A 115343-nucleotide genomic window follows, 5' to 3' on the forward strand; every position below is an offset into this window, starting at 1 on the left:
CTTGCCTTCAAGCGATAGTAAGTGGCGCGAGGGATTCCGATCCAGGCGCAAGCTTGTTGCACACTCACTTCTCCTCGAATCGACTCAATCCACTCTATTACAATCTTTGACGATGCCCCCTCTCCATCTCGTTGTACTTTTTTAGCAGCTCTAGTTGTTGTTTCAAAAACCGGTTCTCCGCCTTAACCTTCCCTAATTCCGAGGTATGTTCGGGTCCTTTGCCATAGCTGTATTGTTTACCTACTGGCTGCTCTAAACGGTTCTGCTCGCCATTGCGATACCATCTCATCCAAGTTTCCGCTTGTGTCTTATTTCGGATATTTAATTGCTCCATAATTTCCTTCACCGGTGTACCAGACATTTTCATTTCAATTGCCTTCATTTTAACTTCTAGGGGGATAACTAACTCTTGTTCCCAATGAAAAAAAACACCTCCAAGGTTGTCTCCATATCTTACGACATGGGCGAATTTTCTTGAAGGTGTTTTTATTTGTCCCACACTATGGGGTCAGTCCCGTCAATGGATTCACTCTGCTTTTTGCGATTCGATGGCCCAGGGCTGGCGCTCGGTCCGCACCGTCTGCCCAGATTGGACCGCCTGCTCCATCATCAAGGACAGGTATTGGTCCTGGGCCGCCTCCGCCAAGCTGTAGAACGAAGGGCCTCCATGTACGTATTGCCCCATCTTCTCCAAGCTGGTGGCGATGGCGATCTCTTCGTCCGTCAGCCGTCCCGGCCGGAACGGGTTCACGTACACCCATTCGGAGCCGGCCAGCACACCTTCGTGGTAATACCCCAAGAGGCTGCCGTTCTGGCCGGCATCCACCCGCCGCAGCTGCAGCTCCACCGGGGTGCGGAAATCGCGAAGGTAGCGAAGCTCCGTCCCGTCGATTTCCCCCCGGACGCCGCGCACCAGCACGCGATGACGCCGGATCGGTGAGAAATATTGATCGTAGGTGAAATCGAACAATGCCGTCCGCTCACCGAACCTAAGCAGCGCAATCGTCTGAGACGAAGTGACGATCTGCTCCACCTCCGGCCAGCCTCCGCGGCCGGGGCCTTGAACGAGCGGGGAGGAAATCTGCTCCCCGCGGATTTCCGCCTCCTCGAATCCCACTCCGAGCAGTTGCCGAATCAGGCTGATGCCGTGATAGCCGTGTCCCGCCGATACCTGCACGTGCGACACCTCGCCCAAGAGACCCGACCGCGCGACGGCAAGGCGGGCCGCATGCATCGGCTGGAACAGGAACTGCTCGGCCACTTGAATTTTCGCCGTAGATCCAACGGTTTCATAGAGTTGGTACAGCCCGGACAGATCGACCGCCGGCGGCGTCTCCGTCAGCACGGGTATGCCCGCTGCAGCGAGCCGAACCAAGTACTCCGGCGTAACCGTCCGAGGCAACGACAACACCACAAAGTCGAAATCCCGCTGCTTCAGGAAGGTCTCCCAATTTGTTGTCACCGGAACGCCCCATACCCGGTTCACTTCCCGGCCTTTTGCCTCGTCCCGCATATAGATGTTGCTCACCTCAAAACGCTCCGGCAGCGCGCGGGCAATCCGCAAATAAAATTCAGCCCGCCAACCGCCGCCAACCATTCCGATCCGCAGCTTGCCTCGATTGTCCATCGTCTCTTTGCTTCCTCCTCAAGTCTGCCAACCCATGCGTCAGACCCGGATCACACACGGATACATCCCCGCCGGAACCCATCGTTAGAAGGGCAACACGACGGCGATAATCAGCGCGAGGATACGCGCCATATTGGTCAGCAGGAAATTTTTCACCGATAAGCCAAACGTAAATTGCTTGGTAGGCTGCGCAGTAAACGTTCGGATATTTTTGGACACTGGCACCACGGTGAGGAGAACCAGCAGCAGTATCAATGGATGAACCCCCAGGATCGCCAGTACAATCACATCCACGTAGGCCGCATAATAGAGCAGTTTAAACAACAGCAGCGCCGGACCTTTTCCAATGTAAATCGGTAAGGTGTAGCGTTTGTTGTCGATATCCTCTTCCATATCGCAAATATTGTTGGCCAGCATGATGTTGGCAATGCCAAGAATCGCCGGTATGGAGATGAGGAAGACCAGCAGCGTCTCCAGCAAATGAACTTGGAGAATCACCGTGCCGCCCTGCAGCGAAAGTGAAGCCAATTGGTCGCCCGCATGGATGTAAGCCGACACAAATATAATAACAAATCCCATGAACAGTCCGGAAAAAATTTCGCCCAGCGGCATCCGGGAGATCGGTATCGGCCCAAAGGAATATAAAATGCCAACCGCAAACGACAACGCGCCCAGCAACAGCAGCAGCCACCCGGTCTGAAGGAACAGCAGCACTCCTGCGGTCACTGCGATCGTGAACAGCAAAATAATCAGTGCCAGCACCGCGGTTGGATTCATGCCGTACTTGACGATGGCATTATGTTTTTCATAGCCATAGCCGTGCTTGCGCTTCGCTTTTTTATAATCCATATAGTTGTTGATCGCCGTCGTGGTCATGTCGAAGCTGAGCAAGGAAATCAGCATGAGCACAAAATGCCAAGGCTCAAACACATGGAACCGGTAAACAGCATAGACCGTGCCAAACAAAAGCGGAATCATGCTTGCGGCCTTCGTCTGGATTTCCACCAGCTTGAGAAATTTGGTGATCGCCATTCTCCATCATCCTCTTTTTATCTAGTTAAAAAGAAGATATCTTACTTTTGAAATAATGGCTGTTGAATATGTCCTTGACAAATGGATTTGAGCGAAATTTCACAAACTGATGTATTCGATTCGTTTGCCATGACCTGAAGGCTTAAGCTAAAATGCAAGTAAGTTGTACCATTACTGTAGAAGAGGGGTTCGCGTATTGTCCATGTTCTCCACAGAAGACCTGATTGGATCTTTGATTTTTCTACTTATCCTCGCTGTGATCGCCGTATTGAATTTGCGTAAAATGAGTTCCGGGGCTTACGATCTCAAGGCGCTGCGCAAACGCGGTCTGGTGTGGACGGAAGTGGCGGTCGCCTTGTTTCTGCTGCAGCTCTTGCTGCGTAAGGGAGACAACCGCTTTCTAGTGGTCCTTGGCATGGTGGTGTTGTTTGCTGCCAGTCAATGGCTCGGAGCGATCTATTTGGAACGGAAAGAAAACCGAGGGGAGAAGAAATAAATCAGCTGGGCAGCGGCAAACCGGAATCAGCGGTCATCCGGATCGTGTCGCCGCCCCGCTTGACATCATACATCGTTGCATCGGCGAGCCGAAGCATATCCTCCAAGCTTGCGTTCCCATCCGGTGACAGACTGATGCCAATGCTGGCCGAGATACTGATCCGTCTTCCCCGATACACATAACCTTCAGCCAGGCTGGATCGAATGCGGTCCAGCACTTTTAATACCCCGTCCTCCTGCAGGCCTACCAGCAAAATCACGAATTCATCCCCGCCCAAACGGCAAACCGTATCCTCCGCCCGGACTAGGGTGACCAGCCGGCCTGCGATATGCTTCAACAGTTCATCCCCGGCTTCATGGCCGTAGGTGTCGTTCACTTCCTTGAAATTGTCCAGATCCAGGAACATCAGGGCGACGGGCTCTCCTTGCCCTTGCGTTTCTGCGTACTTGGCATAAAATTTTGCCCGATTGGCTAGTCCCGTCAGCTCGTCATGATAGGCCAGGAATTGAATTTTTTCCTCTAGCTGCTTCCGTTCCGTGATATCAATAACGACCCCTTCCAGCCTTACGAGATGCCCATGGTTGTTGAAATACGGCCGTGCCCGGTTCTGGAACCATCTGATTTCACCGTCGGGCCGAACGATGCGGCATTCCTTCGTGGAGTTCGTTTTTCGAAGGATGAGTTCATGCTGGATCTCGAGGAATAGCTTCAAGTCCGCAGGGTAGATGATCTCCTGCACTTGCCTCCCCTTCAGGCTCTCTTTCGAATATCCCGTAATTTGCTCGAACCCGGAGGAAACCTCCAATTCCATTTTACTGAGGTCATAAGCCCAGACCCCAACGGATGCGTTTTCAAGGATATCATTCAAAGGCAACTTGTCGCTTTCAGTTCGAGGTGACAGCATCTTCGTCGTCAGTACATAGATCAAGCAAAACGATAAGATAAACAGACCGTATACCACAAAAAATACAGCATCGCCGCGTTCCAGCTTCCCGCTCAACAGCGCCCCCCGGTATGCCAGCGCTAAATACAGCATCGACAGAAGATGAAGTGCGCCTGCCACCGCGACCGCAAGATAATGATGATACATCAAGCTGAGGAGCGGCAGCAGCCCCAGGAATATATAATTCGTCACGGACAAATCCGTGAATACCATTACATTGAGGTAAATGAATAGCATCACTAGCGTTAAGATCATCGTAAGCCGCGGCCAGCGGCGTCTTACCACAAATCCGGCCAGCACCAAGAGCAGAGAAGCGCCCAAGATCGGTTGTGCCACTTCGAAATGCCGATGAACCAGCATTTGCAGCACACTGGCAACAATAAACAAGCCGACAAGCAATTTCAGCATCCAGATGTTTTTGATATGAATTTGGTGGGCGTTCATCCGTTCTCCCCCCTTAAAGTGAGGCTCATGATAAAATGAATGTATTGGGTACAAAGAACTACGTCTAAGGAAATATTATACTACAACTGCAAAATTGTGCTACACGATTTTATCAGCAACACCCAAATAAAAAAAAACCGGAGCGATATCCTCCGGCTTGAATCTCATACCTTCATGCAGATGTCACGGCACATATTGCTGTACGATCCGGACGACCTTGCCTTCTTTCAGCGTGAGGTGATATGGGAATAGGCTGAGATCCAGCAGATCCGTCTGTTGGAACAACTCCCTAAATTTCTTTAAGGTTACGGTTTCATCTGCCTTGATTTCGATATCCTCCGGCTTACCGGTACGGTCATAAATCTGCAGTATAACTTCAGCTTCCGGGGAAACCGGATAACTCACCGATTCCTCTGCGTCATTGACGATATAATAGCCGTCCGGTGGTCCGTCAATGCCAGCCTCCGGTTCGCGTTCTGCGAAGATCGCCGCCGCCTCATCCCCCTGATACCACAAGATCGGGTCCACCGTGAGAACTCCTCCGTCAGAATCAAGGCTCACGGCGTTCAAGTATACCGTAACCGTCTCGGGTAACTGCAGCTCCGCCATCCCAACAGTCGACGACTTGGCTCCTGTTCCCGTTCCCGCTCCGGCAAGAAACCCGAAGGACGACGGCGCATGGGCATCCAGCCCGGGTAACATCACAATGAGCGCCAGGGGAAGCAGCGCTGTAAACCAATTTTTCATGTCAGGTCCGCCTTTCTCATGTCTGCACATCCAGCGATTTACCGCCTCAGGATTTCCATTGTATGGCTTACAGGTTCATTATATGACGGCCTGCCGAAAAAAGGGTCTCACCCCGGTTAAAACAAGTAACAAAATCTTCTTCAATTTCCTAGTGCGCCGGAAAAAAAGCCAGTTGAATCACGAAGATCACGCCAAACACATAAAGCAACGGGTGAACGTCCCGCCCTTTGCCGCTGACCAGCTTCATCACCGGATACGTGATGAACCCAACAGCGATCCCGGTGGCGATGCTGGCGGTGAGCGGCATCATCAACAGGATCGCGAAGGCCGGAAACGCCTCATCGAACGATTTCCACTGAATCCGGGCCAATCCTTCCATCATAAAGCAGCCCACAATAATCAAGGCAGGTGCGGTGATGGCCGGAAGACCGGAGATCGCCCCCACCAGCGGCGAGATGAACATCGACAGCAGGAACAGTACAGCGACGACGAGTGATGTCAGGCCGGTGCGACCGCCCGCCGCCACGCCGGTCGTCGATTCGATGTAGGTGGTGGTGGGGCTCGTACCGAACATCGAACCGATGGTGGTCGCCGTCGCATCTGCGAGCAATGCGGCCTTGGCCCGAGGAAGCTCGCCGTTCTTCATAGCGCCGGTTTGTTCCGTAACGCCAATCAGCGTGCCGGTCGTATCGAACAGCGTAACGAGCAGAAATGCGAATACGGTCGTGTACAGCCCTTGGCTAAAGACGCCGGACAAATCCAGGTCGAAGAAGACCGGCGCAGGCGGCACAGACACGAAGCCGTCCAATTTCAGTTGACCGGTAAAATAGCCCACCACCGCGGTCAGTGCCATGCCGATAAACAGCGCGCCGGGAACGCGGCGGGCCATCAGCACCAGTGTGACAAAGACGCCAAACAAGGTCAGCAACGTCACCGAGCGGTGCAAATCGCCAAATGTCACGAGGTTGTCGGGATTCGCCACGACGATGCCAGACATTTTGAGCCCTAAGAAGGCGATGAATAACCCGATCCCCGCAGTAATGCCGAACTTCAGCGAATCAGGAATCGCGCGGATCAGCGCTTCCCGCAGCCGGGTTAAGCTTAGCAGCAGAAACAGCACCCCGGCAAAAAACACCGTGCCCAGCACGGTCTGATAAGACAATCCGGTGCTGGCAACCACGCTCGTGAAGTAGGCGTTCAACCCCATGCCGGGAGCGATGGCGATCGGATGCCCGGCGAACAGCGCCATAAACAGCGTGCCGACAACCGCCGCAATCACGGTAGCCATAAACACCTGATCAAACGGAACTCCAGCCGCGCTTAGCACAGCGGGGTTGACGACCAGGATGTAGGCCATCGCCAGAAAGGTAGTTAGCCCGGCGAACAGCTCGGTGCGAATGGTCGTTCCATGTTCTTTTAATTTAAAAAACCGGTCCATAATCAATGGATGCCCCTTCCTTCTGAATATTCATGTTGTCAGTATAGCCAATCATTCCCTATGCCATCATCCCTGTTCCTTGCCGGATGTTCAATCGAAATCTTCAAGTTTTCCAGAATGTTCACATCTAGTCAACGTGAAAAAAACCGGTCCGATGGAAACTTCCCACCGAACCGGTCTGTGTCCGTCTCAAGCATAGACGGCCTTTGATTTCCTTTACAATTAACGCGATTCCGGGTTAACCTCCGGCTTAAACTCCGGATGGCTGCCTGCAGCAACCTGCGTTTCCTCCGGCGCATAAGTGCGGCGCAGGAACAAGCCGATCACCAACGCCACCACGCCAACGTACATCGAAATGGTAAACGCTTGGTGCATACCGGACACCAGTGCGTTCCCCAGCTCGGCTGGATCCTGCGGATTGGCCGAAGCTTTCAAGTAACGTTCTTGGCCATGCGAGAAGATGCTGATGAACAGCGCGGTGCCGATCGCGCCCGACACCTGCTGCAGTGTGTTCATGATCGCGGTGCCATGCGGATACAAGTTACGAGGCAGCTGGTTCAGCCCCGTCGTTTGCCCTGGCATCATCACCAAGGAAATTCCGATCAGCAGCGTAATATGCAACGCGATGACCTCTCCGGTCGAGCTGTCCGTCGACAAGCCGCGCATGAACCACAAGGTGGCGATCACGATGATAAGCCCCGGCGCGATCAACGCGCGCGGACCAAATTTATCGAACAACCGTCCCGCCACCGGTGACATCAGACCGTTGATTACCCCGCCGGGAAGCAAGACGAGACCAGCGGCGAACGGTGCCAGCAGCAGCGCGCCTTGCAGATACATCGGCAAGATAATCAGCGTCGAGAACAAGGTCATCATCATGACCATGAGCAACGCGGCCGACAAGGCGAACATCGGGTACTTGAAGACGCGGACGTCCAGAGTTGGCTCAGCGACTCGCAGCTGCCGCCAAACGAACAAGACTAAAGCGATAAATCCGGCAACCAGGCAGGTATAGACAACAGGACTTGACCACCCTTCACCTTCGCCCGCGTGGCTAAACCCGTATACGATACCGCCAAAACCAATCGTTGACAGCAGAATGGACAGCAGATCCACCCGCGGTCTCGTTAATACCGACACGTTCCGCAAATACAGCGCTCCGTAGACAATGGACAATACCGCGAGCGGAATCACCAGATAGAACAGCCAGCGCCAATCCAGCACATCCAGGATTAAGCCGGACAGCGTAGGACCAATAGCCGGACCAAACATAATGACCAGACCGATCGTGCCCATGGCCGCCCCTCTTTTTTCCGAAGGATAGATCGTTAGAATGGTGTTCATCATGACCGGAAGCAGCAGCCCTGTTCCGATCGCCTGAATAATCCGACCCAGCAGCAGCACGCCAAACGAAGGAGCAATCCCGCAGACAACCGTTCCGACCAGAAACAGAATCATCGCCGACAGGAACATCTGCCGCGTCGTAAACCATTGAATCAACAGCGCCGTAATCGGCACCAGAATCCCAATCACTAACATATAAGAAGTAGAAAGCCATTGTATCGTCGAAGGCCCCACGCGCAGTTCTTGCATCAAATCCGTGTAGGCCACATTCAGCAACGTTTCATTTAATATGGACACAAAGGCCCCGATGACCAGGGCGATCGTAATCGGCAGACGCCTGATCCCTTCCACACCGGCGCCATGAGCCGATGACATCGATGATGTATTCATTTGTAGGGTTACCTCCATCTTCTCCTATTTTGGGACTTTACGCCTCTCTCTAGGTTAATCTATATAAACAAGGCAAAGCGTGCCTTGGGGTTCACGACGGGGAAGTTGTGTAGACCATTCTATATATTAAAATTTAAGGAAAGAGGCGCTGATCTCACTTCCTTCTGCCGCAAGGGCTCCTGAGCAACGGGGCTCAGGAAGGAAAAAGCCGCGGAACCAGACGAGCTGCTGTGTGCAGCGGCTGGCTGCTCTTCTGCGTTAAGCACATGATGATCGAACCTTCGACGATCCCATTGATCAGCACGGCTAAATCCGCCGATTCTTCCGCACTGTAGCCGGAAGCGATAAATTTCTTCTCCAGTTCAGCGATCCAAGCGTTATACACGTCACAGCAAGCCTGACGAATATTCTCGTTGCTGCGGGCGGTCTCATGGGCAACGATGCCAATCGGCACCCCCAGCGTTGCATCCTCGCGATCATAGTTGTCGGCAATCAGAAGCAGCAACGCTTGCACAGCCCCAACTGCATCTTCGGTAGAGTCCAGTACAGCGCGCAAGCTCTCCAAAGTGACGTTCTTGGTATACACAACAGCTTCACACGCGAGTTGCTCTTTCCCTTCGGGGAAATGGTAATACAACGATCCCTTGGGCGCACCGCTCATTTGAGTGATCTGGTTCAGCCCCGTCGCGTTATAGCCTTGACACTGCAGCAGCTTGGCCGTTGTTTCGATCAGCAACTGACGGGTCGGATTCTGATTGGGCATGCATACCGGTACCTTTCCGCGTAAGATTAGACCGATTGGTCTACATGATGATAAACGATGTCCAAGGACTATGTCAACACTTTTTAGGCCCGGTATGCCCCCATTTTATAGGCGAAGGTACATCTCATGAAGGCTGATTTTATCGCGAACAAAGCCATGCCGATCCAAAAATCCTTCCAGCAGTGCATTATCCGGCAAGGAAGCGGTGAACTTCACGAAGCCTAACTCCTCGCGGGCAGCGACCAACATCCGGGTGGCCAAGCCTTGACCCCGGTGCTGATGGCTGACAATCAGCATATTGATCTTACCGGTCGGACTGATCGAGAGCCCTCCGGCCCATTCACCGTCCACCCGGACGCCGTAATAGACGTTAGACGGAGTTCGTTGCTGATACTCCAAGTCGTTTTGCCAGTTGATATGAAAATATCTCCAAGGCCCCACCAGATTGGCAAAGGTCTCGAACTCGATTCGCTCCACCGGCGCTCCCGCGGAAGCCCCCTGCGGGGCCTCCAGTCGGGATGCATCGGGAAGGGTGAAGTACGAGACGTCGTATACACGGCGGTATCCTCTTTTTAAATAGAAAGCGATCGCCCGGTCGTTCCCGGCAATGACCTCCAGGAACAACTGCTTGCAACCGGCATGCAGCGCCTCCTCCCGGTGCAGATCCATCAGGCCGGCACTTACGCCTTTGCCGCGATATTCCGGGCTGACGGCCAGTGCGCCGCAGCGCATTGTCCGGACGGACTCATAGACCTTGCTGCCGCCTAAGACAACCCCCACGGGTTCATCGCCGTCGAGAGCTACGAAGGAGTGCTCACGCGCATTGCCTTCCGGACCAAAGAATCGATCCGCAAATTCCGCTTCGGTCAAATTAAATTGGATGATATAATCGGCAAAACCGCGTTGAAACGCCTGATATATCGTGCTCATGTCCAGGTCCGTGCCTCGCTCATATCGAATCATCGTCTCGTTCTCCTCCCTCGTATGGCTTTTTACCAGGCGTACGCTTTTGGCGCTTCACCACCCGGACCCGGGAAAATTTCGTCAATAGCTTTGAGCGTATCCTCACTCAGCTCGACTTCGACAACCCGCAGCGTTTCCTCGAATTGCTCCAGCGTCCGCGGCCCGATAATCGGCGCCGTCACCGCCGGATGCGCCAGCGTCCAGGCGAGGGCCACCGTGGCTTCGGATTCGCCCAGCTCTTTGCACAGGTTGCTAAACCGCTCCAGCTGCGGGCGCAGCTTCTCGAGCCGTTCGGTCTGCTTCGCCGTACGCGAGCCCGGCTGCGGATTCAGATTCCCGCCGAGAATCCCGCCGTCCAACGGACTCCACGGGATCACGCCGATCCCCAGCTCCTCGGCTGCAGGCAGAACCTCCAGCTCGGGCAGTCGGCACAGCAGGCTGTACTTATGCTGCTCGGAGACAAGGCCCAGCGCCCCGTGAGCTTTCGCCTCATATTGCGCCTTCACAAGATCCCGCCCAGCGAAGTTACTGGCACCAACGTAACCGATTTTGCCTTGTTTTTGTGCGATATCAAAAGCATTCCATAACTCATCCCAAGAAACGTTCCGGTCGACATGATGCATCTGGTACAGTTCGATATGGTCCGTGCCGAGCCGACGCAACGAATCGTCCAGATGGCGGCGGATTTTGTAGGCCGATAAGCCGGATTGGCCTTCATTGGGATCCGACGCAGGATCGCTCATCGCTCCGTACACCTTCGTCGCCAGCACAACCTTCTCTCTGCGGCCGCCGCCCTGCGCGAACCAACGGCCGATGATCTCCTCGGTCCAGCCGCGATGCGACGTTCCACCGTAGACATTCGCCGTATCGAAGAAATTAACGCCGGCATCAATGGCAGCGTCCATGATTTTAAACGCTTCCTTCTCGTCCGTCGTTGGCCCAAAATTCATCGTTCCCAGGCACAAACGGCTGACCTTCAATCCGGTTCTTCCCAAACTGACGTACTTCATGTCAACAACCTCCTTGAGCGTTTTTTTGGAAGTAATTTGCCATGATGAAATAGTCCAAACCCATTATATACCAGATGGGAGACCCGGGGAAGGCAAGCCGATCCCAGCTAAAGGGGATGGTCGGCTCCCCCTTTGAATCCTTCAAACCCGTCATCTGCCGCGTACATGGGAATAGCCCCCGTCTCCCCTATTGAGGTGCAGCCGAGGGCTTTATTTTATTGGCCCGAATTCTCACTTGTACTGCCGGATGGCGGCGCCGGGACGGGAAGGAGCCCCTCCGGTTCTGCGCCCGGTTCAGATTCAACATAGTGCTTGAGCAACGCCAACTTGTTCTCCCAGAACCGCTCGAAAAACGCCAGCCAGCGCTTCAGCTCCAACAGCGGGTCGGCCTCCAGGCGGTAGCGCGTCTCCCGGCCGACCTTGCGCTCGCGCACAAGGCCAGCCTCTGCCAAGATACGCAAGTGCTTGGATACCGCAGTTCGGCTGATAGGGAACTGGCTGCTGATATCCTTTAGCGCCAGCTCTTGCCCGCTCAGCAACTGCAGCAGTTCTCGGCGCGTCGGGTCGGAAATCGCCTGGAACACATCATGTTTTACAGAAGCGGCCTCTGCCATGACTTACTCCTGTACATATTTAGCCAACGCAGCGACGATACCCGTCCAGCCCTGATCCATACGGCCGCGAACCAGCTCGTGCGCCTCGCCGAACTCAGTCACTTGGTCGGCAGTCCAACCGCCGTGAATCAACGTAAATTCCGTTTGCTCCCCTTTTTCCTCCAACTCAAAGGTCACCGTCCAATCCTTGCCCCAAGTGAACGACAGCCGGTGCGGCGGCTCCAATTCCATCACCTTGCACGGGGAATCTCCAAACGGGCCGGCATGCAGGACAAACTCATAGCCTAATACCGGCTGAAAACTATTCGGCATAAACCAAGCGGCAATCCCCTCCGACGTAGCTACAGCCTCCCATACCCGCGAGATCGGTGCATTGAGCAGCATCGTATGCCGAATATCCGGCAGCTTACCCGTATTGTTCTGTTCCATCATCTATTCTCCTTTATAATCTTGATTGATTAGCTAACATGAAACCAAATGGTTTCCTAATAAAATCGATTATATGACACCATTTGGTTTCATGTCAATCAAAAGAGATCCACCCCAATCCACGAATGCTAGCGAGGATCAATTTAGCGAGAACTCATGAACAAATTTTATTATTCCGATGATAGACATGAATTGGACTACTACGGTAACGTCGACAAAACGAATCTTCCCGATCCCCTTTTGTTTGAGCTTCGCTTCAAACTGGCGGGCGAGAAGATCAATTGAACTTCGCATTTCATTCCCATGACCCGCTATCCTTGCACAAAAAAGATCCGCATCCCCTGCCAAAAGCAGCGATGCGGATCTTCTTCGGATCTAAGCTCCCCCTATAGTTTACGGCGGATCTTAAACAATCGGGCAGACGGCGCGGAAGGCAGAGTCACTGTCAGCTGACCTGCGGCGGCATCCCAGTTCCATGCGCAATCCAAGTCCTGCGGATAGGCACAGCGGATGTCCAGCCCCTCCCCTTGCAGCGACGGAAGCGGCAAGGATTGTGAGGAGGTTTCCCCGCGCGTACGCCATACAGCCAGATATACCATATCGCTGCCCGGCCGGCGCAAGCCAAGGCTGATCCAGTCGTCCTGCTGCTTGGGCAGCCCCAGCGGCCAGAACGGCAATGCCTCCGGAATGTCTGCGCGAATCGTCTTGTAATAGTCCAGCGCCTGCTTCACCAGCTCCCGGCGTCGCGGGCTTAGCTCCGCCAAATGACCGCTCTGATGCACACGCAGCAGCAGCGCATTCACCATATTGAAGACGACCTCTTCATCATCGCCTTCCCGCAGCGGATACGACCAGATAGCGGATTGCTCCGGCGTCAGCGCGGACGGGGATGAAGCGGCAATCGCCGCATAGTTCACGTAATTTTCCTGATCACTGGTCGACTGGATGCTGTGGCGGCTTAACATCGCATAATCCATCCGCATCCCGCCGCTGGAACAGTTCTCGATAACGAGCTCCGGATAGCGTTCAAAAATCCGATCGAGCCAAGCCAAGTATGCTCGGTTATGCTGCAGCAATCCATCGCCGAAGCTGTCCGCCGCCGTTTCCGTCCCGATCCCGGCGTTGATGTTATAGTCCATCTTGATATAGCCGACACCATAGTCCTCCACCAATCGGCGAATGACCTCATCGGCGTGGGCCACCACCTTCGGGTTGCGATAGTCGAGCTGGTAGCGACTGCGGTCCATCACCCGTTTGCCGTGCCGCATGAAGAACCAGCTGTCGTCCGTGTCTGCCAGCTTCGGACTGTTGATGCCCATGACCTCCAGCTCCAGCCATAGTCCCGGCACCATCCCTTTGGTGCGGATATAATCCAATACGTACTTGATCCCTTCCGGGAACCGTTCCGAAGACGGCAGCCATTCCCCCACGCCGTCCCACCACTCACCCGAAGCGTACCAGCCGGCATCGATGCAGAAGTATTCGCAGCCCGCTTCAGCCGCGGCATCAATCAACGGCAGCAGCTTGGTTGTCGTAGGTGAACCCCAAAGACAATTCATATAATCGTTAAAAATAATCCGCAGTTCCCGGTTATCCGCATTCGGTCGGCGAATCCGGCGACGGTAAGCGGTCAGCTGGCCGATCGCTTCCTCGAAGCCTCCCTTCGCCGCGCCAACAGCCACCGGGACGCTGATAAACCGCTCACCCGGTTGAAGCGATTTCCACCAATGGTTATCGTGTTCAGTTGGTCCGCTGAGGAGCAAGGTCAGTTGGTCCACCTGATCGAAGATCTCCCAATGCCAAGAGCCGTTATGTTCGATTTGCCAGAACAAGACGCTCTCCGCCTCGCGGTTCTCCAGAACCGCCATCGGGATATGCTCGGCCGCCGACCAGGAGCCGGTATTGCTGCAGGAGATCCGCTTGGAGCTGCGATCCGTCAAATGAGATAAGCCGAGCTCAGGTAATCGGTATGTGCGCCACTGCAGCTCGCTTTGCCATCCGGTATGGGGGATGGACAGCCGCATTTTCTCGTCCCGATCCTGGCGGCCCTCCTTATCCAACCCGGTCAATGCAAAAGAGGAAACATACTCAATCCCCACCGCTTCCGGCCCGGCATTGTACAGTTCTGCCCAAGCCCGCACCGTCTGTACTCCATCATAGAATTGGATATGCTGCACCGCCTGCAGCCCGGTCTTCGGGTCGCGCAGCGCGATCTCCAGCTTTCTCCCGAACTCGTTGCGCCCGTTGGTATGACCGTTATAAACCATCCGCAGTCCCGGGTACGATGCCCGGTGGGTTCGTCCGTGATATTCGGCCCGATCCTCCCCGGTCAACTGCAGCTCCATCAGGCGAAAGCCAGGTTTCTGCGCTTCCCGGATCACCCCTTCATGCAGCGCATTTGCCCCAAAATGCAGCAGCCGCACATCCTGCTCGTCAGTGACTTCCAATACGAGATGCAAGCCGTTCTCCCGAAGCACGATTCGATTCATCACCCTCGCACACTCCTTTACCTGTCCTGAGTAAAAACAAAACCCAGCACCGATAGAATGGTGCCGGGTTCATTTAGTAATTGCACGAACAACCGAGATTCCCGTTGATTACTCAGCCGAACCCAGTTGTACCCATGCTTGCTCGATATCGGTCACAGCTTGATCTTTGGTTTTGCTGCCGCCGATGTAAGCTTGCATGATTTCGCCGAATTTTTGATGGAACGTATCCAGGGAGTAGTTGACCGCCAGGTCACCCGATGGTTCGGATTTCAGGATTTCGTTCATTTGTTTCGGCATATCCAGTTCTGGGAGCGGAGCATCCTTGATTGGAGGAATGACCTTCGCGATCGTGGAGAACCAGTTCTTGCCGTAGTCGGAAGTATACAACCAGTTAAAGAATTCGATCGTTTCGTCAACGACCGCAGAGTCTTTGTTGATACGCAGAGCTTGGTCCGCACCTGTGATAATCATCGATTGATCGGCTTTGTCACTAACCGGATAGCCGGCAATGCCGATTTGAATGTCTGGGTTAATTTTCTTAATCGCTTCTTCGTCCCATGCACCTTTACCGGTCATAATTGCCGCTTTACCGGATGCAAAGTCACTTACTTCTGCGTTGCTGTCGCGTTCCAGCGGTTTGTCGGTGCCATGTTTTACCGTGGTATCGATGAAGTTAAAGAAGTTGTCGTACAGCGCCGGATAATCCTTGATTTTCGCATCCCCGGCAATAAAGCTCTTCACCAGATCCTGCGATGTTACACCGGCATCTTGAGCTGCAGCGTTCACGAAATGTTGGAAGATGTGTTTCCATACCCACCATTCTTTGTACGCATTCGCAAATGGCGTAATGCCTTTCGCTTCCAGTTTAGCGATGGCATCCTCCAGCTCCGCCGTCGTTTTCGGGAAGTTCTCGATTCCTGCTTCGTCGAACAGTTCCTTGTTGTAGATTAAGGAGAACAGGTTCCCTTTCACCGGCAAGCCCAGCACTTTACCGTCAGAGGAAGTCATATTCGCACGAACTGCATCCGTCATGGCCGCAGCCAGCGGTTGATCCGTCAAATCCGCACTGTATTCAGCAAAAGTGTCGATATCTCCGCCCGCGGTCGTTTGGAATACATCCGGCGTGCTTCCTGCTGCAATTCTGGATTTCAATACCGTGTTGTAGTCCGCCTGCATGATTTCCAGGTTAATCGTCACGTTTGGCTTCACTTTCTTATATTCCTCAATGTAGGCGTTAAATGCGTCGGTGTATTCCGGAGAAGCCGTGAACATATTGATGGTTACGGGTTTGGAATCATCCGTCGCTGCGCCGTTACCACTGCCTGCGTTGCTTGCCCCGTTATTCGCCGCGTTATTGTTGCCGCCGCAAGCGGATAACAGGCCCATAATCAACACCAGGCTGAATGATAAGGCCAGAATCTTTTTCTTCATTAGCTTTGCCCCCCACTTTCATTTTGGTGAATATTTACTATGCTCCCTATTTTAAAGAAGGAAGTCAAGTGATGAAATGTAGATATGTGGTGAATTAAGGGTAAAAAAGTGAAGCCTTGCCGTCAGTTCACTTTTTGCCCCTTTCCTCCTGTTGCTGGCGGTATTCGGATGGTGACAGCGAATAGTAATTCCGGAACGCCTTGCTGAAATAGTTTTTGTCCTTATACCCCAACATTTCCGAGATCTCCTGGATTTTGAGCGACGAATCATCCAGCAGCTCTCTGGCCTTATCCATACGGATCTTCTGCACATATTCATGGATGCCGCAGCCATATTGTTGCTTAAACAGCTTCATTAAATACTCGCGGCTCAAAAAATATCTCTCCGTGAACATGGAAATTTTGATGTCCTCAAAATAGTGATGGTCGATATATTCCTTGATGACCTCAACGCTGAACGGGCGGCCTGCGGCCATCGAGCGGCAGACTTGCTCGTGATAATATTCTGTTAAATGAAGCAGGATGGCCTCGAACTGATCAAACGAAGTGATATCCGTGCTGATTCCAATCTTATGCAGTGACCGATCTCCGCCGGAGGAAGGAAGCTTGTCCGCCGGAACGCCCAGCTCGGAAACCGTATCATTCATGAGCACGACGATTTCCCGCATCAACCGATCAGCCGCGCCGATGCTGAAGGATCCAGCGGCTTTGATGCTCTTGGTAAACTCGACCACCACCGATTTGGCATGGTTAAGATTGCCTGCCTCTAACGCCCCCCGCAAGATCGGCATTCGACTGGAGAAGGAGAACGTCTCCTTGCTCGCTGCCTTATCCACCTCTCCAATGACCGCGTTCCCTTTAAGCTTCAGCAGGTCGATGCTCTGAATGCCTGCAACCGCCTCATCATACGATTCAGCTAAGTGTAACACATCCTCGCAATATCGTCCGATTCCTCCGACAGTCAGCATTCCAAACAGATCACCTATCGTCGATACAATTTTTCGCATCAATTCCCCTGCACGAAACGCGATCTCTTGCGGGTAGCCCCCCTTCACCGTATAGATGGCGATCACTTCCCGCTCTTGCTTCGGATTGGCAAAGCTGAAGCACTGCAGATTGTTCACCACAACCTCATTAATCACATTCGCCACAGCGAAATGGAGCAGCTCCCGGTCGCGATGAAACCGGCTCTCCTGGACAGCTTCCATGTTCAAGATCCGCAGGACGAGCGCGCCATATCGATGATCCGGTTCATCCGCCCCAATTAACGAGAGGAATGCCTGGCTGCTCTGCTTCTTAAAGCTCCGTTCAATAATGGAAAAATAGATCTTCTCCTTTAATTTCGGGAGCGACATATTAAATGCAATGTTTCGTGTGATCGATTCCTTCTGACGCTCGCGTTTGGCATTTAACACATCTACCGCCTTGCGCAGCGCCTGGTTCAAATCCTGACGATTGACCGGCTTCAGCAAATAATCGACCACTTTCGCATGAATCGCCTGACGCGTATATTCAAAGTCGTCATATCCGCTGATCACAATGGTCAGCAGCTCGGGATACTTCTCCTCGACAATCCGCAGGAATTCGACCCCGTTTAACTCCGGCATTTTCATATCTACCATAACGATGTCCGGCTTGTACTGCTCGAGCATGGCAAGCCCCATTTTGCCGTCCGTCGCTTCCCGGATTTCATCCACCTCAAGCTCTTGCCAATTTCCTAGAATCCGAATCGCCTCGCGAAGCGGCTCCTCATCGTCGATAATCAATACATTATACATAACTGCTGCCCCCTCGCGGTATGATCATACACATATCCGTCCCGTGCTCATCGCTCTGGATCTTGAGCTCTGCTTCTTCCCCATAGAGAAGCTTCAAGCGGGTATACAGATTTTTGAGTCCGATGTTCTCGCCTTCCTGCTCCTCCCACTCTTGGCGGAAGGACGTCTGGATTTGCTCCATTCGTTCCGGAGAAATGCCCGGACCGTTGTCGCTGACAGAGATCACCGCATGCTTATCCCTCAGCTCGGCCCGAATCCGAATCGAGATGCCGCTCGACATTTTCTCAAGCCCGTGCTTAATGGAGTTTTCAACCAAAGATTGAATAGACAGCTTGGGAATTTGCAGCTCCTTGAGGGCTTCCTCCCACTCGACCGTTACCTGCAGCCGGCTGCCAAACCGAGCCTTCTGCAACGCGAGATAACGTTCAATATGCTTCAGCTCCTCCCTAGCGTACACGATGTCTTTTCCACTAATACAATATCTTAGCGTCAACGCCAAGGCATCCACCATATCGGCTACTTCGTCGTCCCCGCTCTTGAGCGCTTTGGTCGAAATCGCCTGCAGCGCATTATACAGGAAATGCGGGTTAATCTCCGCCTCCAGCGCTTTGAGGATCGCATTCTTCTCCACCAGCTTCATCTTGTAGCGCTCGTTAATCAAATCGTTCGTCCGCCGCACCATCCGGTTGAAATGCCGGGATAAATAAGCGATCTCATCCTGACCCTTCACAGGGATTTCCGCATCAAAGGTCCCTTCGCTGAAGCGGCGCATCTGGAGAGACAAATCCTTCAGCGGACTCGTAATTTTGTTGGAAAACAGAGTCACCAGAATGAGCGAAATCAACAAGAATATTGTGCCGATGAGATATCCAATATTCCGCGTGGCTCGGGCAGCCGCATACAGGTTGCTGTACGGAATCGGTTTGACCAGCTTCCAGCCCCCGTTCGCTTCAATGTTGTAAATAATCAAATATTTGTGGCCAGACTCACTGGTCCAGGTGATCGGCTTCATGGAATCTCCCTCTTCAAGCCGGGCAAGCCAGGGTGCATCCTCAACCTTCTCCAAAAAAGCAGGATCATCCACATGAAACGGAACATTATTCGGATCTAGATACAGCAGGTGCTCTCCGTTTTCGAACGGGACATCCTTCAAAATTTGATCTTTCACCGTGGGCTTCATATAAAAAGAGACAATCGCCTTCGGCTCTCGGGTGACTAAGGACCGCAGCACGCGGTGATACCCCATAAAGTCCGGTTCTACATCCATGTCGTAGCCCGACTTCGCCCCTGGCACGATAAACGATTGATAGGCTTCGTTAAAACGGCTCTCCATCGCCCGCTTATACCACGCCTGATTGGGGATATCCTCCTGATAGCTCACCCGAACCGAGACGTTATAAGCTTCGCGCGTAATAGAGTAGTATTTGCGTTGATCGATCAAATAGAGATAAATGCTCTCCAAGTCATTCCGCGAGTAAAACAGCTCTCGCAGATAGTCCTCCAAGTACATTTTTGACGCGTAATCCGATTCTTCGTTCATAATCGCCTGCAGAATGTCCTCATAGTGAATCTGCGGCAGCGACATTTGTTCCACACCGGCGAGGTAATCTTCCAGCTTCTGATTAATCAGCTTCAGGTTGTTGGTGGTGCTGGCCATACTATGCTCTACGGATTCTTGTTCAAGCATCTCATAAGAGATAACGGTTAGTAGGCCAACTACTAGAATAATGATCGTCGTAAACAACAAAATAAGCTTATTGACCAGCCTACGCGAGATCCGGTCAGTAAGCGTTGTCATGATGCTTCGGATGCGGTTGAACATAGCTCCTCATTTCTAGTACCTCGGGCGAAAAAGCGAGTTCACCTTTTTACCCTTAACTGTTTTCTTAAATCCATTTTGACGGCATAACCGCTGTTTTATAATCATTATAGTCGAAAAAGCCCAAGTGTATAGGGGAGACGGTCACACCGCTGTTTATACCAATACGTCACGAAAAAGAGGTGCCATTATGTTCAAACTAGGGAGAAAACGGGGCGAGAAATTAGAGTTTGGCGTATTTACATTGCCGATTCTGATAGCTATCATCGCGGTCTTCTATTATCCGTTTGTCATGACAATCCGTTATTCCCTGACCAAGTGGAACGGGATATCCAAGCATCCGAAATTTATCGGACTGGACAATTTCAAACAAATTTTCATGGGTGACGCGAACTTCTCGCAGGCCGCCTGGTTTACGATTAAATACGCGATTCTTTATATCGTAATCATCAACGTGCTGGCGATTTTGCTGGCGTTGGTGCTGGATATGAAGCTGAAGACGACGAACTGGCTGAGAGCCGCTTTCTTTATTCCGTACATTCTCAGCTTGGTCATTGTCGGCTTTATCTGGAAGTTCATCTTTATGCAAGGCTTTGAGTCCCTTGGCGACAGCACCGGATGGGGCATATTTGATCTAAGCTGGCTGGGTGAACCTGGACTTGCCTTTGTTTCGATCCTGTTTGTCTCCATTTGGCAATCGATTGGTTTTTACATGGTGATTTACATTGCAGGTTTGCAATCGGTTCCAGATGACCTGAAGGAAGCAGCCACGGTGGACGGCGCAGGCCCAGTCCGCAGATTCTTTAACGTAACGCTGCCGTTGCTTGCTCCATCGATTACGATCTCCGTCTTTATGGCGTTGACCAACTCGATTAAAGTATTTGACGTCATCCTGTCCTTGACCGGCGGCGGCCCTGGCGGCACGACGTACAGTGTGGCGTACGACATTTACCGTGACACATTCCAGAACAACCTGTACGGCTATGGTACCGCGAAAGCGCTAATTCTGTTCGTCGCCGTGCTGATTATTACAGCGATTCAGCTAACGATCTTCAAACGCAGGGAGGTTGAGGCGTAATGAAAAAGAATACGGCAGGCCGCATCGTCCTGGAAATCGTGATGGTGCTACTCTCGATCCTGTTCCTGTATCCGTTGTTCCTGACGATCATCAACTCGCTGAAGAGCTTCTCCGAGGTCATGACCGATGTCATCGCCTTGCCGAAGAAACTCGCCTTCGAAAACTACAGCTATGTATGGGAGTTCATCAACTACCCGCGGCTGTTCCTGAATAATGCGGTCGTCACCATCCTCGGCTTGGCCGGGATCATATTAATCTCGTCCATCGCTGCGTACAAGCTGGCCCGTACGAAATCCAAAGCCAGCTCGATCATTTACTTTATCTGTATCATGCCGATGCTGATTCCGTTCCAATCGATCATGTTGACGGTGCTGCAAATGGCGAAGAACCTCCATCTCTCGGACAGCACGTGGGGACTTGGCATTCTGTACTGGGGCTTCGGCGCTCCGCTCGCCCTGTTCATCTACCACGGCTTCGTGAAGGGGATTCCGAAGGAAATCGATGAAAGCGCCACGATCGACGGTGCCTCCGGCTTCCGATTGTTCTTCAGCGTGATCTTCCCTCTGCTGAAATCGGTCACGACCACGATCATCATCATCGACGTGATGTGGATTTGGAACGACTTCCTGCTCCCATTGCTGATGGTCAACGGCTCGCCGGCAACCAAAACGCTGACGCTGGCCGCATACACCTTCGTTGGGCAATACACCTCCGACTGGCAATATGCAATGACCGCTATGGTCATGGCGGTGCTGCCTTCGATCATCGTCTTTATCTTCTTGCAAAAATACATCGTCAAAGGCGTTGTCGCCGGCGCGGTGAAAGGGTAATTATAAAACAGCCCCTGATCCTATGGATCGGGGGCTGTTTGCATGTTTAGACCATAACTGAAAAAGTGTCATGACATTTCCAGGTAACGTGCGTAGCTCCGGCTAACGCTTGCCACAGCGCTTATTAGGGCCAAAAACGGGGGATTTTATTTCTAACGCTTGCCAGCGAGCTTATTTGCGCCAAAAGGCCCCGTTTCGCGGGCCAAACCGGCAAATAAGCTCTCTCATAAGCGTTAGATTCTCATCACCCCCGTTTTTGGCCCAATAGCGTTTCTGGTAAGCGTTAGACCGCTGATTCGCTGTTGCTTTAGCTGTCTCGGCTGTCGTTACTGTTTGTTGCTGTTGTTGCCACTGCCACTGTCACTATCACTGCCACAGTCATTCCGGTTACTATTCCTGCAGTTCTTAAGTTGTTGTTCCGCATGTGACTCTAATGCCGCTAATTTAGTTACTCCGCGAGTTCCCTATTCTCAACGATTGACGTTGCCGTCGCGCAAGTTACTTTTAATGTTTATAGTTACTCCTAACTGCTTCAAATCCCACCGAGCAACGCGCACAGTTTCGGCTAACGCTTGCCACAGCGCTTATTGGGGCCAAAAACGGGGGATTTTATTTCTAACGCTTGCCAGCGAGCTTATTTGCGCCAAAAGGCCCTGTTTCGAGGCCCAAAGCGGCAAATAAGCTCTCTCATAAGCGTTAGATTCTCATCACCCCCGTTTTTGGCCCAATAGCGTTGCTGGCAAGCGTTAGACCGCTGATTCGCCATTGCGCCCTAGCTGCGCTAGGAGATGTCTTCGCCTTCGTCTTCATCCTCAAACAACGTGCGAAGGACACTGTTCCGGTTTTCGAGGAAGCGGCGCGTAATTTGGTAGTGATCCGTATCCTCGTAACGTATCTGCTCCAGCTGATCGCCATCAAAACTTAAGATGTCCGCGTCCGGATACCCCATCAGAATCGGTGAATGCGTGGCGATAATGAACTGGGCGCGATCCGATAAGTCATGGATAATCCGCATCAAGGACAACTGCCGGGCTGGAGACAGGGCCGCCTCCGGTTCGTCCAGCAGATAAATGCCCCGGCTGCCAAATCGATGCTTGAACAAGCTGAGGAACGACTCGCCATGCGATTGGCTGTGCAAGGACACCCCGCCGTAAGCCCGGGTTGCTGCAACATCATCGATATGCGAGGCAAACGAATAAAACGACTCCGCCCGCAAAAAGAAGCCATTCGTGACCTTCGGGTTCCAGGAGAGACGAAGGTAGTCTCCAAGCGCAGATTCCGATCGATCTACCTCGTAGACGTTGTTTCTCCCACCGCCAGCCGGATTAAACCCGCATTGGTAGGCGATCCCCTCCAGCAACGTGGATTTTCCCGAACCGTTCTCCCCAACAAAAAAGGTAACTGGACGGCGGAGATACAGCTTGTTCATCTTTCGAACTAACGGGAGCGAGAAAGGGTATGCGTGGAAGGAGGGCATCTTCTCTTTAAGCAGCGTGATCTCTCGTAAATACACCCTCTTACACCCCCTCTCATTTTGAGAATGAATCAAGCTCCTTATAAATAAAATAGTCGAAATCGGCAGGCTTGCGCATCCCGCTTAGATCCTGGGCGCAGACGCCAATAAAGGTGCCGGTGAAGCGCAATCTCTCCGCCGGATCGTCGGACATGTGGCTTACGTCAACGGCTTCGCCGACTGCATGCCAGGTCTCCCCGTCCAGGCTGTAGTAGAAGCTTGCCAGCTCGCGTTCGATAACGACCCGCAGCCAGCAGCGCGAAGCCCCTTCAATCGAGATATCTTCCGCAAGCAGTTCGTCGTAGACGCCGTATTTGGTCTGGATCAAATTCAGACTCTTGCCCTTCGTCTCATCTCGGGAGATCCGCAAATACACATGATCGTTCGTGTCGTAGAACACGGTCAGACCGGCCATCTGCTGGAACGTCTCCGGCTCGAACTCCACCACCGTCTCCGCCAGGCAATGGAACGATTGCTGCCGCCGCGCCACCAGGCTCTGCCGGAACAGCGAGTTCATCGATTCACGACCATACAAGCGCAGGAAGCCAGGACGTTCCCGCAATGTCAGCCAATCCTCCGTCGCTGGAACACGCAGCGTGCTCCAATGTACCCCCAGCGTCTCCGCCTCGAAATCGTCCCGTTCCGCCTCCGGTTCAAACGGGTGCGGCGGCAAGGCGGGAGCAGGCACCTTCACTTGCGGCTCATTCCCACCGGTTTCCAACCGGAACCAACCATCTTCGGTCCAGACCCCGCGCTGGATCGCCGTTTCTCGGCCAAGCGTGCAATAGATGTCCTTCGTCGGCCGCCCGGTCAGATGCACCATGTACCATTCCCCTGTCTGGGTCTCGACCAGCGAGGCATGTCCCGCCTTTTGCAGCTCCAAATGCGGTTTACCCGCCGAGGTGAGAATCGGATTGGTGGGGTCCACTTCATACGGTCCGTCAATCGTTCGAGATCGGGCCATCGTGACCGCATGTTCGTAATGCGTGCCGCCTTCCGCGGTCAGCAGGTAGTAGTAGCCATTTCTTTTATACAAATGCGGGCCTTCGGTTACTCTAAGGTCAGTGCCTAGGAAAATATTTTTCACCGGTCCCACCAGCTTCTGTTGCTTCGGATCGTATTCTTGAAGCACGATGCCAGCAAAGTGATTCTTCCCTTTCCGGTGATCCCACAGCATGTTTACCAGCCACTTGCGCCCGTCATCATCATGGAATAACGAAGGGTCGAAGCCGCTGCTGTTCAGATAGATCGGATCCGACCAAGGGCCGCGGATATCCGGAGCAGTAACGAGATAGTTGGGCGTATCCTTGAACGCGCCGTGGCGGCTTTTGACATCAGTGTAAATCAGGTAGAACAGCCCGTTATCATAGCTGAGGCAAGGGGCCCATATCCCGCAAGAGCCGGGGTTGCCCAGCATATCTAGCTGCGACACCCTCGTCAGCGGGTGGCCGATCAGCTGCCAGTGCACGAGATCTCGGGAATGATGAATTTGCACGCCCGGGAACCATTCGAAGGTAGAGGTCGCGATGTAGTAGTCATCCCCAACTCGCAAGATTGAAGGATCAGGGTTAAAGCCGCGTAAAATCGGATTCGTGATCATTGGACGTTCGCTCATAAGTTCCTCCTATAAAAACTGTTATCGAATTGGTTATTGTTTTTTCGCTCAACACTTCAAATTTCGATTATAATAGAAATTAGGCTTTTGTATCTCAATTCCTGCCTAAGGAGGCTAGATTTTATGCCTGATTCAAGTAAGACTAACGATTCATCCCATCGTTTATCCCATATTCCGGTCTCGATTCTCGACCTTGCGCCGATTACCGCCGGCAGCACGGCGGCCGAATCGCTGCGCAATTCGCTGGACCTGGCCCAGCATGCCGAGAACTGGGGCTATCACCGCTATTGGCTCGCAGAGCATCACGGCATGCCCGGCATTGCCAGCTCGGCGACCTCCGTCGTGATCGGACACATCGCCGGCGGTACGAAGAAGATCCGCGTTGGATCCGGCGGTATCATGCTGCCAAACCATGCGCCGCTTGTTATCGCGGAGCAGTTTGGCACGCTCGAGTCGCTGTACCCGGGGCGGATCGATCTCGGCCTGGGTCGGGCGCCCGGCTCCGACCCGCTGACTTCGCACGCGCTGCGCCGCGGGCCGGGCAGTGACGGGCAGGATTTTCCAGAGCGGCTCGCAGAGCTGCGGAATTATTTCCAGCCCGTCTCCGGTTCCTCGATGCGCGTGCGCGCCATTCCCGGCGAAGGCTTACACATCCCGATCTGGCTGCTCGGCTCCAGCGGCTTCAGCGCGCAGCTGTCCGCCCAGCTCGGTCTGCCGTTCGCCTTCGCCAGCCATTTCGCGCCGGATTACTTGCTCCCGGCGCTCAATTTATACCGCACGCACTTCCATCCGTCAGCGGAGCTGGCGAAGCCTTATGCGATGATCGGCGTGAACGTGATCGTCGCCGATACCGATGCGGAGGCCCGCCGCTTGGCGACCTCCCAGCACCAGCAGTTCTTGAACCTGATCCGCCGGCGAACCTCACAGCTTAGCCCGCCGGTGGATCATCTCGATTGGACGCCGCAGGAGCAAGCCGTGGTTGAACGCCAGCTCAGCTATTCGGCGATCGGCTCACCCGAGACAGTGCGAAACCGGCTGGAGCACCTGCTGGCCGAGACCGAAGCCGACGAAATCATCGTCGCTGCCCAGATCTACGACCACAAGGCCCGCTTGCGCTCTTACGAGCTGTTGTCCGGGTTGTTCGGAGGACAACGCTCCTTGTAATCCGAAGGGCTGCAGCCCGTGTACTCCTTAAACACTTTGGAGAAATAGTGCTGATCGCTGAATGACAAAGCATCAGACACCTCTTTAATTCGCATTTCCGGCTTGCAGGCAATCAGCCTGCAGGCCTCTTTGATTTTGAGGCCAGTATAATATTGCACGAAGGTGCTTTGGGCATACCTCTTCATGACTCGGCTGACATACGAGGGGCTGACGTGAAATTTCTGCGCCACATCGGCGAGCGAAAGATACGAGTACAGATTGAGCCTGACGTATTCCTCAATCTGCCGAAACAGCTCCTCACCGCTTTTTCGGTTCTGCGCCTGCAGCCATTCGAAGGATTGCTTCGTCCATTCCAACAAGTTCTCGCCAAACCTCTCAAAACAATCTGCATCAAGCAAACGACGTGAAGAAGTCTCGAGCTCCAGCCGATGTCCGGTCTCCTGATCGCCTCCCGCTTGTGAGAAAGCATCGGTCAAGAGTGCAACAAATCGTTCCAGCTCCGCAAACCGAATGTTGTCGCTCGACCATTTGACCAGCTGCTCGTTCAGCTTTAACAAGAACTGCTCCTTCCTCCGCCCCACGATAAGCTCGGTAAAGGCTGCGGCAGTTGCCCGATCCAGCTCAGAACCCTCCAGATGACCCAACGCATGGGGAATCTCTGTGTCTACCACGATGCCTTGATGAACCGGCTGCCGTTCGTCCAAAATGCCCGACATGCGGTGATACAGTTCAGGCAGGCGATCCGGGTCGCCGGACAGCAGCTGTCCGCCAATCGTTGCCGCGAGCCCCGCCGCCTCCAGCGTTTTGCGGACGGACTCCAGGCATTGATACACCGAGGAATAGGCGTCCGCCGCCGTTTTTTGCACCATAGCAAGAAATTGACCAGGCACCTGCGTCGGAAACACCCAGCAGAGCTGCGGAGCAAACATAGCATCCAGTCTGCGCTGAAGCTCCTCCGCATTCCAGAGCTCCCGCCCGCCGGCAAACGGCTGCCTCCGGATGAGGATCAAGAGCTTGCCGTAATAGCGGAATTGATCCCCGAGCTGCAAATCCGCATAAACCTCCGGAGCTACAATCTCCTGAAACAGCTCCGCTTCACTGGGGACCCGGCTGTGGAGACGCTCCAGCGCCCTTTCCATCACTTCCAACAACTGCTTGCGTTCGACGGGCTTAAGCAAATAGTCAAATACCTGCAAATTAATCGCCTTGCGCGTGTATTCGAAATCGTTGTATCCGCTGATCAAAATAAATAACAACTGCGGGCGGATCTGCTTCGCCTCTTCGATAAACGCGAGGCCGTCCAGCTTAGGCATGCGAATATCGGTCAACACCAGGTCTACCGGCTGCTGCCGGATGAGCTCCAACGCTTCCTCCCCGTTGGCGGCTGTAGCCGTCACCTGAAACGGGAGCTCCAGTGAACCTAGCAGCGTTCGTATATTGCGCAAGATCGGCTTGCTGTCTTCCACAATCATGACGTTGTACATGCTGTGCCCTCCTCGTTCAGTAGAAGTCCTTGGTGAGCGATCCGATGATCTGGACCGTGGCGCCCTTTTCCCCATCTGCATGGTTAAACAGATTGAAGAACAGCCGGTTCTGGTACATTAACTTCAGTCGGCCGACGCTGTTCACAATGCCCATGTTGCCGATCGAGGCGGGTCGTTCGTTCCCCTCTCCGGCAGCAGCTTCGCTCTTCCGCAGGTTGTCCATGATTTCATCGATCTTCCCGGGCGGGAACCCGTCTCCGTTATCCTTAATCTCCACGGCCCACAGCCCGTTGAACTGCTTCACCGTAATCTCGATCCGCCAAGGAGGGTCACAGTGAATGAACGCATGCTCGATACAGTTCTCCACGAAAGGCTGAAGCACCAACCGCGGCAACTGCACGTTCCGCGCCGATTCGTCCGCATGGATCTCCCATTCGAGATCGTCTTCGTATTTTTGTTGAACAAGCGACAAGTAGTGCCGGGTATGCTCGAGTTCGTCGGCTAAGGTGACGTGCACGTAAGGAGAGGATACGATGTAGCGTAAGCTGTCCGACAAATGCTTGCACATATCGGTGACGACGTCGGTCTTCCCCTCCTGGGCCGCGATGCTGATCAAATACAGTACGTTATGGATGAAATGCGGTGCAATTTGGGCCTGAAGCGCAGAGTTGCGCGCCTTGACCTCCTCATGCAGGGCGATCTTCTCCCGTTCAATCGATGCTTGCAGCCGTTCCATCAGATCCTGAAAAGCCTCGTTTAATAGAATTAAATCGTTATTTTGCGTAGGGTTGTCCCATTTGAGATTCATATTGCTATAGCTGATCCGCCAAATCTGGCTGCGCAGCTTCCGGATCGGCAACAACAGACTACGCGAAGAAAAATAAATATACACAAAAGATAACAGCATCAACGCCGTAATCAGCAAAATGGATAAATACTTGACCGAGTTGACGGGTCCCAGTACGTCTTGCTTCGGCGTCACTAGATAGGTTGTCCACCCGGTGCTTTCCGACCTGGCGTAAGCCACATAGTTCCCGTGATCGTCTACATGCACACCGTCAACTGAATGTGGCGTTGTCAACTCGGCATGTTCCTTCGGAATATCTCCAACCACCGGCTGGCCATTCTGATCCAGGATGTACACCTGGCCGCTGCCCACGCCTTGCGTGATCCTTTGCAGGTATGCATTATCCAACAAGATGCTCAGGTATCCGAATACCGTCCCGTTCTGATTATTGATCGATCGAATAAACGAAACGGCCCCTCCCTGACGTTCCAGAACATAACCGCTGCCGCTCCAGCTTCCGTCGATGAGACTCTTTTTCAGATAACCTTCGATCGAAGCCGCATCCCCTTGTAAACCAATATAGGACACGATTTTGCGTCCGGCCTTATCGTAAATCACCATGTCCTTAATATTCATTCTGGGGCCGATCGCCTGGAACATCAGATCCTTCAGCCTGCGGCTTTGATTCAGCCGTTCGAGGTTAGCGTCGGTTTGATAACCCCGCTCCAGAATCGTAAAGACATCCTTGCTGGACAAAATCCGCTGCGACATTTGGTTTTGACTGTCCACATAATCGTCGAGCTGCTGGCTCACCTTGGTCACTGCGGCCAGCTTGGCCTCCACCGTTTTCTCTTTCAACGGTTTGATGACGACCAGATTGACGTAGACGATAAAGCAACCCAATATAAACAGAAGCAGAGCTACAAAGGTTAAAAAGACTCTATTCTGCAAGCTCAGCTGACTTCTGCGGAGGAAGAAAGGTTTCATGACGTTGGCTTGGCCCCCTTTGGCTATGGCCATGTTGCATTAGGATGGTTTAACTGTACCACTTTGCTTCACGTCATGACAACGGTTACAAGTTCACAATTTTACACCTCATCTGTCACCCTCAGACATGTACCTGACACGCCTGGAAATCTATAATCAAGTTGCAAGCGCATTCAAAGACATATCAAACAAAGGGGGATTCGCCTTGAATCACGCACTTAAAAGAACGACTACCGCAGTCATCGCCGGTTTGCTGGCCTTATCGCTCGCAGCCTGCGGATCCGGAGGCGCCAAGTCCAACAACACCGCCCAAGACGGCAACAACAGCGGCGGCGCCAAGGGCGACAAAGTCACCATTGAGTTAGCGATCTCCAAAAGCTCGCAGGACTCCGCCTTCATCCAACAAGATATCCTCGACGAATTTGAGAAGCAGACGAACATCAAAGTCAATTTGCAGCTGATTCCAGCCGAGCAAACGACAACCGTCTTACAGACGAAGTTGGCCGTTGAAGAAACGCCGGACATTATTCAATACAATCTGGCCAGCGCAACCACGGACCTGAATCTGGAACGCAACTTTGAAATTCTGGATGACGAGCCTTGGGCCAGCCGGATTTTGAACAAAGACGTCCTGTCCGCATACGGGCACATCTACAGCTTCCATGTCAGCCAAGACACCGGGATGCAAGGCGTGGTCTATAACAAAGACATCTTTGACGAACTGGGTCTGTCCATTCCTAAGAACTTTGAAGAATTCCTGGCTGTCTGCGAGAAGATCAAAGCTAGCGGTGTCACTCCAGTATTTATGCCGTACAAGGACAACTGGGCCGCGAATATTTGGCCGGCCGCTGCGTTTGCCAACTTCGTAGCCAAGAGCGATCCGACCTTCTTCGACGATCTGAACAGCAATAAGAAAAAATGGTCCGACATCCCGGAATTCCAAACGTTCCTGCAGCAGCAGTATGACGTGTATAAGCAAGGCTACACCAACGCCGACGTCCTGAGTGACAGCTACGATATGGCGGTGGGGAAATTCCTGAACAAGGAAGTCGCCATGATGTTCATGGGAGACTGGCTGATCGAAGGCGTGCTGAAGCAGGATCCGAACATGCGCCTCGGCGTCTTCCCGATCCCTTCCGAGGAAGATGCCAGCCTGGGTGCCAGCCCGCTGGGCGGCCAGCTGTTCATTCCGAAGAAAGCGAAGCACTTGGCGGAAGCCAAAGAGTTCCTGAACTTCTTAGGCTCGAAAGAAATCGCCCAGAAAATCGTTGACTCCAAAGGGTACGTATCCAACCTGAATGACGTTACGACGCCGGAATTGCCGGACTACAAGCAAGAAATCGTCGATAACTACATCACGCCGAAGAAAACCGTCTTGACTACCGACGCCTACATGCTGGTTGACCGCAGCGAGCTGTACCGGCTGCTCCAAGACCAATTCGCCGGCGGCCTAACCCCGGAAGAGGTTCTGAAGGCTTGGGACGAGAAGTTCAGCCAACTGATGGCAGATAAAGAAATCCCCGGTTTCTAAATCGGAAGAATGGCAGGCAGCATAAGTCCCGTCCGGGGGTTATGCTGCCCCAGTCTATAGTGGGGTGGAGAACATGAAATCAAAAGCATCGGTCAAAAATCTATATTCCTATTATCTCGTATTACCGGCGTTACTCATTTACACGATCTTTTTTGTCATCCCGGCGTTTATGGGCTTTTATTATTCCTTTACCGATTGGCGGCTGGATCGCCTGACGATCAAATTCATCGGATGGGAGAACTTCCATAAGATCTTCTCCGATAAAACACTGCTCCTCGCGCTCAAAAATACCCTAATCTTCGCCGTCGTCACCGTGGTCGGGAAGAACCTGATCGGGATCGTCCTTGCGGTGGCTCTAAATATGCGGCTCAAGACGCGGAACTTGCTGCGGGCGATTTTTTATTCCCCGTCCATTCTGAGCATCCTGGTTATCGGGATCGTGTTTACCCCAATCTTGCGCACGGAAGGCGCGATCAACCGGATGTTCGATGCGGTGGGGTTGCACGCATTAAGCCAGGCTTGGCTCACCAATCCGCATATCGTTATTTGGACTATCGCTGTGATTTCGATTTGGCAGCATGCCGGTTTTCAAATGGCGATTTATTTGGCCGGATTGCAATCCATTTCCCAGGAGTACTACGAAGCGGCAACCATCGACGGGGCCGGATCCTGGAAAAAGTTCACGAATATCACGCTGCCGCTCCTGCTGCCAGCGATTAATATCAACCTGATGCTCACCCTCATCGGCGGGCTGAAGGTCTTCTCGGAGGTCTTCGTCCTGACCGGCGGGGGCCCGGGCAATGCTTCACAGGTCGTCGGCACGATCATCTTACGGTCCTTCGGCGAAGGAAGCTGGGGGCTGGGGACAGCCATCAATACACTGTTGTTCGTGGCAGTTACGATCATTGCCATCCCGCTGCTCATCTTCATGCGGCGTAAGGAGGTCACCGAATAATGGGATTTACACGCAAACTCGCCATTCGTAACTATATTGTCGAAGGCCTTCTGCTGCTGGCTTCATTGCTGATTCTTTTGCCGGTGTTAATCATGATCTTCGGTTCTTTTAAGACGAGCGCCGAAGTAATGGATTTCTCGATCAAACTGCCCGAAAAGTGGATGTTCTCCAACTACGTGCGCGTCTTTGAAGAAGGCGGGCTCGCCCGGTCGTTCTGGAACAGCGTGTTGATTACCGGTGTATCTTCGATCATCAACATCGTGGCTTCTTCGGCGGCCTCCTTTATTCTGGCGCGTCGCGAGACGAAACTCGCCAATACGCTGTACATGTTTTTCTTTATGGGCCTGATCGCCCCGATGTCGACAATTACAACCATCCGGATCGTGCAAGCGCTGGGCTTCTACGGCAGCATCACCAGCGTCATTCTGATTTACGCCTCGCTGAACACCGCCTTTAGCGTGTTCCTCTACAGCGGGTTCATCAAGACGATCCCGAAAGCGCTCGACGAGGTGGCGTTCCTGGAAGGGGCCAGCGTGCTCGGCGTATTCTTCCGGATCGTGACGCCGCTGATCCTGCCAGTGAATGCTACCGTTGCGATTATGGTGTTCATGTCGGTGTGGAACGACATCACGATTCCGCTCTACTTCCTGACCGACAGCTCGACCTGGACAATGCCGTTGTCGATCTACAATTTCTACGGCAAATACAGCCGGGAATGGAATCTTATTTTTGCCAACCTCGTGCTGACATCGTTGCCGGTATTTATCCTCTATCTGTTCGGCCAAAAATACATCGTCAGCGGCCTCACCGCCGGCGCGGTGAAGGGCTGATTGCAGCGGATGCACATCAATGAAGTGAGCCTGGGAGGAATTCCGGGCTCGCTTTTTTGGGGCAAAGGCCGCGTCTGAGTTAAACGAGCCGGCGACTTGGCAACTTGGTGGCTCCCTGCTGTAACGGACCGTAATGACGTTAATCCACGATTTCCCGACGATTTCCCGGTTTAACGGACACTCCAGCCCTTATTTGCCATTTCGCTATGGTACTAGGCAACGATTAGCCCAAATAACGTCTTCTCAGTCCGTTAGAACTCGATTCCCCACGAATCAACGGAACTAAGAGCACTGGAGTCCGTTAGATCAACGGCCCTCAACCCTTCCAGCTGCCGCTCCCGATTCAGCCTTACGCCTCACCCCTCGGCATCCATATCCGGTAGTTCCCGCTCAACGCCAACAGCGCAAACAAATAGAGGCAGTTGTCGTAGTAGCGGCGCTTTCCGGTGCGGACGGGAGTGTTCCAGAACAAATCAACGCAGGCCTTAGCTTGGGGGCCGTCGGCCGCCAGTGAGGCCATCGCGTTGGTTGCCAACAACCCAACCGGATGCAAAGCCGGTTCCTCAAATGGCTCGCCCGAGATCGTGTAGCGGCGGTAGTCCTCCGGCTCTTTATCAGCGAAAAACGCCTGAATCTTGCCCACCGCCTCCCGTTGCCAAGGATCGGCGGCAAACCATTCCCAATCGAGGCCAAGATTCGCCGCGACTCGATACGCATCGCTGAAGAAGTGGCCGTACCCCCGTTCGTTATTTGGCGTTCCATCATAATATGCATACTCCGGAGCAAGGCCGGTAACCGGGTGGCAAGCCAGGTGCAGATATTGCCGACTCGCCTCAGCCGCTTCCTTCCAGAACGCTCGATCCTCCGGGTAGGCCCACAGCGCAAACAGCTCATAGAAATGAGGAAGATGATAGGAAGGATCAGTAAACTCACAGTTTGGAACAAACTTGATCAGCTTGTTGTCCGGATTCCACATCGGATAACCTGTTCCGTCCTCCCCCTTGTGGAGGCAGGTGCGCAGTAAATCCCGAGCCTGGGTGCCGTAATTGAACGGCGCTTCCCGATCGCCCCAGCGATGGGACGCAAACAGCAGCGCCAGCGCAAAATACTCCTCGCCATCCGGCGCCGGCCCATTGGATAGACGCTTGCCGTCCGGTGCACAGGACCAGGCGAAGTACCCGGCGTTATCCCCTTCGGTCATATACATATAGGTTACTGTCCATTTCCAGATCCGATCGAACACATCCTGGCGGTCGTATTGAACGGCCATCATCATCCCGTAGGACATCCCCTCCGTTCGTACGTCCAGGTTGCCGGTATCCAGCATATAGCCCATATCTTCGCCGGAAGGGTAATAAATACGCGCCTCTTCGTCTCCTTCAAATAACTGCTTCCATGTCTCATCCAATCGGCGCTGAATCGCCTCTTCCCCGTAACCGTATTCAGCCAGCAGGTTCCGGTACGTTCCTGTGTAGTAAGCCCCTTGATGCTCCTTCATTCCTTCGCCTCCTTCTCGAGTACAGCTGGTCTTATCGTGATTTCAACGTTAAGGTAACACGGTCCCCAGTACATTTCCATGTGCATTTCGCGCTTCTATTTATCCAAATCAATCCATCACGACAAAAATCCGCACAGCCAAGGCCGGATCATGCCAACCTTCACTGTGCGGTTCAATTAGGACAATAAAGAGATCCGATCGCGGTATCGAGCGATCAATTGCCTGTTTCGCTCATCCGCCCCGTCGATATTTCCACTTAAGAATACAGGAGGCTCATAACCCTGATCGGTCATCATCACGATCGCCTCGGCAAAGATACCGTTCAGAATAACAGCTCCGATCACCGTTGACGTCGGTGCGAACGGTACCGGCACTCCCGGATAGGTCAGCACCGCATCTCCCTTCACCGCATGATTATCAATCACCAAGTCGACGGCATCATATAAATGTTTCCCGCTCACATGCCGAGACGGCTGGCTCTGCGAATACTGGAGCGAGGTGATGCCAATCGTGTAAGCCCCCTTCGCCTTCGCGATTTGGACGACATCCACCGGCACCGGGTTCCTGCCGGAGGTCGATAACACGATCATCACCTCTCCCGGACGAATGTCCTGATTGTGCATAAACGACGCAGCCAGCCCGTTCTGCCGTTCCAGCTCTGAGGAGCGAACGGCACCTTCATGCAGCATCAACGGTTCGACCAAAATGGGATGAATCGGTGCCAGTCCTCCCGCGCGATAGAACACTTCCTCGGTGAGAATGTGGGAGTGTCCGCATCCAAACAAGTGGATCACGCCTCCCTGCATGATCGTTTCCGCCGTCTTCCGAGCCGCCTGTCTAATGCGCTCTGCTTCCCGTTCCTCGATCTGGTCGAGGCTGCGACGGATCTGCTCCACATACTCATGCAGCATCATAGATCACGTCTCCTTCCCGTTTGGCAAACGTTGCTTAGCCCCTTCAATCATAGCGGCCATCGCATTCAAGGCGGCTTCGATGATCTGTTCGCCCTTTTCTTTGGTCGCGAGCTTCGCATCGCCGAGAACCGCGGTGGACGTAAATTCCTCCCAGGGCGTTGGCGTGCAATCCGCTTCCAGCCCAATGTGAGGAATATCCGTTACGGCTTTATCCATATCGACATACTCTCCCGCCAAATAGAGCATGTAGGAGGTCTCCAGCTCACAGGCATGGAAGTAGGATGCGTGGGACGCCGGCGTTTCCCTCACCTGCTCAATCACCTGTTTCGTTCCCGGATAGAAGAAATAGTAGACCTTCAATTCGGGAATGTCCTTATAAAGCAGGCGCGCAGCCTCCTTCAGCGCTACGGCGTTACCGAGATGTCCGTTCAGCATGACATAGATTCGCAGGCCTTGTCGGTATAAACTCTCCCCGATGTCGTACAGCATCCGGATCAGCGCCTCATTGGAGACGTTAATGCTGCCAGGGAAGTTCTGCAGGCTCCACACTTGGCCGTACGGTAACGTGGGGAGCACCAAGCTTTCCGTCCGTTCAGCCAACCGGAGCGCCAACCGCTCGGCCAGCAGGTTATCCGTGCCAAGCGGCAGGTGGGGGCCATGGGCCTCCACCGCACCGATCGGCAGGATTGCGCAGGGCATGCGCTTGATTTTTTCCGCAATGTCACAGGCATTTTCGTATTGAAAGATCAATCACCACGCCCCCTCATCGCTTGAAGCTAAAGCAGTTCGCCGGATTTTCCACAAAAAATTGATGCACCAGCTGCTGCCCGTCAAATCCCGCCTGTTCCGCTTCGGCCACAAACCGTGGAACCCATTTAGCAATAATGTACTCCAGTCCCAACCCATAATCGTAATGCTTGTAATACGATTTCCGGGCGGTATCTCCGCTGATGAGGATCTGATTGGCGTAGCCTTTGCGGACGAGCTCGAGGATCAGCCCGATTCGGGTGCTCTCCGGGCCGTACTTGATCTTGCCGATGCCGTCGAAGGAGAGATAAGCCCCGGTCTTGGCAATTTGCTCATGATAATAAGGATCTGGATTGCGATCCATGTGACCCAGGCTGACAAAGTGAAGATCAACCCGCTCGCTGCGAAGCAGCTCAAGTTGTTCCAAGCCCATCGTCCCAACCTCGGTATGGGAGTGGATCGGAGCCTTGGTTTCGTGATGGGCCCTGGCAACCGCCCGCAGCGTTTTCTCCTCCAGCGGCGTAATCCGTTTATACCCCGTCCCGAATTTCACCTGGCCTGCTTTGAAGGGTGTACCTTCTAAGCCTTCCTCAACCTCGCGAATCACGAATTCGGCTAATTCGTTGATGCTCTTCGCTTCAATCCATTCGTAATACGTGTCGTAATTGCCGATGATCGGCTTCAGTTCATCCTTGATCTGGGCATCCCAAAGGAAGCTCTTGTTAAACCCGGCGGTCCCAATAACGCGCACCCCGGTTTCCTTCATGATGTCAACTACCGCCTGCACATCTCGACCGTAATCAATCGCCGTTGCGTCGACGATCGCCTCCCCGCCATGCCGCTTAAAATCAAACACGTCACGTTTGGATTTCTCCGGATCATCCAGCAGCAAATCGTCTTCCCCGCGCTCCGACCAGTAGGCAGGCCGACAGACGAGATGTTCATGCGAATAAGTAAACCCTAGCTGATCTTTGGGGATATCCCCGTCCAGCGTACGTATGAAGCTCATCTCGGCGTCCCCCCAAGCTGATTTGTAACCTTCCGATGGATCACATCCTTAGAACAGGAGCTGCGACAGCAAGCGAATGATCGGTCCGAGGATGAACATATCCGTATCGGCTGCCCACATGGCTGTGTCCGGCACCGTCGTGGAAATCAGATAACGAACCATGATGAATTGGCCCCAAGCCACGATCGTTGCGGTGATGAAACCACCCAACAATGCCCCTCTGACCCCGCCGGTGGAGTTCCCGAATACCCCGGCCGTCGCCCCGTGGAAGAACAACACGATCATCGTTGGGACGAAAATGTACGCCACCGTGTTCCCCAGCACAACCAGCCAGATTAACGCCCCGACGAAGGCGCCAAGGAAACCGAGAATCACTGCATTGGGTGCATATGGATAAACCACCGGGCAATCGAGCGCCGGTTTTGCACCCGGGACGAGCTTGGTCGCAATCCCGTTAAATGCCGGAACGAGCTCCCCGATAAACATCCGGACCCCAAGCAGGACGATGGCAATCCCGCCTGCAAAGGTCAGCGATTGAACGATCGAATAAATAATGAAGTTTTGATCTCCGGACTGGGCCACCAAGTTCTGCGCTTCCGGCGTTCCTTTGAGCATGAGCACAACCGCGCCTACGAAGAACAACAAGCCCATGCACAACGCCGTAATGACGTTAGAATCGCGAAGAAACTCCAGCCCCTTCGGCACCTTGATTTTTTCAGTATCATTCTCTTTGTTCCCTAACCATTTCCCTAAGAGCGCCCCGAGCAGACCGGCTGCTGCCGACGTATGCCCCAGTGCGATATTGTCATTCCCCGTAATTTTGCGCATGAATGGCTGAGTCAGTGCGGGCTGGAAGGTCCAGTAAACCCCCAGGATGATCGCGATGAACAGAATCAGCCCCCACCGTGGAACCGAATCTCCGGCCGTATGAATCACGATTCCGGTAAAAATGGTGGACGTCCAGAACATCATGTGTCCGGTCAAGTAAATGTACTTGAACTTCGTGAACCGAGCCAACAGCACGTTAATCAGAAAACCAAGCAGCATCGCCATCGTCACGGAGCCGCCAAACTGCGCATTAAAGGTCTCCTGACCAAGGAAGTTCGACAGGCTTTCCGACTCCAGCCCGAACACTTCTTTCCACATGGGCTCGAATACGTTCAATGCCCCAACGATGACGCCGGAACCGGCGGAGATGATGAGGAACCCAATCACCGCCTTAAATGTGCCGCTGATCACTTGACTGGTCGATTTCTTTTGCAGCAGTAAACCCAATAAAACGATGAAGCCAAGAAGAATTGCCGGTGTCCCAAAGATGTTGTTGGATATCCAGAATAAAACATCCATTGTCCCTTCCTCCTTCTTTTTACATAGCTTCTTTCAGGTTTTGCCGAATCTCCTCTAAGTCAAAGTAATTGTTGACAATGATGATTTGTGCCGAATGGTCAGGCAGGCTTCGAGCCAGCTCATTGTTCGTAATAATATAATCTGCCGGCATACTTGAGGCCGAAGAGACATCCATATGATCCACCTCAGCCTGGATCCCCATCTCCCTTAGCACCGTTTCCACATTCATGCGTAAAATCAAGCTGGTTCCTTGTCCTAAACCGCAAACGCAGATGATCTTCATGGAGATTCCTCCTGTGTTGGTTATTCTCCCTGCTCGATATTTGAGGATTGGATCAATCCCTCGATATCCTCAGGGGTTCTCGCTGCTTTCAACGCCTCAATATTCGTGGGTTCATTGAGTAAAGTGGTTAATCTGCGTAACAGATCGATATGCTCCGAGCTTGACGAGGAGCCTAGGGCGAACACGAGCTCGACGGGATCATTCTCGGGATGTCCAAAGGCCACGGGCTGCTTCAGCCGGATGAAGGAAACCGAGGCTTCATGAACACCGGATTCCGCTTTGGCATGAGGGATTGCAATGTGCGGAGCGACCACGATATAGGGCCCCTGTTCTTGAAAAGCCGTCAGCATCGCTTCCACGTAGCTGTCCTCAGCCGCCCCGATCTCAACTAATAACTGCCCGGCAGCGCGAATCGCCTCCTGCGCGTCCTTCGCTTCAACATCCAGCGAGATCAGACTTGTATCCAGAAAACGCATCGATAATCCTCCTTAAATATCCGTCAAGCATCAGAATAATGTTGGAATAAATGCATCATTTCGGCTTTGTCGTCCGTGCTCCCCAGAACGTAACGGTTCCTCTCTTCCATCAAGAGATTCGCCAACTGGGTGAGCGCCCTTAAGTGGAACTGTCCATCGATGCCAACCACGACGAATAGCAGATTGACGAGGTGATTCGGCTGATCACTGAAGGGAACTCCATCTCGAATAACTAGCAAGGATATGGAGGCCCGAACCGCCCCGTCCTCGGGCCTGGCATGCGCGATCGCAACCCCCGGCGTGGCAATTATGTAGGGCCCGTATCGATCGATGTAAGCGATCATCGCTTGTACGTAACCGTCAGTTATAGTTCCTTCCTGCAGCAACGGCTGGGCTGCAAGCCGGATTGCTTCACGCCATCCCAAGGCCTGTTCCCGAATCGTAATGCGTGAAGGATTTAACAGATCAGCAAGTGTTGGCTTATTCTCCTTCGATTTAGTCGGCTGGACTTTAGTTGATGACAGATACCGCTGGATATCCCTTAGCAGCGCCTCTCGATCGGGAATGGCGACGTGTTGGCTCACCAAATCCACAATTTCCTGCGCCGCAGGAAAGGCAGAGCTGCCCTCAGCCACCCCCAGATAAGGGTTCACCCGACTTAGCAAATGCGTCTTCTCGGCGTCGCTCATTACCGCGTTCAAGATAAACACCGGAACCTGACAACCCGACAAGGGAACCGTAGAGAAGATCAGGTCGACGGGATCCGTGAATTTCTCGAATTCTCGCAGGGACAGCACTGCCACTAAATCCAGGGAGGGGAAGAGTTGCTCCAGCTGATTTTTAAGCAGCCTTGAAGCCGAAACTCCGTTTACACAAACGACAGCAGCTCGTTTCCGATGCTCCGTTTTCGCTTGCTCCCTTTTGAGCCAGCCCCCAAAATGCATCGTCAGATAGGCGATCTCATGACGGCCTAACGGCTTCTCGAATAACCGCTCCAGCGGGGAAGCGGACTTTTGAGTCAGCTCGTACACTTCCCGGTACTCTTCTAGGATTTTGTCCGTCAGCGGATTATCGATGGTGAGTCCATATTTGATGCGATAAAACATCGATTTGACGTGAAGGAACAACTGCTTAACCAAAGCCTCCCGGTTCTGAAAATAGACGCAGCCGTTCTTAGCGAACAGGTCAATAACCTCCTCTGTCGCTGCACGCAGTCGCTTCGTCTCCCAAGTGTCGGATTCCACCTCGACTCGATTCACTTTGGCCGCCAGCAAATAAATCGCCAAGTACCCGATCTCGTCTTCCGGTACGCGAAGGTCAAACCGTTCCCCAAGCTCATCAGCGATTTGCGTCGCCGCCTTGAACTGGAGCGTTTCGCGTAAGGCCGCCTTCTCTTCTTCCTCCAGCTGTACCGTTCGCCCTTGCTTCATGCGGTTGGCGGACAACCAAATGCGCAGGGTCAAATGCAGAATCGTCTCATCTGTCCATTCCATGCCAATCCGCTGCTCGGTGGAGACGATGATCCGGTATACGGAGGCCAGCTCCTCCTCCCGGAACGCTGGGAAGTGGCGCCGGAATAAATCCGTGTGAATGAGGCCGTCAAAGGCAGGAGACGAAGGATTCCAGTCAGCATACGACAGCTGCTCGAACAAGAAGCGAGACAAGATCGCCCGAATGTCTTTCTCATTCCCTTGAATAAAATAGCCCTGTTTCCGGTCGAACTGGATGCTTAGCGCATAATCTTCCAGCTCTTTCTTCAGACGCTTGAGCTCCGCATGGGCGGTTCCCCAGCTAACCTGAAGCAAAGCCTCCATATCATGCAAGAACAGGGGGGTACTCCGGTTGACGAGTCTCAGGCAAAGCAAGGCCTTTCGCTCACCGCTGGATAGATAGTATTGCTGCGGCTGTACGGATTGGGCCATGCTCGGAAGCTGGGATCTCGATGCTTCGGGGAGCAAGAAGCCTCGGCCTCGTACATATTGCACGGGAGCCAGCCCGCCTTGGCGAAGCCAGTGATTGATTTTGTCCATGTCGTAGTAAATCGTCCGCTTGGAGACATGGAAGACATCCATCAATTCTTGCACTGAGAGGTAGCCTGGGGTCTGTTGAACCAGGGCAAGGATCGAAGAACTTCGCTCGTCAAGGATGTTCCACCACCCACTTTCATCGATAGGTACTTCTATCCTATTAAATTGGGATTCAGGGGTATTCCTACCTCAACCGCGCAATTGTTGTATTTTTGAAGTTTGCAAATTTATACGGTAGAAAATATGCGGGTAAATCAATTTTGCCTCTTGCTAACCAGCAAGTTCCATACTACCATACAAGTATGGCAGTTAAATGGATCTGGGAAGAGCACCAAAGCAGAGAATGGACATTAGGCAAGATGGAACGAGAACAAATGCTAGAGCAGGGCTCCGGCCCAAAGGAGGTGAATGGATGAGCGACAAATGGCTGACACAGACGGGTTCGGCGGGTAACGCCGTATATGCCAAGCTGAAGGAACAGATCGTCACGCTGGAGCTGCCTCCGGGGACTACACTGTCTGAAAAAGAGATGTCGTTAGCCTTTCAGGTGAGCCGCACCCCGGTGCGGGAGAGCTTCGTACGGCTGGCGCAGGAAGGGCTGGTGGTGGTCCTGCCGCAGCGCGGCACGCGGGTATCGCTAATCGACCCCGAGCTCGTGGAGGAAGCGCGGTTTATGCGGGAGCAGTTGGAGCGTGCCGTGATCCGGCTCGCCTGCGAACAGTTCCCGGAAGCGTTGTTGACCGAGCTGGCCGACAACTTGGCCCGTCAGCAGGACAGCATCCGTCGGCACGACAATCACGCGATGTTTGCGCTGGACGAGGAGTTCCACCGCATTCTATTTGCGGGCTGCCGCAAGCTGGGTACCTGGGACGTCATCCAGCAGATGAACGCCCACCTCAATCGGACGCGAGTGCTTTGGCTGACAACCGATCCGCATTGGGAGAATCTCTACGAGCAGCACCAAGACATGTATGAGGCGATTGTTGCCCGCGACGCCCATCGGGCCGACCTGCTGATGATGGAGCATTTGCAGCTCAGCATCTCCAATTTACCGGTGTTGCAGGAGCGGTATCCGGACTATTTTAAGCAAAGCTAACATCCAGCTCTCCCCCAAATAACCAGATAGGCGGTGAAGGTAAAGTATGCGTATGACATTTCGTTGGTTCGGCGAAGGCAATGACACGGTCACGCTGGATCAGATCAAGCAAATCCCCGGAGTCGAGGGTCTCGTATGGTCGCTGCATGACGTGCCTGCCGGAGAAGAATGGCCGATGGACAAAATCGAAGAGGTGAAGCGGCAAGCTGACCGCTATGGGTTTCACCTCGATGTGGTGGAAAGCGTCAACGTGCATGAGGATATCAAGCTGGGTCTGCCATCGCGCGACCAGTATATCGAAAACTACAAGCGTACGATTGAGAAAGTCGCCAAAGTCGGCGTTAAGGTGATCTGCTACAATTTCATGCCGATCTTTGACTGGCTGCGGACGGATTTACATAAAGCGGGGGCGGATGGTTCGACGGCGTTATTTTATGAGAAAGCCCGCATCCACAATATCGATCCGTTTGAGCTGGTGAAGGTGATCAACCAGAACAGCGCGCTAACGATGCCCGGTTGGGAACCGGAGCGGCTGGAGCATCTAACCTCCCTGTTTGAGGCGTATCGGGGTGTTACGGAAGAAGATCTGTGGCGGAACCTAGAGTATTTCCTGAAGGAAATCGTTCCGGTGGCCGAGCAGCACGGAATCAAAATGGCCATTCATCCGGACGATCCGCCGTGGTCGATCTTTGGGCTGCCGCGCATCATCACGAATCAGGACAATCTGCGCCGCTTCCTGAAGCTCGTCGACAGTCCATCCAATGGTATTACGTTGTGCAGCGGCTCGCTGGGGGCGAATCCGGACAATGATATCATCGCAATGATCCATGAATTCCATGACCGGATTCCGTTTGCCCATATCCGCAATGTGCGCGTGTTTGATAACGGCGATTTCATGGAAACGTCACACCGGACTCAAGACGGCACCGTCGATATCGCCGGTATTGTGAAAGCGTATTATGACACCGGTTTCACGGGGTATGCCCGTCCCGACCATGGCCGCCACATCTGGGGCGAAGAATGCCGTCCGGGATACGGCCTGTACGACCGAGCGCTTGGCATCATGTATCTGTGGGGCTTATGGGACGCCTATGCCAAGCAGGCCGGTCAGCTAAACTAACCCAGAATCTTCCTTTATATATGATGAAAAAGGAGTGAAGCAACCGATGAGCAACTTGCCAGTACATCCTGCATTGGTCGGCAAAACAGCCGTCATTACCGGCGGCGCCGGGGTGCTGTGCCGGGCAATGGCCCGTGAACTAGGGCGTCAGGGGGCGAAAGTGGCGATCTTGAACCGCACGCTCGCCAAGGCCGAAGCCGTAGTGGATCAGATTCGCACCGATGGCGGTGTGGCTGCGGCATTTGCCTGCGACGTGACGGATGCCGAGAGCGTCAAGGCAGCGGAGGCCGCAGTACGAGAGCAGTTTGGCCCGTGCGACATCCTCGTCAACGGAGCCGGCGGCAACAATGCCAGCGCCAATACAACCAACGAGATTTTTCGGCCGGAAGATGTCGCGAATCCGGAGGTCACCAGCTTTTTTGACCTCAGCATTTCCGGCGTACGCGGCGTCCTGGATTTAAACTTCATGGGGACGTTGATCCCGACGCAAATTTTCGCTAAAGAAATGATTGGGCGTCCCGGCGCGACGATTATCAACATCTCCTCCATGAGCTCGTACAGCCCGATGACGAAGGTTCCTGCCTACAGTGCGGCCAAAGCGGCGATCAACAACCTGACGCAGTGGCTGGCCGTGCATCTGGCGGAGTCCGGGATTCGCGTGAACTCGATTGCCCCGGGATTTTTCCTGACTGAGCAGAATCGCAGCTTACTGACGAACCCGGACGGATCGTTAACGGAGCGCTCGAACAAAATTATCACCCATACCCCGATGCGCCGCTTTGGCGTGCCGGAGGATTTGCTGGGTACGCTATTGTGGCTGGCTGATGCGGAGACGTCTGGCTTTGTGACCGGTACGGTGATTCCCGTCGATGGCGGTTTTATGGCTTACTCAGGGGTTTAAAAGGTCGCGGTAGTCGTACGCGGGACTTCGATAAAGAAGGAGATGCGTTAGAAAATGGCTGATTTTCAAGTGATTAACGAGCTGCCTATCCAGGATAAAGCGGTTGCCTTCACGTTCGACGATGGCCCCAATCCGCTGTACACCCCGCAGGTTTTGGAGATTCTAAGGGAGGTACAGGGCAAAGCAACGTTCTTTATGATCGGCACACAGATGGAGAAAAGCCCGGAAACCGCCAAGGCTGTGCACGAGCAAGGCCATGAGATCGGTAACCATACGTACACGCACCCGCACTTGCCGGATCTTCCCCCGGAGGAATGCCGCCGGGAACTACAGCTGACGGAGGATTTGATCGAGCAGGTCACCGGCGCGAAACCGAAGGTCTTCCGCCCGCCTTACCTCGCCACCTCCGAGGAGGTGGCCACCATCACCTCCGGTGAATTCGGCTATCCCGCGATTGGGGCGGTGAATGGCGCGGCGATGGACTGGGAGATGCCCGGCGTGGCGCACATTGTGGAGAAGACGCGGGAGCAGGTCCGCCCGGGCAGCATCCTGCTATTCCACGACGGCTTCGACGACCGTTCCCAAACCGTGGAAGCCGTGCGCATCCTGGCCGCCGAACTAACGGCCGCCGGATACCGGCTGGTGACGGTCAGCGAGCTGCTGACGTTAAGCAGAGCTGCGTTGGAATAAGGCAAAAGGCCAAAAGGAACCTCACGAATGAGGCGGTCTTTTTGGCCTTTTTTCTGTTCGGATGTATAACGAAATGTAAAAGTGCAGGCGAATCTTGTCGAATGTACCTTGTATCGGTGGATGAAATGCAAAAGTACAGTTCATTTAACCGCCTAGGGCCCATTTTTCTTCAAAACCCGCTTACTCAACTGCATTTTTACACTTAATCTCGCAGAAAAGCCGATTTTCCTCAAAATGAACTGCACTTTTGCAGTTAGTCTATAAGCAAGGGATAGTGGGGCGGTAGTAAGTTAGCAACCACCCATGACCTCCCTCGCTTCACGACCCGTAGTACACCTCCGCCTGATGCTCAAACAACTGCAGCTGCTCGCGGACGCGCACCACCTCGCCGACGACGATCAGCGCCGGATTGCTCAGCTTCACGGCGGCGGCCAGCTTGTGCATGTCGTCCAAGGTACAAGTGAACGTGCGCTGCCGGCAGGTCGTACCGCGTTCGATCAACGCCACCGGCGTTGAAGCCGACTTGCCATGGCGGAGCAACTCCTCGCGGATGGCGCCGATTTGGCTGACGCCCATGTAGATCGCCAGCGTGTCGACGCTATGCGCCAACAGGTCCCAGCGGATCGGCGTCTGATCGCCGTGGCAGCGGTTGCCGGTCACACAGGCGAACGAGGCGGCCGCCCCGCGATGCGTCAAAGGCACGCCGGCGGAAGCCGCCGCGCCCAGCGCTGATGTGATGCCGGGAATCACCTCATAGGGGATTCCCGCAGCGGCCAGCGCCAGCGCCTCCTCCCCGCCGCGCCCGAAGACGAACGGGTCGCCGCCCTTCAGGCGCACGACCCGCTTCCCGTCCATGGCGTAGCGGATCAGCCAGCGCTCGATTTCCTCCTGCGGCATCGCGTGGCGTCCCGGCGCCTTGCCGACGTACACCAGCTCCGCGAACGGCCCGGCGTATGCCAGCAGCTCTTCACTGACGAGGCGGTCGTACAACACGACCTCGGCTTCCCGCAGCCGGTTCATCGCCTTGACCGTGATCAACTCGGGGTCGCCGGGTCCCGCTCCGATAATACTTACCATCCCGGGGTGCTTCATAGGCGTTCCCCTGCCACGGACAACGCGCGGCCATCCGGCTCAGCCATTTCCGTTCCTGCAACCTGCGCGGCTACTCCGCGCCGCAAGCTGCCTTTTTGCGCCACATACAGCATCAAACCGGTGAACACGACGCCGCCCAGGAAGTTGCCGATCAAGACAGGAATTTGGTTCCACAGCCACCAGTCGGCCATACTGACGTCCGCTCCCAGCATCATGCCAGCCGGGATGACGAACATATTCACGACCGCATGCTCGAACCCTTGTGCAAAAAAGATCAGGATCGGCAACCACATCGCTGCGATTTTGCCTGCCGTCGACTTCGAGGTCATCGCCATCACCACGCCCAGCGTAACCATCCAGTTACACAGAACAGCCTTGATGGTGACCAGCGCGAGACCGCTGCCGCCCATCTGCTTGTAAGCCAGCGTCTTCGCTTCGCTCGTCTGGATCAACATCTGCACAAGCGGGTGGGACAGGTCCGTGCCCATTTTCGTAATCGTCAGCCCATAGAGAACAGCATACACAGCACAGCCGATGAGATGCCCGAGGATCACCCATCCAAAGCTGGACAACATCCGCCCCGGCGAAGCCTGCCGTTCCATCACAGCCAGCGGGATCAAGGCGAAGCTGCCAGTGACAAGCTCCAGGCCCAACAGGACGATCATCACAAAGCCAACCGGGAAAATCACCGCCCCCACGATCCCCAGCGAGGTCTGTTGCGTCGCGGTAAACGCCAAGGTGGTGGCGAACGCCAGGATCGCTCCGCCCAAAAATCCTTTGACCAGCAACTGCAGAATGCTGAGGTTGGCTTTATTTTTCCCGGTCTCAATCATGCTCCCTAGTACTTCTCCTGGTTTGACGTAATCCATGGTTCGTCCACTCCTTTATTCGCACTGCGATTCTCTATACGCTCTATACGCCCTATACGCTACAGTGAAATATATATAGCTCCGGTCGCTTCATCCACTTCGATCTCATAGACCGTGACCTCCCCATGGTCGGGCTCTTGGACACGTCCGCTCCGCAGATTGATCTTCCAATCGTGCAGGGGACAGTGCACGGCTGCACCGCACACCATCCCTTCTGACAACTTGCCGCCTTTGTGCGGACAGCGGTTTTCAATGGCGTGAACACTGCCGTCGCTGAGGCGGAAAATCGCAACCTCCTTCCCCTCAACAAACACCGTACGTGAACCAAGCCGATCAATGTCGTCCAACCGTGCCACTTGAATTTTAGTTATCATGGTATCTGCCCCCCAAAAAAGATCAAGAATTTTGCAGTTGTACGTCTCGCAGCGGTTCGAAGTTTTTACGCAGCTCCTGGTTTTCAATAATTTCTTTCCACGGGTCTGTCGTCCGGCTTAAGGTGTCCTGAATCCGCTCAGCCAGTGCTTTCCGTTCATCGGCTTGCTCCAACACTGCCTTGATGGCGTCCAATCCTACCCGCTCAACCCACTGCGCTGTCCGTTCGTTCCAGCTGGCTTGCTCACGGTAATGCTGCAAGAACGCTGCGGTCCATTCGACCACTTCATCTTCGGTCTTCACTACGCAGAGCGAATCTGCCGCCCGAACCTTCACACCGCCGTTACCGCCCACATAGATCTCCCAACCGCCGTCGATAGCCACAACGCCAAGGTCCTTAATCGTGGCTTCGGCGCAGTTCCGCGGGCAACCCGATACCGCCAGTTTAACCTTGCCGGGGGTGTTCAGGCGTTCAAACGTTTTTTCCAGCTGAATGCCCATGCTAATGGAATCTTGGGTCCCGAACCGGCAGAACGTGGAGCCGACGCAGGTCTTCACCGTCCGCAGCGCCTTGCCGTACGCATGACCGGACGGCATATCGAGCTCCTCCCACATTTTCGGCAAATCTTCCTTCTTTACGCCCAGCAGGTCAAGCCGCTGTCCGCCGGTGAACTTCACCATCGGCACTTGGTATTTCTCGGCAACCGCCGCAATTCGCTTGAGTTCAGCCGGTGAGGTTACACCGCCGTAAATCCGAGGCACCACAGAGAACGTTCCGTCCTTTTGAATGTTGGCATGGTAACGTTCGTTGGCGAAGCGGGATTCTTTCTCATCCACATACTCAGCCGGCCACAGCATCCCCAGGTAGTAGTTCAACGCCGGGCGGCACTTCGAGCAGCCCTCCGGCTCGCGCCATTCCAGCACGTTCATCACCTCGCGCACACTCTTGAGCCCCATCTCCTTGATGCTGGCGACGATCTCGTCGCGGCCCAGAGGGGTACAGCCGCAGATGCCTTCCTTCACCGCTTTGACATCGCCTTCTGCATATAGATGCAGCAGTCCCTCGACCAGCGGTTTGCAGCCGCCGCAGGAGCCGGACGCCTTCGTGCACGCTTTGATCTCGCCGACGCTGGAGCAGCCGCCCTTCACCGCTTCGACGATGGTGCCTTTGGTGACGCCGTTACAGCCGCAGATGATTTCGTCGTCCGCCATTGCGGCCAACCGGGCATTCGGGGACGAGGCCCCTGCCCCGGCTTGACCCGGAGTAAACCCAAGCAGCAGCTCCTTCTCTTTCCCGGCTACGGATTCTCCGCTTTTGATCTTGGCAAATAACGATGGGCCGTCCGTTGTGTCGCCGAACAGTACCGCGCCGATGAGCCGATCGTCTTGCAGGACGATTTTACGGTACGTGCCCTCCAGTTCGTCTTGAATGCGCAGCGAGCGCGTGCCTGGCGCATCATTGAAATATCCCGCAGAAAAAACATCTACTCCCGACACCTTCAGCTTCGTCGAAGTGACGGATCCTTCGTACGCGGCGGTTTCGACACCAGCCAGCCGCTTGGCCAATACACTGCCTTGCTCATAGAGCGGGGCCACCAGCCCGTAGGCGATGCCGCGATGCTCAGCGCATTCCCCAACGGCATAAACCCCCGGTGCGCTGGTTTCAAGATAATCGTTGACGATAATGCCTCGCGCCACATTAAGGCCTGCCTCTTTTGCCAATTCAATGTTTGGTTTGATGCCGACGGCCATCACAACGAGGTCCGCTTCCAACCGGCTTCCGTCTGCAAATTCCAGCCCCTCGGCCCGCCGTCCGCCGTAAATGCTGGCTGTTTGCTTTTGCATGAGGAACTTCATGCCTTGCGCTTCCAGCTCATGTTGCAGCATCCGCGATGCCGGCTCGTCGAGCTGACGCTCCATCAAGTAAGGATGGATATGCACGACGGTGACGTCCATGCCGAGATTAAGCAACCCGCGGGCCGCTTCCAGGCCTAAGAGACCTCCGCCGATCACCGCAGCTTTTTTATGTTTGCGGGAGGCCTCCATCATCAGCTCGCAGTCCTTGATATTGCGGAACCCGATGACACCATCCTTGCGTGCCCCGGGAATCGGTAAGATAAATGGATTGGAGCCCGTGGCCAAAATCAATGCGTCGTATTCTGCTTCTACCCCGGAGGCCGATACGACCTTGCGCTTATCGGTATCGAGCCGAACAACCTCATCGCCCAGATGGAGGTTGATGTGATTTTCCTCGTACCAGGCCAAATCGTTAATTACAATCTCCTTCATGTCTGCCCCGCCAGCCAACACCGAAGACAGCATAATCCGATTGTAGTTCGGATACGGCTCTGCACCGAAGACCGTAATCTCGTACGCCTCCGGAGCCAGCTTCAGCACATGCTCCACCGTGCGGATTCCCGCCATCCCGTTACCGACCAGCACCATCTTTTTCTTTTGGTTCATCTCCATCTCCCCTTTTCCCAAATTACCAAGAAAACACAAAAAGCCTGCTTCGCCCCTAGAGACACGCAGCTACACCACGTGATTTCTACGGATTGCGAAGACAGGCTCCATTGCCGCTTCTAGCGGGCACCCCATTGTACCCGGCATGATTACGATCGAATTTTTGAATAAACAAATTTGAATCAAGTGTTGAGTTGACATTAACTATAAAGGAGGTTGGAGGTTATGTCAATATACATTACATAAAATTGTGTGATTAAAATTTTTATGTCAGTTTTCATTACATTTGTATTGATTTTTCAGAAAAAAGGCGAGAAAATACATTTATCCTTTAAAATTTGAAATGTGATGTAAGGTTTTCTTTCCTCGCTGCAATTTCGCAGTTGCAGTTGTTGAAGTTATTCGTGTATCTCGATCCTTTATGACTTTAAAGCTAAACACCGCTTGGATTATGAAACAGATCGTTATGGATAGGAGGGATCCCTCTCGATGCGCTTCTTATTGGTCATTCGCGAAGCCGGTTTACCCGGGACTGCCTCGACAGATCCCCTGAAGTCTTTGCCCTTGGCTGATCCCGAAACCTTCCTCAAAACGAGCGGGTATCAAGTCTTCGCCTCCTGTCAGGAGCCGCAAATTCGCAAGCGGATCAAGGAGGTTGACGCTGCGGTGCTGGATATGCCGCTTGAGGGGATGCAGCGCTGGGGCAACACGCTGCTCAAGTGGAAGCCACTCCCGCTCCTCTGGTGGTGTAGCCCCGAGACGGCAAGCTCCTCATTGGAGGCATGTGAGACAGAGGTCCCCGTTGACGGCCTGCTCTCCCCGTCCATGACGGCATCGGAGCTGCATTGGGCGCTGCATTTCAGCGCTAGGCATTTTTTTGAGAGGCAAACCTGGCAGAATGAACGGGCGCAATTGGTCTCCCGGCTGGAGGAACGGAAGTGGATCGACATGGCCAAGAGTATCTTGTGCGACGTGAACAAAGTGTCCGAAGCCGAGGCTTACGACATGCTGCGCAAGCGGGCGATGAATGAACGGAAACGGATGGTGGATGTGGCGACTTCGGTCGTCAAAGCCCATCAGCAATTAAAATTTTGAACCGATCTTACAAACAAAGGGGGGCTCCCGATGACGATGACAGAAATCCTGAAGGAAGTAGGACGAGGCAAAAGAGGCGCCCGCGACTTGACCTATGAGGAAGCAACCGAAGCCGCCGAATTGATGATCAGCGGCCAAGCGACTCCGGCGCAGATTGGCGCCTTCTTTATGGCACAGCGGATCAAGCTGGAGAGCGTGGCGGAACTGAAAGCATTTGTGACCGTCTTTCGCAAACATGCCCGTCGCTCGCCGATTCCTCAGGGACTCGACTGTGCCGGACCTTATGACGGCCGCACCACCTCCTTTATGGCGACGTTTGCCACCTCCTTTCTGCTGGCTTCAGGAGGTTTACCCGTCACGCTGCACGGCACCCCGTCGCTCCCGCCCAAGTGGGGCGTGACCCTGACCGATCTGCTTGACGAGTTGGGCGTGGACAGCCGCTTGATGGAGTGGGCGCCGGCAGCCCGCCCGGCAGACTTCTCCGGCGTCCGGTTCGTGCCGTCTGAGGTCTGGTGCCCGCCGCTGGAGAAGCTTCGTCCGATCCGCGAAGAGCTGGGTCTGCGGACGATCTTGAATACGATCGAGAAGCTGCTGGACTTCAGCGATTCGCCTTATTTGGTGTATGGTGTATACCATAATACTGTGTTCGACCGGATGGCCCAGCTCATCGAGCAGCTGGATTACCGGAAAGCGTTGATCGTCCAAGGGGCACAAGGCTCAGAGGACCTGTTTATCGATCGGCCGACCCGCACCTATGTGGTGGGCAACGGTGAAGCGAAGCTGAACATTATCGATCCGGAAACGTACGGGCTGGACACCCCGCTGCCCGAAGAAGACGATACCGCCTGGAACGCAGCCAAACAGCTGCACGTTACCGAACAGGTGCTGCAAGGGCAAGCGCACCCGGCTTACGTAAACCAGGTGCTGCTGAACGGAGCGGTTCGCCTGGAGCTCGCCGGGCGCGTCGATTCGATCGAAGAGGGCATTTACACCTGCAAGGCCCTTCTGGACGACGGCAGTCCATGGGCGACTTACTGCAGTTGGCGCGACACGCTGCGCTTGGAGCAATCGGCCGCCGCAGAACGCGCAAAAGCCCCCCATCAAGCCTGATTTCAAGGCGAATGATGGGAGGCTTTCTCGAATCATTCACCTTATTCCCGGGAATCACGCCAATTTGATGGCCACGCTCGGTGAATAAGGTGATTTCGCTTTAATACGCCCCGCGGATATGCTGCGCAACTTCGTTTTGGTAGAAGTTGGCCAGCCGCTCTAACTCTTCCTTGCTGAAGGAAGGCACGTCGATTGCGCCGAGGTTGTCCTCGACCTGACGCACGTTGCGGAAGCCCGGGATCACGCAGGAAACTTCCGGCTGGTCTAGAATCCAGCGCATCGCCGCGCGGGCCATGTCCCCGCGTCCTTCGGCGATCCAGCGGAGCTGGGCCGCCAGCTCAACACCTTTAACGAACGGCAAGCCAGCAAACGTCTCACCGACGTTGAACTGCTCGCCGTTCGCGTTAAAGTTGCGGTGATCGTCGGCCGCAAATGTCGTGTCCGGCGTGAATTTACCGGTCAACAGGCCGCTGGCCAACGGAAGCCGCACAAGGATGCCTACACCGGCTTCGTGTGCCTTCGGCAGCAGCTCTGCGAGCGGCTTCTGGCGGAACAGGTTCAGGATGACCTGCAGCGCCTTAACTCCCGGCACTCCTAGGCAGAACAGCCCTTCCTCCACCGTCTCTACGCTTACGCCGTAGTGGCGGATTTTCCCCTCTTGTTGCAGCTTGTCCAACACCTCAAAGACCCGGCCGTCCTTCAACACAGCCAACGGCGGGCAGTGGATCTGATACAGGTCGATACGCTCGCGCTCTAACCGTTTGAGGCTGGCTTCGCAATAAGCCCGTACCCGCGCTTCGGAATACGTCTCCAGGTCATGAATATCGCCGGCCCGGCAAAATTTGGTCGCGATATAGATTTCGTCTTCCTTCCCCTTGGTCGCTTTGGCGAGCAATTGTTCCGCATGTCCGTCACCATAGACATCCGCCGTATCAAAGAAGTTAACGCCTTCTCCAATCGCTTTATCCAATCCCTTTAGGGCTTCATCATCATTCGTGTTGCCCCAGCTTCCGCCGATGGCCCAAGTGCCGAAGCTCACTTCGCTGACTTGAAGACCCGTGTTTCCAAGCTCCCGATATTTCATCGAATTTCCCTCCTAAGGTTCGATAGGTCCAGATTCTGAACAGGTTCTGTATACTTCAAAAGAGGCCCTTCCAACCAGAAGGGCCTCTCTCATTTTACACCGAAAACGCTAGCAGAATAAAGCGTTTTCCTTATATCGTTGCTTTCCCTGTATGCGTACCGTTATGCTCGTTGCTCCGCAGCCAATGCCGCCACACGGTGATAAGCTGCCTTCGGCTGGTGCTGGGCGTCGAACAGAAACGGCCAGTTCTTCCGGCCGCGCACCGGAAAATTATCCAGCCAGGTATAATCATCCGCTGCTCCCCAGAAGGTAACGCCGCTAATGACGTCACGATACTCCAGCAACAGCCGGAACACGGCTTCATAACGCTCGGCCTGTTGCTCCAGCATCCCCGGCTCAGGCGCGGTCAAATCGGTTCGCCGGTCATCGAAGCGGAACATCGAGATATCCAGCTCCGTCAGCTGCAGCTGCAACCCCAGCGAAGCATACTTCTCAATCGCTGCCTTAATCTCATCCAACGATGGATCGTACAGGTTCCAGTGCGCTTGTAATCCGATGCCATGGATCGGCACCCCTTGCTCCAGCAGCGAATGAACGAGTGTGTAAATTTTATCGCGTTTCAGAGGATTCGATTCGTTGTAGTCGTTATAAAACAACAGCGCCTGTGGATCCGCCTCATGTGCATACTCGAACGCTTTAGCGATAAATTCAGGTCCCGCGATTTCCGTCCATTTGGAAGTGCGCAGCAGCGCCTCCCCTTCGTCCGCGATGACCTCGTTGACGACGTCCCAGGCGTAGATCTCGTTCTTGTACCGGCCTACTATGGTATGAATATGCTCCCGAAGCCTGCCGAACAGCACTTCCTTGCTAACCGCCGCGCCTTGGCGATCCTGGAACAACCAGTCAGACGTCTGATTATGCCACACCAGTGTATGCCCCCGCATGGCCATGCCGTGCTCTCGGGCGAAATTAACCAGCCGATCCGCGTCCTCGAAGGTATAGGTCTGTTCCTTAGGATGCACGCTGACGAACTTCATCTCGTTCTCCGCAGTCAGGCTGTTGAAGTGATACGCCAGCAATGCCTTCTGCGTCCGGATCGTCGTCGGATTGACCGCCGCTCCAATTTTGAAGTCCGCCGCAAACAGTTCCTTTAATGCCGGTACGGAATGGAACGTTGGATTCATGAAGATTCCTCCTCTGCCACGCTTGGGAAAATACTCGTACGAACGGTTCACGAAATAAAACAACTATTCTTTAACGCTCCCGACATTCAGGCCAACCACGAAATATTTCTGCATGAAAGGATATACGAGCAGAATTGGAACGGATGCCACCACGGTAACCGCAGCCCGAATCGATAACGGTGTAACCATGGAAGCCGCCGTATCCTGGGTCATGCCCGCCCCGTTAGCCACCGCCGGATTGCTGTTGGCATTCATGCTGGAAGAGAGCAATTTCATCAACTCATATTGCATTGTGCTGAGCTCTTGTCTCGAAGACGTGTACAGGAACGCATCAAACCAGGAGTTCCACGCGCCGACAGCCACAAACAACGCAATCGTCGCTAATACCGGTTTGCACAGCGGGAAGATGATAGTCCAGAAGATTTTGAAGTCTCCTGCCCCGTCAATTCTCGCCGACTCCACCAAGCTTTCGGGAATGGTGCCGATATACGTCCGGATAACAATCAGGTTAAATGCGCTGATCATCGTAGGAACGACATAAACCCAAAACGTGTTGATCAGATGTAAATCCTTCATCAGGAAGTACCCGGGAATCAACCCCGCATTAAAATACATCGTAAGCACGAAAATCAACGTAATTGGCTTGCGGAACACGTATTCCCTTCGGCTCAATGTATAGGCGAGCATCGTTGTCAGGAAGATGTTCAGAATCGTAGATAACACCGTTCTCGCCACCGAGATCAGGAAAGCATCGTAAATCGTGCCGGAAACAAAAATCGCCTTATAGTTCTGCAGCGTAAATTGTCTCGGCCACAGGTAGAGTCCTCCGCGAATCGTATCATTCCCCGCGTTAAGCGATACCACAATCGTGTTCAGAAACGGATACAGCGTCACGACGACGAGAAAGATCATGAAGATCGTATTCAGCGTATGGAAAATCACCGGCTCCACCTTGCCGCGTCCGACCCGACGTGGCAAAGCAGCTGCAGATACTCGCTCTGGGGTAATGGATTGGTTTGCCATCTCTATAACAGCCTCTCTTCCCCTAGTCGTTTGGCGGTCCAGTTTGCAAGGAGCAGCATGGTTACGCTAACGACCGTTTTGAAGATCCCGCCGGCGGTTGCCAGGGAGTAGTTGCCTTGGGCAATCCCGTATTTCAGCACGAAGATATCAATTGTCTCTGCCCAGTCCACCACCAGACCGTTCCCGAGCAGGTATTGCACCTCGAAGCCGGCTTCCAGGATATGTCCGATGGACATAATCAGCAGAATGACAATCGTTGGCTTAATGCCGGGAAGCGTGACATGCAACATCTTCCGGTATCGGCTGGCTCCGTCGATATCCGCAGCTTCGTATAATGACGGGTCAATCGCCGCCATCGCCGCCAAATAAATGATCGTGTTCCAGCCAACCTCTTTCCAGACATGAGAGGCACCAACGACGCCCCAGAAATACTTGCCTTCACTAAGCCATAGAATCGGCTCCTTGATCAGATGCAGCCGCATCAGAACATCGTTGATAATGCCATCGGAAGCAAGGGAAGTCGCAACAATCCCTGTGACGATGATCCAGGATAGAAAGTGCGGAAGATACGAGATCGTTTGAACCGTTCTTTTCCAGAAAATGTTCTTGATTTCATTCAGCAGCAAGGCCAGAGCGATTGCGGTGACAAAGCCCAGCACCAGGTTGATGATACTCATCCCCAACGTATTGCGCAGCACCCGAAGGAAGCTGTCGTCCGTAAACAGGAACTTGAACTGCTTGAACCCGACCCATTCCTGCTGACCAAAGCTTCTTGCCGGCTTGTAATTTTGAAACGCCATCGTCCAGCCCCACACCGGGACATAAGCAAACAATATAATATAAGCCAATAACGGAACCGACATGAAGATCAACTGCCGTTGACTCTTGATCAGGGACCAGGTTATTTGCTGTTGTTTTCGTTTTTTCGCTTTCGGGACGGCGTGTTTGTCCATTAAGGTCTCATCCATATTTTGTTCTCCCCACAAAGCCTAAGATTTCGAAGAATGGAAGGCTTAGATGCCTTCCATTCTTCGATTGAATCCCTGGATTATTTCACGGACCAGTTGTCAATTCTCCATTGCAACACTTCGTTAATGCGGTCTTCGTAAGCTTTAATGTTGAGCTTACGGATTTCTCCCACGTATTCATCCCATACCTTATCGAAATCAGCCGGGTCGGCCAAAATCGCTCTAGGCAGATACTTCGTAGACAAATCATTCTGCTTGGTGTTCACTACCTTGGCTTCCGAACCTTCCACTAAGTCAACCGACCATGCCGGATAAGAAACTTCGTTTTCCGGTGCTGGTGTAAAGAAGTCAACATAGCTGTTATATCCATAAGCGGCCAAGAATTTTTTATCGTACTCTTCCAGCCCTGCTTGGTATTCTTCAGGTTGGGCTGCTGCATCGGTAGCATTCCCATCGCTGAAATACCCTTCCATTTTCGGACTGAATTTGTGCAACGTATCCGCTTTGTTCGCCAGTTTCCAAGTCGCATCCGTAAACTTGTCGCGTTGCTCTTGGGTTTTCATGAAGCGGCCTTCTTCGGTAACAATGTAGTCTTCGCCTTCAATCCCCCAAGACATGATTTTTTGCCAATCTTCCTGGATCAGGCGATCCCAGAATTTAAGAATTTTGATCGCCTTATCTTCCCCAGCATTTACGCTGATCCCAAAGCCATTGTTCAGGTTCAGTGCCGGGCGATCCAGATAATGGTCTGTAATGCTTGTATCGTAAACCAGCGGCAAACCGACATAGGTTCTTTCATGCTTCTTCGCCGTAATTAACACATTCTCGGCATCTTGGAAGTTCCAGTGCTGGTCAAAAAATCCGAGCACCGTACCGCTGGAAATTTTCGCTTGATACTGGTCATAGTTTTGTGTAAATGTCTCTTTATCGATCAGACCTAAGGCATTCATTTCATTCAGCTTCTTGTAGTACCGTTTAGCATAATCCTTGTCGGCGAAAATCTCCGCTTTGCCGTCCTTCACGACAACGCCGCCGTCATTCGGGTGTCCGATCAGATGCTGCGGCGCATTAAACAGTCCCCAGTTTCTCCAGTCATAGTTCAGAATTTCGAAACCAATCGTTGGGCTGCCATCGATCGTTGGATGTTTCTCCTTGTACTTGATGAGCAGATCAAAATATTCATCAAGCGTTTTGACTTGAGGATATCCTGCCTCCTCCAGCACAGCCTTTTGGATCCAGAAAGCCGGACCCGAATACCAAGTTGTGCTGACTTCCCCGTTATAGGCCCCGTAGTTTGGCAGGATGTAAATATGACCGTCATTCGGGTCCTTCATCATGTTCCAATATTTCTCATAGTGCTTCTTCAAATTCGGTGCATGTTCTTCAATCAGATCTTCCAAAGGGATATAAGCCCCTGCTGCCGTCAACTTCGTATTGCCGGTCATAATATCGGGATAATCAGAGCCTGCGATCATAACGCCAAGCTTCTGGTCAATGTCCCCGGCAAGAAATTCAAATTTGAATGTGACGCCCAGCTCATCTTTAATCTTCTTGTAAATCTTGTTGTCCGGCGTCGGCTGTTGGCCGGCTTCCCCGATAAACGCGGTGATTTCAAGCGGTTCGACTTTATCTCCGGCATTGTTCCCTGTAGTCCCCGTATTGCCGGTGTTGGTTTCGGCTGTGGTAGTTTTGTTACCGCCGCCACATCCCGCTAGGATGACGCTGAGCGATAACAGCAGGATAACGCTGAGCCGGAGCATTGATTTGGTCTTGCCCCCCATGTAAAGCACCTCCGTAATGATTTGTTGATGTTTAAGCTATTTTGTAAGCCCTTTCATCAACTTATCTTTAATTCTAAGAGCGCTACCCAGCCACAACTAGTTCACAATTAAAGGTTCCATCTTCAAAATTTCAGTTCCTGTTTCTGTACTCATTAGGCGACATTTGTAATCTTTTTTCAAATTGCTTCAGGAATTGGCCATAGTTCGCGTACCCCACTCGCTCGGCAATCTCCCCGTTATTTAAGCTTCCGTCCCGGAGCAGCCCAACGGCTTCTTCAATGCGAAAGTTATGGATCATTTCGTTAAAAGAAACGCCGTTCTTCTTCTGGAGTAATTGGCCCAAATAAACCGGATGAAGGTAAAACACCTCCGCTAACTTTTTAATCGTCAAAGGCTCACGGTAATGCTCCCGGATATAGGCGTTGATGTCTTGAATGACTCCCTGGGACCGTTGGGCTTTGTCCATCAGAAGCCCATCGATGCACTCTATCCCTAACGCTTGGATTCGGTCCATTAATTCCCGCAGGGTTGGCACGGCCGAAACTGTGCCGGGAATGTCGTATTTGCTTTGCAGTTCCGCCGCCTTGTCCGGGAGTTCCTCCAGGTGTTCCATCATGAGATAAAACAAATGAATCCCAAATTTACGCACGATGTCCGGCGTAAGGTAAAGTTCCCGGAACCTACGCTCCGCCTCGGACAGCCCTTCCTCCAAGCCCCCTTTGTCCAGCAGTTGAATCGCCCCTATAATGCGATCCACCAGCTCGGTTTGATCGTACCTGCGGTGGAACTTCAGCGCAGCCACGTTACGATACTCCATAATCCCGGCAGGGCCTTCCGCATAAAACTGATGCTGCATCGCTGTCTGAGCCTGTCTGAACGCAGCTGGAATCTCTTGCAGGCTTGTCACGCCCTGCCCCGCCGATGCGACGACTCCAAGACTGCGGCATAATCTCTCCAGTTCGCTGATCCATTTAGCGCCGTCCGGCCCATCCTCGCCGGGATGAAATCCGTACACCAGGGCCAGAAGGCCCTCATCCAAGCCGCTATAGTCCAGATCGATGAGATACATGGCTTCCCTCTCCCCGACATAGGCGGCAACTTGCTCCCGGGTCTCGGCAAAGCAGCTGTCTCTTGGCTGAATGAGACACACATTCCACGCCTTCCGCAGGCTCGAAAGCGCAGCGATCCGCCCCTCATCCCGAGGGAGCCCCGGCGAGGGATGGAGCCATCCCTTAAGCAGACCCACTGTCTCCTCATAGGAAGCGATCCGGCTGATGCGTTGACGCTCCTGCTCCTCCACCAGCTCCTGATAGATCGCCCCGAGCTCTTCGGCGGCGATCTCCTCGTCAATCGGCTTCAGCAAATACCGGGTGACACCAAAGCGGAGCGCTTTTTGTGCATATTGAAATTCACTGTATCCGCTTACGATCGCAAAGCTGACCTGTCGGGTATTCTGCTTCTGCCACGCCTCGATCATTTCCAGTCCATCCATTCCCGGCATCCGCACATCGGTAACAACTAGGTCCGGCTGCAGCTGGCCGATCTTCTCCAGCGCCTCAGCGCCGTTGCTGCTAGTCCCGCATATCTCAAAGCCCAGCTCCGGCCAGTTGATCCACAGCTGCATCCCCTCCAATGCTGCCGGCTCGTCATCCACCAATAACACCTTGAATCTCATGGCTCTTCCCCCCCTGATTATCCTCCCTGGTGTTGAAGCCGTTTGACCGGAATTTCGATACACACTTTTGTCCCTTGTCCCGGCTTGCTGTCGATGTTAAAGCGAACCTGATCGTTGTAGTACAACTCGAATCGGCGATACACATTGCGAATGCCAATGCTGTTCCCGGACGTGTTCTCGCTCCGTACGGTTAGCAGCATTTCCCGCAGCTGCTCCGGTTTGATGCCTTTGCCGTTATCCGAAATGACGATGCGAAGCCGTCCGTCTTCCACGCGGGCTTTAACGGTAACGAGCCCATTGCCCTGCACCGCTTGAATTCCGTGCTTGCAGGCGTTCTCGACCAGCGGCTGGATGCTCATCTTCGGAATCGTATAATGCAGCGCTGCCTCCTCAATGTCGAAGACGTACTCGAATTTATCCCGGAAGCGGAATTTTTCGATTTTCAAATACATGTCGATAAACCGAATCTCCTCTTCCAGCGTAACGAGGTCCTCCTTCCAGCGGAGCAACCGGCGCAGCAGCTTGGACAAGTTCTTAATGATGTCCGTAACGTCGGAGTAGTTCTTTTTCGTACAGACCACTAATATCGCGTTCAGCGTATTAAACAGAAAATGCGGGTTCATCTGGCTCTGCAAGAAGTTCAGCTCTGCCCGCACGCGCTCGGCTTCAAGGCTCTTCTGCTGGATTTCCAGCTTGTAGACGTTGTTGATCAACGCGTTGATGCGAGCGGTCATCATGTTAAAGTTGCGGATCAGACCGCCGATTTCATCGCGTCCTTCATCGATGTTAATCAAATCGAATTTCTCATTAGTAACCTTCTGCATATGGCGCGAGAGCCGCTTCACCCGGTAATGATAGGAGCGGAGCATGACGAAAATGAAGATCGACGTGAATAAGGTGATTGCCGCAACCAACATCCCAACGAACAAGCGCATATCGAACATCGCCTTGGACAACCGGGTGCCCTGCGGGATCCCGATCAGCCGCCAGCCTTTCACGTATTTGGCATTCCCGATGACTACGGACTCCACCCCCTTCTCCCGATCCTCGGCAGACAATTCAAGCTTGGGATAACCCACACTTGTATCCTGCCGATAGCCGCTGTCCGCCGACACGATGATTTCATCGTTCCCGTTGACCAGATACAAATCCAGGTAGTCCCGCTCCCGGACGATCACGTCGTAAATTTTGCTGAGATCAATATCGATCCGCAGCAGCTTGTCGAAGGTGTTATAGGAATCGTAGTAGTCCATTTTCTCAATCACGCTGAAATAAGGCTCGGTATTCGCTCGGTTCGTAGCTTGAGATGCGCGGTACGCTGCGACAACCACCGGGTCCGACGAACTGCTCCAGATCCGGTACCATTCGCTACCCTTCACCTCATCATTGATCATATGATAATTGCCCCCGGGGACGATCGTCGGATTGGTGGTGTATATCCCGATTCGCAGAATCTGATTATTGACCGGAATGTAGCTGGTCACCCGATTGCGCAGCTGCTCATCAAACGTTTCGTAAAAATCGACCGGGCCCGAGTAGATTCGGTCCATCTTTTCATACAGCGTCTTATCGGTGTTCAGGGCATGACTAACCGCTACCCCGCCGTCGATAAAATCGAGAATATCCTTACGGGCACGCTCCATGGAAATCTCCAGGTTCTGCTTCTCGCGCTCTTTAATAAAGTCAGTCATCCGCCCCATGAACACCAGGTTAATAACCAGGATCGGCAGTAGCACGCCAATCAGGTAGATCAGCATAAATTTCGTCTTCAGCGGAATATCGTTCACTCTTCCCGGGAATCTCCATCTTCCCATGCTCGCACCACCTCGGGCTTATTCGGCCAATCTGGGCCCCTTTACTTTCTGGGGACCGTCATGTTGAAACTCGGATTTATAGACAGAGGGCAGCATACCAATCGACTGTTTGAATTTGCTGATAAAATAGTCCGTATTCGGATAACCCACCTGCAGCGCAATATCGGAAATTTTCATCGAGGTGCGTTTCAGCAGTCGTTTGGCTTCCTCCAGCCGTTTCTCGTTGAGATAGTCGTTAAAGGTTTTGCCTGTTTCTTTTTTGAACACCTGTCCTAAATAGGTCGGGTTCATATGAAACTGCTTGGCAAGGGTTTGCAGCTTCAGCTTGCTGCGAAACTCCTCATCCACGTACTGAATGACCTGAAAAATCGTGTTATTCTCGTTCTTCCGGCGCAATCCGGCTAGCAGCAGCGAGGCTTCCCGGCACAGCTTTAGGAGATACGGCTTCAACGCGGCGTAATCGCTGATCCCGTTCGATTCTCCTTCGTTCCCCTGCACACGAACCATAAAAGCGTCGGCATCGCCGCCGGCCTTCTTGATCCTGCGGCATAACGTGAGCTCCACATTAGCTGCGAAAGCTCGTAGGGTCTCCAGACCAATCTGACTGCTGGCAAGGGCGCCAAACACTTCCTCCACCACTGCTCCCGTTGATCCGGGATCCCCTTGAAGCACGGCGGCCAACAGCAGCTCAACCTTGCCCTTCAACACATCCTCCGAACTGTAAGGCTGCGGAAGATGGCATAGCATGAAGAAGCCAGTTTTCCCCTTCTCGCGCTTTGCTTTGACGGTCTCCAGCGTTTGCAGGTACAGCTCCCGGATGGAGCGGATGCCTTTCCCGACACGGCTGACAGCGATCACTGCCGGCGATCCTATCTCCGATAGCTCACTGCTAATCGCCAGCCCCATCTCTTCGATCCGCGGCTGCGGCATTTCATCCGTCCGCAGGATCATCCCGAACCGGCCTGAGCCGTCCATGAAGGAACGATCCGCATCCGCGGGTTTCGAGAAATAACTGAGTACGCGTTGTTTTAGAGGTTGAGGATCCATCCCGGCGTCGAACAGCATACACTGCAGCTCCGGCTCACCCCCGAGCTGAAGCGCGACGGCCGCCTCCTGCTCCAGCTGGAGACCATCTTCCCCCTGAATCAATCGGTTCAGGAGGTTATTTTTAAACAACGTCTGCTTCCGTAACTTGGACTGCTCCAGTTCCCGCTCCTCGGCAATCATCTGACCGAGACGGTCCAGAATGGCCCCGAACTCGTCTTCGTCAATCGGCTTCAGTAAATACTCCGCCACCCGTTGCCGCATCGCCGTAAGGGCGTAGTTAAAATCGTCGTAACCGCTTAGAATCACAAATTTAGGGGGCCTTGCGAGCAGCCGTTTACTCCGTTCGATCAGTTCCAAGCCGCTGATGACAGGCATATGGATATCCGTGACGACTAGTTCAGGTCGCAGTTCCTGCATTTTGACTAAAGCCTCCGGACCGTCCAGCGCTTCACCGCAGACTTGAAAGCCGTGCCTTTCCCAATTCACCATGGTTCGCAGACCCTCCAACACCCAAGGCTCATCATCAACCAGAAGCACTTGCAACATCGCTGTCATCCCTCCCTTTTTACGTGGATTCCATGGATCTATAATTCAGCCAATATCCACCATGTAAGCGCACACATTTTATGCTAGCACAAAACCTTTCATTTGTGGGGACTTAATTTATCCAACAAACAAAGGCAGTTCAGAGCAATGTGCTCCGAACTGCCTTTGTTGAAGGTTAGATTATTGATTTAGCAGATGGTCTCGAAACCACGCTGCCGCTGTCTGAACCTCGGTTTCGGTTAACTGATGCCCGTAAGGCTCCCAATGCACATGCACTTGGGCCCCGGCACCTCGGAGCAACCCCGCCAACTCCTCGGTTTCCTCCGGTTTGCACATCGCGTCGTTCCGCCCCGCCCCGATAAAGACAGGGATTCCTGCCATCTCCGGCAACGGCACGCCCCGCCGTGGAACCATCGGATGGTGCAGAATCGCCCCGCTGAGTGCGCCCGCATGGTGGAACAGGAGGCTTGCCGCGATATTGGCACCGTTGGAATACCCCACGGCCACGAGGCGGCTCCGATCGAAGCCGTAGTGCTCTGCCGCCTCGTCCAGGAATTCATGCAGCTCCTTCGTGCGCAGCACCAGATCCTCCTCATCGAATACGCCCATCGCCAGCCGCCGGAAGAAGCGCGGCATCCCGTTCTCCAACACGTTCCCTCGGACGCTAAGCACAGCGGAAGTTGGGGAGATGATCTCTGCCAGCGGCAACAGGTCCCGCTCCGTACCGCCGGTTCCGTGAAGCAATAGCAATGGAGGTGGCGCCGATTCACCGCTAGCCGTCGTTATCCCCGGCTTGTAAATATGCTTTAGCTTCATCCCTGCAGGTCCTCCTTCAGCACCCGGACTTCAAACGGGGTGAGGTTTTGTTCAATGGCTTCACGATGCGGTTCATACCAAGCGGGAAGCATCAACCGTTCCCCCAAATGCTCCGGCGACTCATCATTGGCGAACCCCGGCGGATTTGTAGCGATTTCGAACAAGATGCCGCCCTCCTCCCGGAAATATAGCGCGTGAAAATATTGCCGGTCCACAATGGGCGTCGGATGATAGCCGTGCTCGGCAACCCGAACTCTCCAGGCTTCATGTTCCGCAAAGTCCCGGGCTCTCCAGGCGATGTGATGCACCGTCCCGGCTCCGCCCGCCCCGTAATCCAACGGCTTGATGTTGACGTCGATCACGTCGCCAAGGTCACCCTCGGCTTTGAAGCGGGTATAATGGCCCTCTGTTCCAAGCTTCTGCAAGCCCAATACGGTTTCGAGCAACGCAGCCGTTTTCTCTGGGGCCATGCTGTAGAGCACCGCACCGCCAAAGCCTTTGATCGCCCAATCGGCCGGAACGCCGCCAAACGACCACATGTTAAGCGGACCCGCAGCGCGTTCCACCAGCTCTAGCTGGAGTCCGTCCGTGTCATGGAAATGCAGGTAGGTTTCGCCGAATCGGCGAGTCTCGGTCGTGGAGATGCCAAATTTGCCCAGGCGTTCCCGCCAGAAGTCCATCGCGCCGACTGGGATGGCGAAGGTGGTGATTCCAACCTGGCCGCCGCCAACCCGGCCGCGCCGAGCCCCGGGCGTCGGGAAGAAGGTCATAATCGTTCCCGGATTCCCGTCCTCATCGCCGAAGTACAAATGGTACACCTCCGGGGCATCGAAGTTGATCGTTTTTTTGACTAATCGGAGCCCCAGCACTCCTGCGTAAAAATCGACATTCGCCTGCGGGTCGGTTGCAAATGCGGTGATATGATGAATCCCTGAAGTTGGATGTACCATGTGTAACTCCTCCTTAAATTGGGACGGTGGGCAAGCTCAAAAACGGTTAATGCTGACGAACTCGCCAACCGGCTTACGGTAACCGCGCGGGCGGAAGCTCGAGCTGTCTTCTTTGCCGATCGCAATCAGCATCACCGGGATGTAATTGTCCGGGACGTTCAGCAAGCGGCGCAACGCATCAGGATCAAACCCGATCATCGGGCAGGTATCCCAGCCGCGGTCCTTCGCGACGAGCATCATCTGCATGGCCGACAGACTGCCGCTGCGAATCGCCTCTTCCCGCATAAACGCTTCCCCCCGGCTCTCATAGAACCCGATCGTATCCGACACAAGAAAGTCATACTCCTGCTTGCTGAGAAAGCCCAAGTTCAGCAGGCCTTCGTTCATCTCCCCGACATCCTTGTGGGCATCCACTTTTCCGAGTACCAGAATCACTGCGGAAGCGGTCCGGATTTTATATTGCTTCGCCGCAGCTTCATACACTTGCTCCTTCAAATCAGGGTCCTTCACTACAACATAATGGGTATGCTGCAAGTTAAACGCCGAAGGTGCGAATTTCGTAAGATTAAAGATTTCTTCCAGTTCCTTGTCTTGGATTTCCACGCCCGGGATAAATTTATTCACCGACCGGCGGGTTTTGATAATCGTAGTAAAATCATGCTCATTCGAACTCATCCCTAATTTCCTCCTAAATAAAACCCTAAGTTACGTTTGCGATCTCATTTGATGGCTCATAGCAGAGCATCGAGGGAGTAATCTCCGGCCCCGGACAACATCAAGCCAACCAAAACGGCAATCAGCAGCAAATTGTATTCAAAACCGCCTGATGTCGACCAATACCCGTTCTTCCCATGAACGGAAACGATCGCCACGATCATCGTAAGAATCAGCAGTGCCGCGCCCACGTGCGTAAACAAGCCAGTTGCCACCAACAAGCCGCCGCCAAACTCAGCGAGACCTGCTAGCACAGCCATCAGCACCCCAGGCTTCATCCCGATGGATTCAAACCAACCGCCGGTTCCTCTAGGACCGTGACCACCAAACCAACCAAACAGCTTTTGCGCGCCATGCCCCATCATCGTCAATCCCAACACCAAACGAATAATTAATAATGCCAATTCCATATTCAATTCCAATGACTCCTTTGCTTTTAATTTATTTTCTGAGTACGTACTGCACGCACGAATCGTATATCTCTAAGTATCGAGAATCTTTATATTAAGATATTTGGCCTGAAAAGACGTCCTCTGACGCCCTTTCCCGCCGCCTATCGGAGCTTCGTCATGAAATCAATTCCTTGAAATCGATGCTTCTAGTCTTCACGCCGTCCTCTTGCCGTCTCCTTGCCGCTACTTAAAACCAGCCTGCGCCGATTTCCCAAGCTTCTTCAGCAGCATCCCCGCGATCTGCTTCTCTTCCGAGGAAAGACCGCTGACGGCCTCCTCGATGATATCGGTAATCCTCGGGAACACATCTTCGATGAACTCTCGTCCCTGCTCGGTGAGTTCTGCGTAAACTAACCGTCGGTCTTCCGCGCAATCCTTGCGGGTGACATACCCCTTCTTCTCCAGCTTATCTACGACATACGTAATATTGCCGCTGCTCATCAACACTTTAGAGCCAATTTGCTGAATCGGCTGTCTGCCTTTATGGTACAGCAAGTCTAATACGCTAAACTCAGTCCGGGTTAATCCGTATTTCCGAATCTCCTTATCCGCATGCGCATGTACCCACTCGTTGGCTCGGGACAAGACGATAAACAAATGCAACGCCTCACGCTTTGATGGATCCATCTATGAGTTCACCTCCCTGCCGTGATCTGACTATGGCAACTATTGTATAAAGTTACCTCAAGCTTCTTCAACAATTCTTAATTTAATTTATCTTGATATTAAGATATATGATATCGAGATAACTGTCAACCTATTTGTGCAAAAAAAATACCCCCCGCAGATATCTCTCGGGGGCTAATGAAGGATAGATACGCCTTTTTTCGCTTGTGAATGCTACTTTCTGCCGCGCGCCGACGCACTGGTTCGCACGTTCGTCAGCACGTTGACCGCAAACAGGATCACGCTGAATACGACCAGTGTTCCGCCGATCGCAACCAAAGGCTCCAGCTGATCGGAACCGTTCAGCACCAGAGATAAACTGATCATCATGACCGGAAGTCCGATGGAGTACGTCCAAAACTGGATTTTGCTCAGCACGCTTTCCCCTGCTCCTGGAAACAACACATAAATGACACCAGCCAACGCGAAGGACGCCCACCCCAGCAAATTCACGTGAGCATGAACGCCCGATAAAGTATAGTCATGCTGCATGGACATGTACATGCCTAGCAATACACCGATGACAAAATAAACGACCGACACCTTAATATACGTGATCCCCAAACCGTCGCCTCCCCCAACTGGAACAAGTGATCCTTACATGTTCAAAATATGTCACAATTAAGGGGAATATTCGGACGTTGACTATTGCCATTCCTCCGGCAACAGCCGTGCATAATGCGGTTGAAGATATCGGTCGTCGATCAGGGCCAATCGGCCATAATCCGTCTCCGAGCGAATCAGGCGCCCGCCGGCCTGCAGCACCTTATTTATGCCGGGGTACACATAAGCATAATCGAAGCCATCTCGTCCGGTCGCCTGAAAGTAGTCGCGGATCAAGTTGCGTTCCGGACCGATTTGCGGCAAGCCAACACCGACGATCGCCACGCCTGTCAACCGGTCGCCGACAAGATCGATGCCCTCCGAGAACAAACCGCCCATGACGGCAAACGCGATAAAGGTCCTCCCTGGCTCAGGGTTCGGAACAAACGCAGCCAAAAACTGCTCCCTCTCCTCCTCCGTCATCCCCGCCTGCTGAAGCAACAACTCCGTCCCATCCTCCTTGGCAGCGGAAAAGTCCTCATAGATCATGTTCATATAAGCGTATGAAGGGAAGAAAAACAAATAATTTCCCGGCCGGCCGCGGGTTACCTCCTGCAGCGCACGAACAAGCGGGCCCCGTGTCTGTTCCCGATCCTGATATCTGGTGGACAGCGGCACCACAACCACTTCCAGCTGATCCCGAGAAAAGGGGGACGGCAGCGTGATCGAATAATCGTCCGGCCCGGCCCCCAACATGTCGCGGTAATACCCCATCGGTGATAAGGTCGCCGAGAATAAGATCCGCGAGCGAAACCCTTTGCTCATCTCCTGCAGCAAATGAGAGGGATCCAGACAAAACAGCTTCACCCGCACGTCCTCCCTGGTGATCTCAGCGTAGGTGACGAACCGATCATCGTACAGCTTGCCCATTCGGCTGAAATGCAAAGCGTCAAAATAAGCCTGAAGCAACAACTCCCGCGTCTCGGCCTCTGGACTGCCTGGAGCATATGCCTGTCCGGCGGCGGAGGGATCGATGGCCAACTCCCGTTCGGCCGCCTCGGCAAAAACCTCCACCCGCTTCAGCAACACCTCTGGCGCGGTCCGATCCACCCAAAGTGCCCCTTCTGCCTGCTTCCGCAGTGCAATGAACTCCGCGTTCACTGCCTTCGCCGCCTTCGCAACAGAAGGATTCTTCGCTTTATAGATTCGTTGCAACTCGAGGAAGCTGGATTTCAGCAGCTCGGCCGAATACATCTCCCGGGCTCGGTCGACCAAATTATGCGCCTCGTCAATCAGTAATGCAGTTTCTTTCTTCTGTTCAGTAAACATGCGCTGCAAAGACACTTTGGGATCAAACACATAATTGTAATCACAGATCGTCACATCGGCGGCATAGGAGAGGTCCAGCGAAAATTCAAACGGGCACACCCGGTGCTTCCGGGCGTATGCCTCAATGACCGGTCGGACAAGCTGGGTCTCGTTCGCCAGAATATCCTGAATCGCCCCATTGATCCGATCGTAATAGCCATCGGCATAGATACAGTCTTCCTTGGTACAGCGAACCTCTTCACGGAAGCAGATTTTCTCCTTCGCGGTCAGCGTGACCACCCAAGCTTGCAGCCTCTGGGCTTCCATCAACGTAAAGGCATTCTCTGCCGCAGTCCGGGTAATCGTCTTGGCAGTAAGGTAATACAGCTGATTCAGCTTGCCTTCCCCCATCGCCTTCAACGCCGGAAACGTGGTGGAGATCGTCTTGCCAATGCCGGTTGGCGCCTGGGCAAACAAACCGACAGCTTCCTCGATCGTCTTGTATACCGCGCCCGCCAGCTTCCGTTGCCCGGCCCGGTATCCCGGAAACGGAAACGCCAGCTCTGCGATGCTCCGGTTCCGCTCGCGCCGATGATGGCGAAGCAGCCGGGCATACGGGGCATATTGCTGAACGACGTCATACATAAACGTCTCCAGCTCGTCGATCCCGGCGCGCGTCCGAAACTGCTTCCGCTCTCCCGTATCCAGCTGGACATACGTCAGCTGAATCCCCATCTCGCTCAGTCCGTTGGCTTTGGCGTACATGTACGCATAGCATTTCGCCTGAGCCCAATGCACGGGATAGGTATCCTCGTCGATGGCCGCCACATCCCCGGCCGTCGATTTGATCTCGTCCACGGTTAAGCTTCCATCCTCACCGACCAGCAGCCCATCGCAACGCCCGTCCACGACAAAGAGGAGATCCCCGCAGGGAATCTCCGCCTTGACATACACTTCCTTCTGATCTCCTTCGCCGTACTGCTTCTGTATCTGCTGATGCGCCTTCGTGCCTTCCGTCAGCGAAACGGCGGCGCGAAAGCCGCCTTCCAAGCTGCCGCTGCGGAATACATGCTCCACTAGAGGGCGCACCGCGATCGTAATTGTGGACTCTTTTGCCATAAATCTATGTGTCACCCGCCGATATCCCTAGAGAACATTTGTTCCACTAGTATATCACGAACTGACGAGGATCGCTATGCAAAGCGGTTTGCCCAAGACTCTGACAAGAGCTATTGACGTACGTGCAACGCCCGGAACTCGTCCTCCAGAATGCTCATCAGAATCGAATCATGGTACTTGTGATCGTAGAACAACGCTTCTCGCTGCACGACCTCTCGCTTGAACCCCAGCTTCTCATAGACGTGCATCGCCCGGGCATTGTAGTCGAACACATTCAGCTCAATCCGGTGAAGATTCAGTACGCCAAAGCCGTAATCCAGCATCAGCTTCATGGCTTCGCTGCCGTAACCCTTCCCGGTATCCGACGTCTGGTTAATCGCAATGCGAATGTTGCAGCAGCGGTTGCTCGGATCGATATCCTGCAGCGCAATGTCCCCGATAGGCCGGTCATCGTCCCGTCGTACAATCGCCAGCAGTACGGTGAAATCGTCCTGACTTTTCCGCTCCAGATAGGAGGCGATAAAATCCTTCGTGAAGTGACGTTTCGTCCCCGTCCATTTTCTCACTTCCGGCTCATGCAAATTCAAATAATACCACTCCGCATCCTCCACGTTCATCGGGCGGAGATATACTTTTTCACCCATTAGAAAACCCGCGTTACTCATCGTTATGTTCCCCTTTTTCATCTCTTGGCTTATTCTCTCTTACTGCACATGTTCATCTTGCTGCGTTGTTCTTTTCGCATCTTAACACGGTACTGTATACTGAAAAATATACAAATCGAGAAAAAATCAAAGGACAGTTTGCCATCGAAGGAAGGGGATCCACGAGTGTATATCATACCGCACCAAAATGACGGACAAACTGGGAAGGCCGGGCGTTCCTACCGGTACGTCGAAATTTATGAGTCGTTCAAACGGGACATCATCGCCGGTTCGCTTCAAGAAGAGCAACGTTTGCCTTCGATCCGCAAGCTGGCGGAGTTCCTCGGCATCAGCACTACGCCCGTCGAGCTGGCCTACCAGCAGTTGATCGCCGAAGGGTTTATCGAGAGTCGGCCGAAACGGGGATACTTCGTTGTCAAACTGCCGGAGCCCTATAAGGCACTTGAGCTGGGACACGAGAAGCCGGAAGGCCGGGACCGGGTGTCGTCGAAGTCCGCTGCAGCTGCTGCTATGCCTCAAACGAAGCCTGCACCAAACGAGAAGAAGGCGGGATTCCCACGATACGATTTTCACCTGTCTAAGAACGATTTCAGCTTGTTTCCTTTTGCCCTATGGAAAAGACTACATAACCAGCTCTTCCGCCCGGAATATGCAGACCTGCTGTTCTACGGAGACGCTCAGGGGGACCCGGGATTACGGCGTGCCATCGCCGGATATTTAGGCCGGTTCCGCGGGGTGAAAGCCTCCCCGGACCAGATCGTTATTGGGGCGGAACAACATCTGCTGCTTCTGCTGCTAGGGCAAATGCTGAAGGGGGAGATCGATTCCGTTGCTGTTGAAGAACCCGGTTACCGGATCGTTCCCGCTACGCTGGCTGCCCTGGGCTTCTCGGTCCATCCGATCCGCCTTGACGAGCACGGGCTGCGCCCCGATTTGTTGCGGGCCAGTGGAGCCCGGATCGCCAGCGTGTCTCCGTCCCACCAGTTTCCGACTGGTCTCGTCATGCCATTATCCCGCCGACTGGAGCTGCTGGAATGGGCCAAGACGGTGGACGGCTACCTGATCGAAGACGATTACGGCGGAGAGTTCCGCTATCAAGGCAAACCGGTGCCGGCGTTGCAAGGACTGGTCCCGAACGACCGCGTCATCTATCTCGGCGGCTTCTCCCAGGTGTTAGCCCCGGATATCTGCATCCATTATCTCGTGTTGCCCGAGCATCTGGTGCCCCGGTTCCACGCCTTGCGGCGGCATATTCTGTTTGAAGCGTCTGCGTCGGGGATACATCAACGAACGCTGGAGCGGTTTATTCAGGAAGGACACTTCGAACGGCACATCCGTCGAATGCGGAATCTATATCGCAAAAAAAATCGGCAGCTCGTCGCCTCCCTCACATCACATTTCGGGAAACAAGCTGCCGTTACCGGTGATAGCGCCGGGATGCATGTGATTCTAAACGTCAAATCCCGCCTACCGGAAGCACAGCTGCTGCAGCTGGCTGGACAAGCCGGCGTACGGATCGCCTCTGCCGCCTTCTATTGGGAGGCACCGCCGGAAACGGAGCTCAAATCGTTTATGCTCGGATTCGGCGGCATCCCGTTCGATCGGATCGATGAAGGCGTGGCTCGACTCCAGGAGGCCTGGTCGACCTGGCTTCAGGAACTTCCGCATACAGATCATTGATCGACCCGGATGTTGTAATCCTTCTTCAAATATTGGTGGATTCGGCGGAAATCCGCCGCGGTCAGCTCGCTTAACCGCTTGTGCCCCTTCTTCCATTCCCGCGCGAGCAGGATGCCCATGGTTTCCGCGGCCAAAGCAGTGGTGGGGATGATACGGGCGCTGCCGTAGGCTTTGATTTCCGCACCGATATTTTTGCCAGCTACCAGGACGTTGTCGTAATTCTTCAGCTCAAAGGAACGCAGAGGAATCCCGTAGCGGTCCGGCTTCCCGAAACCGATCCCCTTCTTCAACGCGCGAGTTGCCTGTAAATCGACGGGATATCCTCCAAGCGTCACATTATCCCAGAACATCCGACTCGACATCACGTCTTTATAGGTCAGCACGTATTCCGTTTCATAACGGTTATAGTCGCGAATGTACAAATAATCGGGATATCCATTGAGCTGCGCTTTGCTGAACCCGGGAATATGTTCACGTAAAAATTTGGCGATATACGGGGCTTCGGCCTTGCCCTTAGCCACGGCAGAGCGGACCGATTTCGGATCGGCCGGATCGACATCGTAAATCAGTAAGCCATTAACGATCACTTCACCGTCTTTCTGATAGGTGGCATTCAATCCTCTCAGTAGTAGCTGGGAGTCTCGCGGCTTGTACTGGTAGGTTATGTTGCTGAAGCCAGTGGCGAAATCCCAATCGACATATGTATTGGGGCCGTATTTCTTGACGACATTCGTCAGCGGATAATCCTCTAGCACCGCTTGATGCAGCTTGCCCCAGTTAACTCCCTTGAACCGCAGCATATATGTAGCGGCCATATAATCCGGCTTCTTGCCGTTGTACAAGCTTTCCATCCCCGGGATTCGTTTGTTGCCAAGATGGACGGTGAGTGCGTTAAAGTCGGTATTTTCCACAAAGTATCCCGCCTGTACTTGATACAGTTTGCCGTCTTTGGCCAGGTAGGTGATTGATTTCAGCGTCTTCCCTTGCTTTGATTTGCCGGTTTCATTAATCTCCACGCTGTCAATGACGATGCCGCTTCGCATTGGAATCCCTCGGATCATCTTACGGTAATAGTTTTCAAAAGCAGACAATTTACGAATTGTCCCGGCATTATAGCCGTCGTACAACGATTTCATTTCGCCTTGCACCAAACTGCGCTTACGATTGTCGTTGGGTTCGTCCAGCACCAGCATCTGTCCTTGGATCAGCTCCCCGCCCGGCTTCTCGCGAGGATCAAGGATCAGTACGCTTAGCCCGGCATCATGCGCCCGCTTTGCCAAGAGCACCCCTTCAATTTCACTGCCAATCATAACAATGTCATAACGTTGACAACCCGGACCGCAGGATACGGGGGATGCGGTTGAAGCGGACGCTGCGATCGCCGGAGTTGAAGCGCCCACCGTTTCGAGCAGCAGCAGTATGCACAGGAGTGCCAATACACAACGTTTTGTTAAAGTTTGTTGGTTATTGGGATAAATATGCATAAATTCAGGATCGCTCCTCTATATGGGATTTAATGACATATTATCTCCCGAAGAGGTATCGTATCCAGTAAATTTTTGTTATATTATGGTGTTATCTGTTAATTCATGCCATGTAACAAACGAGATAAGCTCTGCAGCTTGGAGGGATCAAGGGGAGCCAGCCCGTTCCCGTCGATTCGAACCGCAGAGCCGAAGTGTACTTCGCTCACGCCTGTATCCGCAATGACTTGGGAGACCGTCTCCAGGGTTAAGCCGTGTCCAGCTAAAATGCGCACCGAGCCGCCGCGTGCCATCTCCACCAGCTCCCGAATTTCGGAAACCGCCTGCGGCGCCGGGCGCGGTCCGCCCGAGGTCAGCACCCGGTTCACCTGCGGGTACTGCATGAGTGTGCGCAAACCGGACGGCAGATCGGCCAACTCGTCAAACGCCCGGTGAAACGTAACGTTCAGCTCCCCCGACAGCGCTAAGATCCGCTCCAGCGCAGCCTCATCAATCTTTCGATCGGCCGTCAGTGCGCCAAACACAATCCCCGCCGCCCCCGTTTCGGCGATCGCGCGCACTTCGGCTTCCATCGTCAATAAATCGGCTTCCCCATATACAAAAGATCGGCTATGCGGGCGCACCATCACATGAACGGGAATAGACACCGCCTTCACCACTTGTTGAACCATGCCAATCCCTGGGGTGAGTCCCCCTTCCGTCATCGCTGTAATCAGCTCCAGCCGATCCGCTCCATTTGCCTCCGCCACGACGGCGTCCTCTACACAGGTTGCGATAACCTCTAGCAGCATCAGATAACCTCCTTCACTCGAGGATAACAATTGTACCCCTATGTTAGCGGGTCTCGTTCAAAATAACAAACCATTAGCCGAGCCCGCAGCTTAAGCGGCTTGTTTGCCAAAGCGCTGGAGCTGGATGAACGTTTCGTACGACTCCCTCTGTCGAGAGAGGTGCTCCAGAGCGGACCGCATGCGGTAGCGAGCTTGCTGGAGGACGTGATCCGAAGACATCTCTAGTGGAGGATGTGCGAGGCGGCCACCCGCTTGTCGCAAGCGTGTTGCACCACCTTGACACGAAACGCATTCACGAAATGCAAAAGTACAGTTCATTTGCACCAAAACCGGTCATATTTGAGGCTTCAAATGTAAAAGTGCAGTTCATGAGCCGGCAATCGGCTGGATTCTACTCTAATCATTCCTTTTCAACTGTACTTTTGCAGTTAATCACCCAAAAATACGCAATCTGCTTGATTTTAGATGTACTTTTACAGTTAACTGGTTCCCCGCTAGGTACAGCAAGCCGCCTCCATCAACCTAAAAAGGACTTGGAGTTATTCTCCAAGTCCTTTCCCTTTGCCATTATCCCGCTCGCTCAGCTTAGTTCAGCTTATTTTAGCTCAGCCCAGCTCTGTTCAGCTCTGCTCTTCACAGTCCCACTCAGCCTAATTCTGCTCAACTCAGTTCAGCTCAGCTCGACTGCTTCAATTGCTTGCTGCGCAGCTGCCCGCAGGCCGCATCGATGTCGGCCCCGTGCTCCAGCCGGACGCTGACGCTAAGGCCTCGTTTTTTGAGCGTATCGTAGAAGGCCAGCACGGATGGCTGTTCACTCCGCTGATACTGGCTGTGCTCATCCACCGGATTATACGGGATCAGGTTGACGTTCACGAACCGGTCTCCCAGCAGATCCGCCAATTCCTGTGCATGTTCCGTTCCGTCGTTCACGCCTTTGAGCAAAATATACTCGATCGTCAGCCGCCGGTTCGTCCGCTCCAGGTAATAATCAATGGCCGCCATCAGCTTCTCAATCGGAATCGCTTTATTGATCTTCATGATCCGTGTGCGCAGCTCATTGTTAGGCGCATGCAGCGATACAGCCAAATTCACTTGCAGATCAGAATCGGCAAACTCGATGATTTTGTCCGCCAGACCGCTGGTCGACACCGTAATGTGGCGCGGACCAATCGCAAGTCCTTTCGGGTCCTGGATCACTCGCAGGAAGTCAGCCATATTGTCATAGTTATCAAAAGGCTCCCCGATCCCCATCACCACGATGTGGGATACGCGCTCGCCTTTACCCTGCCGGTCCAAATGCATTTGCACCTTCATGACCTGCTCCACGATTTCTCCGCTCGTCAGGTCCCGACTCTTCTTCAACAGCCCGCTGGCGCAGAAGCTGCAGCCGATATTACAACCGACCTGGGTCGTCACGCAAACCGACAGGCCAAATTTATGGCGCATAAGCACCGTCTCAATCAAATTGCCGTCCTGCAAACGGAACAGGAACTTGATCGTTCCATCCATCGACTCTTGGCGGACATGCTCCTCCAAGGTTTCGATCACAAACTGTTCTTTCAGCAAGGCGAGGCATTCGGGATGAACGCCTTCCATCGCATCAAACGCAGTGACCCGTTTGCGGTACAAGCCTTCCCACACCATCTCGGCCCGGCCTCGTTTATGTCCACGGTCCAGCAGCCAAGCGGCCAGCTGATCCTTCGTCATACCATATATCGATTGTTTATTCATCCATATCCTCTTTCTAAAGGAACTTAAGTCATTTTTTAATTATACCTAATCCGACATCCCGAATGCCACAGGTAAAAAAACGAATCCCATCCCCCTCATCTCACCGTCCATTTACACAGATACCTATCCCCTTTAAACGAACGTTAACATTCGCCCTCTAAAGTGAAGGTATACTCACTTAGGATACTCGGATGTTCTACGAAGTTATATTCCCTAGCGGTCCGCGGTCCGGCCCGCATACTGGACTAAGGTCGGAATGAAATCACGCCGGACGCCCGGTTTGATTCTTCCATGCTTCCTATATACTGGAACTCGGAATGAATCGACGGAAAGAACCGTGAATTTTCGATTTCGGTGGAAAGGCGGCAGCGATCATGAAGCATAACATGCATATCGTCATCCTAACCGCCGGATACGGCAACGGCCATATCCAGGTAACGCGGACGCTGGAACAATCCCTGCTCCGTTCGGGTGTCCGTTCGGTCCATGTGATGGACCTGTACCGTGAAGCCCATCCGGGACTGAATTCCATTTCCCGGCATCTTTACTTATACAGTCCGTGGTTCTCCGCTTACGGCTTAGATTATTACGGTTGGAGCTATTACGCTACGAAGGATCTCCAGAAGACAAGCGCGATAGCGAAATGGGGAAACCAGTTCGGTATGAAAAAACTCATCGCCCTGCTCCAAAAACAGCGGCCTGACGCAATCATCAACACCTTCCCCTTCGGCGGCATCACGGAACACTTGCGAAAACACGGCATTCAGGTGCCGGTCTTTACCGTAGTGACCGACTTCAGCTTGCACAACCGCTGGTTGTTCACGCAGCCGGATCGTTACTATGTGGCGACCGCAGATTTGAAGCGGGAGATGATGGAACGCGGCGTGCCGGCAGAGGACATTGTGGTCAGCGGGATCCCCGTGCGGGAGCCGTTTTATGAGCCGGGGCGCCCCCCATATCCGCTGGCGCAGAGCCAAACAAGGCGATCCCTGGAGAGAACCCGCTCGATTTTGGTCATGATGGGGGCGCATATTCCTTTGCCCGATGCCCAGCGGATCATCGCCAAGCTGTTGGCGCTGCCGGATGTGCGCGTGGACCTCGTCTGCGGAGGCAACGAGAAGCTGCGGCGTCGCCTGGAACGACGTTTCGCCGGTCACGAACGGCTCCGTCTATTCGGTTATGTCGAGGCGATCCACGACCGCATGCGAGAAGCCGACTGTATCGTGACGAAGGCCGGTGGGATCACGTTGTCGGAAGCGATCCAGATTCGCACGCCGATCGTGGTTTACAAGCCGTTCTCCGGCCAGGAGCGGGAAAACGCAAGGTACCTGGAGCGCAAAGGCGCAGCCGTAGTAGCCTCCTCGCCGCGAGCCTTGGCGGAGCAGGTGCAAGAGCTGCTTGATTCTGAGGTCCGCAGGGCCCGAATGCTCCAGCAGTACGACGAATTAGCCGCGGGTTGCGCCACCGAGACGATCGTCCGGGATGTGCTGCGCCTGACAGGCCATCTGCCGGCGTTGGCGGATCGCCGATGATTCAGCGGACCGCATCGTTGACGATGAAATGAAGGACGAATAAGAGGCAAGGGGTCTGACTCATATGAAAAGTACTCGACGATCGATATCCAGCAATCATCTTACACCAGCATTTCTGCACTGTGCGACCATATTGTTTTTCACAGAAATCGCCCGCAGTGCCTTTCTCATTTCGTTCCTGCCTGCCTATGCCAAAGAGCGCCAGATTACGCTGGCGGCGGTCGGCCTAGCGATCTCGGTCCACTATTTGGCCGACACGCTGATTAAGGTCCTCGCAGGATACGTACTGGATCGGTTCCCCGCCCGGGTGATCTTGAACATTTTCCTGCTGCTCGGACTGTTGGGCCTGTTCGTCTCTTACGGGGTTCATGCTCCTTGGGCGATTGTCCTTGGGGCAGGCCTGATCGGGATTGGGGTCTCCCCCGTCTGGCTGCTCTGTCTCTCCGAGATCCAGGAGGATCGCCGCGGCTCACAGATGGGCTCGATTTATACGATTTGGCTCATCTCGCTGGGGCTTGGCCCCGTTGGCGTCAATTTTCTGATCGACCGCAGCTATACGTTATCGTTCTGGCTATTGGCCGGATGCTGGGCCGCGGGGTGGCTGCTAGCTGCCTTCAAACGGATGGATTTATCGTCCCGGCGCTTGCTGGAGCGCACGGTTTCGTTGAAACAGCAAATACGTGAAATCGGGAGCAAGCTTGTACAGATGAAGCCGCTGGTCCCCGGCATGATTGTGCAAACGCTGGCTGCCGGGCTGCTGGTGCCCGTCCTGCCGAGCTTTGCCTCCGAGTATTTGGCGCTGGATTATTCGAACTATTCCATCATGTTGATGGCTGGAGGCTGTATGACCGTCCTGCTGCTCGTTCCGATGGGCCGGCTCGCCGACAAATGGGGATATAAATGGCTGTTGATCGCCGGTTTTGGCGTCTTGGCCGCCTGCCTTGGATTGCTGATCTACTCCCGCCAGATCTTCAGCACGATGCTGCTCGCCGTCTGTCTGGGTGCAGCATATGCCGCCGTGCTCCCGGCATGGAACGCCATCCTGTCCCACTACGTTCCTGCGGAGCAAAAAGCGACCGGCTGGGGGGTTCTCTCCGGCATCGAAGGGATCGGGGTTATCCTCGGCCCGATTCTAGGCGGCTGGATGGCAGAAAGCTTCGACGTCACAGTAACCGTTGGGATCAGCTCCCTGTTGTTGTTTGGCATCATGTTGTTTTATTGGATTCGTCCTGTGCGACAGCATCAACGGGAACAATACCGCCAGCGTAGTTGAGTTGCAGTTTGGGTTTATCTTGGTCATGGATTGGAGGGGTTGGAATGAGACATCGCTATTATCTTCGGTTGCGCGAGTACGATAACCGGCTGTTTCTGTGGTGCAACCATTCGCTAAGTCATCCGTGGCTGGATCGGATCCTGAAAGGACTTACCCATCTGGGCAGCGCTGTGTTTACGATTACTCTAACCCTTTCTGTGGTCCTCTTCACCACAGGGGTATGGCAAAGGGCTGGATGGCACAGCCTGATCGCCCTATCCGTGAGCCATCTGCTGGCGGTTGTGATTAAGAAGCGATTCCAACGCACGCGCCCTTACGAAGCGTTGCAAAATGCGCGGATCTCCATCCACCCGCTCAAGGATTACTCGTTCCCATCCGGGCACACCACGGCCGCCTTCTCAACGTTTATCCCGCTTCTTTACGCGGCGCCGGGTCTGGCTCAACTGCTTCTGCCGCTGGCTTGTATCGTTGGCCTGTCGCGAATTTATCTAGGCGTTCACTACCCCTCCGATGTGCTGGCGGGCGGGTTACTGGGAGCCGCAACAGCCCTTCTCGTTGTTTTAAGCGCTGGCCTGGTCTAGCACGTTATGACTTCATACAGAAAGAGAGGACATTCCATGCAAGTAAAAAAGATCATGAAGCATTCCGTCCAAAAGGTTTGGATGGGCTGGGAGCGGGTGTTTGAGCTGTTTAGTCGACTGCGCTCCAAATACGCCGGAGAGTTCGGCATCTGCAAAATGTTTGTCACCCAGTATCGCGGCAAAAGCATGCAATGCGAGGATGGGACGTGGATTCAAGACGGAGATTGGATTGGAGAGTTACATCTGGATAATCGCCAGATCCTCGCTATGCTGCAATCCAATGAGGCGAACCGAGTCGCCTTAAAGATCGCCCGGCTGACAAGAAAAGCGATGACGCAAATCTGCGCCGAAATGCAAAGCAACCCGCAGCTTAGTCAAGTGAAGGCGCTGCAAGGAATTACGCTCCTGCATCGGGGCATCACGCATGGGTTAGGCTTCGAAACGCATCATGTTGAACAAGGGGCATTTCGGACATTAACGACCACCTATCTGCGTTTGCTACTCACCGTCTTTCATCCAAGCCATCGCAAACGGATCACCGGCCATGCGGACAAGCTGATTCCGGTCAAGCTGGTCATGAGCCGCGCGTCGCTGTTCCGGCAATTTGGGCCATTAGAGATGGAGACGGCGATGTAAAGCGCAGCAGAGAGTTACGTTATTTTGAGGCTAGTCGATGAAACCCGCCAGTCCATGCTCGGTTAAATAATCCATCTCCAAGTCAAGGATCGTTTCCACGGTTAATTCGTCGAGCTTCACATCGTTTCGGCTTAGGACATAATCCACCAGTTCATCGCCGTCAATCTCGACCTCGCCATCGGCGTTTTGCGCTGCCTGATTGATATAATCAGCTTCGTGCTTTAACACCAATCGCACGTGGTCCACACTCGTCTTCGCACGCTCTGCAATAAACTCGACCATTTCCTGTTCATTCATTTGATCGCTCACCTTAGGTTCACTCCTGCTAGGTTAGTTTGATTTCGCCTCTAGTCTTTCTCGTAGATATAAATTTTAGTCCGGTACAAATCCCGGCAGGTGACGATCTTCCTCGGCTGCCAACCCGGCAGGGCAAAGCATATGCTGATCACCCGCGCACCCGGGAGCAGCTTCTCGCGAAGCAGAGGGTCCAGCCGACGCATGGCTCCAGGATACAAATAACAGATTACCGTACCTGCAGTTTCGTAAGGAAACGCATATAAATCTCCCCGCAAAAATTGCATCTGAGAATGCGCACTCCACCGCAAGCTCAACCGGGAAAATAACCACGGAATCAACGAATTCTCAACTCCGATGATTCGCCAATGCGGATAAGCCTTCGCTAGCGCCAAGGCCAGCGTTCCCCATCCGGCTCCCGCCTCAATGATAGGGTTAACGGTGGCCATTGGAGCCGCTTCTGCAAGGGCAGCGGCTCGCTCCAGCTGCTTCATTTCCGTGATGACCGCCTGCCTCACGGGAGCGGAAGTGGGCATCGGCGAAATGCCATTTCGCCAGCTCCGATAAACGATCGCTACAACCACTAGCAGCAGAAGTAGGAGGAATATAGCGGTCAGGATCGTGTAGACGGAAGCTGGCATAGGGACATCTCCTTCAACGTTTGAGTTCAACTGCTTGCATTGTACCAGAAAACGCCAACTTTAGGACGATCCCTTGACCACTTTCCAATTCCCATCACAAGAGGCGTGAATCGTTCCGTGCCGTTGAATGTACTCCGCCACTAGCTCTGCCATGTCAGTCTGGATCTCGCGAACCACCGGCTTGCCCCGGTACATCTCGTAATCGCCGCCCCCGCCAGCGCGGTAATTGTTCATCACGACGTCAACTTCAGCGTCGTCCTGCAGCGGCGCTCCGTTACGGGTCAGCTTCACGACCCGTTGCCCTACGGGCTGGGCGATATCAAGCTCGTACTCAATCCCCTCCCACATGTCGTAGTTGTAGTGCTGAGCCTTCGGCTGGATATACACCGGATTTACCGTAATTTCACCATCCGTGTCCAAAACGAAATAATTCGCTGTCTGCTCCAGCGCCTTCCGGATATCCTTCCCTGTTAAGCGGAGGACGGTCAGTGTGTTCGGGTACATGAAGTTCGTCAACACATCTCGCAGCGTGATGCTTCCGGCAAACCCTTTGGATGCCTCGCTCAGCAACGCGGCATTGGACACGTCAACTCCAGCAGCCTCCATCTGCACCCGATTCACGAACTCCATAAACGGATGATCCGCCAAGCGACAGGCGAGCGGGTTTTCGATCGTCATATCGCCCTCCACCCGGCCGATCGGCTGGTCAAGCCAAGCCTGTGTAGCCGATTCCAGCGGCCGTATGAGCTCCATCACCTTGGCATCCGCCTCCACGGCGGCATCGGGAACGAGCAGCTCGGCCGTTTTCTCGCGGATGCTCCAATGACCGTCAGTTCCGCGCTTGAAGCGAACGGTGATTTGGCCCAACGCTTGTCCGCCCGTTCCTGGCTGGATCACCGTGACTCCGCCGACCTCGCCCGTGAGCATGCGATGCTGATGGCCCGTGATCAAGACGTCGATGCCCGGCACCCCCAGGCACATGGCATAGCCTTGGTTTTCACCCGTTAACCGTTCCGTCGGTACGCCGGTCGCCAAATCCCGCTCGAACCCGCCGTGATAGCTGACCACCAGCAAATCCGGCTGCTCTATTTCTCGGATGCGGGGAACCCAGGTTTTCACCGTCTCAAGCGCATCCCGAAACGCCCAACCCTCGATATGCCGGGGATGCTCCCAATGCGGGATATAGTGAGTCGTAACACCCAAGATAGCGATCCGTACGCCTTCCGGGGTTGTTTTTACCACATAAGGCTTGCCAAACGCCGGCTCCCCCGACTCCTCAGCCAAAATCCCCGCCGACAGCCACGGAAAGCGGGCATCCTTCATCGCCTTACCCAGAAGTGCTTGCCCGTAATTAAACTCGTGGTTCCCCGGTACTGCGGCGTCATATTCCAATAGATTCATCACCGCGATGGACGGATGAACCCCGTGGGGGTGATTTTTGACGTGATAGGTGCACAGTGGTGTCCCCTGAATCGCATCTCCGTTATCAATCAGCAGCAAGTCGGGTGTATGCGTGCGTTCTCGTCGAATAAGCGTAGCCAGCTTGGCCAGCCCCAGCGAACGTTCCGCCGTCGAACGATAATCTGTTGGATAAATAAAGCCGTGGATGTCGCTGGTGACCAGGATTTTGCAGAGAACTTCCTCCTGTCCCGATGGGATCGCCCCGGTTCCACGTTCCATATGTTGCTCCATCACCTTCACCTCGGATTCCTATTTATTCCCCTCCTCATTCTAGCAACGAAGATCGCAAAGTTTGTAAACTCCTGAAAGAAAAGGAATTTTACATACTTCCGATTTTCCTCTGACGGCGTGTTAATAAATCTCTTTTATAGTAGTCTCGAACCTAAAAAAATGAGAATAGTGGAGGTCATACGCTTGAAGAAGATTAGTAAGTTGGTTTTACCTTTATTATTAACATTCTCCGTGATCCTGAGCGCCTGTGGTAACAACGCTCCGGCGAACACCAGCGGGAATGCATCGGCCGAGTCCAGTCAATCGAATGCCGCATCTTCCGGTGCCGGATCCAACGCATCCGCAAATGCGGCTGACACGTCTGCAGATACCGGCTACGTTCCAGAAACGTTAACCGTCCAATTCGTACCTTCGCAAAACGCCGACACGCTGGAAGCCAAAGCAAAACCGCTGGAGCAGCTGCTGTCCGATCGCCTGGGCATTCCGGTTAAAGTCAGCGTGTCGACTGACTACAATACGATTATTGAAGCGATGGCTTCCAAGCAAGTGGATGTCGGCTTCTTGCCTCCAACCGCTTACGTGCTGGCCAAAGATAAAGGCGCGGCCGAGGTGATTTTACAAGCACAACGTTACGGAGTACAAGATGAGACCGGTGCGCCTACGGATAAACTGGTAGATTTCTACAAGGCGATGATTATCGTCAAAACAGATTCCGACATCCAGTCCGTGGCAGACCTGAAAGGCAAAAAAATCGCCTACCAAAACGTCACATCTTCTGCCGGTTATGTCTGGCCGGCTGCCAAGCTTCAAGAAGCTGGTTTGGATCCGCTGTCTGACGTCGAGCCGATCACGGTAAAAGGTCACGACCAAGGCGTAATCGCAGTCCTGAACGGTGATGTCGATGCCGCCGCGATCTTCCAGGATGCACGGAACACTGTGGTGAAGGATTATCCTACCGTATTCGAAGACACCCGCGTCTTGACGTACACGGAACCGATTCCAAACGACACGATCTCCGTTCGTTCCGATATGAACGCCGAATGGGTGCAGAAGCTAAAGGATGCCTTCATCGAAATCGGCAAAGATCCGGAAGGACATCAAATCATCGCGGATATCTACACGCATGAAGGCTATGTCGAATCCAACGACAGCGTGTTCGACATCGTCCGCGAGTATAACGAGAAAGTGAAGACAGAATAGGCGATGATGCGAAATTTGACGAATCCTCCTTCAAGCCAGTCGGAGCGCGGTGTGCTCCCGGCTGGCTGTGCACTTTTCCTGATTATTTTTTGTGAAAAAGGAGCCTAAACGTGATAGAACTGCGCAATGTTACCAAAACGTATCCGAACGGCACCAAAGGTCTGGATCAAATTAACCTAAAGATTGATCCCGGTGAATTTGTGGCGATCGTGGGCTTGTCCGGTGCGGGCAAATCGACGCTGCTACGGTCCATTAACCGGCTGCACGACATCTCGGAAGGCGACATTCTCATCGACGGCAAATCGATCACGCAAGCCGCTGGCAAATCGCTCCGGATGATTCGCCGCGACATCGGCATGATCTTTCAGAGCTTTAATCTCGTGAAACGCTCCTCCGTACTGCGCAACGTGCTGGCTGGCCGGGTCGGCTACCATTCCACGCTTCGTACGTTGTTTGGCCGTTTTCCGGAGGCCGATGTAGAGTTAGCCTTTCAAGCGCTGGAACGCGTAAACATCGTGGAAAAAGCCTACGCCCGGGCCGACCAGCTCTCCGGCGGGCAGCAGCAGCGGGTGGCCATCGCTCGCGTGTTGGCGCAGGAGGCTAAAATCATCCTCGCCGACGAGCCCGTGGCTTCCCTGGATCCTTTGACGACCAAGCAGGTTATGGATGATTTGAAGCGTATCAACGTCGAGCTGGGCATTACGACGATCGTTAACCTGCATTTTATCGACTTGGCGCGCAGCTATGCGACGCGCATCATCGGGCTCCGTGCCGGGCAAGTCGTCTTCGACGGTCCTGTGGGGGAAGCCACGGACGAGCGGTTTGCCGAAATTTACGGTCGCGCAATCGACCGCGAAGAGCTGTTGGCCAGTCGACTTCCGGGGCCGCAGGTGCTGGAGGCGCAGGCTTGATGAACATGAACCCTCGTCCTAGCTTCGATGCAGATGCTAAGGCTAATACCAATGTCAACGCCGTAACCGACGCCGACGCCAACGTGGGCGCTAACATTAACATCAACAGCAACGCCGATGCTAATTTTAACGCCAATCCAAGCACTAGCCTGTCCGGCCATGCTGGTCTAAAGCAGCATCGCCCTGCAGCCCCCAGCAAGCTGAAGCATTATTTAACCGCCGCGATCATCTTGCTCCTGCTGTGGGGCAGCGCCGTGGATACGGACGCTTCGTGGGGCAAGCTGATCCAGGGCTCGCCAAACATGCTCGATCTGCTGCGGGAGATGTTCCCGCCGAAGTGGAGCTACTTCGACAATATCGTTCCGGCGATGCTGGAGACGATCCGCATGGCGCTGATCGGCACGACGTTTGGCGCAATCCTTGCTGTACCAGTAGCGCTGCTCTGCGCCTCCAATCTCAGCCGCAGCGCCTGGATCTATCAGCCTGTCCGCTTCTTGCTGAACCTGGTGCGGACGATTCCGGACCTGCTGCTGGCGGCCATTTTCGTCGCCATCTTTGGACTCGGCCCGCTGCCCGGCATCATGGCGCTAAGCGTCTTCTCGTTTGGTCTAATCTCCAAACTGACGTACGAAGCGTTGGAGACGATTGACCGCGGGCCGCTGGAAGCGATGACGGCCGTCGGGGCTACGCCCGTGCAACGGATCGCCTTTGGCGTTGTGCCTCAGATTCAGGCCCATTTTATCTCGTACGTGTTGTACACGTTCGAAATTAACGTTCGCGCCGCGGCGGTATTAGGTCTCGTCGGGGCCGGGGGGATCGGCCATTATTACGAAGTGACCTTAGGCTTCCTAGAGTATGACAAGACGTGCATGATTATCTTGTTCACGCTCGTGGTCGTCCTGTTGATCGATTATGTAAGCACCAAATTGCGGGAGAAATGGTTATGACAACAAACACAACGACTTGGCGGCACAAAGTGCCAAAGCCCAAAAAGAACCGTTACCGCTTGCTGATCTATATCTTGCTCCTGCTTCTCTATGTATGGGCTTTTGCCGGGATTCCTTTTGACGGAATAAAGGAAACGGCGGGGCAAATCACGAAGTCGATCCTCTCGGGCTTGTTCTCGCCGGATTGGGATTACGTGTATTTGCCAGACGGGGAGGATTTGCTGCGCGGTTTGCTGGAGACTCTGACTATCTCGATCCTGGGCACGTTCGTTTCTACGCTCGTCTGCCTGCCGTTCGCCTTCTGGGCGGCGGCCAATCGGGGCAAGTCTCGTTTCGTCTCTGGATCCGGCAAAATCCTGCTCAGCTTCGTCCGCACCTTCCCGGAAATCGTGATGGCGTTGCTGTTCATCAAAGCGGTGGGGCCGAACGCTTTTGCCGGAGTACTGGCGCTGGGGCTGCACTCGGTCGGTATGCTTGGCAAGCTGTTCGCCGACGAGATCGAGAACATGGACCACGGTCCCACCGAAGCGCTGATCGCTGCTGGAGCGAACCGCCTGCAAATTCTGTGGTACGCCGTGCTGCCCCAAGTGCTGCCGGGCTTCCTGTCGTACACGCTGTACCGGTTCGAGATCAACCTGCGCTCCGCAACAATCCTCGGCGTCATCGGCGCCGGCGGCATCGGTACCCCGCTGATCTTCGCTCTCAGCTCGCGGGATTGGGACCGCGTGGGCATCATTCTGCTCGGCATCATCGTGATGATCACGCTCGTAGACTGGATGTCCGGTTATCTGCGGAAGAAGCTGGTTTGAGGCCGTACATCTCGGAATCGATTCCCGCCTATATTGACCGGTTTCACGAGTCAAGGCCCAAATGTACACGATTTTTCATGTACGTTCCCCTAAGTCCGCCGCGCTCACACCAAATCCGGGCTCAGCAGCGAACCCACATACTCATATGAAGTGATGCGTCCGGAGCTCCCTTTGGCGATGGCGCGGAATTTCCCTTTTGCCGTGAGAATCCGGCAGTACTTTATGACTGTCATCGGGTGCAGCTCCAACTCCCTCGCCACCTCGGTCGGGCGAATGACCCGATCATGGCGAACCGCGGCACGCATCAGATCCCTCTCAATCTTCGAAAAGGCCCGCAGGGCACCCCCCTCAACCACAGACAAATACGGCGCCAGAATACTCCGCAAGGAGGAGAGGATAAACGAAGGGTTCTCCTTCATTTCGTCCAATGCAATATAGTAGATTAGAAAGCCTTGGGACTGCAAAAACAATCCCCTGTTCAAATCCATCCGATATTTCGTCCGGTCTGTGCCATGTGAACCGTAATCCATAATCTCAAACACGATCCGTACCGTCCCCACCTCCCACATGAAATCAGCATAATAAGACCTCCCCCGCCAATCCTTCACTTCGTATTCGGGATGCAATCCGTCAAAGTGTCCCACCAACGGCCACCAAATGCGCTCGACAAACAACCGATTCCCATAACCATGCCCTCGCCGAAGTGCATCCAGACGCTCCCCCGTTCTTCGTTTCATATGCTCCTGCAGCCAAATCTCATGTTCCGCTTCGAATCCCATAAGAAAGCCCCCTACACATCCTTAGTAAAAAAACAAAAAGCCCCGCTCCTCTCCATTCAGGATAGGAAACGGGGCAGGCTTTGCCTCACGTCAGTTACTTGTATTAATACTAGTGTGACATAGCAGAGAAAGTTACGCAATAGGATCTGAGGCGTTTCCGCACTTCGCGCGACAGTCGTTGCCCTAAACCCCAAGCAGCTTGCGAATCTCCCCTTCAATGCTCGCAGGTTCATCGGTTGGTGCGAAACGCTTGACCACCTTGCCGTCCCGATCCACAAGGAACTTCGTAAAGTTCCATTTAATCGACTTGGAGCCCAGCAATCCCGGAGCTTCCTTGGTCAAGTGCTTGAACAGCGGATGAGCATTCTTTCCATTCACATCGATCTTCGAAAATAACGGGAACGACACGCCAAAATTCAGCTCGCAAGCCTGCGCCACTTCTTCATCCGTCCCGAGCTCCTGGTTGGCGAACTGGCCTGAAGGAAAACCTAATACCGTGAAGCCTTGGTCCTTGTAGGTGTCATGCAGCTTCTGCAGCCCTTTAAATTGCGGAGCAAACCCGCATTTGGTCGCCGTATTCACAATCAGCATGACTTGGCCCCGATAAGGCTCCAGCGTTTGCACTTGGCCTTGAATGGTTTTGACTTCAATATCGAATAATGACATCTATGGCACCTCCGCCAACAAATTAATTAAGTGTTATTTAATTGTATACAATCTATATAATCGTGTCAATTTGTAGGTCTAAACAGAGCGCCCCCCCACAACTTTACCGGCAATCCCGCATCTCCGTCTCCTCAAGTGTTTGTGATTACGTCCCAGTCCCGCTCCAGCCCCTTTACGCCAAAGAACAAGCAATGCTATAATGGCTCAACAGCAATTACATTGCATGCAATTAAATGGCAGGTGAATATAGATGAATACTGATGAAATGTTGAAGCTGGAGAATCAGCTTTGCTTTGCTTTTTATACTTGCTCCCGGGAGATTATGAAGCTATACCGGCCTTTGCTGTCGGAACTAGGCTTAACCTATACGCAATACATTACGTTGCTTGCATTGTGGGAGCGGGACGGGATCACGGTGAAGGAGCTGGGTTCGATGCTGTTCCTTGACTCAGGCACATTAACGCCGCTGCTCAAAAAGCTGGAGCAGATGAACCTGGTTACCCGAACGCGGGACAAAGCCGATGAACGCAACGTCATCATCGCATTAACCGAGGAGGGGAAAGCGCTGAAGAACAAAGCCTGCACCGTCCCGATGCGGCTGTTTGAAGGTACGCATGCCGAGGTGGAGGACATCATTTCCATGCATCAACACATCAACGAGTTTCTTCGCAAAATCGGCGGCGACTCCGATCAACCGGAGCAATCTGAATAAGCCCAACCTTAATCCTCCATAATAGGAAAGAATCACGGAGTAACCAATGGAGGAGATCAGCATGCTGGAAAATCTCGAAAGCGATTATAACTGCGCCAACGCAGGTGAGGACCTGCACCGATTGAAGCAAGAACTCGCCGAGATGCGAGGCTTGGGTCACGCTGACCCGGAAACGCAGGAGAAAATCAACCGGCTCGAAAATCAAATCAGATTTATCATGAACAAATGCGATATTAACCATTAAGAGGGTGAAGCACCCGTTTACGCCGCTGAACAAGCGTGTGGTAGGCGGGTGTTTTTTTGCCCGGGGATAGATTGATGCCCAAAAGTGTGTTACGATTTGCCTGTTCGACCTTTTTTACATTTACGATTGATGGACATCAGGAGGGCTTCCCTTGAAAGCGCAAACACAACTTGATGCGGAGAAGACGACGGCGGCTTCCGTCGACGCCACCCCCCGCGCCGCTTCTTCCAAACGAAATTATGTATTCCAACTGCTAACGGTCTTTATCGGTTTCTTAGTCTTTGGCTTCTCGGAAAATATTAAAGGCCCCGCGATCCCGCGTATTCAAACGGACTTCGGCCTGGACGAGATGCAAATCGGTACGCTCCTGTCGCTCAACTCGTTGGGGTATCTGCTGGCCTGTTCCTTTACGGCCTACTTAACCCGCAAATGGGGCGCAAAAACGGTGACAATGCTTGCCTTTGGTTCCATGGTTGCTTCCGGGGTCTTTATCTTTACATCACGCACCTACCCGGCATTATCAGGCTCCTATTTCCTGATGTACATCGGCAACGGGATGCTGGAAATCGCGCTGGCGATCTTGGCCGCCCGGATTTTTGTCGGCAACACCGGTACGATGATGAACCTGTCTCACTTCTTCTACGGGCTGAGTTCTACGGTAGCACCATTAATCGCCTCGGGGCTGATGACCGTCTCAATTGGCGGGCATACGCTGGATTGGAGAGGCATGTATTTGGTCATGCTGTCCCTCTCGGTCATCCCGATGATCCCTACGCTGCTAAGCCGGTTCCCCGGCGAGGAAGAACAGGGCGGCGAGCGGGTTCCATTCACCCAGCTAATGCGTGATCCCGCAATCTGGTTGATCGTGCTGGTGCTTTCGTTTGGCGTCGTGTCAGAGCTAGCGGTAGGCGGCTGGTTGGTGAACTTTCTGGAAAAAGCCTATCACTGGAACACCACCAGCGCATCCGGGATGCTGTCTGCCTTCTTCCTTTGCTTTACATTCGCACGGCTGGCACTCGGGCCGGTTACCGATAAAATAGGGTTTACGTTCTCCTTGATTTTGTTCTCGGCTTTCTCGGGAATCTGTACTTTGGTTGCCATCGGGGCAGGCCAACCCGGAGCTTTCCTGTTCGCAGCGGCCGGCATCGGCATCGCTCCGATCTATCCGACCGTCATGGCGCTGATCGCCAAGAAGTATCGCTCTTCCAGCGATTCAGCGATTACTTTCATCGTTACGCTGATGGGGGTGGGCAGTGTCATCGGCAACTATCTGATCGGTTGGATCACGGACGGGATCAAAGAGCTCTTCTCCGGCGGCACGGACACAGGACTTGGCCTCTTGCGCGGCCTGCAAGCTGGGTATGCTTTTATCGGCGTGTGCGCCTTGTTATGCGCAGTATGCAGCCTGATCTTATACGGCTATCTACGTAAACGGCAAGAGTTAATGTAACCGACCCTCCACACATACAAAAAAACACCCCCCGCATTCCACCAGGCTCGAATTCATCGGCGGAATACGGGGGTTCTTGTTTATTTGCCCTGCGTTAGATAATGAGGCTGCTCACTGCAAACGCCATCCCGATAAACACCAAGCACAGCAAGGTGCCGACCGCAACATTTCCCTGCTTCAGTTGGTCGGAAATCTTAAATCCCGGGGTAACCAATTCAAAAATCCAATAAGATGCCACGAGACACACATAACCTACAGCAAACCACAGGATCATATGTAAGATAGAGGTGTTCGTGAAGGCGGACACCCCTAAGATGATTGCGGTGCCCAGGAATTTGCCGCCCAGCGCCAGGGCTACGGCGACATTACCTTTCTTCAACTCCTCCATATCGCGGTAAGGGGTCATCCAATTGAAGACCACCATCCCCAGCAACTGCAGCAAAATCATCACGATGACACTAACTACAATATTGATCACGATCGTCAATTCGCCCACCCCCGAAATTTCGCAAACGCCAAATCATAATCGGCAAAATCATGCACTTCCTCCAGCACAACCGGCACCGTCTTCGCTTTCTCCAGCGCAGCATACCGTTCCTCATCGATCGGCTGCTTAATCCGGTTCCCAGTTGGCAGCTCTAGCACGGCGAAGCACCGTATTTTGCCTTGGTATTCCGTTTTGTACACGCCAACTAGGTTGACGTCGGTCGTCACCGACACCTTCAGCTCGGCCAGATCTTTCTCGGCAGACGCCTGATCCGGATAGGATTTCAACGTCGTCCAGGAGGATAGGCGTACTTCGTTTTTCTGGTTCTCGTCCGTGGTCAGCTCGGCGTCCATAAACTGCAGGATCCAAATTTTATCCCCAGTGGCGTAATTGTTATCGTTCGGCAGCAGATCGTTATCGGGTAAAATCGTCATATCACTGCCCACCAGATCGCCAACCGTTGCTTCCACGATTTTATAGTCCCATGGGACGCGGGCGGTCGTTAACTCCGCTTCCGAACCGCTCTCGGTCGAGAAGACGCTGGTCGTATCCCCGCAGGCTCCAAGGAAGCCCACCGACAACACCAGCATCAACGTAATGAGGAAACGCCGCGTCCAAGGCTGCTTCGAACTATGCATCTATTTCACTCCTAACGCGATAAAATGACTGGTATTGCCCGTAATCGGTCCGCCGGCACGCCCCAATAAGCCGCAAGGCGTCCCGTTCAGGACGAACAGGCCGGTCAACAAATGGCGCTCGCCGAAGACGGTATTGATTCGTGCCAGCTCGGCTCTTTTTTGATATACCGTAGGGAACAAGACGCTGCTGTCAAAGCCCTCTTGATCCTCCAGCTCCAGACGGCCCTCTTCATCAAACAAGCGGACCGAACCGCCTTCACGTCCAAACATCGACTTGGATACGAAGCCGCCGGCGAAGACCGGCTTGTTGTAGGTGGGCAGCATGTACTTCGCAATCGCCTGGCGTTCCTCGGTATCAAACAGCAAGCCCAGCTCGTAAAGCCCCCAGACAGCGGCAAGCAAGCCTTTGGATTGCAGCAAAATGCTGTGCGGCCCGTTGAAAATGGTCAGGCGACCGGTTTCGATCGCGTAGCTTAACGCCTCGCCGGCATCGTCCACTGCCATCCATTCCTTCGGGTACAACGCGAAGAGGCGCTCAATGGTACGGCCGTCTTTATTTTTCAGGATGCCTTCGTCAATCCACAGCTCCAGGCAATCTTCATAGTGCAAATCCAGCCCGCTGTGCCGGCCCAGCGCTTCAATCGTTCCGGAATCCTCCAGATGCCAGCCGTAATCCACGCATGCGACGGTATCCGGCCGCTCAATGGCCCAAGCTTCCGCGACCAGGTCCTTCATCCGGGCATTTGACGAATCGTATCCCGCCTGCTCCATCAACCACGGGGTGGCGATCGAAGCTTCCACGTAGCCGGTTGGCGTATCCGCATTGAGCTCCAGCAGCTTGATCGTGCCGTCATTCGCCACGGCAAAATCAAACCGCGCATAGCGGCTAATCAATCCCGGCTCCGGGATCGGCAGCTCATTGAGCATCGTCCACAGAATCGGTGGAATCCCAATCAGCTCATAAAGATCCGGCCGACGATGGACGTAGCGTGCGGCCTTGTCGAGAATGCGCCACAGCGCGGCCGCAGCTTGCTCGAGCTCCGCATAGGTTTCCTTCGGCATCAACACCAGCTGATCGATCCAATACTCCTCTTCCTCGAGATCCGCCCAGGTAAAGCCCAGCTCGGCCAGCTTCTCCACCCGCTCGCTCCGGTTGGGATGCGGCTGGCCCACAACTTCAAAAATATTGTTCTCGTCCGTCATCCGCCAAAGAACCCCTTACCGGTGCCGCTGGATCTCGAACCGGAAATCGAGCTCTTGGATGAGCCGGACGAGGAGCTCGACGACGAGCCCAGCGAGCTGGATTTCCCGCCGATGCCGCCCGCCTTCGAGGAGGTCGACCGCCGGACGATGGAGCCGGTTGACGAGGTCGAAGTCTTCGGACGAACGACGGAGCCGGCCATCTGTTTGTTTTGGAACGTTTCGCTGGAGTACGTTTTCGGCTTGTACGGCGTCGACGTTCCGGCATAATACCCGCGGTGATTGTCATACCAGCGGCTGGATGAATAGCTGGACCCGCTGTTGAACAGCAGGTGATACAGCAGCATATCGTCCCAACCGAATCCCCCGCCGTGATGGTTGATGACGGTGGTTCCTCCGGAGCCGTTCGAGGCGTCTATGCCGTTTGAGCTACCGGTCCCCGCAGCCTCCCCGGATGCTTCTTCTTCCTCCACCGGAACTGGGATGTTCCAGTCTACGTTTTTATCGAAATATTGCTTCACTTCCTCTGTCGACCAAGCCACCAGCTTCGGTTCGTCAGCCGACGTCCCGCTCCCTGTTGCCGTAGCCCCGGCCCCTGGAATCAGGAACGCATTCGCCAACAGCGCAATGCCCAGTGAGGTAGACAAGACGCGGATCGGCTTGCCTTCCGGGGTCAAAAATTTAGATGCCAACGGCTCCTTCGCCGTTGTCTCTGATGCAGCGGTATTTTCCGTTCGTGTGGCTTCCTCTTCTTTGGCCAAGACCTATTCCCTCCTTACGAAAAAAACAGCTTACTCATGCACAACCGGTACGAGCAGCAGCTCCAGCTTCCCCTCGTCGACGTTCAGCCGGCCTTCTACCGTTTCAAACTCCCGGTTGCCCACGACTAGATAGTTGACATGCTCCAACGCAGCGACCATATTCGCGTTCCAGACACGCTCTTCCAGTTCCCGCAGCTCGCCATCCGGTAATTTTTCATACAACTTCACGTTCATGCCGTTCTCCAATGCCCCTCACCCTTTCGTTATACACACTAAATATTGTTACGCGCACATCTCCGCTTCGTTTCATCCTTTATGCAGGGAGAAGGTGGGAAATGAACCGGGAAGTGGATTGGTTATGCTCACGGGTTCGGCGCCAAATGCCTATCAGCAGGCCGCTAAGGCAACCGTTGGAGACCCCGCTGGAAAACCCTTCCGTTAGCTTACGGCCGTTGCTTAAGAAATGCAATGTAAAAATGGATGCGAGGTCAGGTGAGTCCGCCTCCCTGCCCCCCAGCATATGCCCTCAACTAACACTCCCATGCTGGACGGAGCCCTCCGCCAGCACTATACTAAAAGCTAAGACGAAGCACGTCCCGTTTTGCTCAAGTTTGAACCATATTCAGGGGCTGGTACCATGACCTTTGGGTTGATGGCGCTCCTGGCGATTAAGGATCAAACTTCAAGAGCTAATGCGGGGCGTTTTTTATTTTGTTTGGAGGAGGCGATTGGCTGATGAGTTCTATAAGTTTTGAGGAAAATTACACAGCATTTCTCGAGCACCATTTAGCCCGGAGATCCGGGGAACGTCGAGGCCGACTCGAACGTGGACATGCCCATGCGGAGTCATTGTTTCTGAGGAATGTGTGGTGGCCGTTGCGCGGCAACTTGGAAGATCTACATCCGGAGTACGAAGTCACTGATTGGCGGGGGCGCTCGTACTTCGCTGATTTTGCCTGGTTGCCTGGGAACGGAGAGTTGAAGCTGCTGTTTGAGATTAAGGGTTACGCTGCACATGTTCGCGACATGGACCGACAATAGTACTGCCATGAGCTCAACCGCGAAACGTTTTTGCACGCCATGGGCTACCAGGTGATCTCCTTCGCGTACGATGACGTGGAGCAACGTCCAGAGCTCTGCATCAACCTGCTGCGTATGGTGCTCAGCCGATACCATCCGGACCAGGTGCCTGTAACGCGCGGCCTGCTAGCGGAAAAGGAGCTCATCCGACTTGCCGTGCAACTCGCGCGCCCGATTCGCCCGGTGGATGTCGAACGTCATTTCGAGCTAAACCATAAAACGGCGGTCCAAATGCTGCATAAGGTGACAGCTAAAGGGTGGATGAGACCCGTTTATCGTGGAAAGGGGGAACGCATCGTCAAATATGAACTGGTACGCGGAGTGGTGAACTATTTGTGATGGTGGATGCTGTAACTGAACGGTGGGGGTGGTCGGAGTGTGAGGCAGTGAGGGGGGGCGGAGTTTTAATGAGTAATTAGGGAGTCGTACGACGGGACAAAGCTGGTGTTGTGAAGAAGTCAGACGGTCTAACGGTAAATGCTACTGTTAATTTAGGCAGATCACGGGGTTTGGTTACGATTAACGGTAAATCCTACTGTTAATTTGGTCAGAAACTGCGGTTTGGGGCAAATGTGCCGAAATTAACGGTAGGTTTTACATGTAAATTGCGCTAACCGCTCAAACTTGCGAAATTAACGGTAGGTTTTGGAGGTAAATTAGTTCAAGGGATGCATTCGCGGCAAAATCAAAGAAGGAGGCGGCCACACCGCCTCCTTCTTTGCAAGTGCAAGTTTAACCCATTCCCTCCCTGCTGTTACACCAGGAACATCGCCACCACGGTGGTCACGGCAAGGCCGATGAGCACCGGCTTGAGGTTCCGGCGGGCAAGCTCGAACGGACTCACGCCGCAGATGGCGGCGGCCGGAATGAGCGCCCACGGGATCAGCGTACCGCCGCCGACCCAAATGGCGGCGACCTGCCCCAGCGCCGTCAACACGGCCGTGCCGGAGCCGATGGCGGTGCCAAACAGCTGGGCGATCGAGCCGGCCAGCGATATGCCCGAGAAGCCGGAGCCGTCCAGGCCGGTGATCGCTCCGGTCACGGCAAGGGTCACGGCGCCGATGATGCCGTTCAGCGGAACGACGTCGGCCAGCGCTACACCGAGGTCGTTCACGATCCCGTGCGATGTTTCGGGCAGCACCTGCCCGAACAGCTCCTGAAACGCCGCGTCGCCTAGATAGAAGAAGGCGGCGATCGGGATCACGGGGCCAAACACCTTAAAGCCAAAGGTCAACCCTTCGATCAAATACGAGGTGATCTTCTCCAGGCCCCGGTTCCGGTGCGCCAGCAGCGTCACGCCAATCAGGATCAGCACCGCTGTGCCGCCAACCAGAGCCGTCGCATCGCCGCCCTGCAAATTGAGCAGGAACATAGCGACAACGTCGGCGGCGAACAGCAGCGGGATCAGGATGGCCAACCATTTTTGGGCCAGAGGGGTAATGGCTGCGCGATCCTCTTTGCTCGTTGGACGATCCTCGCTAAGCACGCCTCCCGCGTCTTTTCCGGCGATCAGGCCATCGCGCCACGTGCCGTTCCGCTGATCACGGCGCATCAGCCAGAAAGCAGTCACCGTGCTCACCAGCCCCATGACGAGAACCAGCGGCACGCTGGCCGACATGACGCTGGAGACGGGCAAGCCCGCGGCATCCGCCGTCAGCTTTGGCGCTCCCTGAATGATATAGTCGCCGGACAAAGCGATGCCGTGCCCAAACAAGTTCATCGCCACCGCCGCCCCAAGCGCCGGCAGTCCCACGCGGACTGCCACGGGCAACAAAACAGCGCCAATCAGCGCCACCGCAGGTGAGGGCCAGAAGAACATCGAAGTTACCATCATAATAATCCCGATGCCCCAATATGCCATCGTTGGTGTGCGAATAAACCGCGTCAAGGGAGAGACCATCGTTTCGTTGATGCCCGTGCGAATCAGCACCCGACTCATCGCCACGATGATCGAGATGATCATAATCGTCCCCATTAACTCTTTGGTTGCATAAATAAACGAATTAAAAATCCCCGAAACCGAGCCGCTGAGCGTTTGCGTCGCAAGCAACCCCAGCGTAAAAATCCCTGCCACACAAATCATCGTCGTATCACGCCGCTTGATCAACAACGCCATGATGAAGACGATGAACGCTAGATACACATAGTGAATCGCCGACAACTCTATGCCTATCATGGAGTCACGCCCCTCTTCCTGCAAGTGTGCTATATGCTATGCAGGAGCCCAAGCAAGGGTTCGGCCCATGTCGAGGTTCAGAGCAGGCGATTCATGCTACTTTACATTTTACTTTATTGTGATGCTCAGTTTATTCGAATCATCCGATTTCAAGCTCGCCCCAAGCCCTTTAACGAGGCTTTGTAATGGTACATAAGTAACTCCTTTGACGACCACGGGCGCCACATTCATCGTTTCAGCTTCCCCGTTGTAGTACACTTTCTTGCTTCCTATTGTAAATGTGACCGTATTCGAATTTTTACTTACAATAATGACACCACTTTTGGCATCATAACTAAAGGTTGCATCTAGTAAATCTGCAATTTCGCGGAGAGGAACCAGGTTTGTATTTTGATAAATGATTAAACCACTATCGAAACTTGCTTTCTCCCCATTAATGAATACAGTCAGTTTAGATTTCTTATAGGTTGGCTCTGTCGATTTTGGAGCAGAAGAACCTTTGGTTGATGGTTTGGTAGAACTTTTGGAAGATGAAGAAGAGGATTTCTTACTAGAACTAGAAGAAGAGCTTCCCCCATTATGGTAGTGATATTCGCCTTGTTCTAATCCCCATTTGGCGCAATTAGTCCGACACGTGTGACCACCTTTCGCATCCGTTCGACCTGGATGGGCACTAGCCACAGTACTAGACAAGACAAACATCAGTAAAAAAGAACTGAGCAGCAATTTCTTTTTCATTGATCCAATCCCCCATTTAGTATAATATTCCTAGGTAATATTACCATGTACGGAGTATTGAGGGAATGTTTACTAAACGAAGAATACCCTTTTAGGAGGAACATTAGTCACTCAAAGCAACAGGGCCTTTGTGATAAAACACAAAGGCCCCGCCTTTTCCTAAATATGGACTATACTAAATTATAATCCCGAATCTTTTTATAAAGCGTCCCCCGGGAAATGCCCAGCAGCTTGGCGGCATTGCTCTTGTTCCCCGCCGTCCGCTCCAGCGCTTCCTTCATCAGCTCCATTTCCTCTTCGGGGGTGATGCGTGGACGCAGCATTTTGTCCAGCCGATCGGCCTGCTCCACAGAGGACAGCCTTGTTCCCCGCTCGAACTCAGAACCGGCAACGGCTCCGCTTCCAACCGCTATACCCGCCGCGGAATCCGCCGCTGCGAACTCCAGCTGAGCTTGCCGCTGCTGCAACGCCTCCGGCAAGTGCTCCAGCGTGATTTGCTCATTTTCGCTTAAAATTACACACCGCTCAATCACCGCCCGCAGTTCGCTAACGTTTCCCGGCCAGTCGTAATTTGCAAACGCCAGCATCACCTCCGGGGAAACGGTCGGCAACGGCTTCTGATACTGCAACGAATACACGCGCAAATACATTTGCACCAACGGCCCCAGATCCTCCTGACGCTCACGCAGCGGCGGTACCTTCAGCGACACCACATTCAGCGCGTAGAACAAATCCGCCCGAAATTTGCCCTCACGTACGAGCTGACCCAGATCCTGGGTGGTGCCGGCGAAAATGCGCACCGATACCGGCACGGCTTCCGAAGACCCCATTCGCGTGATCGTCCGGTGCTTGATGTAATGAGCTAGCTTCTCCTGTACGTCTAACGGCAAACACTCAATCTCATTCAAAAAAATCGAGCCGCCGTCCGCCGCCTCCAGCCGACCGGCCTGGCCCGACGGCTGTCCCGAGAAAGCGCCGCCTTGATAGCCAAACAGCTCCGCTTCCGCCAGTCCTGCCGGAACGGCCCCGCAACTCAGCGCCAAGAACGGGCCCTCCGACCGCGCGCCGGCGCGATGGATCACTCTGGCCAACTGCTCCTTGCCCGCTCCGGTTTCCCCGATCAAGAGCACAGTGGAGTCGGTTTCGGCCAGTTTTTTGGCCAGCTTAATTACTTTGCCCATGCTCTCCCCGCGTCCGCTGATTAAGGCAAACGGATCCTCATCGCCAATCCGCTGGGTTAACAGACGGGATGTCGCTACGGTCAGTTCATCATTGAGCTTCACGAGGTGCGTGATATCCTGCTCGGTCGCCACGCCGCCGATGATCCCTCCACCCGGCTCAACGATCGGTGATGCATTGATCAGCACATGCGTGCCTTCCCGCGGACGATGGTAGGCCCCGCGCAGCCGCCGGCCCTCATCCAAGATCCCCAGCACGACCAGCGCGTCTGGATCAAAATGTTCCCCGATCGTACGGCCCACGATGTCCGCTTTCGCGATCTCGTACACTTCTTCCGCCACCGTGTTCCAACCGATTACCGTACCGTTCCGGTCCACAACCGTTACCGCATCACTGACCGTCTCCAGCAGGGCGTCAAAATACGCCTCCGCCCGCTGCTGCCGATCCGCTGCTATTTTGAGCAGGTCGATCATCGGTAGATAACCAACAGGCTCCTGTCGATCATTAACCACCAACGCCAGCCGCCCGTTTGGATCTGCGCTGGACCAGCGGGTCGCCAGTTCGCTGACCGGAAGCGCCAGCTCCGACTCTTGGAACACGACCGAAACGATGAACCTCGTCCCGTCAAGCCGCAGTCCTCCCCCGATGCTCCCTTCGCCCCAAGCTTCAAGCCGCTCGGCACCATCCGGCGTCAACAGATACCAAGCCCCGTCGAACTCGACTGCCGCCGCTTGGCCATCCTGTAGTGCCGTAAGCAATGCCCTTATTTTTTCTTCCGGTTTCAACCGGGTCAAATCCTGCCGGAAGGATATCCGTTCATGATTGAACATAGGTACCTCACACGTAATGAAATTTTACTTGTAAATCTAACACGAATACGGGCGAGGTTCAATATTCCATCGCGAAGATTGGGCTTTCATCCAGTATAGATATGTTCAATATTGAACACTTTTGCTTTAATTTAAAATTTTTTTGTTTATTTTTTCAACTTATATTGTTCAAAAATCTAAAATATTGTATATTTTGTGTACAATGAGAAATGGAAAAGGATGGATGCCTATGGAAGCGTTGCTCCGCACCCTGTTTCAATCCTTCGCCAAAAGCCAATCCGTGGGACGAATGGCCCGCCGTTACGGACTGCGTTTTGGTGCCAGCCGGTTTGTCGCCGGAGAAACGATTGATGGTGCAATTGAAGCTGTACGCGCATTAAATGCGACGGGTCGGGTAGCCACCCTCGATCACCTCGGTGAGTTTGTGTCCACAGAAGCCGAAGCTGAACTGTCCATGCGGATGTGCCTCAAGACCCTGGATGCCATCAATGAAGCTGGAGTCGAAGCCAATCTCTCGCTAAAGCTCACTTCACTGGGGCTGGGGATTAGCGACGAACTCTGCATGCGCAATCTGACCACGATCCTGAACCGAGCCCGTCTGTACGGGTTGTTTGTGCGCATCGATATGGAGGATTTTACTTATTGTGAAAAAACGATCTCGATCTACAAGCAACTGCGCGAACAAATCGACAACGTTGGCATCGTCATCCAAGCTTACTTGTATCGCTCCATAGACGACATCGAGAACTTGAAGGCCCTGAAGCCGAACCTTCGCCTTGTGAAGGGAGCCTACAAGGAATCACCGAAGGTCGCATACCCGTCCAAGTCGGACGTCGACGAAAATTTCAAACGCCTCATTTCTACCCACCTGATGAACGGCGGTTATGCCGCCATAGCAACCCATGACTCCCAGATGATCGACTACGCGAAGAAACTAATTCAGGATTTATCCATTCCACCGGATCGTTACGAATTTCAAATGCTATACGGCATTCGCGAAGATTTACAGCTTGCGCTCGTTCGCGAGGGTTACAAGGTTCGCGTGTACGTCCCGTTTGGCAGCGATTGGTTTGGCTACTTTATGCGCCGCCTCGCGGAACGTCCCGCCAACGTATGGTTTGTCTTAAAGAACTTATTTAAGTAATAACCAAAAATCTTATTCATAAAGGAGTACTCCCTATGAGCACAACAGCAAAACTGGAAGCATTCCGTAATGAACCGTTTACCGACTTTCGTCAAGAGCCGGCCCGCCAGGCCATGGAAGCCGCGATTGCCCAAGTAAAGTCAGAGCTGGGGCGAGAGATTCCGCTGCAGATCGGCGGCGAGAAGATTTTTACGGAGGCCAAAATCCGCTCGATCAACCCCGGCAATCTAGATGAAACGATTGGTTATGTCAGCAAAGCCGATCAGGAGCTGGCTGAGAAAGCGATGCAGGCTGCCCTCACGGCGTTTGAATCGTGGAAAAAGGTACCGCCCTACGAACGCGCACAGTATCTGTTGAAGGCCGCCAAACTCATGACTGAACGGAAGCATGAATTCTCTGCTCTGATGGTGCTCGAATCCGGCAAGAACTACGCGGAAGCGGACGCTGATACCGCGGAGGCGATCGACTTCCTGAATTTCTACGCACGGGAAATGATCCGCTTGAGCGAGATCAACGAAACGATGCCGCTGACACCGGTCCCCGGAGAGCAAAACCGGCTGACCTACATCCCGCTTGGCGTAGGCGTCATCATTCCGCCATGGAACTTCCCGCTGGCGATTTGCGTGGGCATGACCTCAGCAGCGATTGTGGCTGGCAACACCGTACTGCTCAAGCCCGCTTCCAACACACCGGTTATCGCCTATAAGTTCGCTGCACTGATGGAGGAGGTTGGCTTGCCGGCCGGAGTGTTGAACTTCATCCCCGGCAGCGGCTCCGAGGTTGGCGATTATCTGACTACCCATCCGAAAACCCGGTTTATCAGCTTCACCGGCTCGAAGGAGGTCGGATTGCGCATCAGCAAGCTGGCAGCCGATACGGCTCCCGGGCAAATCTGGATCAAGCGGGTCGTCGCCGAAATGGGCGGCAAGGACGGCATCGTCGTGGATGAAACGGCAGATCTGGATGCAGCCGCACAGGCCATCGTGACCTCGGCTTTTGGGTTCCAGGGACAGAAATGCTCCGCCGGCTCCCGTGCGTTCATTGTAGCGTCCGTCTACGACGAGGTGGTGGAGAAAGTCGTATCATTGACGAAACAGCTGGAAATTGGCCTCCCCGAGCACAATAAAGCGGTTGGACCGGTGATCGACGAGACTTCTTACCGCAAAATCCTCGATTACATCGAGATCGGGAAGCAAGAGGGGCAGCTTCTCACCGGCGGAGGGAAAGCCGAAGGCAACGGCTACTATATTCAACCTACCGTGTTCGCTGGCGTGGACGGGAAGGCCCGGATTATGCAGGAGGAAATCTTCGGACCGGTACTGGCGATCGGCAAAGCGAAGGATTGGCGCGAAGCGATTGCGTTGTACAACAATACCGAGTTTGGGCTGACGGGGTCGTTCTTTTCCCGGGATGAGGATCGCATCAGCGAAGCGTTAGAAACGATGCACTGCGGCAACCTGTACGTGAACCGCAAATGTACCGGAGCGTTGGTCGGGGCCCATCCTTTTGGCGGCTTTAATATGTCGGGAACCGATTCGAAAGCCGGCGGCTACGACTACCTGCTGCTGTTCACCCAAGCCAAGCTGACTTCCCGGAAGCTGTAGGCGATCGATCGCTTCCAGGATACTTCTTGATCTTGTGCGCTTTGCTCTATTGATCTGTTGCTCTTTTGCTTTACTGCTCTTTTTGCTCGTTTCGTCATTTGCTAGCTTACTCTTTGCTCGTTGTTCGCTAGGACGGCGCACCCTGCTCTAACGCTGATACAGAGCGCTATTGCAGCAAAATTAGCTTCTCACAAATTCTAACGACGCTGAGACACGCTATTTGGATGGAAATCCCCCTTTATGCCCGAATTATGACGCAATAAGCTTCGTGGTAAGCGTTAGAATTGCAGAACAGCAATTTTGGCGGCAATAAGGTTTGTGACAAGCGTTAGAGCTGCGGGAAGCCAGTTGCAGGCGCAACATTAGAGCTACTGAAGCGGCGTTAAAGTTACTTAAGTAACATTAGAGTTTCTAAAACAGCCCTAGAGTTACCGAACTAGCATGAGTGTCTCCAAAGCAACATTAGAGTTACTGAAGTAACATTAGCGTCTCCGAATGCAATACTAGAGCTGTCGAAGCAATGTTAAAGCAGCTGAAGCAACCTAGAGCTTTAACGACGACGAGCTTAGCAGGCTTCAAATCTATCTCCAATACGGACGGAAGAAGGGTAACCCATGATTATGAACGGGAAACGAACACTTTCGGAAAATATGGACGTTTTGACCAGCACCCAACAGGTCATTCGCATGGCGCTCCAGACGATGAACGAGCCGCCGGCGATGTTTGACCTGCTCAAGGAGCCGCTGCGGATGCTGACCGTGCGGATTCCGGTGAAGATGGACGACGGCTCGGTCCAGGTCTTTACCGGTTACCGCGCTCAGCACAATGACGCGGTCGGGCCGACCAAAGGCGGCGTACGATTCCACCCCGACGTGACGGCGGAGGAAGTGAAGGCCTTGTCGATGTGGATGAGCATCAAATGCGGGATCGTGTCGCTGCCCTACGGCGGTGGAAAAGGCGGAATCGCCTGTGACCCGCGGACGATGTCGATGCGGGAGCTGGAAGCCTTAAGCCGCGGATATGTGCGGGCGATCAGCCAGTTGGTCGGGCCGACCAAGGATATCCCCGCGCCTGACGTGTACACCAACTCCCAGGTGATGGCCTGGATGATGGACGAGTACAGCCGAATCCGCGAATTCGATTCGCCGAGCTTCATTACCGGCAAACCGCTGGTGCTCGGCGGCTCCTACGGGCGGGAATCGTCGACGGCCCTCGGCGTCACGATCGTGCTGAAGGAGGCCGCTAAGATGGCCGGCATGGCGGTGGAAGGCGCGCGAGTCATCATCCAAGGCTTTGGCAACGCCGGAAGTTACCTGGCCAAGTTCTTACACGACGCCGGGGCTATCATCGTTGGTATTGCCGATGCGCGCGGCGCGCTGTACGATCCGAACGGGCTTGATATCCTCGAGCTGTTGGATCGGCGGGATTCTTTTGGCGCGGTGACCCATCTCTATTCCAACCGGATCACAAATCAGGAACTGCTGGTGAAGGAATGCGACATCCTCGTGCCGGCTGCGATCGAGAACCAGCTCACCGAGGAAAACGCGCCGCACATCCAGGCCAAGCTGATCGTCGAAGCGGCCAACGGTCCAACGACGTATGCAGCGACAGAAATTTTGTCCAAGCGCGGGGTTCTGATTGTGCCGGATGTCCTAGCGAGTGCGGGCGGCGTGGTCGTATCCTATTTTGAGTGGGTCCAAAATAATCAGGGTTACTACTGGCCGCTGGAGGAAGTGAACGCGAAGCTGGAGCAGCTGTTGGTGGACGCTTTTCACAAGGTCTATCAGACTTCGGTGACACGCCGGGTGAACATGCGTCTTGCCGCGTATATCGTAGGGCTGAAGCGAATGACCGAGGCGGTAAAATGGCGGGGGTGGATTTAAGTTATGGCACGTACGTTAATTATTATCCGATTGGAGCTCGACCATAAGAAGGCCAGCTTCGGCGATGTCGCCGCTGCGGTGAGTGGTGCCGGAGGCGACATTACGTCGATCGACGTGATCTCCTCGGCCAAAGGATCTTCGATACGCGACATTACCGTCGACACGGGTGACCAGGACGAAACGGCATTCGTCAAAGCGCTGCGCAAGCTGCATGGGGTCCGGCTGATCAACGTCTCCGATCGCACGTTTCTCATGCATCTCGGCGGCAAAATTGCCATCGAACCAACGATGCCGATTCGTAACCGCGACGATCTGTCGCAGGTGTATACGCCAGGGGTCGCCAAAATCTGCACGGCGATCCACGAAAGTCGAAACAAGGCGTTTTCGCTGACAATCAAACGCAACACGGTGGCGGTCATCACGGATGGAACCGCCGTGTTGGGGCTTGGCGATATCGGCCCGTATGCCGCGGCGCCGGTGATGGAAGGCAAGGCGATGCTGTTTAAACAGCTGGCCGGGGTAGATGCTTTTCCGCTCTGCCTGGATACCAGCGATACGGAAGAAATTATTCGTACCGTTAAAGCCGTCAGTCCGATTTTTGGCGGGATCAATCTGGAGGACATCAGCTCCCCTCGATGCTTCGAAATTGAACAACGGCTGGCGGAGGAACTGGACATTCCGGTCTTCCATGACGATCAGCACGGAACGGCGGTGGTCGTGATCGCGGGGTTAATCAACGCGCTGAAGGTCGTTGGCAAATCGATGTCCGAGGTGCGGGTCGTGGTAAGCGGCGTCGGGGCCGCGGGTGTCTCCATATGCAAAATGCTGCTGGCTGCAGGTGTAACGAAGCTTGTGCCGGTGGACAAGGAGGGGGCGATTGTCCGCGGGGGAACATACGGCTATCCGATGTGGCAGTGGCTTGCGGAGCAGCCGCAGGTGGAAAGCCAGCCCGGTTCGCTGCATGAGGTCTTGCCTGGTGCTGACGTGTTTATCGGCGTTTCTGCGGGGAATCTGCTGACCGGTGAGCATCTGCGGACGATGAACGAGCAGCCAATCGTATTTGCCCTCGCCAACCCGAACCCGGAGGTAGATCCAGAGGTTGGGCTGGCTCACGCAGCGGTCTTCGCAACCGGTCGAAGCGATTATCCGAACCAGATCAACAACGTGCTGGTGTTCCCCGGTGTGTTCCGAGGAGCGCTTGATTGCCGAGCCCGCGTGGTCAACGAAGCGATGAAGCTGGCTGCAGCACAAGCCATCGCCTCTGCCGTTACCGATGAGGAACGAAACGAGCAGTATATCATCCCGAGTATTTTTAATGATCAGGTCGTTCCGCTTGTGCGCAAAGCCGTCATCGAAGCGGCCATTGCCACCGGTGTTTCCCGGCGTATTCCACCGGATTTCCGGTGACACCACGCAAGTGGATACCCCATCTCGCTATACTTCCTTTCTTGCCCTTTTGCCTTGTGCAGTAAGGGCTTTTTTATGTTTCTAAATCAAATAGCCTAAAATTGGATTGCGCAAATCCGAAATTAAGATATATTAATTTTAGACAAATATCGAGGCATCTTGGTAAATTTTTCGGTTTTATATGAAAGGGGAATGTAAATGAGGAGAAAGCTTTACGCCAAAGTGATGGCAAGTGCGGCCCTGCTTAGCACAATTTCGCTGCCAGCCCATGCTGCAACTCAATTGTCGGACATTAACGGCTCTTATGCGAAAGATGCCATTATGGAACTGGTCAACAAGGGGATCATTAACGGAAAAGGAGACGGGAAGTTTGATCCGACGGGGAAGATCGAGCGTCAAGACTTTGCGATCATTTTAGCCAAAGCCCTGCAACTGGATACGAGTGAAGCCCCGGCAGCCGCTACATTCCGGGATGTGCCTACGACTCACTATTCTTTTGCTTATGTCGAAGCGGCGGCCAAAGCCGGATTGATCCAAGGTCTAGGGGACGGAACCTTTGGTAACGGCGTTAATTTATCGCGACAAGACATGGCGGTGCTATTCGTTCGCGCCCTCGGCGTAGATGCTGCTGGGAAAGCGAGCGAGCTCAAATTCTCCGACGCCGGCCAAATTGCCGATTATGCCAAGGACGCCGTGGCCGCCGCAGTGGAGCTAGGCTTGATCACCGGCACCGGCAATGGACAATTTAATCCAACCGGGAATGCAGAGAGACAAGCCGTCGCCCTTGTCGCCAGCAAATTCCTGAAGCAAGTGGAAGAGAAAAAGCAAAGCGAAAGCAACCAAACACCTTCCACTGAAGAACAGCCTGCACCTCCAGCCGAGCCGGACAAGCCCGTCGCACCTCCAACGACGCCTTCGGTGCCGAGTTCGGGAGGCGGTGGGGGGAGCTCCTCACCTGATGTAACCGCTCCAAGAGTATCATTGTTGTCTTCCTCACCTGTTCGGATTGGGGATGATGTCCAAGCCCGCAGTAATGAGAACGGTACTCTCTATCTTATTCCCGAAGGCCCCACACCAAGATCACGATCTGAGTTGGAATCACTTAGCTCTGGTCGCGGAGTTGCTACTTCTACGGCCAATGAAATTACACGTATCCCGACCTCTGAACTGTTTAGTGGGACCTACCGGGTTTTTGCGGTGGATACCGCCGGGAACGTCTCCGCTCCATCGGCTGCAATCGAACTCGTTGAGTCGTCTGGCGAATACAATGTGTGGCCGAAACCTGAAGCGAAAATCTGGCTGAACAGTGGATCTTCCGCTAACACTTTCCTTTTGGACAGCGTATCATCGGATCCATTAACCTACAACACTCGCAATATTAACGACTTGATCGAAATTAGAGACGGTGCAACCGAGCTGCGAATTGGAGACTACTTGGGAGCAAATTGTTTTGCGGTGATTGATCCGTCTAATCCTGATCAGAAGGTAGCTAACCTTCTTGTCGATTCATCAAGCGATTTAATTGAATGGCTGGGGGATGATCCTAACGAATTAGGTCTAATGATCCGAGCAAAAGAAGGGGCAAATCAACATAGTGAAGCCTTCATCGAGTTCACTCTTTGGAGCGATGATAGCCTAGTGTTAGGCCGTGCTGAGATTCCTATCCTATTCGACGATGAGGCTCCTACTGTAACCAACAGCACCTACGAAAATGGGGGGATCACATTGGAATTCAATGAGGAGGTTCTTGTTAGAAACCTTAATCTCACATATTCTTTTGATAACTTCGACTCCTCCGAATTTATGACACCCGGAGCTGACTATGATCTAAACACACTCGATAATATTACTTATCGAATTGAGCTAACGGATTCATTTCTTTCTAATCTTACTCTTCCTGTAGAGGTTCGGATCAGTTTCACCTCAGCTTATGATCGTGCTGGTAATTCTCTTGATGCGGAGCCAATTGATATAGCTATCAATTAAGCCTCCCCCCAAGAACGGCCCCCTGGCCGTTCTTCTTTTTTCTACACCAATAACTTCCCGCCGCCGAATTTGTCCAAAATATGATATAACAATATTAATGTGTTTTTTGAAATTCATCTTCAGGATGTGACCCTGTGAGCATAGAGAAGAAACCGGGAAAAATCGCGCAGCGACTTGTATTGTCCGCTCTACGCGCATTTCTCCAAAGCCGCTCCCAGATCAAGGTGGTACGCAACGATACCGTGGGCTTGAAGCCGCCGTATCTGATTTTGGCGAACCATGTAACCAACTGGGATCCGTTCTACATTAATTGTTACGTGGACGAGCCAATCAGCTTCGTGACCGGAGCTTCCCTGTTCCGAAACCCGTGGCTGGCTAAGCTGCTGAATTACACCGGAGCGATTCCCAAAATGAAAAATAAAAACGATACGCGCACCATCCGCAGCATGATCAAAGCCAAGCAGAGCGGACGCGTCATCGGCCTCTTCCCGGAAGGAAACCGGAACTGGGACGGGACGACCGAGCCGTTGTTCTATTCTACAGCCAAACTCGTGAAATTGCTGGATGTCCCGGTGGTCATCACCACCATTTCCGGCGGTCACCTGTCCTCTCCCCGTTGGGCGGAGAACCATCGCAGGGGGCCCATTCACCTCTCCTTCGAGAAAAAATGGGACGCTGGTGCATTTGCCAACCAATCCCCCGATGAGATCCATCACCTGCTGACGGAGGCGTTGGCGCATGACGATGCAGAGTGGCAATCCCAGACTGGCGCAGCCTATTATGGCAAAGCTCCGGCGCATTACCTGGAGCGCTTGCTGTTCATCTGCCCGCACTGTGAAGTCCCAGGCCGCCTCCGCTCCGAACAGGACTTGTTCGGCTGCACGGCCTGCGGCTACACCGTTCGCTACACGCCACAGGGCAAGTTCGCCCCGTTTACCCATCCCCTGCGCTTCTCGACAACGCGGGGCTGGAATCGCTGGCAGCTGGAACGGCTGAATCAAGTCATGCAAGAACCCGAACAGCTCGCCTCCTGGGAACCCGTCATGCAGGATCCCGTGCATATGTATGTTTCGGAGGGAGAGAAGCCTTTTCAATCGCTGGGAACAGGACGATTGCACTGGAACGCGGATCAAGCAGATTCTCTTACGTTTCAAGGGGATCACGGACAGGTGTATTCCTTCCCATTTGTCGAGTTGGAAGGGATCAACGTCCAACTTCACCACAAGTTTGAGTTTTACGTGGGAGATAAGCTGTATCGGTTCCTGTTTTACCAACCACGCACTTCAGCTTACAAATGGCTCAAATTTATTATCGCGCTGGAACAACGTTTCACCCGGCACAACTAGGAGGGTCTCTCTTTGGATAATTCATGGTCTTTCGTGATTGACTTTACGCTGCTGTCTTTGCTGATGGTCGTATCGGCCATCCTGAAGGCACGTATTCCGCTGTTACGCAAAATCATCGTCCCCACCTCCATGGTAGCCGGCATCCTTGGCTTAATCGTGGGTCCGGAGCTGCTCGGGTGGCTTAAATTCGATCTCGATCGTCTGGGGCAACTGGTCTACCATCTGATGGCGATCGGATTCATTGCCCTCTCCCTGAAGGAGCGGGAGGTGTCCAACAGCCCGGCGGTCATGAAATCCGGGATGCTTATCGTATCGACATACCTGATCCAAGGGCTCGCGGGATTTGGTCTACTCTTGATCCTAACGGAGCTGTTCTATCCCGGAATGTTCCCAGGTATCGGTTTACTGCTTCCTCTCGGCTATGGACAAGGCCCAGGGCAAGCCTATTCGATCGGCAGCCGTTGGGAGGCTTTGGGGCTGGAAGGCGGCGCCAACCTTGGTTTGACCATCGCCGGATTTGGTTTCATCTGGGCCGTAATTCCCGGAATCATTCTGATGAACATCCTGATCCGCCATCCGAAATTTAAACAGACGACATCCCGGCCACACAAAGAACGCACCGAGGTTACGGAAAAATCAGAAGAAGGCGAAATTCCGCTCAGTGACGCGATCGACAAGCTGACTTACCAAATCGCGCTGATCGGCTTTATATACCTGGTGACTTACTTGACGTTACGCGGACTGGAGACGGTGCTGACTCCGCTCGGGACCTATGGGGAAACACTGGCCCAATTGCTGATAGGCTTCCACTTCCTCATCGGCAGCCTGTACGCGATGTTGTTCCGGTGGATTCTCAACCGTTGGAAGCAAGCGGGCTTTCAGTTGGAGCACTCTCCGAACAACTACCTGCTGCAGCGGATCTCCGGATTTTCCTTTGATTACATGATCGCCGCCTCAATTGCAGCGATCTCGATCTACGCACTGAAGCAATACTTGACGCCGGTGCTCATCCTAACGACAGTTGGCGGGTTAGTCACGGTATGGTTTATGGTTTGGTTAGTGCCGCGGGTGTTGCCGGAGGATAAGTTGCCGAACGTCCTCGGTTTCTACGGGATGCTGACCGGAACGATTTCCACCGGACTTGCGCTGGTCAAAGCCGTCGATCCGAAATTCCAATCGAATACGACAGACAACTTAGTTATGGGCAGTGCCTCCGCAATCATGTTCGGTTTCCCGCTGCTGTTGATCTTAAACATCCCAATCGTTGGGTATCTGCAAAATCAACCGGTGATGTACCTGTACACCTTTGGCGCCCTATTCTTGTATTTCGCAATTCTCATGGGCTTGCTGCTGTACCGGTCCCGAAAAGCAACGGCTTAAGCGAGCTTCCAAATGATAGGCCCCGCTCTCTTTCACCCAGAGAACGGGGCTTTTTCGGATGGTGTTTATTTCGCCGTATGGGGAAGGTTCGCTTTGCGGAACCCTAGATAACTGTCCAGAGCTGCGACTAACATGTAGACGAACAATACAAGCCACATGATCCAACCGGAGTTAAAACCGGACACGCCCGATCTGAAAATATCCTCCAGCTTCGCGATAAACCCGGGGGACAACAGCTCCCCCTTGCTGATGACCGTGCCGAATACCACCAACGAAAGGACGTGGTTGGCCACGTTCAGGAACGCGATCTTCACATTCCATTGGGCCGCGATCCATTTGTAGATCGCCAGAGCCGCATCCAGCGCAAGAATTACTGCGATAAACGGCCAATACAACAGCAACACGTCTTGATTAAAAATGGGTGTTGTCATTTCTATGCCGTTTCGACCTTTCTCATATACACCAATTAACCGATCTGCATTGAAATACACGCTCCCCCAAATCGCCGTCCACATGAGGCTGGCAAAAACCTCACTTTTCTTAATCACTTTCTGCACTGGGATATACCGGGTGTCCTTCAAATCATCCGACGTCCAGGCCTTGAACTTGCTGTTCAGCGGCAGTTCGTTGCCAGTTCCCGTGCGCTCCAGAATGACAAACGCCAAGGTAATCCAAAATACGGTCTGCACCCCCGCGCTGAACACTGTCCCTATCGCTTTGCTGAGCAGGACAGCCGCAGCCTCAGCGGGAACCACATCACCGGAATACGTAATGATTTGATTGGCAATCAGCGACAAGAGAGTAATTACAACCACAATGGGGACAATCATTTTCAAGACCTGAACATAAGTCTCATAGAAGCGCGGCCCGATCAAAAATGCGGGTTGATCGCGATACTGCGCGGCCAATACGGCCGGATCCCCCAATTGCGTCAGCGCCTCCTTCACTTCCGCCTCGCTGGGTTCCTCCGGCAGCATATCCTCAATTGTGGAGCGGAGTTCCAGCGCGATGTCCTCTCGGGTCTTATCCGGCAGGCGACGAGTTACTTCGTAAACGTAAAGCTCAATCAGATCCGACGGTTTCATCATTATTCTCCCCCTTCAACAACGTGTACAGCTCCTGGGAGGTCTTCTCCCATTCCACCTTCAACTGCTCAAAAATCTCCAAGCCAAATTCACTCAACACGTAGTAACGGCGCGGACGGCTCTCCGTTGTATCCCAGCTGCTTGTCACAAGTTCCTGCTTCTCCAGCCGGCGCAGCAGCGGATACAGCGTGCTTTGATCAATGGTGATCCCGGACTTCTCCAGCCGTTGAACGAGCGAATACCCGTATTGCGGCGTCCGCAACTGGCTGAGCACCGCCAAGGTTAACGTTCCGCGACGGAGCTCCGTGATCAAGGAATTTAATAGGCCGTTCATCCTTCCACCTCGTTGTCTCATCCTGTTTTTTATTTACTGCAATCTTATACTGTTTTTCGCATACTGTGCGTCATACAATATATCTTATACTATGCATCATACACTATTAGTTATCACCAAGCAATAGGCGATAACCAATATTTCCTGATCATATTGCCGTCAAGCGGTCCTTTTGCGAGCCTCTTTACATAATTATCCCTTTCGTTCAGTGACAAAAAGAAGGTGAGATCAAGGGCATGAGGGAGGTGAGGTATGGTGAGGTGAGGTTGGCCTGAGCCTGAGCCAGCACCTGATCTCTAATCACGTCATCGATCCTGTGAATGGTCATGAGATACGCACTCCCTGATGCAACGGGATAATCATCAAAAGAAGCTGGCAGAGGTACCTAACGAACGGCGCGTAAGCGACAAAAAAATCCCGCCTCTCAATGAGGCAGGATCCTTTACTTTATTCGTTCAAAAACGTAGTTACCCGGTTTTGCATTAACTTCGCGGCTTCCTCCGCAGATTTCTGTCCGCTGAAGAAGGCAAGCGATTCTTCCCCGACGATGGAGATCACCTTGGCTTCAAGCGGCGAATATTGGTCCACCGCATCCAGCATTTGACGAAAGCGATCAAATTCCTCGTCCGCGGCCTTAACAGCAGCTCCATCCGGCAGTTTGTAGCTGCCGTCCGCAATTTGCTGCTTTATGTCATCCAGCTGCTGCGAATTGATCGAAGAGAGCAGCGAGAACCCCTCGCGCTCCGGTAACTTCTGCGCTTCCTCCGACAGGAGAAAGCGGATCAGCTTCCAGGCCTCTTCCGGAACCTGGGATTTCGCCCGGATCCCAAACAAACTCGTCGGAATGATTCGCATCGTACCGGATTGAGCGGGGTTATGCGGTTTCTGCATGAGGATCGGGTGTTCAAAATACTGATGAGGCACGTCAATAACATCCTTCGGATCACGTAATACCGCAGAATAAAACAGTTGCTTTCCCGAACCCGCCGACTCTTCGGTCATCACGCCATCATCATACATCTGCTTCACTTGATGCAGCAGCGCGATAAATTCCGGGGAATCGAACTTGGCTTGTTTGTCGCTCGTATCGACATAGGCTTCATAGTTATCCACTGTCATTTCCTGCATGAGCATATCCGGCGGATATTCCGTCATCGCAAAGACCTTCTCATTCCCCTGCGTTAATTTTTTCGCTATTTCTGCAAAGTCCTGCCAAGTCCAGGTTTTCTCCTGAATGTCGGCCTCTTTCAAAGCATCGCCATCGCCGATGAACGCCCTCAGGGAAAAACCTCCTGGGATCGCATATAAACCTCCGTTCTCCCTCGCAGCATCCAAAATATTTTGCTGGAGATCCTCCTTCTTGATGGATCCATCCCCGCTAAGTGACGAATCCATATTCAGCAACAAACCTTTGGCTATATATTCGCTTATTGGCAGGCTCTTCATTTCAATGACGTCCGGTCCTTGTCCTGAGAGCAGTGCGGTGTTGACCGATTTGCGATACTCCTCAATTTCACCCGCCTTCCATTCCTCTCCGGCTTGTTTATAAGCCTGAATAATCAGGTCGATGTCAGGGAATTTGGCCTCAAACTTCCGCTCCAGCGCAGTATAAAACGGGCTTGCCTCCTGAACCGATAAGGTAAGCACGGTTTTGCCCTCTTCTCCAGCCGGGTTCTTCCCTACAGTATCCGTCGCTCTGCTGCACGCAGCCAAAGCAATCGATATAACCAATGCCGCAATAATTGTCTTCCCCATCCGTTTTTTCATGGTTTATTCTCTTCCTCCTCTGCTTCATTTCGATCGCTGATTTTCTATTGCAAACGAACCCGATTGCCATCCTGTAAAGGTTCACTGCTCTCCAGAATGATCCGCTCTCCTTCAAACAGAAGATCTGCCGGGATCATCGTTTCCGCTTCATTCGCTTCACTTTGCTTAATCGTCACCTTTCGGGCGACAAACACATTGCCCAACGCCCCGCGCTGCTCCTCCACCTTAAAAAGAAAGCGCGAATCGCCTTCGCGATGAATCGCTTCATTTGGAACAACCCAGCCCTGCTCGGAGGACGTCTGTTCCAGCCGAACCGTAACTTGCTCCCCTCCTTTCAGGGCAGGATCAGCTACTCGGATACGCAGCCGCCTTTGCGGCAGCGTCGCCGATGTTCCGTCACCTTCCTCCGGTGAACCTGTGATTCGAGAACCTGCGTTAGTGATGTCTTCGACCACGCCCTCCAGTTGACGCGGCGGTTGTTCACTGGCAGCGGCCACCTCAACCTTCACCGCTTCGCCGGTTGCGATCCGAAGACGGTCGATCACCTCGGCATCCCCGATGATATCCACACGGTAGCCTGCACTTGTACTTGACACCACCACGTCCGGGAGGGAGGTGGAAGCCACCCCAACCACCGCGTTGACCTCCGTAACCACCCCGTCAAACGGGGCGACGAGCTCGCTGCGGCTTCTGATCTGCTCACGCAGTCTCTCGATCTTCCGCTCCTGTACCTGGAGGTCAAGCTTGCGAGTTTCGATCTCCCGTTTGGCTTCTCTCAAGCCGGTTTCATCCCCGCTCACCGTGGCCTCGATGAACTGATCCTGAATCGTTTCGAGCGCGATTCGCTGCTTTTTCAATAGCGCCATCTCATCTTCCAACTCCCGCTCGGCATCAGCACGATCGTATAGTACAAGCTTCTGCCCCGCTTGAACATCAGCACCTTCCTTCACCAGTACCTTCTTAACCTTCCAACCGGCCGGGTTGATCAGCTCTGCCTGCTTCTTCGGCTGCAATATCCCGGTTCCCGTTAACCGATAAGTTATTCCGCCGGCTGCTGCTGGGGACGTTCGGACCTTTGGCAAGGTCATCGATTGCAACGTATTACTGAAAAAAGTGAAAAACAACAAACCTCCCATCAAAGCCATAAAGGTGGTAATGATTATTTTTTTGCGTTTACGATCCGTTTGATCTTTCCCAAGTTCCATGACGCGACTTTATCCTCCTTACCCCTTGATGCCAGAAAGCTGCACGCCTTCGATGAAATAGGCCTCGGCATAAAGGAACAGCAGCACCATCGGCGACATATACAACATCGAAGCCGCGAACACAGTTCCCCACTCGCCGCTTAATCTCGATAAGAAGACCGATAACGGCTGCCGAAGCGGATCCAAGAAGATCAGCGGCTGCTCGACCATATTCCAGTAATCGACGAACAGGAGCACCACCAGCGCAGCAAGTCCCGGCTTAACCATCGGGAGAATGATTGTCAGGAATATCCTCAGATGACCGGCACCGTCGATCTTGGCCGCCTCGATGTAGGCGTACGGGATATGCAGCATAAATTGACGCAGCATGAAGACCCCAAACGCAGCAAAAATACCCGGCAGAATCACCGCCGTCGGACGGTGGATTAACCCCAGCCAATCGGCCATGAGATAATTCGGGACCAGCGTCACCTGAAAGGGCATCAGCATCGACAGCAAGAAGATCAGAAAAATCGCATCTCGACCCCGAAACCGCAGTTTGGACAGCGCATAGGCCGCCATCGCAGCGACCGCGGTTTGTCCAACGATAATCGGTAAGACCAGCTCCACGGAACGCCAAAACATCAGCAAATAATTAGGGGTATATACCAACAGCCTGCCGTATTGCGCCAAGGTCACCTGATCCGGTACCCATTTGAGATTGATGAAGGTATCAGCTTCGGTCGAAGCCGCCTCCGTCAGCTCCCCCATTGGACCATAATTGATTTCAAGCTCCTGCTCGCTCATCAGCGAGTTCGTGAATGTAATGATGACGGGAAAGAGGAGCAGCACGGCGAATAAGCCTAACATTCCCGTCAGCACAGCTTTTTGTATCCATTGAATTGCCTGCACGCCCGGCCTCTCCTCTCTATGAGCTATATCCTCACGTCCTGTCTTACTATTCCATGAATTGCCGGTATCGGCGTTCCAACCCAAACAATCCGAGAACAATCGCAAGGATCGCGCAGACCATCAGTACTGCAGCAGCCGTCAGCTTCTGGATATCCATCGTTGCAAACATGTTGTT

The 115343-nt window shown here is 53.6% G+C and carries 103 protein-coding genes and 1 pseudogene (1 of these 104 running past the window's edge); 34 read left to right on the forward strand and 70 right to left on the reverse strand.

Annotated elements, in window-relative coordinates; all coding sequences use genetic code 11:
- Positions 1-121 precede the first annotated feature (121 nt).
- The 3 genes and pseudogenes from M891_RS0122165 to menA form a co-directional block, all read right to left on the reverse strand.
- A pseudogene (locus M891_RS0122165) lies at positions 122-419 on the reverse strand (helix-turn-helix domain-containing protein); the annotation flags it as partial.
- A gap of 107 nt (positions 420-526) precedes the next feature.
- Complete coding sequence (locus M891_RS0122170; RefSeq protein ID WP_028540304.1) at positions 527-1627, reverse strand: Gfo/Idh/MocA family protein; 1101 nt, start codon at positions 1625-1627, stop codon at positions 527-529.
- Between the two features lie 84 nt (positions 1628-1711).
- Entirely contained in the window at positions 1712-2659 is a 948-nt protein-coding gene (gene menA, locus M891_RS0122175) for a 1,4-dihydroxy-2-naphthoate polyprenyltransferase (protein ID WP_028540305.1), read from the reverse strand.
- Positions 2660-2861: 202 nt separating this feature from the next.
- On the opposite strand from menA, the gene M891_RS0122180 reads away from it, so the two are divergent.
- Positions 2862-3155 (forward strand): hypothetical protein, encoded by a 294-nt coding sequence (locus M891_RS0122180; protein WP_127575237.1) that lies wholly within the window; start codon positions 2862-2864, stop codon positions 3153-3155.
- A 1-nt stretch (position 3156) separates the two neighbouring features.
- Here the strand turns inward: M891_RS0122180 and M891_RS24765 are convergent, their stop codons facing one another.
- The 13 genes from M891_RS24765 to M891_RS0122250 form a co-directional block, all read right to left on the reverse strand.
- Positions 3157-4542: a sensor domain-containing diguanylate cyclase gene (locus M891_RS24765; RefSeq protein ID WP_051417180.1), complete on the reverse strand. Its 1386-nt coding sequence runs from the start codon at positions 4540-4542 to the stop codon at positions 3157-3159.
- Between the two features lie 183 nt (positions 4543-4725).
- Complete coding sequence (locus tag M891_RS0122190; RefSeq protein WP_028540307.1) at positions 4726-5289, reverse strand: hypothetical protein; 564 nt, start codon at positions 5287-5289, stop codon at positions 4726-4728.
- A gap of 148 nt (positions 5290-5437) precedes the next feature.
- On the reverse strand, positions 5438-6727 hold the full coding sequence (locus M891_RS0122195; RefSeq protein WP_084628964.1) for an NCS2 family permease: 1290 nt from the start codon (positions 6725-6727) through the stop codon (positions 5438-5440).
- Between the two features lie 222 nt (positions 6728-6949).
- Positions 6950-8446, reverse strand: coding sequence for an MDR family MFS transporter (locus tag M891_RS0122200; RefSeq protein WP_371859492.1), 1497 nt, complete (start codon positions 8444-8446; stop codon positions 6950-6952).
- A gap of 208 nt (positions 8447-8654) precedes the next feature.
- Complete coding sequence (locus M891_RS0122205; RefSeq protein ID WP_009223631.1) at positions 8655-9224, reverse strand: TetR/AcrR family transcriptional regulator; 570 nt, start codon at positions 9222-9224, stop codon at positions 8655-8657.
- A gap of 105 nt (positions 9225-9329) precedes the next feature.
- On the reverse strand, positions 9330-10187 hold the full coding sequence (locus M891_RS0122210) for a GNAT family N-acetyltransferase (RefSeq protein WP_028540310.1): 858 nt from the start codon (positions 10185-10187) through the stop codon (positions 9330-9332).
- 29 nt (positions 10188-10216) lie between these two features.
- On the reverse strand, positions 10217-11197 hold the full coding sequence (locus M891_RS0122215) for an aldo/keto reductase (protein WP_016314282.1): 981 nt from the start codon (positions 11195-11197) through the stop codon (positions 10217-10219).
- A 215-nt stretch (positions 11198-11412) separates the two neighbouring features.
- A complete protein-coding gene (locus M891_RS0122220) occupies positions 11413-11811 on the reverse strand; it encodes an ArsR/SmtB family transcription factor (RefSeq protein WP_016314283.1) in 399 nt (132 codons plus the stop codon).
- Positions 11812-11814: 3 nt separating this feature from the next.
- Positions 11815-12240, reverse strand: coding sequence for an SRPBCC family protein (locus tag M891_RS0122225; protein ID WP_028540311.1), 426 nt, complete (start codon positions 12238-12240; stop codon positions 11815-11817).
- Positions 12241-12626: 386 nt separating this feature from the next.
- Positions 12627-14729 carry a glycoside hydrolase family 36 protein gene (locus M891_RS0122235; RefSeq protein WP_028540313.1) on the reverse strand — a complete coding sequence of 701 codons (2103 nt, stop codon included), beginning with the start codon at positions 14727-14729 and terminating at the stop codon, positions 12627-12629.
- A 108-nt stretch (positions 14730-14837) separates the two neighbouring features.
- On the reverse strand, positions 14838-16160 hold the full coding sequence (locus tag M891_RS0122240) for an extracellular solute-binding protein (RefSeq protein WP_028540314.1): 1323 nt from the start codon (positions 16158-16160) through the stop codon (positions 14838-14840).
- Between the two features lie 127 nt (positions 16161-16287).
- Positions 16288-17937 (reverse strand): response regulator transcription factor, encoded by a 1650-nt coding sequence (locus M891_RS0122245; protein ID WP_028540315.1) that lies wholly within the window; start codon positions 17935-17937, stop codon positions 16288-16290.
- A complete protein-coding gene (locus M891_RS0122250; protein ID WP_028540316.1) occupies positions 17930-19759 on the reverse strand; it encodes a sensor histidine kinase in 1830 nt (609 codons plus the stop codon). The genes M891_RS0122245 and M891_RS0122250 overlap by 8 nt, the downstream gene beginning before the upstream one ends.
- 187 nt (positions 19760-19946) lie before the next feature.
- Here M891_RS0122250 and M891_RS0122255 point away from each other — a divergent pair, with 187 nt between their 5' ends.
- The gene (locus tag M891_RS0122255) at positions 19947-20834 is read left to right on the forward strand and encodes a carbohydrate ABC transporter permease (protein ID WP_016314289.1); all 888 of its coding nucleotides are present in this window, start codon (positions 19947-19949) and stop codon (positions 20832-20834) included.
- Complete coding sequence (locus tag M891_RS0122260; protein ID WP_016314290.1) at positions 20834-21664, forward strand: carbohydrate ABC transporter permease; 831 nt, start codon at positions 20834-20836, stop codon at positions 21662-21664. The genes M891_RS0122255 and M891_RS0122260 overlap by 1 nt, the downstream gene beginning before the upstream one ends.
- A gap of 781 nt (positions 21665-22445) precedes the next feature.
- Here the strand turns inward: M891_RS0122260 and M891_RS0122265 are convergent.
- Positions 22446-23177 carry an AAA family ATPase gene (locus M891_RS0122265; RefSeq protein ID WP_028540318.1) on the reverse strand — a complete coding sequence of 244 codons (732 nt, stop codon included), beginning with the start codon at positions 23175-23177 and terminating at the stop codon, positions 22446-22448.
- 16 nt (positions 23178-23193) lie between these two features.
- A complete protein-coding gene (locus tag M891_RS0122270) occupies positions 23194-24792 on the reverse strand; it encodes a glycoside hydrolase family 43 protein (RefSeq protein WP_028540319.1) in 1599 nt (532 codons plus the stop codon).
- Between the two features lie 123 nt (positions 24793-24915).
- Here M891_RS0122270 and M891_RS0122275 point away from each other — a divergent pair, with 123 nt between their 5' ends.
- Complete coding sequence (locus M891_RS0122275) at positions 24916-25956, forward strand: LLM class flavin-dependent oxidoreductase (RefSeq protein ID WP_028540320.1); 1041 nt, start codon at positions 24916-24918, stop codon at positions 25954-25956.
- Here the strand turns inward: M891_RS0122275 and M891_RS0122280 are convergent.
- The gene (locus tag M891_RS0122280) at positions 25911-27440 is read right to left on the reverse strand and encodes a response regulator transcription factor (protein WP_028540321.1); all 1530 of its coding nucleotides are present in this window, start codon (positions 27438-27440) and stop codon (positions 25911-25913) included. The two genes, M891_RS0122275 and M891_RS0122280, sit on opposite strands and share 46 nt — an antisense overlap.
- Before the next feature lie 16 nt (positions 27441-27456).
- The gene (locus tag M891_RS0122285; RefSeq protein WP_028540322.1) at positions 27457-29214 is read right to left on the reverse strand and encodes a sensor histidine kinase; all 1758 of its coding nucleotides are present in this window, start codon (positions 29212-29214) and stop codon (positions 27457-27459) included.
- A 205-nt stretch (positions 29215-29419) separates the two neighbouring features.
- Between M891_RS0122285 and M891_RS0122290 the strand changes: the two genes are divergently transcribed.
- From M891_RS0122290 to M891_RS0122300, 3 genes are all read left to right on the forward strand, one after another.
- Entirely contained in the window at positions 29420-30745 is a 1326-nt protein-coding gene (locus M891_RS0122290) for an ABC transporter substrate-binding protein (protein WP_028540323.1), read from the forward strand.
- Positions 30746-30818: 73 nt separating this feature from the next.
- A complete protein-coding gene (locus M891_RS0122295; RefSeq protein WP_028540324.1) occupies positions 30819-31700 on the forward strand; it encodes a carbohydrate ABC transporter permease in 882 nt (293 codons plus the stop codon).
- On the forward strand, positions 31700-32530 hold the full coding sequence (locus M891_RS0122300) for a carbohydrate ABC transporter permease (protein ID WP_016314298.1): 831 nt from the start codon (positions 31700-31702) through the stop codon (positions 32528-32530). The genes M891_RS0122295 and M891_RS0122300 overlap by 1 nt, the downstream gene beginning before the upstream one ends.
- A gap of 349 nt (positions 32531-32879) precedes the next feature.
- Here the strand turns inward: M891_RS0122300 and M891_RS0122305 are convergent, their stop codons facing one another.
- From M891_RS0122305 to M891_RS0122340, 8 genes are all read right to left on the reverse strand, one after another.
- Positions 32880-34028: a glycosyl hydrolase family 8 gene (locus M891_RS0122305; protein ID WP_028540325.1), complete on the reverse strand. Its 1149-nt coding sequence runs from the start codon at positions 34026-34028 to the stop codon at positions 32880-32882.
- A gap of 176 nt (positions 34029-34204) precedes the next feature.
- On the reverse strand, positions 34205-34939 hold the full coding sequence (locus M891_RS0122310) for an SIS domain-containing protein (protein ID WP_028540326.1): 735 nt from the start codon (positions 34937-34939) through the stop codon (positions 34205-34207).
- Between the two features lie 6 nt (positions 34940-34945).
- On the reverse strand, positions 34946-35692 hold the full coding sequence (locus tag M891_RS0122315) for a creatininase family protein (RefSeq protein ID WP_028540327.1): 747 nt from the start codon (positions 35690-35692) through the stop codon (positions 34946-34948).
- Between the two features lie 13 nt (positions 35693-35705).
- Complete coding sequence (locus M891_RS0122320) at positions 35706-36698, reverse strand: phosphotriesterase family protein (RefSeq protein WP_028540328.1); 993 nt, start codon at positions 36696-36698, stop codon at positions 35706-35708.
- A gap of 48 nt (positions 36699-36746) precedes the next feature.
- Entirely contained in the window at positions 36747-38045 is a 1299-nt protein-coding gene (locus tag M891_RS0122325) for a PTS ascorbate transporter subunit IIC (RefSeq protein ID WP_028540329.1), read from the reverse strand.
- A gap of 19 nt (positions 38046-38064) precedes the next feature.
- Positions 38065-38328 carry a PTS sugar transporter subunit IIB gene (locus M891_RS0122330; protein WP_009223591.1) on the reverse strand — a complete coding sequence of 88 codons (264 nt, stop codon included), beginning with the start codon at positions 38326-38328 and terminating at the stop codon, positions 38065-38067.
- Positions 38329-38348: 20 nt separating this feature from the next.
- Positions 38349-38804 (reverse strand): PTS sugar transporter subunit IIA, encoded by a 456-nt coding sequence (locus M891_RS0122335; RefSeq protein WP_028540330.1) that lies wholly within the window; start codon positions 38802-38804, stop codon positions 38349-38351.
- Between the two features lie 23 nt (positions 38805-38827).
- Positions 38828-40987 (reverse strand): BglG family transcription antiterminator, encoded by a 2160-nt coding sequence (locus tag M891_RS0122340; protein ID WP_332258865.1) that lies wholly within the window; start codon positions 40985-40987, stop codon positions 38828-38830.
- Positions 40988-41243: 256 nt separating this feature from the next.
- On the opposite strand from M891_RS0122340, the gene M891_RS0122350 reads away from it, so the two are divergent.
- From M891_RS0122350 to M891_RS0122365, 4 genes are read left to right on the forward strand one after another with little or no spacing between them, the layout of a single operon-like run.
- Positions 41244-41927 (forward strand): GntR family transcriptional regulator, encoded by a 684-nt coding sequence (locus M891_RS0122350; protein ID WP_028540333.1) that lies wholly within the window; start codon positions 41244-41246, stop codon positions 41925-41927.
- A gap of 46 nt (positions 41928-41973) precedes the next feature.
- On the forward strand, positions 41974-43047 hold the full coding sequence (uxuA, locus tag M891_RS0122355; protein WP_009223587.1) for a mannonate dehydratase: 1074 nt from the start codon (positions 41974-41976) through the stop codon (positions 43045-43047).
- A 46-nt stretch (positions 43048-43093) separates the two neighbouring features.
- Complete coding sequence (locus M891_RS0122360) at positions 43094-43948, forward strand: SDR family oxidoreductase (RefSeq protein ID WP_028540334.1); 855 nt, start codon at positions 43094-43096, stop codon at positions 43946-43948.
- 54 nt (positions 43949-44002) lie between these two features.
- Positions 44003-44638 (forward strand): polysaccharide deacetylase family protein, encoded by a 636-nt coding sequence (locus M891_RS0122365; protein WP_028540335.1) that lies wholly within the window; start codon positions 44003-44005, stop codon positions 44636-44638.
- 318 nt (positions 44639-44956) lie between these two features.
- Here the strand turns inward: M891_RS0122365 and cobA are convergent, their stop codons facing one another.
- The 4 genes from cobA to nirB are packed head-to-tail and all read right to left on the reverse strand — an operon-like array spanning position 44957 to position 49434.
- Positions 44957-45730, reverse strand: coding sequence for a uroporphyrinogen-III C-methyltransferase (gene cobA / locus M891_RS0122370; RefSeq protein ID WP_028540336.1), 774 nt, complete (start codon positions 45728-45730; stop codon positions 44957-44959).
- Positions 45727-46599, reverse strand: a complete 873-nt coding sequence (locus M891_RS0122375; RefSeq protein WP_028540337.1) for a formate/nitrite transporter family protein — start codon at positions 46597-46599, stop codon at positions 45727-45729. Before M891_RS0122375 ends, cobA begins: the two co-directional genes overlap by 4 nt.
- A gap of 59 nt (positions 46600-46658) precedes the next feature.
- The gene (nirD, locus tag M891_RS0122380) at positions 46659-46973 is read right to left on the reverse strand and encodes a nitrite reductase small subunit NirD (RefSeq protein WP_174844452.1); all 315 of its coding nucleotides are present in this window, start codon (positions 46971-46973) and stop codon (positions 46659-46661) included.
- Between the two features lie 22 nt (positions 46974-46995).
- Positions 46996-49434, reverse strand: a complete 2439-nt coding sequence (gene nirB / locus M891_RS0122385) for a nitrite reductase large subunit NirB (RefSeq protein WP_028540339.1) — start codon at positions 49432-49434, stop codon at positions 46996-46998.
- A 489-nt stretch (positions 49435-49923) separates the two neighbouring features.
- Between nirB and M891_RS0122390 the strand changes: the two genes are divergently transcribed.
- Together M891_RS0122390 and M891_RS0122395 are read left to right on the forward strand one after the other, a co-directional pair.
- On the forward strand, positions 49924-50529 hold the full coding sequence (locus M891_RS0122390; protein ID WP_028540340.1) for an ANTAR domain-containing response regulator: 606 nt from the start codon (positions 49924-49926) through the stop codon (positions 50527-50529).
- A 30-nt stretch (positions 50530-50559) separates the two neighbouring features.
- Positions 50560-51639 carry an anthranilate phosphoribosyltransferase gene (locus M891_RS0122395; RefSeq protein ID WP_009223579.1) on the forward strand — a complete coding sequence of 360 codons (1080 nt, stop codon included), beginning with the start codon at positions 50560-50562 and terminating at the stop codon, positions 51637-51639.
- 100 nt (positions 51640-51739) lie between these two features.
- Here the strand turns inward: M891_RS0122395 and M891_RS0122400 are convergent, their stop codons facing one another.
- The 16 genes from M891_RS0122400 to M891_RS0122475 all read right to left on the reverse strand — a co-directional run bounded on the left by M891_RS0122400 (position 51740) and on the right by M891_RS0122475 (position 69994).
- Entirely contained in the window at positions 51740-52723 is a 984-nt protein-coding gene (locus M891_RS0122400; RefSeq protein ID WP_016314317.1) for an aldo/keto reductase, read from the reverse strand.
- Between the two features lie 161 nt (positions 52724-52884).
- The gene (locus tag M891_RS0122405; protein ID WP_028540341.1) at positions 52885-53907 is read right to left on the reverse strand and encodes an endo-1,4-beta-xylanase; all 1023 of its coding nucleotides are present in this window, start codon (positions 53905-53907) and stop codon (positions 52885-52887) included.
- 63 nt (positions 53908-53970) lie between these two features.
- Positions 53971-54930: a carbohydrate ABC transporter permease gene (locus tag M891_RS0122410; protein ID WP_009223576.1), complete on the reverse strand. Its 960-nt coding sequence runs from the start codon at positions 54928-54930 to the stop codon at positions 53971-53973.
- Between the two features lie 2 nt (positions 54931-54932).
- Entirely contained in the window at positions 54933-55898 is a 966-nt protein-coding gene (locus tag M891_RS0122415; protein WP_028540342.1) for an ABC transporter permease, read from the reverse strand.
- An 80-nt stretch (positions 55899-55978) separates the two neighbouring features.
- A complete protein-coding gene (locus M891_RS0122420) occupies positions 55979-57679 on the reverse strand; it encodes a sugar ABC transporter substrate-binding protein (protein WP_016314319.1) in 1701 nt (566 codons plus the stop codon).
- A gap of 130 nt (positions 57680-57809) precedes the next feature.
- Positions 57810-59354, reverse strand: coding sequence for a response regulator (locus tag M891_RS0122425; RefSeq protein ID WP_028540343.1), 1545 nt, complete (start codon positions 59352-59354; stop codon positions 57810-57812).
- Between the two features lie 17 nt (positions 59355-59371).
- The gene (locus M891_RS0122430) at positions 59372-61168 is read right to left on the reverse strand and encodes a sensor histidine kinase (RefSeq protein WP_028540344.1); all 1797 of its coding nucleotides are present in this window, start codon (positions 61166-61168) and stop codon (positions 59372-59374) included.
- 18 nt (positions 61169-61186) lie between these two features.
- Positions 61187-62761, reverse strand: a complete 1575-nt coding sequence (locus M891_RS0122435) for a response regulator transcription factor (protein WP_028540345.1) — start codon at positions 62759-62761, stop codon at positions 61187-61189.
- 180 nt (positions 62762-62941) lie between these two features.
- Positions 62942-63577: an alpha/beta hydrolase gene (locus M891_RS0122440; protein WP_028540346.1), complete on the reverse strand. Its 636-nt coding sequence runs from the start codon at positions 63575-63577 to the stop codon at positions 62942-62944.
- Positions 63574-64527 (reverse strand): ring-cleaving dioxygenase, encoded by a 954-nt coding sequence (locus M891_RS0122445; protein ID WP_028540347.1) that lies wholly within the window; start codon positions 64525-64527, stop codon positions 63574-63576. Before M891_RS0122445 ends, M891_RS0122440 begins: the two co-directional genes overlap by 4 nt.
- A gap of 36 nt (positions 64528-64563) precedes the next feature.
- Positions 64564-65202, reverse strand: a complete 639-nt coding sequence (locus M891_RS0122450; RefSeq protein ID WP_016314324.1) for a nitroreductase family protein — start codon at positions 65200-65202, stop codon at positions 64564-64566.
- Between the two features lie 56 nt (positions 65203-65258).
- A complete protein-coding gene (locus M891_RS0122455) occupies positions 65259-65651 on the reverse strand; it encodes a DoxX family protein (RefSeq protein WP_051417193.1) in 393 nt (130 codons plus the stop codon).
- Positions 65652-65876: 225 nt separating this feature from the next.
- Complete coding sequence (locus M891_RS0122460; RefSeq protein WP_028540349.1) at positions 65877-66320, reverse strand: MarR family winged helix-turn-helix transcriptional regulator; 444 nt, start codon at positions 66318-66320, stop codon at positions 65877-65879.
- 213 nt (positions 66321-66533) lie between these two features.
- Positions 66534-66923 (reverse strand): hypothetical protein, encoded by a 390-nt coding sequence (locus M891_RS0122465; protein ID WP_016314327.1) that lies wholly within the window; start codon positions 66921-66923, stop codon positions 66534-66536.
- Between the two features lie 81 nt (positions 66924-67004).
- Positions 67005-69329, reverse strand: coding sequence for an ATP-dependent DNA helicase (locus tag M891_RS0122470; RefSeq protein ID WP_036701611.1), 2325 nt, complete (start codon positions 69327-69329; stop codon positions 67005-67007).
- 110 nt (positions 69330-69439) lie between these two features.
- Positions 69440-69994 carry a GNAT family N-acetyltransferase gene (locus M891_RS0122475; RefSeq protein ID WP_028540351.1) on the reverse strand — a complete coding sequence of 185 codons (555 nt, stop codon included), beginning with the start codon at positions 69992-69994 and terminating at the stop codon, positions 69440-69442.
- Positions 69995-70159: 165 nt separating this feature from the next.
- Here M891_RS0122475 and pdxR point away from each other — a divergent pair, with 165 nt between their 5' ends.
- Entirely contained in the window at positions 70160-71674 is a 1515-nt protein-coding gene (pdxR, locus tag M891_RS0122480) for a MocR-like pyridoxine biosynthesis transcription factor PdxR (RefSeq protein ID WP_232228404.1), read from the forward strand.
- On the opposite strand, the gene M891_RS0122485 is transcribed toward pdxR, so the two are convergent.
- From M891_RS0122485 to rlmN, 3 genes are all read right to left on the reverse strand, one after another.
- Positions 71668-73158 carry an FAD-dependent oxidoreductase gene (locus tag M891_RS0122485; protein ID WP_028540353.1) on the reverse strand — a complete coding sequence of 497 codons (1491 nt, stop codon included), beginning with the start codon at positions 73156-73158 and terminating at the stop codon, positions 71668-71670. The two genes, pdxR and M891_RS0122485, sit on opposite strands and share 7 nt — an antisense overlap.
- A 98-nt stretch (positions 73159-73256) precedes the next feature.
- On the reverse strand, positions 73257-73949 hold the full coding sequence (locus M891_RS0122490) for a copper homeostasis protein CutC (protein WP_028540354.1): 693 nt from the start codon (positions 73947-73949) through the stop codon (positions 73257-73259).
- Between the two features lie 675 nt (positions 73950-74624).
- The gene (gene rlmN, locus M891_RS0122495) at positions 74625-75680 is read right to left on the reverse strand and encodes a 23S rRNA (adenine(2503)-C(2))-methyltransferase RlmN (protein WP_028540355.1); all 1056 of its coding nucleotides are present in this window, start codon (positions 75678-75680) and stop codon (positions 74625-74627) included.
- A 374-nt stretch (positions 75681-76054) separates the two neighbouring features.
- On the opposite strand from rlmN, the gene M891_RS0122500 reads away from it, so the two are divergent.
- The 4 genes from M891_RS0122500 (at position 76055) to M891_RS0122515 (ending at position 79702) form a co-directional block, all read left to right on the forward strand.
- Entirely contained in the window at positions 76055-77212 is a 1158-nt protein-coding gene (locus tag M891_RS0122500) for an MGDG synthase family glycosyltransferase (RefSeq protein WP_028540356.1), read from the forward strand.
- A 64-nt stretch (positions 77213-77276) separates the two neighbouring features.
- The gene (locus M891_RS0122505) at positions 77277-78485 is read left to right on the forward strand and encodes an MFS transporter (RefSeq protein ID WP_028540357.1); all 1209 of its coding nucleotides are present in this window, start codon (positions 77277-77279) and stop codon (positions 78483-78485) included.
- Positions 78486-78529: 44 nt separating this feature from the next.
- Positions 78530-79066, forward strand: coding sequence for a phosphatase PAP2 family protein (locus tag M891_RS0122510; protein ID WP_036701615.1), 537 nt, complete (start codon positions 78530-78532; stop codon positions 79064-79066).
- A gap of 36 nt (positions 79067-79102) precedes the next feature.
- Positions 79103-79702 (forward strand): YkoP family protein, encoded by a 600-nt coding sequence (locus M891_RS0122515; RefSeq protein WP_028540359.1) that lies wholly within the window; start codon positions 79103-79105, stop codon positions 79700-79702.
- A gap of 30 nt (positions 79703-79732) precedes the next feature.
- On the opposite strand, the gene M891_RS0122520 is transcribed toward M891_RS0122515, so the two are convergent.
- The 3 genes from M891_RS0122520 to M891_RS0122530 are packed head-to-tail and all read right to left on the reverse strand — an operon-like array spanning position 79733 to position 82329.
- Positions 79733-80011 carry a hypothetical protein gene (locus M891_RS0122520; RefSeq protein ID WP_016314339.1) on the reverse strand — a complete coding sequence of 93 codons (279 nt, stop codon included), beginning with the start codon at positions 80009-80011 and terminating at the stop codon, positions 79733-79735.
- Positions 80012-80049: 38 nt separating this feature from the next.
- Positions 80050-80637, reverse strand: a complete 588-nt coding sequence (locus M891_RS0122525) for a class I SAM-dependent methyltransferase (protein WP_028540360.1) — start codon at positions 80635-80637, stop codon at positions 80050-80052.
- A 60-nt stretch (positions 80638-80697) separates the two neighbouring features.
- The gene (locus tag M891_RS0122530; RefSeq protein WP_232228405.1) at positions 80698-82329 is read right to left on the reverse strand and encodes a bifunctional metallophosphatase/5'-nucleotidase; all 1632 of its coding nucleotides are present in this window, start codon (positions 82327-82329) and stop codon (positions 80698-80700) included.
- A gap of 183 nt (positions 82330-82512) precedes the next feature.
- On the opposite strand from M891_RS0122530, the gene M891_RS0122535 reads away from it, so the two are divergent.
- From M891_RS0122535 to phnE (M891_RS0122550), 4 genes are all read left to right on the forward strand, one after another.
- The gene (locus M891_RS0122535) at positions 82513-83529 is read left to right on the forward strand and encodes a phosphate/phosphite/phosphonate ABC transporter substrate-binding protein (protein WP_028540362.1); all 1017 of its coding nucleotides are present in this window, start codon (positions 82513-82515) and stop codon (positions 83527-83529) included.
- Between the two features lie 110 nt (positions 83530-83639).
- Positions 83640-84440, forward strand: coding sequence for a phosphonate ABC transporter ATP-binding protein (gene phnC / locus M891_RS0122540; protein ID WP_028540363.1), 801 nt, complete (start codon positions 83640-83642; stop codon positions 84438-84440).
- Positions 84440-85387, forward strand: a complete 948-nt coding sequence (phnE, locus tag M891_RS0122545) for a phosphonate ABC transporter, permease protein PhnE (RefSeq protein ID WP_084628960.1) — start codon at positions 84440-84442, stop codon at positions 85385-85387. Before phnC ends, phnE (M891_RS0122545) begins: the two co-directional genes overlap by 1 nt.
- Positions 85384-86196: a phosphonate ABC transporter, permease protein PhnE gene (phnE, locus tag M891_RS0122550; protein ID WP_016314345.1), complete on the forward strand. Its 813-nt coding sequence runs from the start codon at positions 85384-85386 to the stop codon at positions 86194-86196. The genes phnE (M891_RS0122545) and phnE (M891_RS0122550) overlap by 4 nt, the downstream gene beginning before the upstream one ends.
- A gap of 104 nt (positions 86197-86300) precedes the next feature.
- On the opposite strand, the gene M891_RS0122555 is transcribed toward phnE (M891_RS0122550), so the two are convergent.
- Together M891_RS0122555 and M891_RS0122560 are read right to left on the reverse strand one after the other, a co-directional pair.
- Complete coding sequence (locus tag M891_RS0122555) at positions 86301-86975, reverse strand: hypothetical protein (RefSeq protein WP_028540365.1); 675 nt, start codon at positions 86973-86975, stop codon at positions 86301-86303.
- Positions 86976-87158: 183 nt separating this feature from the next.
- A complete protein-coding gene (locus tag M891_RS0122560; protein ID WP_028540366.1) occupies positions 87159-87641 on the reverse strand; it encodes a glutathione peroxidase in 483 nt (160 codons plus the stop codon).
- Positions 87642-87891: 250 nt separating this feature from the next.
- Between M891_RS0122560 and M891_RS0122565 the strand changes: the two genes are divergently transcribed.
- From M891_RS0122565 to M891_RS24450, 3 genes are all read left to right on the forward strand, one after another.
- Positions 87892-88353: a MarR family winged helix-turn-helix transcriptional regulator gene (locus M891_RS0122565; RefSeq protein WP_028540367.1), complete on the forward strand. Its 462-nt coding sequence runs from the start codon at positions 87892-87894 to the stop codon at positions 88351-88353.
- A gap of 61 nt (positions 88354-88414) precedes the next feature.
- Positions 88415-88597 carry a hypothetical protein gene (locus tag M891_RS0122570; protein WP_016314349.1) on the forward strand — a complete coding sequence of 61 codons (183 nt, stop codon included), beginning with the start codon at positions 88415-88417 and terminating at the stop codon, positions 88595-88597.
- Positions 88598-88847: 250 nt separating this feature from the next.
- Entirely contained in the window at positions 88848-90047 is a 1200-nt protein-coding gene (locus M891_RS24450; protein WP_051417197.1) for an MFS transporter, read from the forward strand.
- Between the two features lie 94 nt (positions 90048-90141).
- On the opposite strand, the gene M891_RS0122580 is transcribed toward M891_RS24450, so the two are convergent.
- From M891_RS0122580 to M891_RS0122600, 5 genes are read right to left on the reverse strand one after another with little or no spacing between them, the layout of a single operon-like run.
- Positions 90142-90534, reverse strand: a complete 393-nt coding sequence (locus tag M891_RS0122580) for a DUF350 domain-containing protein (protein ID WP_028540368.1) — start codon at positions 90532-90534, stop codon at positions 90142-90144.
- Complete coding sequence (locus M891_RS0122585; RefSeq protein WP_028540369.1) at positions 90531-91172, reverse strand: hypothetical protein; 642 nt, start codon at positions 91170-91172, stop codon at positions 90531-90533. Before M891_RS0122585 ends, M891_RS0122580 begins: the two co-directional genes overlap by 4 nt.
- The gene (locus M891_RS0122590) at positions 91173-92375 is read right to left on the reverse strand and encodes a glutathionylspermidine synthase family protein (protein ID WP_028540370.1); all 1203 of its coding nucleotides are present in this window, start codon (positions 92373-92375) and stop codon (positions 91173-91175) included. It lies immediately after the preceding gene.
- A complete protein-coding gene (locus M891_RS0122595; protein ID WP_028540371.1) occupies positions 92372-93133 on the reverse strand; it encodes a hypothetical protein in 762 nt (253 codons plus the stop codon). Before M891_RS0122595 ends, M891_RS0122590 begins: the two co-directional genes overlap by 4 nt.
- A gap of 30 nt (positions 93134-93163) precedes the next feature.
- Positions 93164-93367 (reverse strand): hypothetical protein, encoded by a 204-nt coding sequence (locus M891_RS0122600; protein ID WP_036701668.1) that lies wholly within the window; start codon positions 93365-93367, stop codon positions 93164-93166.
- Positions 93368-93868: 501 nt separating this feature from the next.
- On the opposite strand from M891_RS0122600, the gene M891_RS26095 reads away from it, so the two are divergent.
- Both M891_RS26095 and M891_RS26100 read left to right on the forward strand, forming a co-directional pair.
- Positions 93869-94174 carry a hypothetical protein gene (locus tag M891_RS26095; protein WP_332258862.1) on the forward strand — a complete coding sequence of 102 codons (306 nt, stop codon included), beginning with the start codon at positions 93869-93871 and terminating at the stop codon, positions 94172-94174.
- A 39-nt stretch (positions 94175-94213) separates the two neighbouring features.
- A complete protein-coding gene (locus M891_RS26100; protein WP_332258863.1) occupies positions 94214-94552 on the forward strand; it encodes a hypothetical protein in 339 nt (112 codons plus the stop codon).
- Positions 94553-94967: 415 nt separating this feature from the next.
- Here the strand turns inward: M891_RS26100 and M891_RS0122615 are convergent, their stop codons facing one another.
- The 3 genes from M891_RS0122615 to M891_RS0122625 all read right to left on the reverse strand — a co-directional run bounded on the left by M891_RS0122615 (position 94968) and on the right by M891_RS0122625 (position 99136).
- Positions 94968-96386: a hypothetical protein gene (locus M891_RS0122615; protein WP_028540373.1), complete on the reverse strand. Its 1419-nt coding sequence runs from the start codon at positions 96384-96386 to the stop codon at positions 94968-94970.
- Between the two features lie 111 nt (positions 96387-96497).
- A complete protein-coding gene (locus M891_RS24460; protein WP_036701619.1) occupies positions 96498-97127 on the reverse strand; it encodes a copper amine oxidase N-terminal domain-containing protein in 630 nt (209 codons plus the stop codon).
- 170 nt (positions 97128-97297) lie between these two features.
- A complete protein-coding gene (locus M891_RS0122625; RefSeq protein ID WP_028540374.1) occupies positions 97298-99136 on the reverse strand; it encodes a sigma-54 interaction domain-containing protein in 1839 nt (612 codons plus the stop codon).
- Positions 99137-99365: 229 nt separating this feature from the next.
- Here M891_RS0122625 and M891_RS0122630 point away from each other — a divergent pair, with 229 nt between their 5' ends.
- The 7 genes from M891_RS0122630 (at position 99366) to M891_RS0122660 (ending at position 109886) form a co-directional block, all read left to right on the forward strand.
- Complete coding sequence (locus M891_RS0122630) at positions 99366-100280, forward strand: proline dehydrogenase family protein (protein WP_028540375.1); 915 nt, start codon at positions 99366-99368, stop codon at positions 100278-100280.
- 35 nt (positions 100281-100315) lie between these two features.
- Positions 100316-101884, forward strand: a complete 1569-nt coding sequence (gene pruA / locus M891_RS0122635) for an L-glutamate gamma-semialdehyde dehydrogenase (protein WP_028540376.1) — start codon at positions 100316-100318, stop codon at positions 101882-101884.
- Positions 101885-102498: 614 nt separating this feature from the next.
- Positions 102499-103767 (forward strand): Glu/Leu/Phe/Val family dehydrogenase, encoded by a 1269-nt coding sequence (locus tag M891_RS0122640; protein ID WP_051417185.1) that lies wholly within the window; start codon positions 102499-102501, stop codon positions 103765-103767.
- A 3-nt stretch (positions 103768-103770) separates the two neighbouring features.
- Positions 103771-105174, forward strand: coding sequence for an NAD-dependent malic enzyme (locus M891_RS0122645; protein WP_028540378.1), 1404 nt, complete (start codon positions 103771-103773; stop codon positions 105172-105174).
- 198 nt (positions 105175-105372) lie between these two features.
- Positions 105373-107160 (forward strand): S-layer homology domain-containing protein, encoded by a 1788-nt coding sequence (locus M891_RS24770; protein ID WP_028540379.1) that lies wholly within the window; start codon positions 105373-105375, stop codon positions 107158-107160.
- A gap of 134 nt (positions 107161-107294) precedes the next feature.
- Complete coding sequence (locus M891_RS24775) at positions 107295-108506, forward strand: lysophospholipid acyltransferase family protein (RefSeq protein ID WP_028540380.1); 1212 nt, start codon at positions 107295-107297, stop codon at positions 108504-108506.
- A 12-nt stretch (positions 108507-108518) separates the two neighbouring features.
- A complete protein-coding gene (locus M891_RS0122660; RefSeq protein WP_028540381.1) occupies positions 108519-109886 on the forward strand; it encodes a sodium:glutamate symporter in 1368 nt (455 codons plus the stop codon).
- A 65-nt stretch (positions 109887-109951) separates the two neighbouring features.
- Here the strand turns inward: M891_RS0122660 and M891_RS0122665 are convergent, their stop codons facing one another.
- The 6 genes from M891_RS0122665 to M891_RS0122690 all read right to left on the reverse strand — a co-directional run.
- Complete coding sequence (locus M891_RS0122665; protein ID WP_036701623.1) at positions 109952-110971, reverse strand: HAAS signaling domain-containing protein; 1020 nt, start codon at positions 110969-110971, stop codon at positions 109952-109954.
- Complete coding sequence (locus M891_RS0122670; RefSeq protein WP_028540383.1) at positions 110949-111305, reverse strand: PadR family transcriptional regulator; 357 nt, start codon at positions 111303-111305, stop codon at positions 110949-110951. The genes M891_RS0122665 and M891_RS0122670 overlap by 23 nt, the downstream gene beginning before the upstream one ends.
- A 447-nt stretch (positions 111306-111752) precedes the next feature.
- Entirely contained in the window at positions 111753-113072 is a 1320-nt protein-coding gene (locus M891_RS0122675) for an ABC transporter substrate-binding protein (RefSeq protein ID WP_028540384.1), read from the reverse strand.
- A 44-nt stretch (positions 113073-113116) separates the two neighbouring features.
- Entirely contained in the window at positions 113117-114277 is a 1161-nt protein-coding gene (locus M891_RS0122680) for an efflux RND transporter periplasmic adaptor subunit (RefSeq protein ID WP_016314372.1), read from the reverse strand.
- A gap of 18 nt (positions 114278-114295) precedes the next feature.
- Positions 114296-115168 (reverse strand): carbohydrate ABC transporter permease, encoded by an 873-nt coding sequence (locus M891_RS0122685; RefSeq protein WP_028540385.1) that lies wholly within the window; start codon positions 115166-115168, stop codon positions 114296-114298.
- Between the two features lie 46 nt (positions 115169-115214).
- Positions 115215-115343, reverse strand: the final stretch of a protein-coding gene (locus tag M891_RS0122690) for a carbohydrate ABC transporter permease (RefSeq protein ID WP_016314374.1). Its footprint extends 789 nt past the window's final position; 129 of the gene's 918 nt are visible here — the last part of the coding sequence; its start codon lies off the right edge, out of view — the gene reads right to left on this strand; the stop codon is at positions 115215-115217.

The sequence above is a fragment of the Paenibacillus sp. J14 genome (assembly GCF_000518465.1).
GTDB lineage: Bacteria > Bacillota > Bacilli > Paenibacillales > Paenibacillaceae > Fontibacillus > Fontibacillus barengoltzii.

Coding starts and splice junctions, on each gene's coding strand:
- M891_RS0122220 (WP_016314283.1), bottom strand. CDS start 11,811: ATGGCAGAGGCCGCTTCTGTAAAACATGATGTGTTCCAGGCGATTTCC.
- rlmN (WP_028540355.1), bottom strand. CDS start 75,680: ATGAATAAACAATCGATATATGGTATGACGAAGGATCAGCTGGCCGCT.
- M891_RS0122275 (WP_028540320.1), top strand. CDS start 24,916: ATGCCTGATTCAAGTAAGACTAACGATTCATCCCATCGTTTATCCCAT.
- M891_RS0122330 (WP_009223591.1), bottom strand. CDS start 38,328: ATGAAGATCATCTGCGTTTGCGGTTTAGGACAAGGAACCAGCTTGATT.
- phnE (WP_084628960.1), top strand. CDS start 84,440: ATGAACATGAACCCTCGTCCTAGCTTCGATGCAGATGCTAAGGCTAAT.
- M891_RS0122270 (WP_028540319.1), bottom strand. CDS start 24,792: ATGAGCGAACGTCCAATGATCACGAATCCGATTTTACGCGGCTTTAAC.
- M891_RS0122500 (WP_028540356.1), top strand. CDS start 76,055: ATGAAGCATAACATGCATATCGTCATCCTAACCGCCGGATACGGCAAC.
- M891_RS0122430 (WP_028540344.1), bottom strand. CDS start 61,168: ATGGGAAGATGGAGATTCCCGGGAAGAGTGAACGATATTCCGCTGAAG.
- M891_RS0122415 (WP_028540342.1), bottom strand. CDS start 55,898: ATGGATGAGACCTTAATGGACAAACACGCCGTCCCGAAAGCGAAAAAA.
- M891_RS0122440 (WP_028540346.1), bottom strand. CDS start 63,577: ATGAAGCTAAAGCATATTTACAAGCCGGGGATAACGACGGCTAGCGGT.
- M891_RS0122245 (WP_028540315.1), bottom strand. CDS start 17,937: ATGTATAATGTATTGATTATCGACGATGAGGAGCCGCTTCGCGAGGCG.
- M891_RS0122240 (WP_028540314.1), bottom strand. CDS start 16,160: ATGAAGAAAAAGATTCTGGCCTTATCATTCAGCCTGGTGTTGATTATG.
- M891_RS0122215 (WP_016314282.1), bottom strand. CDS start 11,197: ATGAAGTACGTCAGTTTGGGAAGAACCGGATTGAAGGTCAGCCGTTTG.
- pruA (WP_028540376.1), top strand. CDS start 100,316: ATGAGCACAACAGCAAAACTGGAAGCATTCCGTAATGAACCGTTTACC.
- M891_RS0122445 (WP_028540347.1), bottom strand. CDS start 64,527: ATGGTACATCCAACTTCAGGGATTCATCATATCACCGCATTTGCAACC.
- M891_RS0122665 (WP_036701623.1), bottom strand. CDS start 110,971: ATGAAACCGTCGGATCTGATTGAGCTTTACGTTTACGAAGTAACTCGT.
- M891_RS0122420 (WP_016314319.1), bottom strand. CDS start 57,679: ATGGGGGGCAAGACCAAATCAATGCTCCGGCTCAGCGTTATCCTGCTG.
- M891_RS0122180 (WP_127575237.1), top strand. CDS start 2,862: ATGTTCTCCACAGAAGACCTGATTGGATCTTTGATTTTTCTACTTATC.
- M891_RS0122600 (WP_036701668.1), bottom strand. CDS start 93,367: ATGAACGTGAAGTTGTATGAAAAATTACCGGATGGCGAGCTGCGGGAA.
- M891_RS0122640 (WP_051417185.1), top strand. CDS start 102,499: ATGATTATGAACGGGAAACGAACACTTTCGGAAAATATGGACGTTTTG.
- M891_RS0122255 (WP_016314289.1), top strand. CDS start 19,947: ATGTTCAAACTAGGGAGAAAACGGGGCGAGAAATTAGAGTTTGGCGTA.
- M891_RS0122505 (WP_028540357.1), top strand. CDS start 77,277: ATGAAAAGTACTCGACGATCGATATCCAGCAATCATCTTACACCAGCA.
- M891_RS0122525 (WP_028540360.1), bottom strand. CDS start 80,637: ATGCCAGCTTCCGTCTACACGATCCTGACCGCTATATTCCTCCTACTT.
- M891_RS26100 (WP_332258863.1), top strand. CDS start 94,214: ATGGGCTACCAGGTGATCTCCTTCGCGTACGATGACGTGGAGCAACGT.
- M891_RS0122295 (WP_028540324.1), top strand. CDS start 30,819: ATGAAATCAAAAGCATCGGTCAAAAATCTATATTCCTATTATCTCGTA.
- M891_RS0122530 (WP_232228405.1), bottom strand. CDS start 82,329: ATGGAGCAACATATGGAACGTGGAACCGGGGCGATCCCATCGGGACAG.
- M891_RS0122680 (WP_016314372.1), bottom strand. CDS start 114,277: ATGGAACTTGGGAAAGATCAAACGGATCGTAAACGCAAAAAAATAATC.
- M891_RS0122645 (WP_028540378.1), top strand. CDS start 103,771: ATGGCACGTACGTTAATTATTATCCGATTGGAGCTCGACCATAAGAAG.
- M891_RS0122460 (WP_028540349.1), bottom strand. CDS start 66,320: ATGGATCCATCAAAGCGTGAGGCGTTGCATTTGTTTATCGTCTTGTCC.
- M891_RS0122400 (WP_016314317.1), bottom strand. CDS start 52,723: ATGAAATATCGGGAGCTTGGAAACACGGGTCTTCAAGTCAGCGAAGTG.
- M891_RS0122475 (WP_028540351.1), bottom strand. CDS start 69,994: ATGAGTAACGCGGGTTTTCTAATGGGTGAAAAAGTATATCTCCGCCCG.
- M891_RS0122235 (WP_028540313.1), bottom strand. CDS start 14,729: ATGAATCGAATCGTGCTTCGGGAGAACGGCTTGCATCTCGTATTGGAA.
- M891_RS0122455 (WP_051417193.1), bottom strand. CDS start 65,651: ATGGAATTGGCATTATTAATTATTCGTTTGGTGTTGGGATTGACGATG.
- M891_RS0122280 (WP_028540321.1), bottom strand. CDS start 27,440: ATGTACAACGTCATGATTGTGGAAGACAGCAAGCCGATCTTGCGCAAT.
- M891_RS24765 (WP_051417180.1), bottom strand. CDS start 4,542: ATGAACGCCCACCAAATTCATATCAAAAACATCTGGATGCTGAAATTG.
- M891_RS0122585 (WP_028540369.1), bottom strand. CDS start 91,172: ATGCATAGTTCGAAGCAGCCTTGGACGCGGCGTTTCCTCATTACGTTG.
- M891_RS0122325 (WP_028540329.1), bottom strand. CDS start 38,045: ATGGATGTTTTATTCTGGATATCCAACAACATCTTTGGGACACCGGCA.
- M891_RS0122555 (WP_028540365.1), bottom strand. CDS start 86,975: ATGGGATTCGAAGCGGAACATGAGATTTGGCTGCAGGAGCATATGAAA.
- M891_RS0122375 (WP_028540337.1), bottom strand. CDS start 46,599: ATGGATTACGTCAAACCAGGAGAAGTACTAGGGAGCATGATTGAGACC.
- M891_RS0122285 (WP_028540322.1), bottom strand. CDS start 29,214: ATGAAACCTTTCTTCCTCCGCAGAAGTCAGCTGAGCTTGCAGAATAGA.
- M891_RS0122590 (WP_028540370.1), bottom strand. CDS start 92,375: ATGACGGACGAGAACAATATTTTTGAAGTTGTGGGCCAGCCGCATCCC.
- M891_RS0122515 (WP_028540359.1), top strand. CDS start 79,103: ATGCAAGTAAAAAAGATCATGAAGCATTCCGTCCAAAAGGTTTGGATG.
- M891_RS0122260 (WP_016314290.1), top strand. CDS start 20,834: ATGAAAAAGAATACGGCAGGCCGCATCGTCCTGGAAATCGTGATGGTG.
- M891_RS0122630 (WP_028540375.1), top strand. CDS start 99,366: ATGGAAGCGTTGCTCCGCACCCTGTTTCAATCCTTCGCCAAAAGCCAA.
- M891_RS0122335 (WP_028540330.1), bottom strand. CDS start 38,804: ATGCGTTTTCTGGATACAAGTCTGATCTCGCTGGATGTTGAAGCGAAG.
- M891_RS0122410 (WP_009223576.1), bottom strand. CDS start 54,930: ATGGCAAACCAATCCATTACCCCAGAGCGAGTATCTGCAGCTGCTTTG.
- M891_RS0122450 (WP_016314324.1), bottom strand. CDS start 65,202: ATGAGTTCGAATGAGCATGATTTTACTACGATTATCAAAACCCGCCGG.
- M891_RS24770 (WP_028540379.1), top strand. CDS start 105,373: ATGAGGAGAAAGCTTTACGCCAAAGTGATGGCAAGTGCGGCCCTGCTT.
- nirB (WP_028540339.1), bottom strand. CDS start 49,434: ATGAACCAAAAGAAAAAGATGGTGCTGGTCGGTAACGGGATGGCGGGA.
- M891_RS0122365 (WP_028540335.1), top strand. CDS start 44,003: ATGGCTGATTTTCAAGTGATTAACGAGCTGCCTATCCAGGATAAAGCG.
- M891_RS0122300 (WP_016314298.1), top strand. CDS start 31,700: ATGGGATTTACACGCAAACTCGCCATTCGTAACTATATTGTCGAAGGC.
- M891_RS0122350 (WP_028540333.1), top strand. CDS start 41,244: ATGAGCGACAAATGGCTGACACAGACGGGTTCGGCGGGTAACGCCGTA.
- M891_RS0122310 (WP_028540326.1), bottom strand. CDS start 34,939: ATGCTGCATGAGTATGTGGAGCAGATCCGTCGCAGCCTCGACCAGATC.
- M891_RS0122565 (WP_028540367.1), top strand. CDS start 87,892: ATGAATACTGATGAAATGTTGAAGCTGGAGAATCAGCTTTGCTTTGCT.
- M891_RS0122395 (WP_009223579.1), top strand. CDS start 50,560: ATGACGATGACAGAAATCCTGAAGGAAGTAGGACGAGGCAAAAGAGGC.
- M891_RS26095 (WP_332258862.1), top strand. CDS start 93,869: ATGAGTTCTATAAGTTTTGAGGAAAATTACACAGCATTTCTCGAGCAC.
- M891_RS0122670 (WP_028540383.1), bottom strand. CDS start 111,305: ATGAACGGCCTATTAAATTCCTTGATCACGGAGCTCCGTCGCGGAACG.
- cobA (WP_028540336.1), bottom strand. CDS start 45,730: ATGAAGCACCCCGGGATGGTAAGTATTATCGGAGCGGGACCCGGCGAC.
- M891_RS0122470 (WP_036701611.1), bottom strand. CDS start 69,329: ATGGCAAAAGAGTCCACAATTACGATCGCGGTGCGCCCTCTAGTGGAG.
- M891_RS0122195 (WP_084628964.1), bottom strand. CDS start 6,727: ATGGACCGGTTTTTTAAATTAAAAGAACATGGAACGACCATTCGCACC.
- M891_RS0122675 (WP_028540384.1), bottom strand. CDS start 113,072: ATGAAAAAACGGATGGGGAAGACAATTATTGCGGCATTGGTTATATCG.
- nirD (WP_174844452.1), bottom strand. CDS start 46,973: ATGATAACTAAAATTCAAGTGGCACGGTTGGACGACATTGATCGGCTT.
- menA (WP_028540305.1), bottom strand. CDS start 2,659: ATGGCGATCACCAAATTTCTCAAGCTGGTGGAAATCCAGACGAAGGCC.
- M891_RS0122625 (WP_028540374.1), bottom strand. CDS start 99,136: ATGTTCAATCATGAACGGATATCCTTCCGGCAGGATTTGACCCGGTTG.
- M891_RS0122170 (WP_028540304.1), bottom strand. CDS start 1,627: ATGGACAATCGAGGCAAGCTGCGGATCGGAATGGTTGGCGGCGGTTGG.
- M891_RS0122210 (WP_028540310.1), bottom strand. CDS start 10,187: ATGATTCGATATGAGCGAGGCACGGACCTGGACATGAGCACGATATAT.
- M891_RS0122305 (WP_028540325.1), bottom strand. CDS start 34,028: ATGAAGGAGCATCAAGGGGCTTACTACACAGGAACGTACCGGAACCTG.
- M891_RS0122510 (WP_036701615.1), top strand. CDS start 78,530: ATGAGACATCGCTATTATCTTCGGTTGCGCGAGTACGATAACCGGCTG.
- M891_RS0122200 (WP_371859492.1), bottom strand. CDS start 8,446: ATGTCATCGGCTCATGGCGCCGGTGTGGAAGGGATCAGGCGTCTGCCG.
- phnE (WP_016314345.1), top strand. CDS start 85,384: ATGACAACAAACACAACGACTTGGCGGCACAAAGTGCCAAAGCCCAAA.
- M891_RS0122250 (WP_028540316.1), bottom strand. CDS start 19,759: ATGTTCAACCGCATCCGAAGCATCATGACAACGCTTACTGACCGGATC.
- uxuA (WP_009223587.1), top strand. CDS start 41,974: ATGCGTATGACATTTCGTTGGTTCGGCGAAGGCAATGACACGGTCACG.
- M891_RS0122225 (WP_028540311.1), bottom strand. CDS start 12,240: ATGGAACAGAACAATACGGGTAAGCTGCCGGATATTCGGCATACGATG.
- M891_RS0122205 (WP_009223631.1), bottom strand. CDS start 9,224: ATGCCCAATCAGAATCCGACCCGTCAGTTGCTGATCGAAACAACGGCC.
- M891_RS0122560 (WP_028540366.1), bottom strand. CDS start 87,641: ATGTCATTATTCGATATTGAAGTCAAAACCATTCAAGGCCAAGTGCAA.
- M891_RS0122360 (WP_028540334.1), top strand. CDS start 43,094: ATGAGCAACTTGCCAGTACATCCTGCATTGGTCGGCAAAACAGCCGTC.
- M891_RS0122390 (WP_028540340.1), top strand. CDS start 49,924: ATGCGCTTCTTATTGGTCATTCGCGAAGCCGGTTTACCCGGGACTGCC.
- M891_RS0122405 (WP_028540341.1), bottom strand. CDS start 53,907: ATGAATCCAACGTTCCATTCCGTACCGGCATTAAAGGAACTGTTTGCG.
- M891_RS0122490 (WP_028540354.1), bottom strand. CDS start 73,949: ATGCTGCTAGAGGTTATCGCAACCTGTGTAGAGGACGCCGTCGTGGCG.
- M891_RS0122320 (WP_028540328.1), bottom strand. CDS start 36,698: ATGAGCTTCATACGTACGCTGGACGGGGATATCCCCAAAGATCAGCTA.
- M891_RS24460 (WP_036701619.1), bottom strand. CDS start 97,127: ATGAAAAAGAAATTGCTGCTCAGTTCTTTTTTACTGATGTTTGTCTTG.
- M891_RS0122485 (WP_028540353.1), bottom strand. CDS start 73,158: ATGCATATTTATCCCAATAACCAACAAACTTTAACAAAACGTTGTGTA.
- M891_RS0122435 (WP_028540345.1), bottom strand. CDS start 62,761: ATGTTGCAAGTGCTTCTGGTTGATGATGAGCCTTGGGTGTTGGAGGGT.
- M891_RS0122190 (WP_028540307.1), bottom strand. CDS start 5,289: ATGAAAAATTGGTTTACAGCGCTGCTTCCCCTGGCGCTCATTGTGATG.
- M891_RS0122570 (WP_016314349.1), top strand. CDS start 88,415: ATGCTGGAAAATCTCGAAAGCGATTATAACTGCGCCAACGCAGGTGAG.
- M891_RS0122425 (WP_028540343.1), bottom strand. CDS start 59,354: ATGAGATTCAAGGTGTTATTGGTGGATGACGAGCCGGCAGCATTGGAG.